Annotated in this window: 105 protein-coding genes and 2 pseudogenes (2 of these 107 running past the window's edge); 65 read left to right on the top strand and 42 right to left on the bottom strand. The window is 56.5% G+C overall.

What is annotated here, in order from left to right; translation table 11 throughout:
* The 4 genes from hpaX to H7R76_RS18360 form a co-directional block, all read left to right on the top strand.
* Window positions 1-369 carry the final stretch of a 4-hydroxyphenylacetate permease gene (gene hpaX, locus H7R76_RS18375; RefSeq protein WP_182934662.1) on the top strand. It extends 1,008 nt beyond the left edge of the window, so the window shows 369 of its 1,377 coding nt (coding positions 1,009-1,377); its start codon lies off the left edge, out of view; it ends in the stop codon at window positions 367-369.
* Window positions 370-378: 9 nt separating this feature from the next.
* Window positions 379-1,269, top strand: a complete 891-nt coding sequence (gene hpaA, locus H7R76_RS18370; RefSeq protein WP_106928133.1) for a 4-hydroxyphenylacetate catabolism regulatory protein HpaA — start codon at window positions 379-381, stop codon at window positions 1,267-1,269.
* Between the two features lie 239 nt (window positions 1,270-1,508).
* On the top strand, window positions 1,509-3,071 hold the full coding sequence (hpaB, locus tag H7R76_RS18365) for a 4-hydroxyphenylacetate 3-monooxygenase, oxygenase component (protein WP_182934663.1): 1,563 nt from the start codon (window positions 1,509-1,511) through the stop codon (window positions 3,069-3,071).
* Between the two features lie 19 nt (window positions 3,072-3,090).
* Complete coding sequence (locus tag H7R76_RS18360) at window positions 3,091-3,606, top strand: 4-hydroxyphenylacetate 3-monooxygenase reductase subunit (RefSeq protein WP_182966026.1); 516 nt, start codon at window positions 3,091-3,093, stop codon at window positions 3,604-3,606.
* Between the two features lie 183 nt (window positions 3,607-3,789).
* Here the strand turns inward: H7R76_RS18360 and H7R76_RS18355 are convergent, their stop codons facing one another.
* A complete protein-coding gene (locus tag H7R76_RS18355) occupies window positions 3,790-4,098 on the bottom strand; it encodes an ECs_2282 family putative zinc-binding protein (RefSeq protein ID WP_146145723.1) in 309 nt (102 codons plus the stop codon).
* Window positions 4,099-4,169: 71 nt separating this feature from the next.
* Here H7R76_RS18355 and H7R76_RS18350 point away from each other — a divergent pair, with 71 nt between their 5' ends.
* Both H7R76_RS18350 and H7R76_RS18345 read left to right on the top strand, forming a co-directional pair.
* A complete protein-coding gene (locus H7R76_RS18350; protein WP_227673912.1) occupies window positions 4,170-5,474 on the top strand; it encodes a sensor domain-containing diguanylate cyclase in 1,305 nt (434 codons plus the stop codon).
* A 124-nt stretch (window positions 5,475-5,598) separates the two neighbouring features.
* Window positions 5,599-6,720: a ribosomal protein uL16 3-hydroxylase gene (locus H7R76_RS18345; RefSeq protein ID WP_106928125.1), complete on the top strand. Its 1,122-nt coding sequence runs from the start codon at window positions 5,599-5,601 to the stop codon at window positions 6,718-6,720.
* 49 nt (window positions 6,721-6,769) lie between these two features.
* Here H7R76_RS18345 and H7R76_RS24940 read toward each other — a convergent pair.
* Window positions 6,770-6,997: pseudogene (locus H7R76_RS24940) on the bottom strand (hypothetical protein); the annotation flags it as partial.
* 84 nt (window positions 6,998-7,081) lie between these two features.
* On the opposite strand from H7R76_RS24940, the gene H7R76_RS18340 reads away from it, so the two are divergent.
* From H7R76_RS18340 to tauD, 7 genes are all read left to right on the top strand, one after another.
* Window positions 7,082-8,632 carry a bifunctional metallophosphatase/5'-nucleotidase gene (locus H7R76_RS18340; protein ID WP_182966024.1) on the top strand — a complete coding sequence of 517 codons (1,551 nt, stop codon included), beginning with the start codon at window positions 7,082-7,084 and terminating at the stop codon, window positions 8,630-8,632.
* Window positions 8,633-8,930: 298 nt separating this feature from the next.
* On the top strand, window positions 8,931-10,340 hold the full coding sequence (gene mmuP, locus H7R76_RS18335; protein WP_106928121.1) for an S-methylmethionine permease: 1,410 nt from the start codon (window positions 8,931-8,933) through the stop codon (window positions 10,338-10,340).
* A complete protein-coding gene (gene mmuM, locus H7R76_RS18330) occupies window positions 10,327-11,259 on the top strand; it encodes a homocysteine S-methyltransferase (protein WP_106928119.1) in 933 nt (310 codons plus the stop codon). The genes mmuP and mmuM overlap by 14 nt, the downstream gene beginning before the upstream one ends.
* Before the next feature lie 236 nt (window positions 11,260-11,495).
* Window positions 11,496-12,461, top strand: coding sequence for a taurine ABC transporter substrate-binding protein (gene tauA, locus H7R76_RS18325; protein WP_106928117.1), 966 nt, complete (start codon window positions 11,496-11,498; stop codon window positions 12,459-12,461).
* A 10-nt stretch (window positions 12,462-12,471) separates the two neighbouring features.
* On the top strand, window positions 12,472-13,239 hold the full coding sequence (gene tauB / locus H7R76_RS18320; RefSeq protein WP_106928115.1) for a taurine ABC transporter ATP-binding subunit: 768 nt from the start codon (window positions 12,472-12,474) through the stop codon (window positions 13,237-13,239).
* Window positions 13,236-14,063, top strand: coding sequence for a taurine ABC transporter permease TauC (tauC, locus tag H7R76_RS18315; protein WP_106928113.1), 828 nt, complete (start codon window positions 13,236-13,238; stop codon window positions 14,061-14,063). Before tauB ends, tauC begins: the two co-directional genes overlap by 4 nt.
* The gene (gene tauD, locus H7R76_RS18310) at window positions 14,060-14,911 is read left to right on the top strand and encodes a taurine dioxygenase (protein ID WP_182929406.1); all 852 of its coding nucleotides are present in this window, start codon (window positions 14,060-14,062) and stop codon (window positions 14,909-14,911) included. Before tauC ends, tauD begins: the two co-directional genes overlap by 4 nt.
* A 96-nt stretch (window positions 14,912-15,007) precedes the next feature.
* Here the strand turns inward: tauD and olsF are convergent, their stop codons facing one another.
* Window positions 15,008-16,714, bottom strand: coding sequence for a bifunctional ornithine lipid synthase OlsF (olsF, locus tag H7R76_RS18305; protein ID WP_182929407.1), 1,707 nt, complete (start codon window positions 16,712-16,714; stop codon window positions 15,008-15,010).
* Window positions 16,715-16,825: 111 nt separating this feature from the next.
* Window positions 16,826-17,800: a porphobilinogen synthase gene (gene hemB, locus H7R76_RS18300; RefSeq protein ID WP_065357864.1), complete on the bottom strand. Its 975-nt coding sequence runs from the start codon at window positions 17,798-17,800 to the stop codon at window positions 16,826-16,828.
* A 393-nt stretch (window positions 17,801-18,193) separates the two neighbouring features.
* On the opposite strand from hemB, the gene H7R76_RS18295 reads away from it, so the two are divergent.
* On the top strand, window positions 18,194-18,820 hold the full coding sequence (locus H7R76_RS18295) for a helix-turn-helix domain-containing protein (protein ID WP_106928106.1): 627 nt from the start codon (window positions 18,194-18,196) through the stop codon (window positions 18,818-18,820).
* Here the strand turns inward: H7R76_RS18295 and ampH are convergent.
* Window positions 18,817-19,980: a D-alanyl-D-alanine-carboxypeptidase/endopeptidase AmpH gene (gene ampH / locus H7R76_RS18290; RefSeq protein WP_182929408.1), complete on the bottom strand. Its 1,164-nt coding sequence runs from the start codon at window positions 19,978-19,980 to the stop codon at window positions 18,817-18,819. The genes H7R76_RS18295 and ampH overlap by 4 nt on opposite strands.
* A gap of 330 nt (window positions 19,981-20,310) precedes the next feature.
* Between ampH and sbmA the strand changes: the two genes are divergently transcribed.
* Window positions 20,311-21,534 carry a peptide antibiotic transporter SbmA gene (gene sbmA / locus H7R76_RS18285; protein ID WP_182929409.1) on the top strand — a complete coding sequence of 408 codons (1,224 nt, stop codon included), beginning with the start codon at window positions 20,311-20,313 and terminating at the stop codon, window positions 21,532-21,534.
* 33 nt (window positions 21,535-21,567) lie between these two features.
* The gene (locus H7R76_RS18280) at window positions 21,568-22,674 is read left to right on the top strand and encodes a DUF1615 domain-containing protein (protein ID WP_106928100.1); all 1,107 of its coding nucleotides are present in this window, start codon (window positions 21,568-21,570) and stop codon (window positions 22,672-22,674) included.
* Here H7R76_RS18280 and H7R76_RS18275 read toward each other — a convergent pair.
* Window positions 22,671-22,973 (bottom strand): DUF2755 family protein, encoded by a 303-nt coding sequence (locus H7R76_RS18275; RefSeq protein WP_106928098.1) that lies wholly within the window; start codon window positions 22,971-22,973, stop codon window positions 22,671-22,673. The genes H7R76_RS18280 and H7R76_RS18275 overlap by 4 nt on opposite strands.
* A gap of 249 nt (window positions 22,974-23,222) precedes the next feature.
* Here H7R76_RS18275 and H7R76_RS18270 point away from each other — a divergent pair, with 249 nt between their 5' ends.
* Complete coding sequence (locus tag H7R76_RS18270; protein WP_106928096.1) at window positions 23,223-23,417, top strand: DUF2754 family protein; 195 nt, start codon at window positions 23,223-23,225, stop codon at window positions 23,415-23,417.
* A gap of 98 nt (window positions 23,418-23,515) precedes the next feature.
* Here H7R76_RS18270 and ddlA read toward each other — a convergent pair whose 3' ends face one another.
* Window positions 23,516-24,616 (bottom strand): D-alanine--D-alanine ligase, encoded by a 1,101-nt coding sequence (gene ddlA / locus H7R76_RS18265; protein WP_106928094.1) that lies wholly within the window; start codon window positions 24,614-24,616, stop codon window positions 23,516-23,518.
* Window positions 24,617-24,891: 275 nt separating this feature from the next.
* Here ddlA and H7R76_RS18260 point away from each other — a divergent pair, with 275 nt between their 5' ends.
* The 4 genes from H7R76_RS18260 to H7R76_RS18245 all read left to right on the top strand — a co-directional run bounded on the left by H7R76_RS18260 (window position 24,892) and on the right by H7R76_RS18245 (window position 28,597).
* Entirely contained in the window at window positions 24,892-26,091 is a 1,200-nt protein-coding gene (locus tag H7R76_RS18260; RefSeq protein WP_106928092.1) for a multidrug efflux MFS transporter, read from the top strand.
* Window positions 26,092-26,393: 302 nt separating this feature from the next.
* Window positions 26,394-26,657 (top strand): sigma-S stabilization anti-adapter protein IraP, encoded by a 264-nt coding sequence (locus tag H7R76_RS18255; RefSeq protein WP_182966022.1) that lies wholly within the window; start codon window positions 26,394-26,396, stop codon window positions 26,655-26,657.
* Window positions 26,658-26,753: 96 nt separating this feature from the next.
* On the top strand, window positions 26,754-28,163 hold the full coding sequence (gene phoA / locus H7R76_RS18250; RefSeq protein ID WP_182966020.1) for an alkaline phosphatase: 1,410 nt from the start codon (window positions 26,754-26,756) through the stop codon (window positions 28,161-28,163).
* A gap of 98 nt (window positions 28,164-28,261) precedes the next feature.
* Window positions 28,262-28,597 (top strand): PsiF family protein, encoded by a 336-nt coding sequence (locus H7R76_RS18245; protein WP_106928086.1) that lies wholly within the window; start codon window positions 28,262-28,264, stop codon window positions 28,595-28,597.
* A gap of 55 nt (window positions 28,598-28,652) precedes the next feature.
* Here the strand turns inward: H7R76_RS18245 and proC are convergent, their stop codons facing one another.
* On the bottom strand, window positions 28,653-29,462 hold the full coding sequence (gene proC / locus H7R76_RS18240) for a pyrroline-5-carboxylate reductase (RefSeq protein WP_106928199.1): 810 nt from the start codon (window positions 29,460-29,462) through the stop codon (window positions 28,653-28,655).
* A 158-nt stretch (window positions 29,463-29,620) separates the two neighbouring features.
* Here proC and H7R76_RS18235 point away from each other — a divergent pair, with 158 nt between their 5' ends.
* From H7R76_RS18235 to ppnP, 4 genes are all read left to right on the top strand, one after another.
* Window positions 29,621-30,073, top strand: coding sequence for a YaiI/YqxD family protein (locus H7R76_RS18235; RefSeq protein WP_064547826.1), 453 nt, complete (start codon window positions 29,621-29,623; stop codon window positions 30,071-30,073).
* Window positions 30,074-30,345: 272 nt separating this feature from the next.
* Window positions 30,346-30,870, top strand: coding sequence for a shikimate kinase AroL (aroL, locus tag H7R76_RS18230; protein WP_106928084.1), 525 nt, complete (start codon window positions 30,346-30,348; stop codon window positions 30,868-30,870).
* Between the two features lie 282 nt (window positions 30,871-31,152).
* Entirely contained in the window at window positions 31,153-31,830 is a 678-nt protein-coding gene (locus H7R76_RS18225) for an AroM family protein (RefSeq protein ID WP_106928082.1), read from the top strand.
* A 78-nt stretch (window positions 31,831-31,908) separates the two neighbouring features.
* Complete coding sequence (gene ppnP, locus H7R76_RS18220; protein ID WP_106928080.1) at window positions 31,909-32,193, top strand: pyrimidine/purine nucleoside phosphorylase; 285 nt, start codon at window positions 31,909-31,911, stop codon at window positions 32,191-32,193.
* A 42-nt stretch (window positions 32,194-32,235) separates the two neighbouring features.
* Here the strand turns inward: ppnP and rdgC are convergent, their stop codons facing one another.
* Window positions 32,236-33,147, bottom strand: a complete 912-nt coding sequence (gene rdgC, locus H7R76_RS18215) for a recombination-associated protein RdgC (RefSeq protein ID WP_106928078.1) — start codon at window positions 33,145-33,147, stop codon at window positions 32,236-32,238.
* Window positions 33,148-33,234: 87 nt separating this feature from the next.
* Between rdgC and mak the strand changes: the two genes are divergently transcribed.
* Window positions 33,235-34,137, top strand: coding sequence for a fructokinase (gene mak, locus H7R76_RS18210; protein WP_182966018.1), 903 nt, complete (start codon window positions 33,235-33,237; stop codon window positions 34,135-34,137).
* A 104-nt stretch (window positions 34,138-34,241) separates the two neighbouring features.
* On the opposite strand, the gene sbcC is transcribed toward mak, so the two are convergent.
* Together sbcC and sbcD are read right to left on the bottom strand one after the other, a co-directional pair.
* Window positions 34,242-37,382 carry an exonuclease subunit SbcC gene (gene sbcC / locus H7R76_RS18205; RefSeq protein ID WP_182966016.1) on the bottom strand — a complete coding sequence of 1,047 codons (3,141 nt, stop codon included), beginning with the start codon at window positions 37,380-37,382 and terminating at the stop codon, window positions 34,242-34,244.
* Window positions 37,379-38,581 (bottom strand): exonuclease subunit SbcD, encoded by a 1,203-nt coding sequence (gene sbcD / locus H7R76_RS18200; RefSeq protein ID WP_182966014.1) that lies wholly within the window; start codon window positions 38,579-38,581, stop codon window positions 37,379-37,381. The genes sbcC and sbcD overlap by 4 nt, the downstream gene beginning before the upstream one ends.
* Before the next feature lie 191 nt (window positions 38,582-38,772).
* Between sbcD and phoB the strand changes: the two genes are divergently transcribed.
* From phoB to malZ, 5 genes are all read left to right on the top strand, one after another.
* Window positions 38,773-39,462 (top strand): phosphate response regulator transcription factor PhoB, encoded by a 690-nt coding sequence (phoB, locus tag H7R76_RS18195; RefSeq protein WP_182929401.1) that lies wholly within the window; start codon window positions 38,773-38,775, stop codon window positions 39,460-39,462.
* 21 nt (window positions 39,463-39,483) lie between these two features.
* On the top strand, window positions 39,484-40,779 hold the full coding sequence (gene phoR / locus H7R76_RS18190; protein ID WP_106928068.1) for a phosphate regulon sensor histidine kinase PhoR: 1,296 nt from the start codon (window positions 39,484-39,486) through the stop codon (window positions 40,777-40,779).
* Window positions 40,780-41,189: 410 nt separating this feature from the next.
* Complete coding sequence (gene brnQ / locus H7R76_RS18185; RefSeq protein ID WP_106928066.1) at window positions 41,190-42,509, top strand: branched-chain amino acid transporter carrier protein BrnQ; 1,320 nt, start codon at window positions 41,190-41,192, stop codon at window positions 42,507-42,509.
* A gap of 139 nt (window positions 42,510-42,648) precedes the next feature.
* Window positions 42,649-44,001, top strand: coding sequence for a proline-specific permease ProY (gene proY, locus H7R76_RS18180; protein WP_182968029.1), 1,353 nt, complete (start codon window positions 42,649-42,651; stop codon window positions 43,999-44,001).
* 156 nt (window positions 44,002-44,157) lie between these two features.
* A complete protein-coding gene (gene malZ, locus H7R76_RS18175; protein WP_182968027.1) occupies window positions 44,158-45,975 on the top strand; it encodes a maltodextrin glucosidase in 1,818 nt (605 codons plus the stop codon).
* Here the strand turns inward: malZ and H7R76_RS18170 are convergent.
* Complete coding sequence (locus H7R76_RS18170) at window positions 45,969-46,871, bottom strand: LysR family transcriptional regulator (protein WP_106928064.1); 903 nt, start codon at window positions 46,869-46,871, stop codon at window positions 45,969-45,971. The genes malZ and H7R76_RS18170 overlap by 7 nt on opposite strands.
* Before the next feature lie 272 nt (window positions 46,872-47,143).
* On the opposite strand from H7R76_RS18170, the gene H7R76_RS18165 reads away from it, so the two are divergent.
* The 5 genes from H7R76_RS18165 (at window position 47,144) to H7R76_RS18145 (ending at window position 54,429) form a co-directional block, all read left to right on the top strand.
* Window positions 47,144-47,785, top strand: coding sequence for a hydrolase (locus tag H7R76_RS18165; protein WP_106928062.1), 642 nt, complete (start codon window positions 47,144-47,146; stop codon window positions 47,783-47,785).
* A 58-nt stretch (window positions 47,786-47,843) separates the two neighbouring features.
* Entirely contained in the window at window positions 47,844-48,386 is a 543-nt protein-coding gene (locus tag H7R76_RS18160) for an antibiotic biosynthesis monooxygenase (RefSeq protein ID WP_182966012.1), read from the top strand.
* 20 nt (window positions 48,387-48,406) lie between these two features.
* Window positions 48,407-50,275, top strand: a complete 1,869-nt coding sequence (locus H7R76_RS18155) for an amidohydrolase (RefSeq protein WP_182966010.1) — start codon at window positions 48,407-48,409, stop codon at window positions 50,273-50,275.
* Window positions 50,276-50,411: 136 nt separating this feature from the next.
* A complete protein-coding gene (locus tag H7R76_RS18150; protein ID WP_182966008.1) occupies window positions 50,412-53,048 on the top strand; it encodes a DUF2339 domain-containing protein in 2,637 nt (878 codons plus the stop codon).
* Complete coding sequence (locus tag H7R76_RS18145; protein ID WP_182966006.1) at window positions 53,035-54,429, top strand: DUF3999 domain-containing protein; 1,395 nt, start codon at window positions 53,035-53,037, stop codon at window positions 54,427-54,429. Before H7R76_RS18150 ends, H7R76_RS18145 begins: the two co-directional genes overlap by 14 nt.
* Before the next feature lie 47 nt (window positions 54,430-54,476).
* On the opposite strand, the gene H7R76_RS18140 is transcribed toward H7R76_RS18145, so the two are convergent.
* A complete protein-coding gene (locus tag H7R76_RS18140; protein WP_106928052.1) occupies window positions 54,477-55,079 on the bottom strand; it encodes a peroxiredoxin in 603 nt (200 codons plus the stop codon).
* A gap of 171 nt (window positions 55,080-55,250) precedes the next feature.
* The gene (acpH, locus tag H7R76_RS18135; RefSeq protein WP_106928050.1) at window positions 55,251-55,832 is read right to left on the bottom strand and encodes an ACP phosphodiesterase; all 582 of its coding nucleotides are present in this window, start codon (window positions 55,830-55,832) and stop codon (window positions 55,251-55,253) included.
* Between the two features lie 91 nt (window positions 55,833-55,923).
* Between acpH and queA the strand changes: the two genes are divergently transcribed.
* From queA to H7R76_RS18100, 7 genes are all read left to right on the top strand, one after another.
* Window positions 55,924-56,994, top strand: coding sequence for a tRNA preQ1(34) S-adenosylmethionine ribosyltransferase-isomerase QueA (queA, locus tag H7R76_RS18130; RefSeq protein WP_182966004.1), 1,071 nt, complete (start codon window positions 55,924-55,926; stop codon window positions 56,992-56,994).
* Between the two features lie 55 nt (window positions 56,995-57,049).
* Entirely contained in the window at window positions 57,050-58,177 is a 1,128-nt protein-coding gene (tgt, locus tag H7R76_RS18125) for a tRNA guanosine(34) transglycosylase Tgt (protein ID WP_106928046.1), read from the top strand.
* A 22-nt stretch (window positions 58,178-58,199) separates the two neighbouring features.
* Window positions 58,200-58,532 carry a preprotein translocase subunit YajC gene (gene yajC / locus H7R76_RS18120; protein WP_002890398.1) on the top strand — a complete coding sequence of 111 codons (333 nt, stop codon included), beginning with the start codon at window positions 58,200-58,202 and terminating at the stop codon, window positions 58,530-58,532.
* 27 nt (window positions 58,533-58,559) lie between these two features.
* Entirely contained in the window at window positions 58,560-60,407 is a 1,848-nt protein-coding gene (gene secD, locus H7R76_RS18115) for a protein translocase subunit SecD (RefSeq protein ID WP_106928044.1), read from the top strand.
* A 10-nt stretch (window positions 60,408-60,417) separates the two neighbouring features.
* A complete protein-coding gene (gene secF / locus H7R76_RS18110) occupies window positions 60,418-61,389 on the top strand; it encodes a protein translocase subunit SecF (protein ID WP_182929396.1) in 972 nt (323 codons plus the stop codon).
* Between the two features lie 116 nt (window positions 61,390-61,505).
* Complete coding sequence (gene yajD, locus H7R76_RS18105) at window positions 61,506-61,853, top strand: HNH nuclease YajD (RefSeq protein WP_035895149.1); 348 nt, start codon at window positions 61,506-61,508, stop codon at window positions 61,851-61,853.
* A 298-nt stretch (window positions 61,854-62,151) separates the two neighbouring features.
* Window positions 62,152-62,259, top strand: a complete 108-nt coding sequence (locus H7R76_RS18100) for a type I toxin-antitoxin system toxin Ldr family protein (protein WP_035895150.1) — start codon at window positions 62,152-62,154, stop codon at window positions 62,257-62,259.
* 89 nt (window positions 62,260-62,348) lie between these two features.
* Here H7R76_RS18100 and H7R76_RS18095 read toward each other — a convergent pair whose 3' ends face one another.
* Complete coding sequence (locus H7R76_RS18095; protein WP_106928040.1) at window positions 62,349-63,212, bottom strand: nucleoside-specific channel-forming protein Tsx; 864 nt, start codon at window positions 63,210-63,212, stop codon at window positions 62,349-62,351.
* 306 nt (window positions 63,213-63,518) lie between these two features.
* Window positions 63,519-64,061 (bottom strand): SadB/YajI family lipoprotein, encoded by a 543-nt coding sequence (locus tag H7R76_RS18090; RefSeq protein ID WP_106928038.1) that lies wholly within the window; start codon window positions 64,059-64,061, stop codon window positions 63,519-63,521.
* 150 nt (window positions 64,062-64,211) lie between these two features.
* On the opposite strand from H7R76_RS18090, the gene nrdR reads away from it, so the two are divergent.
* From nrdR to pgpA, 6 genes are all read left to right on the top strand, one after another.
* The gene (gene nrdR, locus H7R76_RS18085; protein WP_061282153.1) at window positions 64,212-64,661 is read left to right on the top strand and encodes a transcriptional regulator NrdR; all 450 of its coding nucleotides are present in this window, start codon (window positions 64,212-64,214) and stop codon (window positions 64,659-64,661) included.
* 3 nt (window positions 64,662-64,664) lie between these two features.
* Window positions 64,665-65,768: a bifunctional diaminohydroxyphosphoribosylaminopyrimidine deaminase/5-amino-6-(5-phosphoribosylamino)uracil reductase RibD gene (gene ribD / locus H7R76_RS18080; RefSeq protein ID WP_182966002.1), complete on the top strand. Its 1,104-nt coding sequence runs from the start codon at window positions 64,665-64,667 to the stop codon at window positions 65,766-65,768.
* 85 nt (window positions 65,769-65,853) lie between these two features.
* Window positions 65,854-66,324 (top strand): 6,7-dimethyl-8-ribityllumazine synthase, encoded by a 471-nt coding sequence (ribH, locus tag H7R76_RS18075; RefSeq protein ID WP_001021161.1) that lies wholly within the window; start codon window positions 65,854-65,856, stop codon window positions 66,322-66,324.
* A gap of 19 nt (window positions 66,325-66,343) precedes the next feature.
* On the top strand, window positions 66,344-66,763 hold the full coding sequence (gene nusB / locus H7R76_RS18070) for a transcription antitermination factor NusB (RefSeq protein ID WP_064547866.1): 420 nt from the start codon (window positions 66,344-66,346) through the stop codon (window positions 66,761-66,763).
* A gap of 73 nt (window positions 66,764-66,836) precedes the next feature.
* A complete protein-coding gene (thiL, locus tag H7R76_RS18065; RefSeq protein WP_182966000.1) occupies window positions 66,837-67,811 on the top strand; it encodes a thiamine-phosphate kinase in 975 nt (324 codons plus the stop codon).
* Complete coding sequence (gene pgpA / locus H7R76_RS18060) at window positions 67,798-68,295, top strand: phosphatidylglycerophosphatase A (protein ID WP_106928032.1); 498 nt, start codon at window positions 67,798-67,800, stop codon at window positions 68,293-68,295. Before thiL ends, pgpA begins: the two co-directional genes overlap by 14 nt.
* A gap of 75 nt (window positions 68,296-68,370) precedes the next feature.
* On the opposite strand, the gene H7R76_RS18055 is transcribed toward pgpA, so the two are convergent.
* The 4 genes from H7R76_RS18055 to xseB form a co-directional block, all read right to left on the bottom strand.
* Entirely contained in the window at window positions 68,371-69,345 is a 975-nt protein-coding gene (locus tag H7R76_RS18055; protein ID WP_182929393.1) for an aldo/keto reductase, read from the bottom strand.
* A 61-nt stretch (window positions 69,346-69,406) separates the two neighbouring features.
* Window positions 69,407-71,269 carry a 1-deoxy-D-xylulose-5-phosphate synthase gene (gene dxs / locus H7R76_RS18050; RefSeq protein WP_106928028.1) on the bottom strand — a complete coding sequence of 621 codons (1,863 nt, stop codon included), beginning with the start codon at window positions 71,267-71,269 and terminating at the stop codon, window positions 69,407-69,409.
* Between the two features lie 18 nt (window positions 71,270-71,287).
* Window positions 71,288-72,187 carry a (2E,6E)-farnesyl diphosphate synthase gene (gene ispA, locus H7R76_RS18045; RefSeq protein ID WP_106928026.1) on the bottom strand — a complete coding sequence of 300 codons (900 nt, stop codon included), beginning with the start codon at window positions 72,185-72,187 and terminating at the stop codon, window positions 71,288-71,290.
* Complete coding sequence (gene xseB, locus H7R76_RS18040; protein WP_106928024.1) at window positions 72,188-72,430, bottom strand: exodeoxyribonuclease VII small subunit; 243 nt, start codon at window positions 72,428-72,430, stop codon at window positions 72,188-72,190. It abuts the gene before it with no gap.
* Window positions 72,431-72,620: 190 nt separating this feature from the next.
* Between xseB and thiI the strand changes: the two genes are divergently transcribed.
* Window positions 72,621-74,069 (top strand): tRNA uracil 4-sulfurtransferase ThiI, encoded by a 1,449-nt coding sequence (gene thiI, locus H7R76_RS18035; protein WP_106928022.1) that lies wholly within the window; start codon window positions 72,621-72,623, stop codon window positions 74,067-74,069.
* A gap of 79 nt (window positions 74,070-74,148) precedes the next feature.
* Here the strand turns inward: thiI and yajL are convergent, their stop codons facing one another.
* Window positions 74,149-74,742, bottom strand: a complete 594-nt coding sequence (yajL, locus tag H7R76_RS18030; RefSeq protein ID WP_182965998.1) for a protein deglycase YajL — start codon at window positions 74,740-74,742, stop codon at window positions 74,149-74,151.
* Window positions 74,705-75,616 (bottom strand): 2-dehydropantoate 2-reductase, encoded by a 912-nt coding sequence (panE, locus tag H7R76_RS18025; RefSeq protein ID WP_106928018.1) that lies wholly within the window; start codon window positions 75,614-75,616, stop codon window positions 74,705-74,707. The genes yajL and panE overlap by 38 nt, the downstream gene beginning before the upstream one ends.
* Before the next feature lie 166 nt (window positions 75,617-75,782).
* Between panE and H7R76_RS18020 the strand changes: the two genes are divergently transcribed.
* Complete coding sequence (locus tag H7R76_RS18020; protein WP_106928016.1) at window positions 75,783-76,274, top strand: YajQ family cyclic di-GMP-binding protein; 492 nt, start codon at window positions 75,783-75,785, stop codon at window positions 76,272-76,274.
* Window positions 76,275-76,316: 42 nt separating this feature from the next.
* Here the strand turns inward: H7R76_RS18020 and H7R76_RS18015 are convergent, their stop codons facing one another.
* The 8 genes from H7R76_RS18015 to H7R76_RS17980 form a co-directional block, all read right to left on the bottom strand.
* A complete protein-coding gene (locus tag H7R76_RS18015) occupies window positions 76,317-77,681 on the bottom strand; it encodes an MFS transporter (protein WP_106928014.1) in 1,365 nt (454 codons plus the stop codon).
* A gap of 157 nt (window positions 77,682-77,838) precedes the next feature.
* Window positions 77,839-78,849 (bottom strand): Gfo/Idh/MocA family protein, encoded by a 1,011-nt coding sequence (locus H7R76_RS18010; protein WP_182965996.1) that lies wholly within the window; start codon window positions 78,847-78,849, stop codon window positions 77,839-77,841.
* Window positions 78,846-80,210, bottom strand: a complete 1,365-nt coding sequence (locus H7R76_RS18005) for an MFS transporter (protein ID WP_182928325.1) — start codon at window positions 80,208-80,210, stop codon at window positions 78,846-78,848. Before H7R76_RS18005 ends, H7R76_RS18010 begins: the two co-directional genes overlap by 4 nt.
* A gap of 13 nt (window positions 80,211-80,223) precedes the next feature.
* Window positions 80,224-81,027 carry a sugar phosphate isomerase/epimerase family protein gene (locus H7R76_RS18000; RefSeq protein WP_182929390.1) on the bottom strand — a complete coding sequence of 268 codons (804 nt, stop codon included), beginning with the start codon at window positions 81,025-81,027 and terminating at the stop codon, window positions 80,224-80,226.
* Window positions 81,028-81,102: 75 nt separating this feature from the next.
* Window positions 81,103-82,797 (bottom strand): FAD-dependent oxidoreductase, encoded by a 1,695-nt coding sequence (locus H7R76_RS17995; protein ID WP_182965994.1) that lies wholly within the window; start codon window positions 82,795-82,797, stop codon window positions 81,103-81,105.
* A gap of 10 nt (window positions 82,798-82,807) precedes the next feature.
* A complete protein-coding gene (locus H7R76_RS17990) occupies window positions 82,808-83,128 on the bottom strand; it encodes an NIPSNAP family protein (protein ID WP_106928004.1) in 321 nt (106 codons plus the stop codon).
* Window positions 83,125-84,819, bottom strand: a complete 1,695-nt coding sequence (locus H7R76_RS17985; RefSeq protein WP_182965992.1) for an FAD-dependent oxidoreductase — start codon at window positions 84,817-84,819, stop codon at window positions 83,125-83,127. The genes H7R76_RS17990 and H7R76_RS17985 overlap by 4 nt, the downstream gene beginning before the upstream one ends.
* A complete protein-coding gene (locus H7R76_RS17980; RefSeq protein WP_182965990.1) occupies window positions 84,816-85,637 on the bottom strand; it encodes a shikimate dehydrogenase family protein in 822 nt (273 codons plus the stop codon). The genes H7R76_RS17985 and H7R76_RS17980 overlap by 4 nt, the downstream gene beginning before the upstream one ends.
* A gap of 152 nt (window positions 85,638-85,789) precedes the next feature.
* Between H7R76_RS17980 and H7R76_RS17975 the strand changes: the two genes are divergently transcribed.
* Window positions 85,790-86,548, top strand: coding sequence for an IclR family transcriptional regulator domain-containing protein (locus H7R76_RS17975; protein WP_106927998.1), 759 nt, complete (start codon window positions 85,790-85,792; stop codon window positions 86,546-86,548).
* A gap of 236 nt (window positions 86,549-86,784) precedes the next feature.
* Here the strand turns inward: H7R76_RS17975 and H7R76_RS17970 are convergent, their stop codons facing one another.
* From H7R76_RS17970 to H7R76_RS17930, 9 genes and pseudogenes are all read right to left on the bottom strand, one after another.
* The gene (locus H7R76_RS17970) at window positions 86,785-87,897 is read right to left on the bottom strand and encodes an IS4-like element IS421 family transposase (RefSeq protein ID WP_001300563.1); all 1,113 of its coding nucleotides are present in this window, start codon (window positions 87,895-87,897) and stop codon (window positions 86,785-86,787) included.
* Between the two features lie 77 nt (window positions 87,898-87,974).
* Complete coding sequence (locus H7R76_RS17965; protein WP_182929387.1) at window positions 87,975-88,130, bottom strand: Hok/Gef family protein; 156 nt, start codon at window positions 88,128-88,130, stop codon at window positions 87,975-87,977.
* 317 nt (window positions 88,131-88,447) lie between these two features.
* On the bottom strand, window positions 88,448-89,335 hold the full coding sequence (gene cyoE, locus H7R76_RS17960) for a heme o synthase (protein ID WP_106927994.1): 888 nt from the start codon (window positions 89,333-89,335) through the stop codon (window positions 88,448-88,450).
* A gap of 11 nt (window positions 89,336-89,346) precedes the next feature.
* The gene (locus H7R76_RS17955; protein ID WP_106927992.1) at window positions 89,347-89,676 is read right to left on the bottom strand and encodes a cytochrome o ubiquinol oxidase subunit IV; all 330 of its coding nucleotides are present in this window, start codon (window positions 89,674-89,676) and stop codon (window positions 89,347-89,349) included.
* Window positions 89,676-90,287 (bottom strand): cytochrome o ubiquinol oxidase subunit III, encoded by a 612-nt coding sequence (locus H7R76_RS17950; RefSeq protein ID WP_106927990.1) that lies wholly within the window; start codon window positions 90,285-90,287, stop codon window positions 89,676-89,678. The genes H7R76_RS17955 and H7R76_RS17950 overlap by 1 nt, the downstream gene beginning before the upstream one ends.
* Window positions 90,277-92,268, bottom strand: coding sequence for a cytochrome o ubiquinol oxidase subunit I (cyoB, locus tag H7R76_RS17945; protein ID WP_106927988.1), 1,992 nt, complete (start codon window positions 92,266-92,268; stop codon window positions 90,277-90,279). The genes H7R76_RS17950 and cyoB overlap by 11 nt, the downstream gene beginning before the upstream one ends.
* Window positions 92,269-92,287: 19 nt before the next feature.
* Window positions 92,288-93,235, bottom strand: a pseudogene (gene cyoA, locus H7R76_RS17940) (cytochrome o ubiquinol oxidase subunit II).
* A 464-nt stretch (window positions 93,236-93,699) separates the two neighbouring features.
* The gene (gene ampG / locus H7R76_RS17935; protein ID WP_182929386.1) at window positions 93,700-95,184 is read right to left on the bottom strand and encodes a muropeptide MFS transporter AmpG; all 1,485 of its coding nucleotides are present in this window, start codon (window positions 95,182-95,184) and stop codon (window positions 93,700-93,702) included.
* Window positions 95,185-95,230: 46 nt separating this feature from the next.
* Entirely contained in the window at window positions 95,231-95,809 is a 579-nt protein-coding gene (locus H7R76_RS17930) for a lipoprotein (RefSeq protein WP_106927982.1), read from the bottom strand.
* Window positions 95,810-96,106: 297 nt separating this feature from the next.
* On the opposite strand from H7R76_RS17930, the gene bolA reads away from it, so the two are divergent.
* The 9 genes from bolA to H7R76_RS17885 all read left to right on the top strand — a co-directional run bounded on the left by bolA (window position 96,107) and on the right by H7R76_RS17885 (window position 106,474).
* Window positions 96,107-96,424 (top strand): transcriptional regulator BolA, encoded by a 318-nt coding sequence (gene bolA, locus H7R76_RS17925; RefSeq protein WP_106927980.1) that lies wholly within the window; start codon window positions 96,107-96,109, stop codon window positions 96,422-96,424.
* A gap of 334 nt (window positions 96,425-96,758) precedes the next feature.
* The gene (gene tig / locus H7R76_RS17920) at window positions 96,759-98,057 is read left to right on the top strand and encodes a trigger factor (RefSeq protein WP_106927978.1); all 1,299 of its coding nucleotides are present in this window, start codon (window positions 96,759-96,761) and stop codon (window positions 98,055-98,057) included.
* Window positions 98,058-98,298: 241 nt separating this feature from the next.
* Complete coding sequence (clpP, locus tag H7R76_RS17915; protein ID WP_035894303.1) at window positions 98,299-98,922, top strand: ATP-dependent Clp endopeptidase proteolytic subunit ClpP; 624 nt, start codon at window positions 98,299-98,301, stop codon at window positions 98,920-98,922.
* Window positions 98,923-99,056: 134 nt separating this feature from the next.
* Window positions 99,057-100,331 carry an ATP-dependent protease ATP-binding subunit ClpX gene (gene clpX, locus H7R76_RS17910; RefSeq protein ID WP_106927976.1) on the top strand — a complete coding sequence of 425 codons (1,275 nt, stop codon included), beginning with the start codon at window positions 99,057-99,059 and terminating at the stop codon, window positions 100,329-100,331.
* 183 nt (window positions 100,332-100,514) lie between these two features.
* On the top strand, window positions 100,515-102,869 hold the full coding sequence (lon, locus tag H7R76_RS17905) for an endopeptidase La (RefSeq protein WP_106927974.1): 2,355 nt from the start codon (window positions 100,515-100,517) through the stop codon (window positions 102,867-102,869).
* A gap of 209 nt (window positions 102,870-103,078) precedes the next feature.
* Window positions 103,079-103,351, top strand: a complete 273-nt coding sequence (gene hupB, locus H7R76_RS17900; RefSeq protein WP_035895161.1) for a nucleoid-associated protein HU-beta — start codon at window positions 103,079-103,081, stop codon at window positions 103,349-103,351.
* A gap of 213 nt (window positions 103,352-103,564) precedes the next feature.
* Window positions 103,565-105,439, top strand: coding sequence for a peptidylprolyl isomerase (gene ppiD, locus H7R76_RS17895; protein ID WP_182929385.1), 1,875 nt, complete (start codon window positions 103,565-103,567; stop codon window positions 105,437-105,439).
* Window positions 105,440-105,587: 148 nt separating this feature from the next.
* Window positions 105,588-105,965, top strand: a complete 378-nt coding sequence (locus H7R76_RS17890) for a helix-hairpin-helix domain-containing protein (RefSeq protein WP_182965988.1) — start codon at window positions 105,588-105,590, stop codon at window positions 105,963-105,965.
* 110 nt (window positions 105,966-106,075) lie between these two features.
* Window positions 106,076-106,474 carry a YbgC/FadM family acyl-CoA thioesterase gene (locus H7R76_RS17885; RefSeq protein WP_106927968.1) on the top strand — a complete coding sequence of 133 codons (399 nt, stop codon included), beginning with the start codon at window positions 106,076-106,078 and terminating at the stop codon, window positions 106,472-106,474.
* 113 nt (window positions 106,475-106,587) lie between these two features.
* Here H7R76_RS17885 and queC read toward each other — a convergent pair whose 3' ends face one another.
* Both queC and H7R76_RS17875 read right to left on the bottom strand, forming a co-directional pair.
* Window positions 106,588-107,283, bottom strand: coding sequence for a 7-cyano-7-deazaguanine synthase QueC (gene queC / locus H7R76_RS17880; RefSeq protein ID WP_106927966.1), 696 nt, complete (start codon window positions 107,281-107,283; stop codon window positions 106,588-106,590).
* 67 nt (window positions 107,284-107,350) lie between these two features.
* Window positions 107,351-109,051, bottom strand: a complete 1,701-nt coding sequence (locus H7R76_RS17875; RefSeq protein WP_106927964.1) for an SgrR family transcriptional regulator — start codon at window positions 109,049-109,051, stop codon at window positions 107,351-107,353.
* A 99-nt stretch (window positions 109,052-109,150) separates the two neighbouring features.
* Between H7R76_RS17875 and cof the strand changes: the two genes are divergently transcribed.
* A complete protein-coding gene (gene cof / locus H7R76_RS17870) occupies window positions 109,151-109,969 on the top strand; it encodes an HMP-PP phosphatase (protein ID WP_182929383.1) in 819 nt (272 codons plus the stop codon).
* Window positions 109,970-110,015: 46 nt separating this feature from the next.
* Here cof and H7R76_RS17865 read toward each other — a convergent pair whose 3' ends face one another.
* On the bottom strand, window positions 110,016-111,065 hold the full coding sequence (locus tag H7R76_RS17865; protein WP_106928193.1) for a PLP-dependent cysteine synthase family protein: 1,050 nt from the start codon (window positions 111,063-111,065) through the stop codon (window positions 110,016-110,018).
* A gap of 116 nt (window positions 111,066-111,181) precedes the next feature.
* Here H7R76_RS17865 and H7R76_RS17860 point away from each other — a divergent pair, with 116 nt between their 5' ends.
* The 3 genes in view from H7R76_RS17860 to H7R76_RS17850 are tightly spaced (at most 23 nt apart) and all read left to right on the top strand, a layout consistent with a single transcriptional unit that may run on beyond the window.
* Complete coding sequence (locus H7R76_RS17860; RefSeq protein WP_106927961.1) at window positions 111,182-111,640, top strand: Lrp/AsnC family transcriptional regulator; 459 nt, start codon at window positions 111,182-111,184, stop codon at window positions 111,638-111,640.
* Between the two features lie 23 nt (window positions 111,641-111,663).
* Window positions 111,664-113,439: a SmdA family multidrug ABC transporter permease/ATP-binding protein gene (locus H7R76_RS17855; protein WP_182965986.1), complete on the top strand. Its 1,776-nt coding sequence runs from the start codon at window positions 111,664-111,666 to the stop codon at window positions 113,437-113,439.
* Window positions 113,432-115,067 carry the 5' portion of a SmdB family multidrug efflux ABC transporter permease/ATP-binding protein gene (locus tag H7R76_RS17850; RefSeq protein WP_182929381.1) on the top strand. Its footprint extends 143 nt past the window's final position, so only the first 1,636 of its 1,779 coding nucleotides appear in the window; the start codon lies at window positions 113,432-113,434; the stop codon falls past the right edge of the window. Before H7R76_RS17855 ends, H7R76_RS17850 begins: the two co-directional genes overlap by 8 nt.

The following is a 115,067-nucleotide window of genomic DNA, read 5'->3' as shown; positions in this document are numbered from 1 at the left end:
AAGCACCACACCGCGCTGCCGTTTCTGTTCGCCGCCGCCGGCTGGCTGCTGGCCTCCGCCACCGATCATAGCCTGATCCAGCTCCTGGGGATCGTGATGGCGTCGACCGGCTCGTTTAGCGCGATGGCGATCTTCTGGACCACGCCGGATCAATCCATCAGCCTGCGCGCCCGCGCGATTGGCATTGCGGTGATCAATGCCACCGGCAATATCGGCTCGGCGTTGAGCCCGTTTATGATCGGCTGGCTGAAAGACATCACCGGCAGCTTTAACAGCGGCCTGTGGTTTGTTGCCGCGCTGTTGGTGGTGGGGGCGGTGATTATCTGGCTGATTCCGATGAAATCGTCACGTCCGCGCGCTACGCCGTAGGGGCTGAAAATGTGCGAGAACCTGATTTATAACATTGATATCAGCAGTGAATATGATGAAAGCCTGGGCACGGATGATGTGCACTATCAGTCTTTTGCGCGGATGGCGGCTTTTTTTGGCCGCGATATGCAGGCGCATCGCCACGAGCGCTATTTTCAGATGCATTTTCTGCTTACCGGGCAAATTGAGCTTCAGCTGGACGATCACCGCTACTCCGTTGAAGCGCCGCTGTTTGTGCTGACGCCGCCATCGGTGCCGCACGCTTTTATTACCGAATCGGACGCGGATGGCCACGTGCTCACGGTACATGAAAACTTGATCTGGCCGCTGCTGGAAGTGCTTTACCCCGGAACCCGCGAGGCTTTCGGCCTGCCGGGGATCTGCCTGTCGCTGGCGGATAAGCCTGAGGAACTGGCGGCGCTGGAACACTACTGGCGGCTGATTGAGCGTGAATCGCTGGCGCAGCTACCCGGGCGAGAGCACACCCTGACGCTGCTGGCGCAGGCCGTTTTTACTCTGCTGCTGCGTAATGCGCCGCTCGACGACCATGCCGCCAGTGGGATACGCGGGGAGCTTAAGCTGTTCCAGCGGTTTAATTTGATGATTGACGGCCATTTTCATCAGCACTGGACCGTGCCGGACTATGCGGCGGAACTGCATATTACCGAATCGAGGTTGACCGATATCTGCCGGCGCTTTGCTAACCGCCCGCCAAAGCGACTGATTTTTGACCGTCAGCTGCGTGAAGCGAAACGGCTGTTGCTGTTTTCCGACAATGCGGTGAATAACATTGCCTGGCAGCTAGGGTTTAAAGATCCCGCTTATTTTGCCCGCTTTTTTAATCGTTTAGTCGGCTGCTCGCCGAGTGCGTTTCGCGCGCAGAAAGTACCGGTGTCGTAGCTGCCCCTCACCCTAACCCTCTCCCCATCGGGGAGAGGGGAGCGACCGTGCGGTTTTTACCTACAGCGCCGCCGGGAACAGCACTAAACCCTACCCAGATCACAGAACCAAACCCCGCCTGAAAAGTACCTGCCGTTGACCTAAAAGTCTCTTCACCGATCCTCGCTTAGACGCTTCAATTAACACACAAAAACAAAACATAAATTTAACAAATCCGACGAAGACTGGAGTGTACCCTTATGAAACCTGAAGATTTCCGTGCAGATGCCAAACGCCCGTTAACCGGCGAAGAGTACCTGAAGAGCCTGCAGGATGGCCGTGAGATCTACATCTACGGCGAGCGTGTCAAAGACGTGACCACGCATCCGGCTTTCCGCAATGCGGCGGCATCCGTCGCCCAGCTGTACGATGCGCTGCACAAACCCGAAATGCAGGACAAACTGTGCTGGAACACCGATACCGGCAGCGGTGGTTACACCCATAAATTCTTCCGCGTGGCAAAAAGCGCCGACGATCTGCGCCAGCAGCGCGATGCGATTGCCGAGTGGTCGCGCCTGAGCTACGGCTGGATGGGCCGCACCCCGGACTATAAAGCGGCCTTTGGCAGCGCGCTGGGCGCTAACCCGGCGTTTTACGGCCAGTTTGAGCAGAATGCGCGCAACTGGTACACCCGCATTCAGGAAACAGGCCTGTACTTTAATCACGCTATCGTTAACCCGCCGATCGACCGCCATAAGCCGGCTGACGAAGTGAAAGATGTTTACATCAAGCTGGAAAAAGAGACCGACGCCGGGATTATCGTCAGCGGCGCGAAAGTGGTGGCGACCAACTCCGCGCTGACCCACTACAACATGATTGGCTTTGGCTCCGCACAGGTGATGGGCGAAAACCCGGACTTCGCGCTGATGTTCGTGGCGCCAATGGATGCCGAAGGGGTGAAGCTGATTTCGCGCGCCTCCTACGAGCTGGTTGCCGGGGCGACCGGTTCGCCTTACGACTACCCGCTCTCCAGCCGTTTTGATGAAAACGACGCGATCCTGGTGATGGATAAAGTGCTGATCCCGTGGGAAAACGTGCTGATTTACCGTGACTTCGATCGCTGTCGTCGCTGGACGATGGAAGGCGGTTTCGCCCGTATGTACCCGCTGCAAGCGTGCGTGCGTCTGGCGGTGAAGCTCGACTTTATCACCGGCCTGCTGAAAAAATCGCTGGAGTGCACCGGTACCTCTGAATTCCGCGGCGTACAGGCGGATCTCGGCGAGGTGGTCGCGTGGCGCAATATGTTCTGGGCGCTGAGTGACTCTATGTGCTCAGAAGCCACGCCGTGGGTCAACGGCGCGTATCTGCCGGATCACGCGGCGCTGCAAACCTACCGCGTCATGGCGCCGATGGCCTATGCCAAAATCAAAAACATTATCGAGCGTAACGTCACCAGCGGCCTGATCTATCTGCCGTCGAGTGCGCGGGATCTGAATAATCCGCAGATCGACCAGTACCTTGCGAAATACGTGCGCGGATCTAACGGTATGGATCACGTTGAACGTATCAAGATCCTCAAATTGATGTGGGACGCCATCGGCAGCGAGTTCGGTGGCCGTCACGAGCTGTATGAAATTAACTACTCCGGTAGCCAGGATGAGATTCGCCTGCAGTGTCTGCGTCAGGCGCAGACCTCCGGCAACATGGACAAAATGATGGCGATGGTCGATCGCTGCCTGTCTGAATACGATCAGAACGGTTGGACCGTGCCACACCTGCACAATAACGCTGATATTAATCTGCTGGATAAGCTGCTGAAGTAATTCGCAGCGGGAGGTCACAATGCAATTAGATGAACAACGCCTGCGTTTTCGCGATGCCATGGCCAGCCTGTCGGCCGCCGTTAACGTCGTGACTACCGAGGGGGAGGCCGGTCGCTGTGGTATCACCGCCACTGCCGTCTGTTCGGTCACGGACACGCCGCCGTCGGTGATGGTGTGCATTAATTCTAACAGCGCCATGAACCCGGTATTCCAGGGCAACGGCAGGCTGTGCGTTAACGTGCTCAATCACGAGCAGGAGATCATGGCGCGCCATTTTGCCGGTATGACCGGCATGGCGATGGACGAACGCTTTGGTCTGGCCGGCTGGCAGCGTGGCCCGCTGGCACAGCCGGTGCTGAAGGGCGCGCTGGCGAGCCTGGAAGGAGAAATTCGCCAGGTGCAGACCATCGGTAGCCATCTGGTTTATCTGGTGGAAATTCAACATATTGCATTGGCCGAAGAAGAAGGGCACGGGCTTATTTATTTCAAACGCCGTTTTCATCCGGTGATGATGGAGGCGGATGCACTGGCATAAGCATTTGTGACTCTTATATATCCCGGCGGGTGGCAGATAATGCCACCCGTTTTTTTTACATTATGTGAAGGAGAACACTGTTTATTGTCAAAAATAGGGTATGTCGGTCTGACCAGAAAAACAAAAATATTTCTTGAGTATGATGGCTAATATTAATGGACCAGAGTAAAAGCGCTTTGGTTTTTACTTATCTTTATGAATAGATACATTTTTTAACTGCATTAATGCTTCACCGATCATTTCCTCTGCTTTCTGGCGGGCAAATTTGATAAGCGCATCTTTACTAAATGGGGCATCGCAGTGATGGCAACGCATTGGATGTTGATCTTCTGCGTTTTTAATTTTATCAATGTTAGTCATTTCCGTGATACCGGCGCATTTTGGGCACAAATATTGAATTGAAATCACAGGCTCGGCTCCTTTATTCTTGTTATAAAATAATGCAGGCGCACGAATCGTTAAAGTCTTAGGGGCGATTAAATAACAAGTCATTATGTTTTGGTTGACGCGATGATTAATTATTGAGCAATTTATCAACCGAATGCACCAAGGGAGAAGTGTGAATGACAATGGCGAAGCCGTCCGTGCAGCAGAATCAGAGGGATGACGGCAAACTGGCCGATCTCCTCAATCATAACACCGACTGGGTGTGGGAAGTGGATGCGCAGGGGCGCTATGTGTGGGTCTCCGAGGTGGTGACCCACCTGCTTGGCTATCGGCCTGAAGAGGTGCTGGGACGTACGCCGCTCGATTTCATTGCGCCCGTTGAGCGGGAGAGACTAACGGCAACGTTAAGCGATATTTTTGCGTCACAAAAGCCCTTCTCAGGCCTGATTAACCGCAATCAGCGGGCGGATGGCAGTATCGTGATTATTGAAACCAGCGGGATGCCGCTGTTTGATGACCAGGGCAAGCTCACCGGCTATCGCGGTATCGATCGCGACATCTCCCGGCTGGGCGAACGCGTGCTGCAGCTCGAATCACTGTATCAGAATACGCCGTTGGCGCTGTGCGTGGTTGACCGTAACGGCATGCTGACGAAAGCCAATCGCGCGATGGGGGCGCTGCTCTGTGCGCCGGAAGAGGCGCTGATCGGCACGAATCTCAGCGCATTTATGCCGGAAGGGTATCAGCTGTTGCAGCAGGATCTTATGCAGCTTGACGCCGGTGAGGCGATTTCCAGTAAAGAGGTGTTGTTCCGGGGCCGCTATTTCTACATTAAACCCATGGCGGTGAACGATGCGGATGGCAACGTGGTGGGCGTCTCTCTGGCGTGGATGGATATTACTGACCGCAAGCTGGCGGAGCAGCAGCTGGCGCGTGCCAACCAGACGCTGTTGCAATACGCCGAGCGCGATCATCTGACCGGCCTGTTCAACCGTCGCTATATGGACGCCCGGCTTAGCGATGAAATCACCCGCGCGCAGCGAGAAGGCACCACGCTGTCGCTGTGTATGGCGGATATCGACTTTTTCAAACGCTATAACGACACCTACGGCCATCAGGCCGGAGACCGGGTACTGCAAGCCGTCGCCGAAGCGCTGAAGGGCGGTCTGCGGCCCGATGACTGCGTCAGCCGCTACGGCGGTGAAGAGTTTCTGATTATGTTGCCGAATACCACGCGAGAAAGCGCACAGGCGGTGGCCGAGCGGCTGCGTGAGCGGGTTATGGCGCTGGCCATCGATCACAAAACCAGCCCGATTGGCGGGGTGCTGACCATTAGCTTCGGCGTCATGACCTGGGACTCTCCGCAGTTTGTCTGCAGCATTCAGCAAATTGCGGATATTGCCGCCGAGCTAATCAGCAGCAGCGATACGGCGTTGTACCGGGCCAAACAGCAGGGGAGGAACCGGGTGGCGGTGGCATAAGCCGCGAGAGCCATGCGCGCAAAGACATCGGCGATGTGTGCATCCACAGTTGATTCATCACAAGGCGGATGCCGGGTAGCCCTCTTTATAATCAGGGCTACCCCTCTACTGATGGTATGAAAATATGGCTTATCAACTCAACCTTAACTGGCCGGAGTTTCTGGAAAAATACTGGCAGAAGCAGCCGGTAGTGTTAAAAAATGCGTTCCCGAATTTTGTCGACCCGATTACGCCTGACGAACTGGCCGGTTTGGCCATGGAAATGGAAGTCGACAGCCGACTGGTGAGTCATATTGACGGCAAATGGCAGGCGAGTAACGGCCCGTTTGAAGATTTTGACCACCTGGGGGAGAAAAACTGGTCGCTGCTGGCGCAGGCGGTCAACCACTGGCACGAGCCTTCTGCCGAGCTGGTACGCCCGTTCCGCGCGCTGCCGGACTGGCGGCTGGACGACCTGATGATCTCCTTCTCGGTACCGGGTGGCGGCGTTGGGCCGCACATCGACCCGTACGATGTGTTTATCATTCAGGGGATGGGGCGCCGTCGCTGGCGCGTGGGTGATGCGCTGCCGTTAAAACAGCACTGCCCGCATCCGGCCCTGCTGCACGTTGAGCCGTTTACCCCCATTATCGACGTAGAAATGGCGCCGGGCGACATTCTTTATATTCCACCAGGATTCCCGCACGACGGCTATACCTACGAAGACACGCTGAACTACTCCGTCGGCTTCCGCGGGCCGAACGGTCGCGAGCTGATCAGCAGCTTTGCCGACTACGTGCTGGAGAACGATCTGGGCGAGAAATACTACACCGATCCGGATCTCACCTGCCGTGAACACGTGGGTAAAGTGGAAGACCATGAGCTTGAACGTCTGCGCACGATGATGATCGATATGATCCGCCAGCCGAACGATTTTAAACAGTGGTTTGGCAGTTTTGTGACGACGCCGCGCCATGAGCTGGATATTGCCCCTGCGGAGCCTGCGTATACGCCAGAAGAGGTGGCGACGGCGCTGGAAGCGGGAGAAACGCTGCGTCGCCTCAACGGTCTGCGGGTGCTGAATGTCGGCGATAGCGTTTTTATTAATAGCGAGAAGCTGGAAACCTGCGCGCCGCAGGCCGCAGATGCGCTGTGTCGCTATACCGAACTGGATAAATCCCACTTCGGTGAAGCGCTGGCGAACCCGGCGTTTATTGCTGAGCTGACGGATTTGATTAACCAGGGCTACTGGTTCTTCGACGAGTAAGCCCAGGCTTTCGGGGGGAGGGGAGGACCCTCACCCCGAAAGAGAGATATAACCATTCACTAAATTGCTGTTCATCAAACAGAGCTAAATAGCGCCCGCACGCTCGGCAGTGTAATGCAGGATACCCCAGTCTATAGTTTGGCCAGTTGGCATCTGCCGATGTAGATATCGGTAGTCCTGAATTACGGCAGCTGAATGTCTTACCAGTATTAATAAATAAAGTTGACGCAGCCCACCAACGATTTTGGTAGGTTGCTGACTTTACCTTATTGCTCATGGCTGGATGTGTGAACAGCCGCACATAAAAAAACCTTTCTGAATGTAAATTAACAAACCTTTATATAACTGAACGGAACTCGCTATGAAAATAAAGGCACTGACTGCCGGTATTCTACTCGCATTACCTTTTTGTGTTTGTGCGAAGAATGTGACTATTTATTATACCAATGACCTCCATGCTCATGTTTCTCCAGGCAAAATTCCTGCCGTTGACAAGGCGCGTGCAGTAGGTGGTTTTGCTAATATTGCGACCCTCGTTAATGATGCCAGGAAAGAAAGTAAAGATGTATTTTTCTTTGATGCGGGAGACTATTTTACTGGGCCCTATATCAGTACCCTGACCAAAGGTGAAGCAATTATTGATATAATGAATACAATGCCTTTTGATGCGGTATCAGTGGGCAACCACGAATTTGATCATGGCGTTGATAACATGGTTAAGCAGTTATCAAAAGCGAACTTTCCCATTTTACTGGGGAATGTATTCTATACGAATAGTGACAAGCCGGTCTGGAATAAACCCTGGACGATTGTCGAAAAAGATGGCATAAAAATTGGCGTAATAGGGGTGCATCAAAAATTTGCATTTTATGATACGGTCGCGGCTAAGGCCTATGCTGGCTCGGAAGCTCGTGATGAAGGGCCTTATATCCAAAAAGGGCTTGATGAATTAAAAGGTAAGGTTGATATCATTGTACTGCTTATCCACGAAGGGACACCAGCGCGCCAATCCAGTTATGGAAGTAAAGACGTAGCCAGAATGCTGCAAGCCGATATCGATACCGCAAAGAAATTTGAAGGTATCGATGTGCTAATCACAGGACACGCTCATGTGGGCACTCCCGAACCCATTAAAGTCAATAACACGCTGGTTGTGTCAACGGATGCGTATGGTACCGATGTTGGTAAGTTAGTGTTGGATTTTAACCCTCAGACGAAAAAAATTGATGGCTACAGCGGTAAATTAATCACCGTGTTTGCTGATGAATATAAACCCGATCCAAAAGTGCAAGCTAAGATTGATGAGTGGAATACTAAGTTAAAAAACATCACTGACCAGATTATTGGGTCGGCAACCGCGCCATTCACTCGTGCTTATGGGGAATCATCGCCCGTTGGTAACTTAGTTCTCGATGCTATGATGGCTAAAACACCGGATGCTGTCGCAGGATTCCAAAACAGTGGCGGCATGCGCGCTGATTTTCCACAAGGAAATTTAAAGTACGGTGATATTATTACAACCTTCCCGTTTAATAACGAACTGGTTGAAATGGATCTGACTGGAAAAGATCTCATCAATTTAATGATTCATGCAACCAACCTCACCAATGGTGTTTTGCAAGTGTCAAAAAACGTGCATGTTGAATATGATAGCAAAAAACCTCTTGGCGATCGGTTGATTAAATTTACTATTAATAATCAACCTATAGAATCAACGAAAACTTATCGAGTTGTCACACACTCATTTTGTGCGACTGGCGGCGATGGTTTTGAGTCATTTTTAAATGGAAAAAATGTAAAAACAATTAGCGGCACGACCTCTGCAGAGTCAATCATTGATTATGTCAAAACGTATAGCCCCGTAAAACCCGATCTTGAAAAGAGGGTGACGGATGTGAGTTCATTAAAGTAATACTGGCTTGGTGATAAAAATATAATATGAAGGAAAAATAGAAGCTTATTTTTCATCTTTCTTTTATTTAAATGTCCTATGATATGTTTGTGGGGCAATATCCCATCAATCCTGTAATAATGGGATATCAATAATTTAATTATTGTCTTTCTTTCAATTTTGATGATGCAATCCATTCTATGGATTGCATCGTTTGCTTGAGTCGATCGTCGTTGGCCGTTTTGCAATTTACACACAATCGTTGTATAACTCCCTTCTTATTTGGATGTTTAGATGTCCATACGTTTAGAAGGTAATAATGCAAAACACAACACAACAACAAGGTGGGCAGCTCAAGCGCACCATGAAAACCCGCCACCTGATTATGCTGTCGCTGGGTGGCGTGATTGGCACAGGGCTCTTTTTTAATACCGGCTATATCATCTCGACGACCGGCGCGGCAGGTACGCTGCTGGCCTATCTTATTGGCGCGCTGGTAGTCTGGCTGGTGATGCAGTGCCTCGGTGAGCTGTCGGTGGCCATGCCGGAAACGGGCGCGTTTCACCTTTACGCGTCGCGCTATCTTGGCCCGGCAACCGGCTACACCGTTGCCTGGCTCTACTGGCTGACGTGGACGGTTGCGCTGGGTTCCAGCTTTACCGCCGCCGGGTTCTGTATGCAGTACTGGTTCCCCCAGGTGCCGGTGTGGATCTGGTGCCTGCTGTTCTGCGTGCTGATTTTCGGCCTTAACGTTATCTCGACCCGCTTCTTTGCCGAAGGTGAATTCTGGTTCTCGCTGGTGAAGGTGATTACCATCATCGCGTTTATCGTACTGGGCGGCGCGGCTATCTTTGGGTTTATCCCGATGCAGGACGGTTCACCCGCGCCGGGGCTGCATAACCTCACCGCCGAGGGCTGGTTCCCGCACGGCGGGCTGCCGATTCTGATGACCATGGTAGCCGTCAACTTTGCTTTTTCCGGCACCGAGCTTATCGGTATCGCCGCCGGGGAAACCGAGAACCCGCACAAAGTGATCCCGGTGGCGATTCGCACCACCATCGCGCGGTTAATTATTTTCTTTATCGGCACCGTATTCGTGCTGGCCGCGCTGATCCCGATGCAGCAGGCAGGGGTCGAAAAAAGCCCGTTCGTGCTGGTATTTGAGAAAGTGGGTATTCCTTACGCAGCGGATATCTTCAACTTCGTGATCCTGACGGCGATTCTGTCGGCGGCCAACTCCGGCCTGTACGCGTCCGGGCGGATGCTGTGGTCGCTGTCCAACGAACGGACGCTGCCGCGCTGCTTCTCGCGGGTGACGCAAAACGGCGTGCCGCTGGTGGCGCTGTCGGTGAGTATGCTCGGCGGCCTGCTGGCGCTGTTCTCCAGCATTGTCGCGCCGGATACTGTGTTTGTGGCGCTGTCGGCGATTTCCGGTTTTGCGGTGGTGGCGGTATGGATTAGTATCTGCGCCTCACACTTTGTTTTCCGCCGCCGTCACTTACAGCAGGGCAAAGCGCTGAGCGAGCTCCACTATCGCGCGCCGTGGTACCCCGCGGTACCGGTGCTCGGGTTTGTGCTCTGCGTCGTGGCCTGTCTGGGGCTGGCCTTTGACCCGTCGCAGCGTATTGCGCTGTGGTGCGGGATTCCATTTGTGGCGCTGTGCTATGGTGCCTATTACTTAACGCGTTCACGTCAGACCCAACAGGAGCCGCAGCATGCCGCTGAATAATCCGTTAACCGCCATTCTGAGCGATCGCCCGTTTGTACTGCTCGATGGTGCAATGGCCACCGAACTGGAGGCGCGCGGATGCGACCTCGCAGACAGCCTGTGGTCGGCAAAAGTGCTGATGGAAAACCCGCAGCTGATTTATGACGTACACCTCGACTACTTCCGCGCCGGGGCGCAGGTGGCCATCACCGCCAGCTACCAGGCTACGCCGGATGGCTTTGCCGCTCGCGGGCTGGATGAAAGCCAGTCGCGGGCGCTGATTGCCAAAAGCGTCGAGCTTGCGCGCCAGGCACGCGATGCCTATCAGGCTGAAGATCCGACGGCGAAAGGGCTGCTGATTGCCGGTTCCGTTGGGCCTTACGGTGCTTATCTGGCGGACGGTTCGGAGTACCGCGGTGATTATCAGCGCAGTGCCCAGGTATTCCAGGACTTCCACCGCCCGCGCGTTGAGGCGTTGCTGGAGGCGGGCGTTGACCTGCTGGCCTGTGAAACGTTGCCATCGTTTGACGAGATTCGCGCTCTGGCGCAGCTGCTGGCGGAGTATCCGGTGGCTCAGGCGTGGTTCTCTTTCACCCTGCGCGATGCGCAGCATCTTAGCGACGGCACGCCGATACGTGACGTGATTGCGCTGCTGGCGGACTATCCGCAAATTCTGGCGGTAGGTATTAACTGCATCGCGCTGGAAAACACCGTTGATGCGCTGGAATACCTGCACAGCCAGACGCCGTTGCCGCTGGTGGTCTACCCGAATTCAGGTGAGCACTACGATGCGGTGAGCAAAACCTGGCATCACCACGGCGAGGCCTGCGCCACGCTGGAAGGCTACCTGCCGCAGTGGCTGGCCGCGGGAGCGAAGCTGATTGGCGGGTGCTGTCGCACCACGCCAAAAGATATTGCGGCGCTGAAAGCCCATTGCTGAACTGAGTACACGTAGGCCTGATAAGCGCAGCGCCATCAGGCGCTCCGGCGCAGATAGCCGGATGGCGGCATAGCCTTATCCGGCCTACATGACCACAGTGAATCCCGCCTACAGACTATCCTTTGCCATTTTTCTTCTAAAAACGAATTGGAATTAACAAGCATTTTTAATTCCTTTATCAAACACCCCACGCCAATAAATACTGCCCATATAACAAGACATGGGAGCAGGACATTATGGCAATCGCATCGCGTTTCACCGTTATCGCCGCTACGTTGGCACTGTTGGCCTTCCAGGCGCAGGCCGTGGACGTCACCATCGCTTATCAAACCTCCGCCGAGCCCGCCAAAGTGGCGCAGGCGGACAACACCTTCGAAAAACTGAGCGGCGCGAAGCCGGACTGGCGCAAGTTTGACAGCGGCGCCAGCATCGTCCGCGCGCTGGCCTCCGGCGATGTACAGATTGGCAACCTCGGCTCCAGCCCGCTGGCGGTCGCCGCGAGCCAGCAGGTACCGATTGAGGTGTTCCTGCTGGCCTCAAAGCTGGGCAATTCTGAAGCGCTGGTGGTGAAAAAGGGGATAACGAAGCCGGAAGATCTGATCGGTAAACGCATCGCCGTGCCGTTTATTTCTACCACCCACTACAGCCTGCTGGCGGCGCTCAAACACTGGGGCATCAAGCCTGGTCAGGTACAAATTCTCAACCTCCAGCCGCCGGCGATTATTGCCGCCTGGCAACGTGGCGACATTGACGGCGCCTACGTGTGGGCACCGGCGGTGAATGCGCTGGAAAAAGACGGCACCGTGTTGACCGACTCGTCGCAGGTCGGCGAGTGGGGCGCGCCGACGCTTGACGTGTGGGTGGTGCGCAAAGATTTTGCTGAGAAACACCCGGACGTGGTGAAGGCTTTCGCCAAAAGCGCGATTGACGCCCAGCGCGGCTATATCGATAACCCAGAACAATGGCTGGCGCAGCCGGACAATATCAACAAGCTGGCGCGTTTGAGCGGCGTACCGGCATCGGACGTACCGGGGCTGGTGAAGGGGAATACCTATCTGACCGCTGAACAGCAGGCGCAGGCGCTGAATGGCCCGGTCAACAAAGCCATCGTCGACACCGCGCAGTTCCTCAAAGAGCAGGGCAAAGTCCCGGCGGTGGCGGGCGATTATCGCCAGTATGTGACCGACCGTTTTGTGAAGTAAGGAGGCCATGATGCTGCAAATCTCGCATCTCAGCGCCGAGTACGGTGGTAAACCGGCGCTGGAGGATATCGATCTCACGCTGGACAGCGGGGAGCTGCTGGTCGTGCTCGGCCCGTCCGGCTGCGGCAAAACGACGCTGCTGAACCTGATTGCCGGATTCGTGCCGTATCAGCACGGCAGCATCATCCTCGACGGAAAACGCGTGAGCGGGCCGGGAGCCGATCGCGGTGTGGTCTTTCAGAATGAGGGCCTTCTCCCGTGGCGCAATGTGCAGGATAACGTCGCATTAGGGCTACAGCTGGCAGGCGTTAACAAAGAGGCACGCCGCGAGACGGCGGCGCAGATGCTGAAAAAGGTCGGGCTGGAAGGCGCGGAAAAACGCTTTATCTGGCAGCTCTCCGGCGGCCAGCGTCAGCGCGTTGGCATAGCCCGGGCGCTGGCCGCCAACCCACAGCTGCTGCTGTTGGATGAGCCGTTCGGCGCGCTTGACGCCTTTACCCGCGAGCAGATGCAGACGTTGCTGCTGCGGCTGTGGCATGAGACGGGTAAGAAAGTGCTGCTGATTACCCACGATATTGAAGAAGCGGTGTTTATGGCAACCGAGCTGGTTCTGCTGTCGCCGGGGCCGGGTCGCGTGCTGGAACGTTTGCCGCTCGACTTCGCCCGCCGCTTTGTGGCCGGTGAATCCTGCCGCAGCATTAAATCCGACCCGCGGTTTATTGAACAGCGCGAGTACGTGCTGAGCCGGGTGTTTGAACAACGGGAGGCCTTCTCATGAGCGTGGTGATTAACGATAAACCGCGCCAGCGCGCGCTGGCGCTACGCTGGCCGTTTTCGCGCCATCTGACCCTGAGCGTGCTCACCCTGGCGGTGCTGCTGGTGGTGTGGTGGGCGGTGGCGGCCGCGCAGCTGATAAGCCCGCTGTTTCTGCCATCGCCCGTACAGGTACTGACTAAGCTGCTGACCATCGCCAGCCCGCAGGGCTTTATGGACGCCACGCTGTGGCAGCATCTGGCGGCAAGCCTGGGACGGATTCTGGTGGCCCTGCTGGCGGCAACGATCGTCGGGATCCCGGTGGGCATCGCGATGGGATTAAGCCCGACCGTACGCGGGATCCTCGATCCGATTATCGAACTGTATCGCCCGGTGCCGCCGCTGGCCTATCTGCCGCTGATGGTTATCTGGTTTGGTATTGGCGAAACGTCGAAAATCTTACTGATTTATCTGGCTATTTTCGCACCGGTCGCTATGTCGGCGCTGGCGGGAGTGAAGAGTGCGCAGCAGGTGCGTATCCGCGCCGCGCAGTCGCTGGGCGCCAGCCGCGCGCAGGTGCTGTGGTGGGTGATTTTACCGGGGGCACTGCCGGAAATATTAACCGGCCTGCGCATTGGTTTAGGCGTTGGCTGGTCGACGCTGGTGGCCGCCGAGCTTATTGCCGCCACCCGCGGCCTGGGCTTTATGGTGCAATCCGCCGGGGAGTTTTTAGCGACCGATGTGGTGCTGGCAGGTATTGCCGTTATTGCAATAATCGCTTTTGGTCTGGAACTGGGTCTGCGTGCGCTTCAGCGTCGCCTGACCCCCTGGCATGGAGAAGTACAATGAGTGAACGTCTGGCGATAACCCCGCTGGGGCCTTACATCGGCGCGCAGGTTTCCGGTGCGGATCTTACCCGCCCGCTGAGCGACAATCAGTTTGAACAGCTGTACCACGCCGTGCTGCGCCATCAGGTAGTCTTTTTGCGCGAGCAGCAGATTACCCCCGAACAGCAGCGCGCGCTGGCCCAGCGTTTCGGTGATTTGCATATTCACCCGGTGTATCCCCATGCGCCGGGTGTGGAAGAGATTATTGTCCTGGATACCCACGACGATAATCCGCCGGATAACGATAACTGGCACACCGACGTCACCTTTATCGAGACGCCGCCTGCCGGGGCGATTCTGGCGGCGAAGGAGCTGCCATCTACCGGCGGCGATACCCTGTGGACCAGCGGCATTGCCGCCTTTGAGGCGCTCTCCGCGCCGCTGCAGGCGTTGCTGAGCGGTCTGCGCGCCGAGCACGACTTCCGTAAATCGTTCCAGGAATACAAATACCGTAAAAACGAAGAGGAGCACCAGCGCTGGCTGGAGGCGGTGGCAAAACACCCACCGCTGCTACACCCGGTGGTGCGCACGCATCCGGTGACCGGCAAGCAGGCGCTGTTCGTTAACGAAGGCTTTACTACCCGAATTGTTGATGTGACGGAGAAAGAGAGCGAGGCGCTGCTGGGCTTCCTGTTTGCCCACGTGACGAAGCCGGAGTTTCAGGTGCGCTGGCGCTGGCAGCCGAACGACGTGGCCATTTGGGATAACCGCGTCACGCAGCATTACGCCAACGCCGATTATCTGCCGCAGCGACGCATTATGCACCGGGCGACCATTCTGGGAGATAAGCCGTTTTATCGTGCGCCGTGAGTTCCTGACAGGCGCCGATTGTCGGCCGGATAAGCGTAGCGCCATCCGGCATAATACGGCACCGTGCCGGATGGCGGCGTAAACGCCCTGTCCGGCCTACAAACCTAAATGCGCGCCGATATACCGCTGATACCGATTCGCCTTCAGATAGGTTAAATCCACCAGCACCAGCCCATCCACGCAGTTGTTAAACGCCGGATCGCTGCCAAAATCGATAAACTGTACGCCGCCGGGTTCACAGACTTCTGAATACTGTTTGTAGAGCGGTGGAATGGCGCAGCCGAGGTTGCCCAGCAGCGATTTCAACCGCGTCAGATCGTCGCTGTAGTCTTCTCCGCCAAACTGCGCCAGCACGTCGGGTAGCGACGCCGGGTAAGGACGGCGCGATTCGGCCAGCGGATGCGTGGCCGGGAACCACAGACGATAAAACGCCACCAGCAGATCGCGCGCCGACGGCGGCAGGCCGCCGGAAATCGATACCGGGCCGAACAGATAGCGATAGTGCGGGTAGCGCGCCAGGTAGGCGCCGATGCCGGACCACAGGTAGTCCAGCCCGCGTCGGCCCCAGTAGCGCGGCTGAATAAAGCTGCGCCCCAGCTCAATGCCGTGCTGGAGAATGTCGTCCATGCGTCGATCGTAGTGGAACAGGCTGTAGCTGTAGATGCCTTCCAGGCCGCGCTTTTCCAGCTGCATCGCGGTGGGCATAAAGCGGTAGGCGCCGACAATTTCCAGATCGTCTTCATCCCACAGAATCAAATGCAGATAGTCATCATCATAGCCGTCCACATCGCGGCGCTTGCCGCTGCCTTCGCCTACGGCACGAAAGGCAATCTCACGCAGCCGGCCCAGCTCGCGCAGCAGCGGCGCCTCTTCCTGGCCGTTGCGCTGCCACAAATAGATGGCCTTACCGTCCGCGGTGCGTCCCAGACATTCCGCCTGGCTCAGTTCACGCTTGAGCAGAGCGCGGGGCTCCGGGCGGGCGATGGCGCTTTCGGTTTTAAACACCCCCGGCAGGCCCTTGCCGAGGCGCTGTACGTGACGGTAGCAGCGCTCGGTCATCTCGCGCGGGGTGGAATGCGCGTTAAACCACTCAGATCCGCTAATTTGTTCGCCGATTGTCACCGGCAGACGGCTGTTACGCCGCCGGAACATCTGCTGCATGAGCAGCAGCAGCGGCAGATTTTTAGACAGCAGTGCGCTGACGTAAAACAGCGCGCTGTTGTGCGCATCAATCCACACGGGCAGCAGCGGGGCGCGGTATTTTGCGGCCAGTTTGATGAATCCCGAGTGCCATTTTTTGTCGCGGATACCGCGAGGCGTCAGGCGCGAAACTTCGCCGGCTGGGAAGAAGATCAGCACGCCGCCGTTGTGCAGCTGGTTGTCCATTTGCTGGAGCGCCGATTTTGCGGTGCGGCCATTGATGTTATCCACCGGGATAAACAGCGAACTCAGCGGCCCAAGATGGGTCAGCATACGATTAGTGACGACTTTAACGTCGCGGCGAACGCGGGAGACGGCATAGAGCAGCGCCAGGCCGTCGAGGGTGCCGGTAGGGTGGTTGGCGATAATCACCAGCGGGCCCTGCTCGGGGATTTGTTCCAGGCTACGTACCGGGATATCGCAGTGGATATTGAGGTGCTCCAGCACCTGCTCGACCGTATCCAGCCCCTTCAGGTGGCGATGGAGGTCGGCGAATTGCTGAAATTCGGCTTCATGCAGCAGCGTACGCAGTATTTTCTTTTGCCAGGGGGCAGGCCTTGCTTCCGGCCACAGGTCGTCGATAACGTTGTCGAGACTAAACATAGCGGCTCCTCCTCTGTCCTGCTGTGACAGTAGAAGCGCGAGATGTCGTTTAGATGGCGGTTTGGTGACGTTTTATGACAAAACGCCCCGCAAAGCGGGGCGTTAAGGGGATTAACGCAGAATTTTCTTTTCGGCTAAATCGAGGGCGAAATAGCTAAAGATGAGATCCGCGCCCGCGCGTTTAATGGCGCCAAGGCTTTCGAGGACCACTTTTTCTTCGTCAATGGCGCCAGCCTGGGCGGCGAATTTGATCATCGCGTATTCGCCGCTGACCTGGTAGGCGCCAATCGGCAACTCGGTGCGCTCGCGGATATCGCGCAGGATATCAAGGTATGCGCCAGCCGGTTTGACCATCAGGCAGTCGGCGCCCTGGGCTTCATCCAGCAGAGACTCACGGATCGCCTCGCGGCGGTTCATCGGGTTCATCTGGTAGGTTTTACGGTCGCCCTTCAGCGCGGTACCCGCCGCTTCACGGAACGGGCCGTAGAAAGAAGACGCGAATTTGGTGGAGTAGGACATAATGGCGGTATCGGTAAAGCCCGCCGCGTCCAGCGCCTGGCGAATGGCCTGCACCTGACCGTCCATGGCGGCAGAAGGGGCGATAAAGTCCGCGCCCGCCGCGGCGGCTACGACCGCCTGTTTGCCGAGGTTGGCCAGCGTCAGGTCGTTGTCCACGCCGTGATCGCACAGCACGCCGCAGTGGCCGTGCGATGTGTATTCGCAGAAGCAGGTGTCGGACATGACGATCATTTCCGGCACGGTTTGTTTGCAGATGCGCGACATGCGCGCCACCAGACCGTCTTCTTTCCACGCATCGCTGCCGGTATCGTCGGTATGGTGTGAAATTCCAAAGGTCATCACCGAGCGAATACCGGCGTTAGCAATGCGTTCAATTTCGCGCGCCAGATGTTTTTCTGGAATGCGCATCACGCCCGGCATGGCTTCGATGGCTTTGTAATCGTTGATTTCTTCTTCAACAAAGATCGGCAACACCAGGTCGTTTAAGCTCAGTGTTGTCTCTTCAAACATAGCGCGCAGCGCAGCGGATTTGCGCAGGCGGCGGGGGCGATGGAGTAAGTCTGTCATGGTATGCCTGATGTTTGTGAAACAAGGACGTCTATTGTAACCGAATCAGGGAGAAGATGTTTTACTAAAGTGGTGGTTTTACGTGACGTACGGCCCGGCGGGCATCGGAGGCATGACGTTATTCCTTAACGCCTTTTGCGGAGCATAAATAATTAATATCTATTGCTTCACCTGAATGTATTTTTAATATTTATTGCATTATTGATCTGGGGGGGAAATAACGTTGACTGAAACCTTTTTTTGATTTTTTTTACTGTACTCAGAGTGAAAGTTTTTTATTATGTTGAGCAGGTGCTTTTTCGGACCTTGAGCATACAGAGTCGGACTGTTTTCTGTATTGATTAGAACGCTATGCCCGTCACGAAGATGGGTGTCATTGCATGGATCGCAAATATGCCTTATTTAACCAAGCCGCATGACGAGTTTGTCACGCTGGATAAACATCTGGCGCCGCGTGGCGTGAGCTTTAACCTGATGCCGGGGCAGCGCTTGCTGTCGGATGAGCAATCGCTGAGCGACACGACGATCGTGTTGCAAAAAGGCGCGGTGTCGCTGCATCGGCAAAACCACGCGATTCTCTTTGGCGTGGTCCAGGGGCCGTCAATCTTTGGTCTCGCGGCGGCGGCTAGCCCGATTCATCATTATTATTCGCTCACGGCCGAAGTCGAATGCCGGGGCTATTCCCTGCCGGCAAAAGAGACGCTGCAGTGTCTCGACCGCTATCAGCTGTGGCGAGAAGCCTTTTATTGGATGGCCTGGCAAACCCGGCTGCTGGAGCTGCGCGATAAGCAGCTGATTGGCGCTAATCATTATCATCAGATCCGCGAGACGTTATTGATGATGCTCGGCTGGGACGATAATTTACGCTCACGTATTGGTGTGCTGAATTATATTCAGCAGCGTACTCGAATTTCGCGATCGGTTATTGCCGAGGTGCTGGCGGCGCTGCGCAAGGGCGACTATATCCAGATGGAAAAAGGCAAACTCGTGGGCATCACGCGTTTGCCTTTGGAATATTAAGAGGCGGGAATGACGTCGGCTTTATTGCCGCTCAGTTCGGTCACCAGTTCGTTAATTCCGTCGCTCATATTGACGAAGCGGGTGAGTGGCGAACGGGTGACGACCACAAACGCGCCGACGTTAGACTGCGGAATCATCGCCATATAGGTGATAAAGCCGCCGCCGCCGCCGGTTTTCTGAATAATACCCGGGCGACCGTTTTTCGGCGCCATATAGACCCAGCCCAGGCCCAGCGCGTCGGCGTGGCCCGGCACGTCCATGCCGATCACGCGGGTCAGCTGGTTGCGCTTGTAGACCAACGTCTGCATGCGGTCAGCCTGGCTGCTGCGGCGGTAGAAGTCGGATGACAGATACTGCTGCATCCAGCGCATCATGTCGCCCGGCGTTGAATAAACGCCGCCGCTGCCCATTGCCGCCAGCGTGTTATTACACGGGCTGGCGCCTTTCTCTGCCACCATCAGACGGCCGCACTGGTCCGGCGACGGCGTAAAGGTGGTGTCTTTCATGCCCAGCGGGCGGGTGATTTGCTCTTCGAACAGCTGCGGATACGGCTTGTGCGCGGCGTTGCCCAGCGCGTCGGCCAGCAGGTCAAAGGCGAGATTAGAGTAGCTGGCCTGCGATCCCGGCGCGGCGTGCAGTTTTGCCGTCGACAGGTAGCTCCAGCGCTGAGACTGCGTCGGCCAGACGAAAACCGGGCGATGCGCCGCACCGCCGGGCTGTTCGCGCGGCAGGGAGCTGGTATGGGTCGCCAGATTCACCAGCGTAATCGGTGTGCCGTTATAGGTTGGAACGCTGGCACCCGATGGAGCATATTTGCTCAGCGGATCGTCAAGCTTCACGACGCCCTGGTCGAGCAGCTTAACCAGCATTTCGCTGGTCATCAGCTTGCTCAGTGAGGCAATACGAATCACCGAGTCGAGCTGCGGATGCACGTTGTTGCCCGGCCGGGTTTCGCCAAAGCTGCGAAACACTCGCTGGTTGCCGTCGATCACCACCAGCGCCATGCCCGTCGCGCCGCTACCGTAATAAATATGGTTGGCGTAGCGGTCAACAATATCGGACGCAAACGCGGGAGCGGTGAGGGGCTGGGGTTGCGCAGCCTGCACCGAGGTCAATGACGCCACGCACAGCGCGGCAGAAAAAAACAGACTACGTTTCAACGGAAGCATCCATGAATTGAAATGGGAAAGTAACGCGTATTTATACTAAAAATACCGCGAATCGGCACCAGGCACAGCGCCATAAATCGGTATGATAGCGGGAAAAACGTAACCGAGCGTAAATACGCTGATTATTCATCGCAGTGAATACGCACTTTTGTGATCCGGCGCGTATGATAGTGACAGCGACCGCCGGCGAACTCTGGCGACATTTTCCGGTCTGATAGCACGTTACATTGCTTAATACCTCTTTACGGTAAAAACGATCCGTAGCGGTATTCTGTTGTCACAGCATAAAGCAAAACCATAAGAAGTAAGCAGGAGAGCACTATGTTTAAGTCTTTTTTCCCCAAGCCGGGACCCTTTTTTCTCTCGGCGTTTATTTGGGCAATGATTGCGGTCATTTTCTGGCAGGCGGGCGGCGGCAGCTGGCTGCTGCGTCTCACCGGCGCAAGTGCCGATGTGCCGATTAGCGCTGCGCGCTTTTGGTCGCTGAACTACCTTGTGTTCTACGCCTACTATCTGATTTGCGTTGCGCTGTTTGCCGGCTATTGGTTTATCCGCAGCCCGCACCGCTGGCAGTACTGGTCGATTCTGGGCACTGCGCTGATTATCTTCGTAACCTGGTTTATGGTCGAAGTGGGGGTTGCCATCAACGCCTGGTATGCGCCGTTCTACGATTTGATCCAGACCGCGCTGGCTTCGCCGAACAAGGTATCGATTAATCAGTTCTATCAGGAGATCGGTATCTTCCTCGGGATTGCGCTGATTGCCGTCGTGATTGGCGTGCTGAACAACTTCTTCGTGAGCCACTATGTTTTCCGCTGGCGTACCGCGATGAACGAACACTACATGGCCCACTGGCAGCACCTGCGCCATATTGAAGGGGCGGCCCAGCGTGTGCAGGAAGACACCATGCGCTTCGCCTCGACGCTGGAGGATATGGGCACCAGCTTTATCAATGCCATCATGACTCTGATTGCCTTCTTGCCGGTGCTGGTGTCGCTTTCCGCGCACGTACCGGACCTGCCGATTGTCGGCCACGTCCCGTATGGGTTGGTGATTGCCGCGATCGTCTGGTCGCTGATGGGGACCGGGATGCTGGCGGTGGTGGGGATTAAGCTGCCAGGGCTGAACTTTAAAAATCAGCGCGTCGAAGCGGCTTATCGTAAAGAGCTGGTCTACGGTGAAGATGACGCCACTCGCGCGACGCCGCCGACCGTACGCGAGCTGTTCAGCGCGGTGCGCCGCAACTATTTCCGCCTCTATTTCCACTATATGTACTTCAACATCGCCCGCATTTTGTACCTGCAGGTCGATAACGTTTTCGGCCTGTTCCTGCTGTTTCCGTCGATTGTTGCCGGTACGATTACGCTCGGTCTGATGACGCAGATAACCAACGTCTTTGGTCAGGTACGCGGATCGTTCCAGTACCTGATCAGCTCCTGGACCACGCTGGTGGAACTGATGTCCATCTACAAACGTCTGCGCAGCTTCGAGCGAGAGCTGGATAATAAAGATCTGCCGGATGAAGTCGTTCAGCCGCAGAGCTAAGCGATAACCCTTTATTTTTGATAAGGATAGCCCATGGCGATAGCCACAACGCGGTACCGTTCGTTTTCTCTTACCCTGCTGGCTGCCGCGCTATTAAGCGCCTGTACCAGCCAGCAGGCGCCCACGCTGAAAGAGGGCGAAAAACCGGTTGATGTGGCAAGCGTCGTGCGGCAAAAAATGCCGGCCAGCGTAAAGGACAGGGATGCCTGGGCGCAGGCGCTGGCGAAAACCTTCGACAGCCAGAAGCTGGCACCTACGGAAGAAAACATCTGTGCGGTGCTGGCGGTGGCGCAGCAGGAGTCGAACTACCAGTCCGACCCGGCGGTGCCGAACCTTAGCAAAATAGCCTGGCAGGAGATCGACCGGCGGGCAGAGAAGATGCATATTCCGGTCTTTCTGGTACACACCGCGCTGAAAATTAACTCGCCGAATGGCAAAAGCTACAGCGAGCGATTGGACAACGTGAAAACCGAAAAGCAGCTGAGCGCGATATTTGATGATTTCATCGGCATGGTGCCAATGGGACAGAAGCTGTTTGGCTCGCTGAACCCGGTACACACCGGCGGCCCGATGCAGGTCAGCATTGCGTTTGCCGAGCAGCATCAGGACAACTACCCGTGGAGAATGAGCGGCACCGTACGCCAGGAAGTGTTCTCCCTGCGCGGCGGTCTGTGGTTTGGTACATACCATCTGCTGAATTATCCGGCTAACTATACGGCGCCGATTTACCGCTTTGCCGACTTTAACGCCGGCTGGTACGCCAGCCGCAACGCCGCGTTCCAGTACGCGGTCAGTAAGGCGACCGGCGTGAAGCTGGCGCTGGACGGCGACGTGATCCTCTATGGTAGCGATGAGGCGGGCAGCACGGAGATGGCGGTCAGAAAGCTGGCGGATAAGCTGTCACTGAGCAACAGCGAGATCCACCGCCAGCTGCAAAAAGGCGACAGCCAGGCGTTTGAAACGACCGCACTGTATAAAGGCGTCTACAAGATTGCCGAGCAGAAGGCCGGTAAACCGCTGGCCAGAGAGATGCTGCCGGGGATTCAGCTGGAAAGCCCGAAAATCACCCGCCAGCTAACCACGGCGTGGTTTGCTAAACGGGTGGACGAACGTCGCGCCAGATGTATGGCGATCCGCTAATCGTGGTGGCGCAGACGGCGCACCAGTGACACCACGCCAAGGATGGCGCAGCCTGCGAGGAACGGCACCAGGCCGAACAGCGTGCCGACGCCGAGCCCAATTTCCACGCGCGGACGGCCGTTGTCCTGTATCTGCATCAGGTGCTCATAAATACCGGGCGCGTGCAGCACCAGCGACAGCAGCTGAGCCCCCACCGAAAAACAGAGCAGTACGAACAGCACGTACGCCAGATTGCCGGAGGCGGAGGATGCCTTTTTCTTCCCACTGAACATGAGTTTTGACAAAGTGAAATCTGTCATTGGGACCCCCAGAATGACATAAATACGGACGATTGCGGGTTGCTGAGTTCAGTGTGGCAGCAGACGGCGGTTGTCAATATCGGATTTATGGTAAATTTTGAGCAGGAATATTCCTGGTTTTGCCCGCCGATTCGCCGATTTCCCCCTTTTGCTTAACGTTAAATCCATTTAACATCTGCAAACTGCCGTTCACACCACAGACGCTGTCACGGGTTTATGGCATCCTGTTTTTTTTCTGCTGGAGCCGTTATGAACCTGCCTGTAAAAATCCGCCGCGACTGGCACTACTATGCGTTTGCCATTGGTCTTATTTTTATTCTTAACGGGGTTGTGGGCCTGCTTGGGTTTGAAGCGAAGGGTTGGCAAACCTATGCCGTGGGGATGGTGACGTGGGTGATTAGCTTCTGGCTGGCGGGGTTTATTATTCGTCGTCGGGAAGAATAGCCGCATTGCTGGGTAGGCCTGATAAGCGTAGCGCCATCAGGCTGATGGCGCAGGTTGCCGGATGGCGGCTTTGGCTTATCCGGCCTACAGCGGTGGCGTTAGCCGTTCATCGATGTTTTCAGCGCCTTATCGGCCTGATGGCGTTCCAGCGCCAGCTCAATCAGACGGCTAATCAGCGAGGTGTAGTCGAGACCGCTGGCCTGCCACAGTTTCGGATACATGCTGATGTTGGTAAAGCCCGGTAGGGTGTTGATTTCGTTAATCACGACGTCATTGTCGGCGGTGAGGAACACGTCGACGCGCGCCATGCCGCAGCAGCCCAGGGTCTGATAAGCGTCAATTGCCACGCGGCGGATTTTATCGTTCACTTCAGCGGAGATAGCCGCCGGTACCACGACTTTCGCACCGTTATCGTCGATGTACTTAGTGTCATAAGCGTAGAACTCGCTGTTCAGCACAATTTCGCCGCAGGTGCTGGCCTGTGGATCGTCGTTACCCAGCACGGCGCATTCAATTTCACGCCCTTTAATGCCTTGTTCCACCACCACTTTATGGTCGAATTCAAATGCCAGCGCCACGGCTTTGGCGTACTGTTCGGCATCGTTGACCTTGCTGACGCCGACGGATGAGCCCTGGTTCGCCGGCTTCACAAACAGCGGCAGACCGAGCTTCGCCTGCATATCGGCAAAGGTGAAGCTGTCGCGGTTACGGCGCGTCAGGGTAACAAACGGCGCAATCGACAGCCCGGCGTCGCGCAGCAGGCGCTTAGTGACGTCTTTGTCCATGCAGGCGGCAGAGCCCAAAACATCAGAGCCAACAAACGGCAGGTTCGCCATGCGCAGCATGCCCTGCAGCGAGCCATCCTCACCCAGCGTGCCGTGCACAATCGGAAAAATCACGTCGATTTCATCGAGCGGCTGGCCGCTGGCGGCGTCGATCATCTGCTGATGCTCGCGGCCAGGAATATGGGCCAACGTCGTCGTGGAAGGGCGCAGCGCAATACGGGCCGGGTCCTGCGCGTTCAGCAGATAGTTCTGTGCGTCGCTGATGTGCCACTGACCCTGTTTGTCGATGCCGAGCAGCACGACGTCAAAACGCGTTTTATCAATCGCTTCTACGATATTCTTCGCGGACTGTAGGGAGACTTCGTGCTCCGCCGATTTGCCGCCAAAAACAATCCCAACCCGCAACTTTGCCATTCTCTAATTCCATCCGTTCCAAACGCAAAGCACATAACATACCACGCGCGCTGCGGGGTATCTGCCTTTTCCATCTTGTTCGGCGTAAATCTTGCGCAGACGCTAAGGATAAGTCACTAGTGAACGGCGGTTTTCTCGTGACATAAATCACACAAATGGGCTAATCGACTGATAAAATTCTGAAATAATCGATTGAGCATCTCTGACAATACGGTGAGACGGGCAACTTGCTAACCTGACAGTCTGTCCTCGTTAACAGAAGTACGCGCGTTTTTATGGAATCCTGGAAGGTTAACCTTATCTCCGTCTGGTTCGGCTGTTTTTTCACCGGGCTGGCGATTAGCCAAATTTTGCCTTTTTTACCGCTCTACGTGGCGCAGTTGGGGGTCACCTCGCACGAATCGCTGTCCATGTGGTCGGGCTTGACCTTCAGCGTCACCTTTCTGGTGTCGGCCATCGTATCGCCGATGTGGGGCAGCCTTGCCGATCGTAAAGGGCGCAAGCTGATGCTGCTGCGCGCCTCGTTGGGGATGGCAGTAGCCATTCTACTGCAGGCGTTTGCCACTAACGTCTGGCAGCTGTTTTTCCTGCGCGCCGTGATGGGTTTAACCTCCGGTTATATCCCAAACGCCATGGCGCTGGTGGCTTCGCAGGTGCCGCGCGAGCGCAGCGGCTGGGCGCTCAGTACGCTGTCGACGGCGCAGATCACCGGCGTTATCGGCGGGCCGCTGCTCGGCGGCTTTCTTGCCGACCACGTCGGCCTGAGGATGGTGTTCTTTATCACCGCGTTTTTGCTGCTGGTGAGCTTTATGGTCACGCTGTTCCTGATTAAAGAGGGGGCCCGGCCGGTACTGGAAAAAGGCGAGAAGCTCAGCGGCAAGGCGGTGTTTGCCTCGTTGCCCTATCCGGGGCTGGTGATCAGTCTGTTCGTCACCACCATGGTCATTCAGCTGTGTAATGGATCGATTAGTCCGATTCTGGCGCTGTTTATTAAATCAATGTCGCCGGACAGCACCAATATCGCTTTTTTAAGCGGCATGATCGCTGCCGTTCCCGGCGTATCGGCGCTGATGTCTGCGCCGCGCTTGGGCAAGCTCGGCGACCGTATCGGTACCGCGCGTATTTTACTCGGTACGCTAGCCTTCGCCGTGGTGCTGTTCTTCGCCATGTCGTTTGTGACCACGCCGCTGCAGCTGGGCATTCTGCGCTTTATTCTGGGCTTTGCCGATGGCGCGATGCTGCCCGCGGTGCAGACGCTGCTGCTTAAATATATCAGCGAGCGTGTGACCGGCCGTATATTTGGCTATAACCAGTCGTTTATGTACCTGGGTAATGTGGCCGGGCCGCTAATTGGCGCGTCAATTTCTGCTATGGCGGGATTCCGTTGGGTATTTATGGCCACCGCGGTGATTGTGTTGATTAACCTTTGGCAACTGGCGGTAATGCTGCGACGGGCGCAGCCGACGCGACAGTAATATTGTGCGGACGAGGGAATTATTCTCCTGGCGTTATTCCCTCGTTTTATTCTTTTCTTATTCAACTTTGAGCTATAGCATTGCATTATTATGCGAGCAAAACGTTTCGCTGACTGCGTAAGAAACTAATATCATGATATTCATGGGGATTATATTTTTGCGGGTTCCACTTGCAGAATTGTCTGGATGTTGTAATTCTATTCGTGCTTGCTAGAGGGGAATAGAACCGTCTGTTTTTCTGGTCTATTTATTTTTTCAGGGCTGGCGTCCTGCTTATTGCCGTCATACAAGGAAAATGCGCGATGAAAAATTTCATTGCTGAATTGCTGGTGAAACTGGCCGAAAAGGAAGATCAGGCAAACGCGCTACGTATTCAGGTTGATGCGCTGGAAGTGGTGGTAACCACGCTATTGCTGCATATGAAGAATACGCCCGACGGCGCGTTAGATAACGACATTGCCGTGGTGCTGAATAAGCTCGCACCGTCAGAAACGTCCACCGATCATCATCACGAATTATTATATAACCATGTACAACGGTTATTTCGCACCCCCGAAAAAGGGTAGGTGCCTGCTTATTAAGTGTGGTCATTAAACTGTCATACTCTTTTCTTACAGTCTCCGTGTTTCCTTTTTTAAGTATTTGTACATGGAGAATCTCAAGTGAAATACCGTGCTATTGCTGTCGCATTATTACCGCTGCTGGGCTTTTCTGCGGCGCAGGCGGAAACCGCCACTGCCGTTCTCGATAACCGCGCCGCGCAGGGGGATATTACCCAGCCTGGCGGCGCGCGTCGTTTATCTGCCGATCAGACCGAAGCGATTCGCGCTTCATTAAATAATAAGCAGGCCAAAAATGTCATTCTGCTGATTGGCGATGGGATGGGGGATTCTGAAATTACCGCCGCACGTAACTATGCCGAAGGCGCGGGCGGTTATTTTAAAGGTATTGACGCGCTGCCGCTCACCGGTCAGTACACGCATTATTCCCTGAACAAAAAAACCGGTAAGCCGGACTACGTGACGGACTCTGCGGCGTCGGCCACGGCCTGGAGCACCGGCGTGAAGACCTATAACGGCGCGCTGGGCGTTGATATTCATGAGCAGGATCACCAGACTATTCTTGAACTGGCGAAGTCCGCTGGTCTGGCAACCGGCAACGTCTCTACCGCCGAATTGCAGGATGCGACTCCGGCGGCGCTGATTTCTCATGTGACCTCGCGTAAGTGCTATGGTCCCAGCGTCACCAGCGAAAAATGCCCGACCAATGCGCTGGAAAAAGGCGGCAAAGGCTCTATCACTGAACAGCTGCTTAACGCCCGTGCCGACGTGACGCTGGGCGGCGGCGCAAAAACTTTCGCTGAATCCGCCACTGCCGGTGAGTGGCAGGGTAAAACCCTGCGCGAGCAGGCTGAGGCGCGCGGCTATCAGTTGGTCGATAACGCCACATCGCTGGCAGCAATTACCCAGGCTAACCAGGACAAACCGCTGCTGGGGCTGTTTTCCGACGGTAATATGCCGGTACGCTGGGAAGGGCCGAAGGCCACCTTCCACGGCAACCTCGATAAACCTGCGGTCACCTGCGCACCAAATCCGAAACGCGACGCCAGCGTGCCGACGCTGGCGCAGATGACCGATAAGGCCATCTCGCTGCTGAACAGCAGTGAAAAAGGGTTCTTCCTGCAGGTAGAAGGCGCGTCGATTGATAAACAGGATCATGCAGCGAATCCGTGCGGCCAGATTGGTGAAACGGTCGATCTGGATGAAGCGGTACAGAAGGCGCTGGCGTTTGCTAAAAAAGACGGCAACACGCTGGTGATTGTGACCGCCGACCACGCGCATGCCAGCCAGATTATTCCGCCGGAAACCAAAGCGCCAGGCCTGACGCAGGCGCTGAATACCAAAGACGGCTCGGTCATGGTGATGAGCTACGGCAACTCGGAAGAGGAGTCGATGGAACATACCGGCACCCAGCTGCGCATTGCGGCCTATGGTCCGCACGCGGCTAACGTGGTGGGACTGACCGACCAGACCGACCTCTACTACACCATGAAAGCGGCCCTGGGGCTGTAATCCTCCTCCAGGCCAGCGGCAAAAATTCGGCCGCTGGCCTGGTAAAATTCCTGCCAGCGACCAGACTTACAGAGTTCTACTCACAAAAGGATGGTGCAATGAAAACAACAATACTGGTTACCCTACTGTGTGGACTGTTTGCGGCCAGCGCGGCCTCTGCGGCAACAACCGCCGCCGCGCCGGAGAAAACCCTGACGCCGCAGCAGCAGCGCATGAGCAGCTGTAATCAACAGGCGACGGCCAAAACCCTGAAGGGCGATGAGCGTAAAACCTACATGAGCAGTTGTTTAAAAGGTGAAGGGGTGTCACCCAGCGGTAAAGCGATGACGCCGCAGCAGCAGAAAATGAAGGATTGTAACGCGCAGGCGGGTCAGAAGGCCCTCAAAGGCGACGAGCGTAAAACCTTTATGAGCACCTGTCTGAAAAATAAATAAATTCACTTTTATGGCAAGCGAGCCTGGCCCGGCGGCGATTGCCGGGCCAGTACACTCAGGACTTGCTCATCTTGTCCGATTTTTCCATGCATTTTGCCATCGCTTCGATGACCGCTGAGCGGAAGCCTTTCTCTTCCAGCACGCGCACGGCTTCGATAGTGGTGCCGCCAGGCGAGCAGACCATGTCTTTTAGCTCACCCGGATGCTTGCCGGTTTCCAGCACCATCTTCGCAGAGCCCATCACCGCCTGTGCGGCAAATTTATACGCCTGCGCGCGCGGCATACCGCCGAGCACTGCGGCATCAGCCATCGCTTCGATAAACATAAACACGTAGGCCGGAGCTGAGCCGCTGACGCCAACGACCGGGTGGATCATGGGTTCGGCAATCTCTTCCGCTTCACCGAAGCAGCGGAAAATATTCAGCACGTCGGCAATATCTTCCGGCGTCACCAGTGCGTTCGGCGTTACCGAGGTCATACCGGCGTTAACCAGTGACGGGGTGTTTGGCATGGCGCGGACGATTTTTCGGTCGTGGCCCAGCGCACGCGCCAGCTGATCGAGGGTGACGCCGGCGGCAATGGAAACCACCAGAGAATCTTTGTTCAGGCTGGAGGCGATGTCGCTCAGCACTTTTACCATGATTCCCGGCTTCACGGCGCCGAAGACGATATCGGCAATCTGTGCCACGTCCTGCGCGCTTTGCGCCGCGTTAATGCCGAATTCATCGCGCAGGGCGGCGACTTTATCCGGGGAGGGGGTATAGACCCAAATCTGCCCAGGAAGCACCTGCCCGCTGGCAATCAGGCCGCCGAGAATGGCCTTACCCATATTACCGCAGCCAATGAAGCCAATTTTCTTGTCCATCATCTCTCTCCCTCTATCTGTTTTTTTGTAGTGTACTGTTATAGGCCATTCCCGGCGATGGGTAATCTACTTTTGTGACCCGGATTACACTTTATTACGTCCTCCGCCGTGCTTAACGTATAATCGGCTTTTAAGACGACGCGTAGACCGGAATGTGTATGACGATTTGGGTGGATGCCGACGCGTGTCCGAACGTGATTAAAGAAGTGCTGTACCGCGCCGCAGACCGCACGCAGATTGAGCTGGTGCTGGTGGCGAATCAATATCTGCGCGTCCCGCCGTCGCGTTTTATCCGCGCCATGGTTGTGCCAAAAGGCTTCGATGTGGCCGACAATGAGATCGTGCGCCTCTGTCAGCCTGGCGACCTGGTGATAACCGCCGATATTCCGCTGGCGGCGGAAGTGCTGGAGAAGGGCGGCGCGGCGCTTAACCCGCGCGGTGAGCGCTACAGCGACGCCACCATTCGCGAGCGCCTGACGCTGCGCGATTTTATGGATACCATGCGTTCCAGCGGCATTCAGACCGGCGGGCCGAGCGCCCTTTCTCAGCGCGATCGCCAGCAGTTTGCCGCCGAGCTGGATAAGTGGCTGCTGGCGGTGAAACGAGGCTGACAGGATTTGTGTCATCACATTGTGCTACCGTTAGCCGCGTCGTTCGGCTTGTCAAAGCCAGATACTTTCATGTACTGTTAGCGCCACGCTTTGTGGAATATATTTTTTACGCTTTACGGTGAGCAATATTGGCACTTAAAGCGAATGGCTCGCTCAGAGTGAATGTTATTGTAACTTAAAGTTTACACTTACTTGTGTACTAGTTTGGTGGTATAATTCACGCTTCACACATACGTCCCGCAATTACGCGTCATCAAGGGGAATGCCAGGTCATGACACAGCCTATTTTTCTTATCGGAGCCCGAGGCTGCGGAAAAACGACGATAGGCCAAGCGCTGACTCGCGCCTGCCATTTCCAATTCGTTGATACCGACCAGGTGTTGCAACAGCGCTCAGGCCTGAGCGTGGCGGATATCGTCGCGGCAGAAGGCTGGCAGGGCTTTCGCGCGCGCGAAACGGAAACCTTAATGTCCGTGACGGCGCCGGGGACGGTGATTGCCACCGGCGGTGGGATTATCCTCGCGCCAGTGAATCGCGAGTTTATGCGTCAGAGCGGCGTGGTGATTTACCTCAATGCGCCGGTGCCCGTGCTGGCAGGCCGTCTGGAAGCCTTTCCTGAAGCCGATCAGCGCCCGACGCTCACCGGTAAACCGATCAGCGAAGAGGTGGCCGATGTTCTGGCCCAGCGCGATGCGCTGTATCGGGAAACCGCACACTACGTCGTCGACGCCTCGACCGCGCCGGAGCGCGTGGTGACACAAATCCTGGATGTTCTGCATCTGGCCACCGTGAGCTAACAAGACGCTCAGCTTTCCGATCACACCTTCCTCATGTTGTGCATTGCGCTGTCGATATAACCTTTTTTATTTCGTGGTTATATCGGGCGCAAATCACATTTTTCATCTATTCTCTATGTTATGAAAAAGTTAAAATCAAAACATATCAGGAGAGTACTGGAAATAACTGGAATCTTTACATTTCGCCGCTCACGGCAGCTGCTACGCTTCTGAGCGGAATTTTGCATCCATCCAGGTGGCTATTTGTAAAGTGAGCTGTTAGAAAAGCAGAAGGTAAATAACATGAGTGCAACAATGGCGATTCTTACGATAGGGGTTGTACCCGTCAGGGAAGTTTTGCCGCTTTTGACCGAGCACATCAGGGAAGATCAAATCACCCACATTAGCCTGTTAGGTAATATGAGCCGTGCCGCTGTCATGGAAGAGTATGCACCAGAACCCGGAGAAGAACGTTTACTGGTGTTGTTAAGCGATAACCAGTTTATTGAAGTTTCCCGCCCGAAGGTTGAGCTGAGCCTGCAGTCCGTTATTGAGGTGCTGGATAACCAGTCCTACGATGTCATTTTGCTGTTGAATACGTTTAAGCTTCGCAGTATGGTCGCGCGCAACGCCATGCTGCTTGAGCCTCAGCGTATTATTCCGCCGCTGGTCGCCTCTATCGTTGAGGGACATCAGGTCGGGGTGCTGGTGCCTGTTGAAGGCATTCTCAACGCCCAGCAGGAAAAGTGGCAGATGCTCCCTAATTCACCGTATTACGCGCTGGCAAACCCGATGCGCGATACCGATCAGCATCTGATCTCCGCCGGCAGTTCGCTGCTGGAGCAGGGGGCCGATGTGCTGGTGCTGGATTCACTCAGCTACCATCAGCGCCATCGTGACCTGTTACAAAAGGCGCTGGATGTGCCCGTTTTATTATCGAATGTGCTGGTCGCCAGACTGGCAGCAGAATTATTGTGTTAACGAGAGAATTTCGCGTGACAGGTTTCTGTTCGCCCCCCTATATTGGTCTTTTTACGACACGAGAATAAGGGCCTGTTTATGCTTCAAAGCAACGAATACTTCGACGGAAAAGTGAAATCCATTGGTTTTTCCAGCAGCAGCACCGGGCGTGCTAGCGTGGGCGTGATGGCGGAAGGCGAGTACACCTTCGGTACCGCGCAGCCGGAAGAAATGACCGTGGTCAGCGGCGCGCTGAACGTGCTGTTGCCGGGTGAAACCGAATGGAAAGTGTACGCCGCCGGGGAAGTGTTCAACGTGCCGGGCAACAGCGAGTTTAACCTGCAGGTTGCCGAGCCTACCTCTTATCTGTGCCGCTATCTGTAACGTGTGCCCTTCCTGCTGCGGCAGGAAGGGATACCGCCTGGATTAACGCTGCGCTTCGCCGCCTAATCCTTCCACCAGGCTTTTAATCAACGCAGCCAGCTCGCCGGTCATCAGAATGAAATCGGCATCGAAACGCTGGGCGTAATCTTCCCGGTCGATATCTTCGTTCTGATCGCGCAGTTCATCGCAGAACTTCAGACGCTTGATGGAACCGTCGTCGCACATCACGAACTGAATACGCTGCTGCCAGTCGAGCGCCAGCTTGGTCACCAGCTTGCCGGCTTCGATATGCACGGCAATTTCGTCGCAGACCAGATCCTGTTTTTTCGCGCGGATCACGCCGCCGTCTTCGAGGATCGCTTTTAATTCTGCTTCATCGAGGATCTGGAAGCTTTGCGCGGCCGAACCGGAGCGCACCCATTCGGTCAGCGTCAGCTCGATCGGGTTTTCCAGCGTCAGCGGGACCACCGGCAGTGAACCGAGGCTTTTACGCAGCAGCGCGAGCGTATCTTCCGCTTTTTTGGCGCTGGCGCAGTCGACCATAATCAGGTCATTGACGGTGTCGATCCACATCATCGTCTGGCTGAAGCGGCTGAAGGCGCGCGGCAGCAGGGAGTGCAGAACTTCATCCTTCAGGGAATCCTTTTCCGTTTTTTTCAGCTTACGGCCCTGATCGGCTTCCAGCTTCTGGATTTTCGCTTCCAGCGCCTGTTTAATCACCGGAGAGGGCAGGATCTTCTCTTCTTTACGCGCGCAGATGATGATCTGGCCATTGGCTGTGTGCGTCAGCGCATCGCTGTGTGAACCCATCGGCGGTACCCAACCGGTTTTCGCCATGTCCTGGCTGCCGCACGGGGTGAAGGTCATCTCAGCGAGCTGTTTTTCCATCTCTTCCGCACGCAGTGAGATGTCGCGGCTGAGACGATAAACCATTAAATTTTTGAACCACAGCATGATAATTTCCACGGTGTTATCGTTAAATCAGCGTGCAATCATAACGAATTGTCTCTGGCCTTGCATTGTTTTAAACAGGAGTGATGAATGCGAATTGGTATCGATCTGGGTGGAACGAAAACGGAAGTTATCGCGCTGAGCGAGCGTGGAGAGCAGCGCTATCGTCACCGTCTGCCGACGCCGCGTGACTACCAGCAAACCATTGAGAACATTGCGCATCTGGTTGCTCTTGCTGAGGAGGCGACCGGGCAAACCGGGACGGTCGGCGTGGGTATTCCCGGCTCCATTTCACCCTATACGGGCGTGGTAAAAAACGCCAATTCCACCTGGCTTAACGGTCAGCCGTTTGATAAAGATTTGAGCCAGCGCCTGAACCGTGAGGTGCGGCTGGCGAACGATGCCAATTGTCTGGCGGTTTCTGAGGCGGTGGACGGCGCGGCTGCGGGGGCGCAGACGGTGTTTGCGGTCATTATTGGCACCGGCTGCGGCGCAGGGGTGGCGATGGGGGGACGTGCGCACATCGGCGGTAACGGGACCGCGGGCGAATGGGGGCACAACCCGCTGCCGTGGATGGACGAAGACGAGCTGCACTATCGCGCGGAGGTACCGTGTTATTGCGGTAAGCAGGGCTGTATTGAGACGTTTATCTCTGGTACGGGTTTTGCGACCGACTACCAGCGGTTGAGTGGCAACCTATTGAAAGGCGTCGAAATTATGCGGCTGGTCGATGAGGGTGATGCGCTGGCGGAGCTGGCTTTAAGTCGCTACGAGCAACGGCTAGCCAAATCGCTGGCCCACGTGGTGAATATTCTCGACCCGGACGTGATTGTGCTGGGTGGCGGGATGAGTAACGTTGAGCGGCTTTACCAGACGGTGCCCGAATTGGTGAAAGAGTGGGTATTTGGCGGGGAGTGTGAAACGCCGATTCGCAAGGCGTTACATGGAGACTCCAGCGGGGTGCGTGGGGCGGCGTGGCTGTGGCCGGCGTGAGTTGGTATTTTCTGTAGGCCGGATAAGGCGTAGCCGCCATCCGGCAATGTGCACCGGAATGCCCGATGGCGCTACGCTTATCGGGCCTGCATTAGGTGGAGGGTTTACTCAACCGCAAACGCTTTATCCAATCGGCTATATCCCAATCCGTTGATTTTTTTCACCTTAATCTGCACCGGAATGCGCTCTTTCATCGCTTCAACGTGGCTGATGACGCCGATGATTTTGCCGCTGGCGTTGAGCGCATCCAGCGCGTCGAGGGCGGTGTCGAGGGTCTCGCTGTCCAGCGTCCCGAAGCCTTCATCGAGGAACAGCGAATCGATGCGGGTTTTATGGCTGACCAGATCCGAGAGCGCCAGCGCCAGCGCCAGGCTGACGAGGAAGCTTTCGCCGCCAGACAACGTGCGGGTATCGCGCACCGCGTCCGCTTGCCAGGTATCAACCACTTCCAGCTCCAGCGCATCGCTGGCTTTTCGCTGCAGCAGATAGCGGCCGTGCAGGCGGCTGAGCTGCTCATTGGCGAGCCACACCAGATTATCCAGGGTCAACCCCTGGGCGAATTTACGGAACTTGTCACCCTCTTTGGAGCCGATGAGCGTATTCAGATGCGCCCAGTCTTCCAGTTCAGCGTTGGCTTTCTCGATTTCGGCCAGCAGCGACTGCTGCTGCTGGCGGTTAACTTCGTCCTGCTTGAGCTGCTGGCGCAGTTCACCCTGATGTTCGCTGTTTTCCCGCAGCTGCCGCGCCAGTTGCTCAAGCTGCGTCTGTACGTCGGCAAGCGTTAGCGTCGTCGGCAGCGTCTCCGGACGCAGAGTCAGATGGTGTTGCAGCGCCTCCTGCACCTGAACGGCGAGCGTCTGTCGTTGCTGATGCTGGGTTTCCAGCGTCTGTTTAAGCTGTTCCAGCCGCAGGCGCTCGTCGGCGTCCAGCAGCGCATCGAGAAATGCCTGGCGATCGGTGAAGTGCGATGCGGCGAGCTGCTGTTCAAAGGCCCGTTCGGCCTCCTGCAGGCGCTGGCTTTCCCGCGTTTCCTGCTGCTGGAGTGTGAGCCACTGACTTTCCAGCGACACGCAGTCATGATGCACCTGCTGCCAGCCATCAAGCGGTGTTTGCTGCCCATCGTCGGCGTTTTGGGCGGGCGGCAGCGTTTCCAGCAGCGGCTGGATCTGCGCCAGCCGCTGTTGGGTTTCCTGGCTCTGCGCCTGCTGTTGCTGCCACTGGGCGACTTCTGCTTCACGGGCTGCCAGCCAGCCGTTCTCTTCATCCACGTCTGGTCGCGCCAGATCGAAAGCGGCCAGCGCCTGGGTGAGCGCTGCGGCCCGCTGTTCTTGCTCCTCGCGCAGCTGTGTTTGTTGCTGGTCTAATTCGCGAATTTGCTGCTCTAGCGTCAGACGTTGGCTGTGCAGATAGCGCTGCTGTTCGGCGTCGTCCTGCGCCGCCAGCCAGCCGCTGATATCGTCGCTGGGCTGTAGGTTGATATGCAGGCGTTGCTGGGTTTCCTGCCATTGTGATGTAAGTACTTGCTCCTGCTGAGAAAGGGAGATTAACTCCTCATCATCCTTTTGCTGCTGCTTTTGCAGCGTCTCCTGCTGCCCGCGCAGCGCGGCACCGTCTTCAGCCAGCCGGGAGACCTCTTTTTCCAGCGCATCGCGGCGTGCGCGGTTAGCATCGGGCGTCAGCGCCTGGTATTCGGCTAGCGCCGGATGGTGAGTCGAACCGCACAGCGGGCACGGCGTATCCGGCTGCAGACGCGCGCGTTCGGCTTCCAGCTTGACGATGGTTGCTTCCAGATCGCAGATTGCTTTTACGTCGACAAGTTGCTGTTTTTTCTCTTTATACGCCTGACGTAGCTGGGTGAGCGCGGCGGTAATGTTTGTCAACTGCTGCTGGCTCTGCTCCCGGGCATCCGTTAACTGCCTGCGGCGGGCCTGCAGCGGAATAAACCGCGCGTGCAGGGCGCTGAGCTGTTGGCGCAACGGGCGTGCGGCCGCGTGTTCGGCGATTTGCGCGGCCACCTCTTCCTGGCTGAGCGTGAGGCTGGAAGGTGGCAACTGGGCCAACTGTGTTTCCAGCGCTTGCCGACGCTGCGCCAGTGCTTTCCGCTGTTCGCGTTCCCGCGCCTGCAGGGCGAATGCCCCGCGCCAGCCGGTCAGTTCGCCCTGCCAACGCTGAATAGAGGCATGTGCCTGTAGCCACTGCTGCTGCTGCTGAGAGGCCTGCGTCAGCGCGGCGCTCTGGCGTTCAGCACCGTGGCGAATACGATCGCGCAGGGTGCGGGTATCCTGTAAGCGAGTATTTACTTCCAGTACCTGGGCGCGGGTTCGGGCTACTGTGGCCGCCTGCTCCTGGACCTGCGTCCAGCGCGGGCGCAGCGCTTCAGCGGGCTGTGCGCGGCTGAGCGCGGCAAGCTGTGGTTGTGCGGCGGTCAGCGCCTGCTGAGCTTCGTTAAGCGCAAGCTGGGTTTTCTGCGCATCTTGCTCAAGTTCACCATGCCGCGCCAGCCACTGCTGATGCTGTACGGCGGTTGCCTGCTGCTGTTGCCACTGCTGTTCATCGCAAGTAAGCGCCTGCAAACGTTGTTCCAGCGCGTGCCGCTGCTCCTCGGCCAGCAGGACGACGCCGCTGGCCTGCGCCTGGCGTTTGTCGAGCTCGTTGCGCGCCTGTTTGTGTTTTTCAAACACCTGCGCGGAAATCTGGCCGTAAATCTCGGTACCGGTCAACTCCTCCAGCAGCTCGGCGCGCTCTTTCGGTTTGGCGTTGAGAAAAGCGGCAAATTGCCCCTGAGACAGCAGCATCGAGCGGGTAAAGCGCCCGTAGTCCAGCCCGCTCAGCGACGCGGTCATCTCGAGCTTATCTTTGACCTTATCAGCCAGAATCTGTCCGTCGGCGCAGCGCGCCAGCTCCACGCGCGGGGCCTGTAAATTGCCGTCCGGCTGATTGCGCGCGCGGTTTTGACTCCAGAAGGCGCGATAGGCTACGCCCTGGACTTCAAACTCCACTTCCGCCAGACATTCGGCGGTATCGCGGGTCATCAGATCGTTTTGCGACTGTGAGACGGTATTCAGGCGCGGCGTCTCGTGATACAGCGCCAGGCAGATAGCGTCGAGTAGGGTGGTTTTGCCAGCGCCGGTCGGGCCGGTAATGGCGAACAGACCGTTGCTGGCAAACGGTTCTTCGGTAAAGTCGATTTTCCACTCGCCCTTGAGCGAGTTAAGGTTTTTCAGGCGCAGGCTGAGAATTTTCATGGCTGTTGCTCCTCGCCAAGGCTTTGCAGCGTTTCGTTAAACAGCGTTTGCAGGCGCTGCTGCTGCGCGTCCTCCAGCGTTTCCAGCGCCAGGCGGCGATGGAAGACTTCGTCAATGCTCAGCTCGCTCAGCGTTTCGCGCGTCTGGCTTTCCAGAATGCGCTGGCGCTGCTCGCGACTGCGGCGCACCAGCAGCACCTCAACCGGCAGGTCATCGGCGATGGCTTGAATTTTGCGTTGAATATCGTGCAGATACTCATCGCTGGTGATTTCAATATCGAGCCATGTGGTGGGCTCCGACGGCGCGTCGCGCCAGGCGGCCAGCTGGTCGCTGATTTGGTTGAAGTCCCCCTTAATGACCGACAGCGCCTGGGTGACCGGCACGGTGAGCGGCGTGACGTCGCTAAGGCTGCCGTCGGCAAACGTGACCAGATTGACGCTTTTGGTCTTGCCGGTTTCGTCAAAGCTCAAGGGGAGGGGCGAACCGCTGTAGCGAATATGCTCGCTGCCGCCGATTTTTTGCGCCCGGTGAATGTGCCCCAGCGCGATGTAATCGGCCGGCGGGAAGTTTTGCGCCGGAAAAGCGTCCAGCGTGCCAATATAGATATCGCGTACCGCGTCGCTCTTACTCGCCCCGACGGTAGTCAGGTGGCCGCTGGCGATAATCGGCAGCGGGCGGTCGCCGCGCAGCGCGCAGGCCTGCTGGTGCTGCTGCTGGTAGTATTCAGTAATGCTTTCAAGCACCTGACGCACTTTTTCGTTGCCTGATAGCCCGGCCTGGCTGGTGATGATGTCACGTGGGCGCAGGAACGGTACCGGGCAGAATACCGCGCCGGGCGTGCCGTCGCGCTGGTTTAAAATAAACGGCACATGCCCGGCGCTGGCAATGACCGTGGTATTGAGGAAGGATAAAATATCGCGCGATTCGTTGAGCGTGGCCACCGAGTCATGATTGCCGGCCAGCACCACCAGATGGCAGCCGGTTTGCTGCAGATTTACCACGAAGCGGTTATACAGCTCGCGGGCGTAGCTCGGCGGCGAACCGGTATCGAAGATATCGCCAGCGACGATAATCGCATCTACGCGTTCCGCCTCGGCGGTGGTCAACAGCCAGTGCAGAAAGGCGTCGTGCTCGGCCGCGCGGCTCTTGCTGTAGAAGTTCTGGCCAAGGTGCCAGTCCGAGGTATGGATAATGCGCATAGCGATTCCGTGAGAAGTGACGTAAAGTTGATTATAAACATTCACCTACGCTGGGGTCGATGCGCGCGTTGTGGCCGTGTCATAAACGGTTAAGCGCGATCATCGAACGGTCATGTTTATCATAAAACTGTCATAAATCTGACGCATAATGACGTCGTATATAATACTGATGTCTAAAAACAGGGCAAATAATGGCAAGACGTATTCTGGTCGTTGAAGATGAAGCGCCAATTCGCGAGATGGTCTGTTTCGTGCTGGAACAAAACGGTTTTCAGCCGGTAGAAGCCGAAGATTACGATAGCGCAGTCAGCAAACTGAATGAACCCTGGCCAGATCTTATCCTGCTCGATTGGATGTTACCGGGCGGTTCGGGACTGCAATTTATCAAGCATATCAAACGCGAAGCGTTAACGCGTGACATTCCGGTGGTGATGCTCACCGCCCGCGGTGAAGAGGAAGATCGGGTACGCGGTCTGGAAACGGGCGCCGACGATTATATCACCAAACCGTTCTCGCCGAAGGAGCTGGTGGCGCGTATTAAAGCGGTGATGCGGCGTATTTCGCCGATGGCCGTGGAAGAGGTGATCGAGATGCAGGGCCTGAGCCTGGATCCGACCTCTCACCGGGTGATGACCGGCGAAAGCCCACTGGATATGGGCCCCACCGAATTTAAGCTGCTGCATTTCTTTATGACTCACCCCGAGCGCGTCTACAGCCGCGAACAGCTGCTGAACCACGTGTGGGGAACCAACGTGTACGTTGAAGATCGTACCGTTGATGTGCATATTCGCCGCCTGCGCAAGGCGCTTGAACACAGCGGTCATGACCGCATGGTGCAAACCGTTCGCGGCACGGGCTACCGTTTTTCCGCCCGTTTCTAATTTTTGACAGGAGTGTGACGCGTGCTGGAACGGCTGTCATGGAAAAGGCTGGCCCTGGAGCTGCTGTTGTGCTGTCTCCCGGCCGTGATACTGGGACTGATTTTTGGTTATCTGCCGTGGTTTTTGCTGGCGGCAGTGACCGGGCTGCTGGTGTGGCATTTCTGGAATTTACTGCGCCTTTCCTGGTGGCTGTGGGTCGATAGAAGTATGACCCCGCCGCCGGGGCGCGGCAGTTGGGAACCGCTGTTGTATGGACTGAACCAGATGCAGCTGCGTAATAAAAAGCGCCGCCGCGAGCTGGGAAATTTGATCAAACGTTTCCGCAGCGGCGCCGAGTCGCTGCCGGATGCGGTGGTGTTAACCACCGAAGAGGGAGCCATTTTCTGGTGTAATGGCCTTGCCCAGCAGTTGCTGGGTCTTCGCTGGCCCGATGATAGCGGGCAAAACATCCTCAACCTGCTGCGCTACCCCGAATTTACCCAACACCTCAAAAAACGCGAGTTCCTTAAGCCGCTGCACCTGGTGCTGAATAACGGGCGTCATCTGGAAATCCGTGTGATGCCGTATACCGATCGCCAGCTGCTGATGGTGGCGCGCGACGTCACTCAGATGCATCAGCTGGAAGGGGCGCGGCGTAATTTCTTTGCCAACGTCAGCCATGAGCTACGCACGCCGCTCACCGTACTGCAAGGCTATCTGGAAATGATGCAGGAGCAGGTGCTGGAAGGTAACGTGCGCGAGAAAGCGTTGCACACTATGCGCGAGCAGACCCAGCGTATGGAGGGGCTGGTGCGCCAGCTGTTGACGCTGTCGAAGATTGAGGCCTCGCCGACGCTGGCGCTGAACGAAAAAATCGACGTGCCAATGATGCTGAGAGTGGTGGAGCGCGAGGCGCAAACGCTCAGCCAGCATAAGCATTCTTTCCATTTTGAGATTGATGAGACGCTGAAGGTGCTGGGCAACGAAGAGCAGCTGCGTAGCGCTATGTCGAACCTGGTCTATAACGCCGTTAACCATACGCCCGAAGGCACGCTGATTACGGTACGCTGGCAGCACGCGCCGCACGGCGCGCTGTTTAGCGTCGAGGATAACGGGCCAGGCATTGCACCGGAACACCTGCCGAGGCTCACCGAGCGCTTTTATCGCGTGGATAAGGCGCGTTCACGGCAGACCGGCGGTAGCGGGCTGGGGCTGGCTATCGTCAAACATGCGGTCAGTCATCACGATAGCCGGCTGGAGATCGCCAGCGAAATGGGGAAAGGGTCGCGATTTAGTTTTCTACTGCCGGAACGTTTAATTGCCAAAAATAACGGCTAATCGCCCGCCTGTCAGCATAGCTTTCCACAGACCAGCTTCGGCTGGTCTGTTTGCTTTGCAGTCAACAATTCGCTGGACGATTAACGAACGTCTGGTTGTTTTTTGTTCGCATGATTAGCCGGATGTTTTTCTTAATACCAGTTAATCAATCTGGTTATTGATTGAGTATCAATATAATCATCTGGTTTTGCGATCCCGTGTTGCTTTAAAACGTTATAAGCGTTTAAATTGGCCCCCATACGGTCCCTAACGGACTGTGTATTCGCGGTAAATCAAAAAACTATTCTTCTCTACGCCGCGAAGGGAGCATATCCCGCTGAGTTTATCGCCGGTTTCCTCTGTATCATTCCGCAGGTTCCGGTGAGACAAATTTTGTTTTACAACACCACATCCACAGGCAGTAGTTACATATGACCCATCAATTAAAATCGCGTGACATCATCGCTCTGGGCTTTATGACCTTTGCGTTGTTTGTTGGCGCAGGTAACATCATTTTCCCTCCTATGGTTGGCCTGCAGGCCGGTCCTCACGTTTGGGTCGCCGCGATTGGCTTCCTGATTACTGCCGTTGGTCTTCCGGTGCTGACCGTGGTCGCGCTGGCGAAAGTGGGCGGCGGCGTTGATAGCCTGAGTACGCCAATCGGCAAGGTTGCAGGCGTTCTGCTGGCAACGGTTTGTTATCTGGCGGTGGGCCCGCTGTTTGCGACGCCGCGCACCGCGACCGTCTCCTTTGAAGTGGGTATTGCGCCGTTAACCGGCAGCGGCGAACTGCCGCTGTTTATCTACAGCGTTATCTATTTTGCGCTGGTGATTCTGGTGTCGCTGTATCCGGGCAAGCTGCTGGATACCGTCGGCAACTTCCTGGCTCCGCTGAAAATTGTTGCGCTGATTGTGCTCGCCGTTGCGGCGATTATCTGGCCTGCTGGCCCGATCAGCCACGCGCTGGAAGCCTATGAAACAGCGCCGTTCTCAAACGGCTTTGTGAACGGCTACCTGACCATGGATACGCTGGGCGCGATGGTGTTTGGTATCGTGATTGTTAATGCGGCGCGTTCTCGCGGCGTTACGGAAGCGCGTCTGCTGACCCGCTACACCATCTGGGCTGGCCTGATGGCGGGCGTCGGCCTGACGCTGCTGTATCTGGCGCTGTTCCGCCTGGGCTCCGACAGCGCGACGCTGGTCGATCAAAATGCCAACGGTGCGGCAATTCTGCATGCCTACGTACAGCACACCTTTGGTGGCGCGGGGAGCTTCCTGCTGGCGGCGCTGATCTTCATCGCCTGTCTGGTGACGGCGGTTGGCCTGACCTGTGCCTGCGCTGAGTTCTTTGCGCAGTACCTGCCGTTCTCGTATCGTACGCTGGTGTTTATTCTTGGCCTGTTCTCGATGGCCGTATCGAACCTGGGCCTGAGCCACCTGATTCAGATCTCTATTCCGGTACTGACGGCTATCTATCCGCCGTGTATCGCACTTGTCGTGCTCAGCTTTACCCGCAATTGGTGGCATAATTCGGGCCGCGTTATTGCACCCCCGATGTTTATCAGCCTTGTTTTTGGTATCCTTGACGGTATTAAAGCTTCTGCGTTTGCAGACGTACTGCCAGGATGGACTGCCCGTCTGCCGCTGGCAGAGCAGGGTCTGGCTTGGCTGATGCCGACGGTTGTCATGGCGGTTCTGGCTATTGTCTGGGACCGTACGGCGGGTCGTCAGGTGACATCAAGCGCGCACTAACCCGCGTCGCAAAGGCGGTGTCTTAACCACGGAACGTGATGTTCCGTGGTTTTTTATTTTGGGTACTTTCACCTAAGTCGTTCGTGCTGCGGCATGCCGCCAGCGCGGAGATGATGGGTATGACATGGCACTGGAAACGATGGAAAACAACAAGCTGAAGCGCGGGCTAAGCACCCGTCACATTCGCTTTATGGCCCTCGGATCGGCAATTGGTACGGGGCTGTTTTATGGCTCCGCCGACGCCATCAAGATGGCCGGGCCAAGCGTTCTGCTGGCCTATATTATCGGCGGCGTTGCTGCTTATATTATTATGCGTGCGCTGGGCGAGATGTCGGTGCATAACCCCGCCGCCAGCTCGTTCTCTCGCTACGCGCAGGAAAACCTCGGGCCGCTGGCGGGCTATATCACCGGCTGGACCTACTGCTTTGAGATCCTGATTGTCGCCATTGCCGACGTGACCGCGTTCGGCATCTATATGGGCGTCTGGTTCCCGGCGGTGCCGCACTGGATATGGGTACTCAGCGTGGTGCTGATTATCTGCGCCATCAACCTGATGAGCGTGAAGGTGTTCGGCGAGCTGGAGTTCTGGTTCTCTTTCTTCAAAGTGGCCACCATTATCATCATGATCGTGGCGGGCTTCGGTATCATCATCTGGGGTATCGGCAACGGCGGGCAGCCCACGGGGATTCATAACCTGTGGAGCAACGGCGGCTTCTTTAGCAACGGCTGGCTCGGCATGGTGATGTCGCTACAAATGGTGATGTTTGCCTACGGCGGTATTGAAATCATCGGTATCACCGCCGGTGAAGCAAAAGACCCGGAAAAATCCATCCCGCGGGCGATCAACTCCGTGCCGATGCGTATTCTGGTGTTCTACGTGGGCACGCTGTTTGTGATTATGTCTATTTACCCGTGGAACCAGGTGGGCACCGACGGTAGTCCGTTCGTACTGACCTTCCAGCATATGGGCATCACCTTTGCGGCCAGCATCCTCAACTTTGTGGTACTGACGGCGTCGCTGTCGGCGATTAACTCTGATGTGTTCGGCGTCGGCCGTATGCTGCACGGCATGGCCGAGCAGGGCAGCGCACCGAAGGTGTTTGCGAAAACCTCGCGCCGCGGCATTCCGTGGGTCACGGTGATGGTGATGACTATCGCGCTGCTGTTCGCGGTGTATCTGAACTACATCATGCCGGAGAACGTCTTCCTGGTCATTGCCTCACTGGCCACCTTCGCCACCGTTTGGGTGTGGATTATGATCCTGCTGTCGCAGGTGGCGTTCCGTCGCCGTCTGTCGGCTGACGAAGTGAAGGCGCTGAAGTTCAAAGTGCCTGGCGGCGTGACGACCACCGTTATCGGGCTGGTATTCCTGGTGTTCATCATCGGCCTGATTGGCTACCATCCGGATACCCGCATCTCGCTGTACGTCGGGTTTGCATGGATTCTGCTGCTGCTGGTGGGATGGGTGTTTAAAACTCGCCGCTGTCGCTAATCGTTAAGATAGCGTTGATAAACCCGGCCTCGCGCCGGGTTTTTTATGGCCCAAATCTGCGCCCCCGTCCTCCTCCCTATAAAAAAGTTTAAAAGATGAGTAGGGTGAAATAGCCCTATGGCAAGGTGTGCTCATTTTGATGATGGGGGAAAAATGATGTTGAACGCCTGGCACCTTCCGGTTGCGCCCTTTATAAAACGCCAGCAGGATAAATTGATTATTAAGCTGTGGCTGCGCGGCGATAACCTGCCGCAGCGGGTAACTCTGCGCTCGGAGGTGGATAATGAAGAGATGGCGGTGCCGATGCGCCGCAGTAGCCAAGCGCCCGCGCCGGATGTGGTGCAGTGGCGGGCGGAAATCAAGCTGCATGAAGGCCAGCCGCGTCGCCGCTACGGTTTTAAACTGCTGTGGGGTGATCGTCAGCTGTGGTTTGCGCCTAAGGGGTTCAGCGCTATTCCGCCGGCGAAGCTGGAGCTGTTTGCCTATGACTGCCCGGATGAAGGGCCGCAGTGGGTGGCGGATCAGATCTTTTACCAGATTTTCCCCGACCGTTTTGCCCGTGGCGAGGCGCGCGGTGCGCAGCAGGATAAGGTCTACCATCATCACGCCGCTGGACACGATATTATCCTGCGCGACTGGGACCAACCGCTGACCGCAGAGGCGGGTGGCTCAACCTTTTACGGCGGCGATCTCAATGGCATTTGTGAAAAACTGCCGTACCTGAAAGCGCTGGGCGTAACCGCGCTGTATCTGAATCCTGTATTTACCGCACCGAGCGTGCATAAATACGATACGCAAGATTATCGCGAAGTTGACCCGCAGTTTGGCGGTAACGACGCGCTGCTGCGCCTGCGTCATGCTACACAGCGTGCGGGGATGCGGCTGATTCTCGACGGCGTATTTAACCACAGCGGCGATACGCACGCCTGGTTTGACCGCCATCAGTGCGGTGACCACGGCGCCTGCCACCATGCCACGTCGCCGTGGCGCGATCGCTACAGCTTCTCCGCCGACGGTAGGGCGCTGGACTGGCTGGGCTACGCCAGCCTGCCGAAGCTGGACTATCGGTCATCGTCGCTGCAAGCGGATATCTACGGCGATGAGGACAGTATCGTGCGCCACTGGCTGAAAGCGCCGTGGAATATGGACGGCTGGCGGCTCGACGTGGTGCATATGCTTGGCGAGGCGGGCGGGGCGAAAAACAACCTTCAGCACGTGGCCGCCATTACGCAGGCTGCGAAAGCGGCGCGTCCGGATGCGTTTGTCTTTGGCGAGCACTTTGGCGACGCGCGGCAGTGGTTACAGCAGGATGCGGAAGATGCGGCGATGAACTATCGCGGCTTCACTTTTCCGCTGTGGGGCTTCCTTGCGAACACCGATATCTCCTACGATCCGCAGAACATCGATGCACAAACCTGCATGGCGTGGATGGAGGATTACCGCGCCGGGCTGTCGCATCAGCAGCAGTTGCGCATGTTTAACCAGCTTGATAGCCACGATACCGCGCGCTTTAAGTCGCTGCTGGGCCGCGATGTGGCGCGCCTACCGCTGGCGGTGGTCTGGCTGTTCAGCTGGCCCGGCGTGCCGTGCATCTACTATGGTGATGAGGTTGGGCTCGATGGCGATAACGATCCGATGTGCCGTAAGCCGTTCCCGTGGAATGAACACCAGCAGGACGGCGCGCTGCTGGCGCTGTATCAGCGGCTGGCGGCGTTGCGCAAGGCGACTCCGGCATTGCGCTGCGGCGCGTGTCAGGTGCTGTATGCCGAAGGCGATGTGGTCATTTTCCTGCGCGTCCTTGGTGCAGAACGCGTGCTGGTGGCGATTAACCGCGGCGATGCGGCCGAGGTCACGCTGGCGGATTCACCGCTGCTCGCCGTGAGCGGCTGGCAACGGCGGGAAGGGGAAGGCCAGCTTGCTGAACGCACGCTGACCCTGGCGGCAATCACCGCAACGGTGTGGACCACTCACTGATAGAGGTGCGCAATTTCAGCGCTGGCGAGCAGGGTTTCCCGCCACCAGCGCTGTGCTAGCCCATCGCTGCCGTTGCGCCAGGCAATGTAGGCAACATCTTTCTGACGAAATGAGATGACCGTTTTTTCCACCAGTTCGCCGCTCGCCAGCCATGGGCTGACAATGTGGCGCGGCAGAAAACCGCAGCCGAGCCCGGCGAGCAACAGCTTCACTTTACTGTGAAAATCATCAACGCGAATCTGCGGCTGTTCATCCATCAGGTTGGTTTGCAGCGGGTGGCAATGGCGGGCGCTGTCGCTTATCACCACCGCCCGATGCAGGCACAGCTGTTCGTTGGATAAGCCTTCCTGAGCGTCAGCCAGCGGGTGATTGGGCGAGACGACAAAAACATTGTCCAGCGTCCCCAGCATGCGGTACGACCAGGCGGCGGAAGTGGGCGGCTCGTTGATGGCGCCGAGAATAATATCGGCACCGTTGTGCGTTAGCTCTTCCCAGGAACCGGCGAGCGTATGGTGGGTGAAGTTAAGGCGCGTTTGCTTGTTCAGCCCGTAGAATGCCTCGATGTGCGGCAGCAGCGCCGAAAAGGGAAACGACTCATCCAGGGCGATCGCCAGCTCTTTTTCCCAGCCGGAGCTGAGCTGTTGCGCCTGTTTTTCCAAATCCTTTGCCGCGTTCAGCAGCAGACGGCCTTTCTCCAGCATCATGCGTCCGGTATCGGTGAATTTGGCCCGGTGTCCGGAGCGATCGAGCAGTTCAATGCTCAGATCGCTTTCCAGCTTCTGGATCATGTAGCTCAGCGCGGCTGGGGTCTTGAACAGTGATTCGGCGGCGGCGGCGAAAGTACCGTATTTGTCGAGAGCGTCGAGGATCAGCAAAACATCCAGATTTATGCGCATGAGCTTAAAATATCCTTAAAAATTAATTAGTCAGTTTTAACGAATAGACCGAAATAATGCCAGTGAATAAATTAGATATAACATTCGCATTTTTTTGATGTAGATGTTGATGTTCCACAATTAGAAAATAATCCCGTCACAGGATGGTAAATTTTCTTTAATAACTCGTTAGAAATTTCCCGCTATACTCAACAAGCTTTCTGATTCAGGATCCGCCTGCTCACGGCAGTTACAGCTCATTGCCACTAACTAATTGATTAGGAAGGTATGTTATGTCTATTCGGGAACTGATTAATCCAACCAACTCTACGCTTATCTTTATTGACCATCAGCCGCAAATGTCTTTTGGCGTGGCAAATATCGATCGTCAGACGCTGAAAAATAACACCGTAGCGCTAGCGAAGGCTGGGAAAATATTCAATGTTCCAGTGATTTACACTTCTGTTGAAACCAAAAGTTTTAGTGGCTATATCTGGCCGGAATTACTTGCCGTTCACCCGGACGTTAAGCCTATCGAACGCACCTCGATGAACTCCTGGGAAGATGCGGCTTTTGTGAAAGCAGTGGAAGCGACCGGGCGTAAAAAACTGATTATTTCCGCGCTGTGGACCGAAGTATGCCTGACCTTCCCGGCACTGATGGCGCTGGAAGCAGGATATGAAGTGTACGTTGTCACCGATACCTCTGGCGGGACCTCGGTGGATGCGCATGAACGCTCTATCGACCGTATGGTGCAGGCTGGCGCCGTGCCGGTAACCTGGCAGCAGGTGCTGCTGGAGTACCAGCGCGACTGGTCGCGTAAAGAGACCTACGACGCGGTGATGGATCTGGTGCGCGAGCACAGCGGTGCCTATGGCATGGGTGTGGACTACGCTTATACCATGGTGCATGGCGCTCCTGAGCGCAAAGCCTAAGGTGAGGATACCGGCGGGGGTGACCCCGCCGAATTGCAAGCGCAAGGAACCTATCGTCATGACGCAAAAGCACGTCACTCTGGTCATCACCCACGCCATTCGTCCTGAACACGTCGCGCAGTATGAAGCCTGGCTCGGCGAAATTATGCCGGTTGCGGCGAACTATCCCGGCCATCTGGGGGCAAACGTGATCCGCCCGGTTGACGGACAGACGGCGTGGAACATCATTATTCGTTTCGATACTCTCGAACATCTTTACGCCTGGACTCAGTCCGACGTGCGTCGCAAGCTGGTCGATGACATTTCTCCACTGCTGGCGGAAGGGGATCGCACCGAAGTGCGTACCGAAGCCGCATTCTGGTTTACGCCGCCGACAGCGCACGTCCGCCAGCCTAAGCGTTGGAAACAGTTCCTGATAACCATGCTGGTGATTTTCCCGAGCACTAACCTGGTGCCCGCGATAACGGGCTCGCTTCTGCCGTCGCTCAAAGGAACCCTGCTGCTGCATTTTATCAATGATGCCTGTGTGGTCGCGCTGGTGGTCTGGCTCTGGATGCCCATCGTGACCCGCCTGTTTGCCGGCTGGCTGAAAAAAGCCTGATCCGGCGCAAGGAGAACGCTATGTCACAAACAGCCACACTGATCTTAACCCAGGGGCAGATTCATACCCTGGATAGCCAACAGCCCCGCGCCGAAGCGGTGGCGATTGCCGACGGTAAGATCCTTGCCGTCGGCACCGACGCGCAGATGATGTCTTACGCTGGCGAAGGCACGCAAATTATCGATCTTCACAGTCACACGGTGATCCCGGGGCTGAACGACTCGCACCTGCATCTGATTCGCGGCGGTCTGAACTATAACCTGGAGCTGCGCTGGGAAGGCGTGCCGTCGCTGGCTGACGCGCTGCGGATGCTTAAAGAGCAGGCCGACCGTACCCCGTCGCCGCAGTGGGTGCGGGTCGTCGGCGGCTGGAGCGAGTTCCAGTTTGCCGAACGTCGTATGCCGACGCTGGAAGAGCTGAACGATGCCGCGCCGGATACCCCGGTGTTCGTGCTGCACCTGTACGATCGCGCGCTGCTTAATCGTGCGGCGCTGAAGGCCGTAGGCTACACCAAAGAGACGCCGGCACCGGCGGGCGGCGAGATCGTGCGCGACAATAACGGCAACCCAACCGGGATGCTGATCGCGAAACCGAATGCCATGATCCTCTACGCCACGCTGGCGAAAGGGCCGAAGCTGCCGCTGGAGCAGCAGGTTAACTCCACTCGTCAATTTATGCGCGAGCTGAACCGTCTGGGGCTGACCAGCGCCATTGACGCTGGCGGCGGTTTCCAGAACTACCCGGATGATTACGAAATTATCGAACAGCTGCATGCCAACAAGCAGATGACGATTCGTATCGCTTATAACCTGTTTACCCAGCGTCCGAAGCAGGAGCTGGACGACTTTGAGCGCTGGACCGATATGCTCAAGCCGGGCCAGGGCACCGATTTCTATCGCGCCAACGGTGCGGGCGAAATGCTGGTGTTCTCGGCAGCCGATTTTGAGGACTTCCTGCAGCCGCGACCGGACCTGCCGCCGGGTATGGAAGATGAGCTGGAACGTGTGGTGCGCCATCTGGTTGAACACCGCTGGCCGTTCCGCCTGCATGCCACCTACGATGAATCCATCAGCCGCATGCTGGATGTGTTCGAGAAGGTTAACCGTGATATTCCGTTTAACGGCCTGCACTGGTTCTTTGACCACGCAGAAACCATTACCGAGCGTAATATCGAGCGCGTGAAGGCGCTGGGCGGCGGTATTGCGGTGCAGCATCGTATGGCGTTCCAGGGGGAATACTTTGTCGATCGCTACGGCAAAGATGCGGTGAAACATACGCCGCCGGTGGCGAAGATGCTGGAGATGGAGGTCCCGGTTGGCTTAGGGACCGACGCAACCCGCGTGGCAAGCTATAACCCGTGGACGGCGCTGTACTGGCTGGTGTCCGGGCGCACGGTTGGCGGAATGTCGATGTACGACGACGAAAACCGACTGCCGCGTGATGTGGCGTTGGAACTCTGGACGGCAGGCAGCGCCTGGTTCTCCAGCGAGCAGGGGAAAAAAGGCCGCATCGCCGCTGGACAGATCGCGGATCTGGTGACGTTGTCGAAAGATTACTTCAGCGTACCGGAAGAGGAAATTAAAGGTATTGAGTCGGTGATGACCCTCGTCGATGGCCGCGTGGTGTACGCCGCCGGGCACTTTACGCCGCTGGCACCGCCGCCGATTCCGGTCCTGCCGGAATGGTCTCCGGTGGTGAAAGTCCCGGGGCACTACCGTTCTGCGCCTCCGGGAACAGAGCATCTTGGCGCGGTGGTGCAGATGCACCAGTGCTGCGGGAGCTGCGGCGTTCACGGACACCAGCATGACTTAGCGCGTAAATCCGGCGTGCCGGTATCCGACGATCGCGCGTTCTGGGGCGCGCTGGGCTGTTCCTGCTTCTCGTTCTAACCCTTTCTTCCAGCCCTTACGCGTGCGTAGGGGCTGTCTCTTTTTGCTAAAACGCCGTTCACTTTGCTAACAGACATGGCACAAATGCAACAATTTGTGTCATTCTGTTGTTTCCATAGACAGTGAAGGTGGAAACATGGATGAACTGCTAACCCTTGGCTGTATCGTTCTATTCTTCGCGCTGGTGGTGGTGCCGGTTCTGGCGATTGTTGCATTCCGGCGCAGCACGGCCGTTAGCGCAGAGCTGGCATTATTACGCCGTCGGATAGACGAGCTTGAGCAGCGCGGTGCGGCGAATGCGCCGCAGCCACAGGCCGCGGCAGTCGCACCCGCAGCGGTGCTGCCCGAGCCGATGCCTGACAAGCCGCCCGTTATCGACGTTGCCCCTGAGCCTGAAAACCCCTGGCGTGCGCAGCCTAAAACGGAAACGGTGCCGATCCCTAAACCGCCTGCTCAACAGCCATCCGCTTTTGGCGGAATCATGTCGTCCCTGGTGCGCTGGTTTATGCAAGGCAACCCGCTGGCAAAGCTGGGGATTTTGCTGCTCTTCCTCGGTCTTTCTTTCCTGCTGTGTTACACGGTTGAACATTCCCTATTTCCGCTGGAGCTGCGCCTGGCGGCAGCGGCGCTGTTTGCGATTGTCCTGCTGGTCGTAGGATGGCGGCTGCGGCATAAGCAACCGGTGTATGCGCTTATCCTGCAAGGCGGGGCGACGGGGGCGCTCTATCTCACCGTCTTTGGGGCGTTCCGGCTGTGGCAGATGCTGCCAATCACGCTGGCTTTCGTGCTGCTGGTGGTCATTTGCGCGGCGAGCGTGGGCCTGGCGATTTTACAAAAAGCGCTTAGCCTCGCGATGCTGGCAAGCCTCGGCGGTTATCTGGCACCGCTGCTGCTTTCCACCGGCGGCGGCAGCCATGTGGCGCTCTTCTCTTTCTACCTTCTGCTTTCCGTCGGTATTCTCGCGATTAGCATCTGGCAACACTGGCGGGAGCTTAACCTCCTCGGCCTGTTGTTTACCTTTGGCGTTGGCGGTATTTGGGGGCTCGACGGCTATCGGCCGGAGTATTACCTGAGCTGCCAGCTTTTCCTGATAGCCAATACGATCCTTTTTGGCGTGCTGAGCGTGGCGCTGTCGCTACGTGCGCAGGAGAAAGGTAAGCAGATTATTGATGGGGTGCTGTTGTTTGCGCCGCCGTTAATTGGTTTTGGTATGCAGTATGCTATCACCCGGCATATGGAATACGGCCCGGCGCTCAGCGCGCTAGGCTACGGCGGTTTCTATCTGGCGTTAGCCTGGCTGGCACTGCGTCGCTATCCGGCTTTGGGAAGGCCGCTGGTGCTGGCGGCGCTGGCGCTGGGCGGGGTATTCACCACGCTCGCTATCCCGCTGGCGCTTTCGGCACGCTGGACGGCGATGGCCTGGGCGCTGGAAGGTCTCGGCATCCTCTGGCTGGGCGTTCAGCAGCAGCAGCGGCGAATGAGCTATAGCGGCACGGCGCTGCTGGTACTGGCCGTGGGCAGCGCGCTGTGGGCGCAGATGAACGGGACGTCTGCGCTTTCCCTGATGCTGATCTTCGCGGTACTTAGCCTCAGCTGGCTGGCCGCGGCCTGGCTGTGGCGTCATATTCAGCGCCAGGGCAGTTGGGTTCTGCTGGCTGGCGGCCTGATCTTCTGGATAGTTGCGCTCATTGGTGCATCGCAGCTGGTGCTGAAAAAAGACTCGCTGGTGCTGTCTGGCGTACTGGCGCTCATGGCAATATCGGTCTGGGGCTGGCGGATGGTCGCCGAACGTCTGGCATGGCGGGCGCTGGATGCCAGTAAATGGCTGCTGTGGCCGACGATGCTGGTGGTGCTGATGTCGCAGATTTCGCAGCAGGTGATTTTTGCCGCGGGCTGGCAGAATCTGGCCTGGTGTCTGGCCTTACCCGCGGCGGGGGCGCTGCTCTGGCGTGATGCCGCAGCTTTGCCATCGCGTTTGTCGAGACTGGCGCACCTGTCGCTTTTCTGGATGATTTTGCTGGCGCTGGCGACGGAGCTGTTCTGGTTTACGCAGGATCTGCCATGGGGCATGGCGGCGTGGGGCAGTGGCCTGATGATGGCCGCGGGTGGCCTGCTTATCTTCCTCGTCAATGAGGCGGTTCATCGTCAGCGATGGCCGTTCCGCGTCTGGCCAGCACTCTACGCTTCTCAGGCGATGATTCCGGTTGCGCTGGCATTGGTTATCCTGCTGGTGCTGACGAATTTGCAGGATGGTGTGGTTTATCGTCAGAGCTGGCTGCCGCTGGTGAATCCGCTGGAAGAGGGGGCCGCTTTTGCGCTACTGGGGCTGATCGTGTTTTATCGCGTTTCACAGCGCGACTTCCCGGCGCCGCTTTCACTATGCCGCCCCTGGCCGCTGGTTGCGCTGCTGTCGCTCAGCTTCTGGTGGCTGAATGGCATCCTGCTGCGCTCGCTGGCCTGGTACGGTGAAGTGGCCTGGAACGTGGAGGCGCTGTGGCATTCGCGGCTGATTCAGACCTGTTTCGCGCTGTTCTGGATGCTGGGGGCGTTGATCGTGATGCTGCGTGCGACGCGGCGTCGCTCCCGTCGGGAATGGCTGTGTGGCGCCGTACTGCTCGGGATAGTCATTGTGAAGCTGATGCTGGTAGACAGCGCCCGCGGCGGCGGCCTGGCGCGTGCCGTTGCGTTTATTGGCGTGGCGATTCTGGTGCTTATCGTTGGGTATTTTTCGCCGTTACCGCCCAAAGAGGAGACGAAAAATGAAATGGATTAATGCGGCATTATGCGGCGTGCTGCTCGCCGCCTCGGGGGCCGCGCTCAGCAGCGAAAGCGTTCAGGAATCGCCTACGGATTATGCGTCAGGCGTTGTGCTGGAAACCTCAGGCACATCGCCGTGGTATCGCGTTTCGCTTCCGCAAACGGTCTATCAGAGCACCGCCTGGCCGGATTTGCGCGATGTGCGGGTCTTTAACCATCAGGGGGATACGGTGCCGTTCGCGCTGGTGGCGCAGAAAACCCGGAGCGTGACGCCAGAGGCGATAGCGCTGCGGCTGTTTCCGCTCGATATGTCGCTGGCCCCGCCGCGCGATGATGCACGAACCGGCGGTGAGTCTTTGGTTTTTCGCGCCAAAAGCGGGGTCGAAATTCATTTGCAAAGCGATGACGTCAGCGCCATTGGACAGAGCTTTTTATTGACGCTGCCTGAAACGATGACGGACTCGCTTTCGCTGGCGAAGCTGCGGCTTAACTGGGAGACGCCGGCACAGAGCTGGCAGGGTAAAGCCTCAGTTTATGTCAGCCGTGATTTGCGTAACTGGCGGCCTGTGCAAGAAGACGCGCCGTTGCTGGATCTGACGCGCGATAACGATCGTCTGAAAATGGACACTATCAGCGCCAGCCTGACGCTCTCTGCGCAAGGTAATCGCTACCTGCTGGTGATCTTCGACGCGAAAAGTCCGGCGCCGGCGTTACGCAGCGTCAGCGCCATCCCTGAGGCAAACGAACCCGAGTCAGAGCACATCGTGATAATGGCTCAGGGGGAGCGGCTATCGGATGAGGAAGCCATCTGGCGCTGGACGCGGCCGCAGCCTCTGACGTCGCTACGTATCGATCTGGCCAGCGAAGGCGTTCTGCCGGTGGAGCTGGCCTGGCGTAGCGATGAAAATGAGCCCTGGCAACTGCTGACAAAAACCGTGCTGTATCGTCTGGAGGGGAAACGCGCAGAAGATATTCTTTTCTCCGGCCAACGCATTCAGGCCATCAGGATGAAAACCGTCAGCGCGCGATTACCGCAGGCGCTTCCCGCGCTGAGCGGCGCGCGCGACAGCTATCAACTGGTGTTTAACGCGCAGGGCAAAGGCCCCTATGTGCTGGCGTGGGGAAATCGGGCCGCAGAGCAGGCCGATGTCGGGCTCGATTTACTGATTCCGGCCTCGCTGCGTACAACGCAGCCCATCAACGAGCTTCCGTGGGCGGTTCCTGGCGATAACGTCACGCTTGGCGGAGACGCGCGGCTGACGGCAACGTCGGTTGGCGAACAGCAAAGCCAGTGGCAAACGCTGCTGGTGTGGGGGGCACTGATACTTGGGGTGGCCGTGCTGGCGTTTATGGCGTGGCGAATCTGGCGGGAAGTGAAAAAAGAACGTGCGGATTAAGCCATAAAAAAGGCTCGCCATGGCGAGCCTTTTTTCAATTCAACCGATTACAGGCTGGAGACGTTTTCGCTCAGGTATTTCGCCACGCCGTCCGGAGACGCGTTCATACCTTCTTTGCCTTTTTCCCACTGTGCCGGGCACACTTCGCCGTGCTCTTCGTGGAACTGCAGCGCATCAACCATACGCAGCATTTCGTCAATGTTACGGCCCAGCGGCAGGTCGTTAACCACCTGGTGACGCACGATGCCGTTAGCGTCGATCAGGAAGGAACCGCGCAGCGCAACGCCTTCGTCCGGGTGCTCGATACCGTAAGCCTGCTGAATTTCACGCTTAACGTCAGCCACCATCGCGTATTTCACCGCACCGATGCCGCCTTTGTCGACCGGGGTGTTACGCCATGCGTTGTGAACAAATTCGGAGTCAAAAGAGACGCCAACCACTTCAACGCCGCGCTTCTGGAACTCTTCGTAACGTTTGTCGAAGGCAATCAGCTCAGACGGGCAGACGAAGGTGAAGTCCATCGGCCAGAAGAACAGAACGGTGGCTTTACCCTGGGTGTGCTGTTTGAAATTGAATTTCTCAACGATTTCACCGTTGCCCAGTACCGCTGCAGCGGTGAAGTCAGGCGCTTGACGAGTAACCAGAACCATGGGGTTCTCCTTTGAATTTATAAGGTTAATGGAACGCAACGCGGGCCAGTATAGGGGGAGAAGGCGGTTAACACAAAAAGGCTATGACAATTAATTAGATAGGTTTTGTCTATTGATATTTTATTTTTCCCAAAAGAATAAGCATAGCTGTTCCTGGTCATAGCGCAAGGGCTATAGCGCTTTGTTTTTCGCTTTGAGCATCATTTGCGGGTAAAACTGCCAGAAATGGGTTTCCAGCCCGGCATAATGGGCGTCGAGGTCGTGCCATGAATCGCGCAGGGCGTCGAGCTTAGGGCGGCGGCTGGCCATGCCGTTGAGGACGCGTTGGATGAAATCCATGTCGCTGTAGCGCTCCAGCCAGCGCTCTGACCAGAGGTGTTCGTTGAGGGTAATAAAACGCGCCGGGGCCTGCGGTAGAATGTGGGTAACTTCCGCATGGGCATAGTGCACAAAGTCGGTAAGGGCGATATCCGGCGAAATTTGCGCCCAGTGACGCGACAGAAAGTGATCCCACATGACATCAAGCGAAATGGGGGCAACGCGGCGCGTTTGCGGACGGAACCACTCACGGGCCGCTTTCACCTGCGGCAGGCTGTCGGTCATCACGTCAATGCGTCGGTGCATATGAATACCGTCAACGACCGCGGCGGGATAGTCCTGCTGCGGGTTGCCGCGCACAAAATCGGCCAGTAAATTTCCCGACAGCGAACTGTCGGCGAGGTGTGCGAGGTGCAGGTGTGCGAGAAAATTCATTGATTGTTCTTTATCCAGAGGGGTAAGGGTTGCAGGGACGACGCCCCGGCACTAGACTACCCGCCTCATTATTAAGCCCAGAGTCACAGTCATGCGCGTTACCGATTTCTCCTTTGAATTACCTGAATCCCTGATTGCCCACTACCCGCAGGCCGAGCGCAGCAGCTGTCGCTTACTGTCTCTGGACGGGCCAACGGGCGCGCTGACGCACGGTACTTTCACCGATTTGCTCGATAAGCTCAACCCTGGCGATCTGCTGGTCTTTAACAACACCCGCGTGATCCCGGCGCGCCTGTTTGGCCGCAAAGCCAGCGGCGGCAAGATTGAAGTGCTGGTCGAGCGTATGCTGGATGATAAACGTATTCTGGCACATATTCGCGCCTCTAAAGCGCCGAAACCGGGCGCCGAGCTGCTGCTGGGCGACGACGAGAGCATCAAAGCAATGATGGTTGCGCGCCATGATGCGCTGTTCGAAGTGGAATTTGACGATGCGCGCAGCGTGCTGGATATCCTCAACGCCATCGGCCATATGCCGCTGCCGCCGTATATCGATCGCCCGGACGAAGATGCCGACCGCGAGCTGTATCAAACCGTTTATAGCGAAAAGCCTGGCGCCGTTGCTGCACCGACCGCGGGTCTGCATTTTGACGAGCCGCTGCTGGCCAGGCTTCGTGAGAAAGGCATCGAGATGGCATTCGTGACGCTGCACGTGGGTGCGGGCACTTTCCAGCCGGTGCGCGTCGATAGTATTGAAGACCACATCATGCACTCCGAATATGCGGAAGTGCCGCAGGACGTGGTGGATGCGGTGCTGGCGGCGAAAGCGCGCGGCAACCGCGTGGTGGCGGTTGGCACCACCTCCGTGCGTTCGCTGGAAAGCGCAGCGCAGGCGGCAAAAGATGAACTGATTGCGCCCTTCTTCGGCGATACGCAAATCTTTATTTTCCCTGGCTATCAATACCAGGTGATTGATGCGCTGGTCACCAACTTCCATCTGCCGGAATCAACGCTGATTATGCTGGTATCGGCGTTTGCTGGTTATAAAAACACCATGAACGCCTATCATGAAGCCGTAAAAGCGGAATATCGCTTTTTTAGTTACGGTGATGCCATGTTTATCACGTACAATCCGCAGGCTATTTCTGAGCGTGTCGGGGATTAACGCCGCGACATGAGTGTTTAAAACGTCGGACTGTTTTTCTGACGCAGGAGTGAAGATGAAATTTGAACTGGACACCACAGACGGTCGCGCTCGCCGCGGCCGCCTGGTTTTCGATCGTGGCGTAGTGGAAACGCCTGCTTTTATGCCGGTGGGGACTTACGGCACCGTGAAAGGCATGACGCCGGAAGAAGTTGAAGCCACCGGCGCGCAGATTATCCTCGGCAATACCTTCCACCTGTGGCTGCGCCCGGGTCAGGAAATCATGAAGCTGCACGGCGACCTGCACGATTTCATGCAGTGGAAAGGCCCAATCCTGACCGACTCCGGCGGTTTCCAGGTCTTTAGCCTGGGCGATATCCGTAAGATCACCGAGCAGGGCGTGCATTTCCGCAACCCGATCAACGGCGATCCGATTTTCCTCGATCCGGAAAAATCCATGGAGATTCAGTACGATCTCGGTTCCGACATCGTGATGATCTTCGACGAATGTACGCCGTACCCGGCGGACTGGGACTACGCGAAGCGCTCCATGGAGATGTCTCTGCGCTGGGCAAAACGCAGTCGTGACCGCTTTGACGGTCTGGGTAACAAAAATGCGCTGTTTGGCATCATCCAGGGCAGCGTTTACGAAGATTTACGTGATATCTCCGTGAAAGGTCTGGTAGAGATAGGCTTTGATGGCTACGCTGTCGGCGGTTTGGCGGTCGGCGAGCCGAAGGAAGACATGCACCGTATTCTGGAGCACGTTTGCCCGCAGATTCCGGCCGACAAGCCGCGCTACCTGATGGGGGTGGGCAAACCGGAAGATCTGGTTGAAGGCGTACGCCGCGGTATCGATATGTTTGACTGCGTCATGCCAACGCGTAACGCCCGTAACGGTCACCTGTTTGTGACCGACGGCGTGGTGAAAATCCGCAATGCGAAGCATAAAAGCGATACCAGCCCGCTCGATGCCGAGTGTGATTGCTACACTTGTCGCAATTATTCACGTGCATACTTGCATCATCTTGACCGTTGCAACGAAATATTGGGCGCGCGCCTCAATACCATTCATAACCTTCGTTACTACCAGCGCTTAATGGCTGGTTTACGCAAGGCTATTGAAGAGGGTAAATTAGAGAGCTTCGTGGCCGATTTTTACCAACGTCAGGGGCGCTCCGTTCCACCTTTGAACGTTGATTAATTTTAATAATGAGGGAAATTTAATGAGCTTTTTTATTTCTGATGCGGTAGCGGCAACAGGTGCTCCGGCGCAGGGAAGCCCGATGTCTCTGATTCTGATGCTGGTGGTATTTGGTCTGATTTTCTACTTCATGATCCTGCGTCCACAGCAAAAGCGCACCAAAGAGCACAAAAATCTGATGAACTCCATCGCAAAAGGCGATGAAGTCCTGACTAACGGTGGCCTGGTAGGTCGTGTGACCAAAGTAGCGGAAACTGGCTACATTGCTATCGCACTGAACGACACCACTGAAGTGGTTATCAAACGTGACTTCGTAGCTGCCGTTCTGCCGAAAGGCACCATGAAGGCGCTGTAATATTCCGTTTTCCCAAAGGGAACTGCCGTGTTAAACCGTTATCCTTTGTGGAAGTACATCATGCTGGTCGTCGTGATTATCGTCGGCCTGCTTTACGCACTTCCCAACCTGTATGGTGAGGATCCGGCCGTTCAAATCACTGGCGTGCGCGGTGTCGCCGCCAGTGAGCAAACGCTGATCCAGGTCCAGAAAACGTTACAAGAAGAAAAAATTACCGCTAAGTCTGTGGCACTGGAAGAGGGCGCAATTCTTGCGCGCTTCGACACCACCGACATCCAGCTGCGCGCGCGTGAAGCGTTGATGAGCGTACTGGGTGACAAATATGTCGTGGCGCTTAACCTTGCTCCGGCAACGCCGCGCTGGCTGGCTGCGATTCACGCAGAGCCGATGAAGCTCGGTCTTGATCTGCGTGGTGGCGTTCACTTCCTGATGGAAGTGGATATGGACACCGCGTTGGGCAAGCTGCAGGAACAAAATATCGACAGTCTGCGCAGCGATCTGCGTGAGAAAAACATCCCGTATTCCAACGTTCGTAAAGAAGACAACTACGGTCTGAGCATTACGTTCCGTGACGCTAACGCTCGCGACCAGGCGATTGCGTACCTGACCCCGCGTCACCGCGATATGGTGATTAGCGCGCAGGGAAGTACAGCGCTGCGTGCGGTCATGACCGACGCTCGTCTGAGCGAAGCGCGTGAGTACGCGGTTCAGCAGAACATTAACATTCTGCGTAACCGTGTTAACCAGTTGGGCGTTGCTGAGCCAGTAGTTCAGCGTCAGGGTGCTGACCGCATTGTGGTTGAGCTGCCGGGTATTCAGGATACGGCGCGAGCCAAAGAGATTCTGGGCGCGACCGCGACGCTGGAATTCCGTCTGGTCAATACCAACGTCGATCAGGCGGCTGCCGCATCTGGCCGCGTGCCGGGCGACTCTGAAGTGAAAAACACCCGCGAAGGCCAGCCGGTTGTGCTGTACAAGCGTGTGATTCTGACCGGTGACCATATCACCGACTCCACTTCGAGCCAGGATGAGTACAACCAGCCACAGGTGAACATCTCACTCGATAGCGCGGGTGGTAACATCATGTCTAACTTCACTAAGGACAACATCGGTAAGCCGATGGCGACCCTGTTCGTGGAGTACAAAGACAGCGGTAAGAAGGACGCCAACGGCCGCGCCGTGCTGGTGAAACAGGAAGAGGTGATTAACATCGCCAACATCCAGTCTCGCCTGGGTAACAGCTTCCGTATCACCGGTATCGGCAACCCGAATGAAGCACGTCAGCTGTCGCTGCTGCTGCGCGCGGGTGCGTTGATTGCGCCAATCCAGATTGTGGAAGAGCGTACCATCGGCCCAACGCTGGGTATGCAGAACATCAAGCAGGGCCTGGAAGCCTGTCTGGCCGGCCTGGTGGTCTCTATCCTGTTTATGATCTTCTTCTATAAGAAGTTCGGTCTGATTGCGACCAGCGCGCTGATTGCTAACCTGGTGTTGATCGTCGGTATCATGTCGCTGCTGCCTGGCGCAACGTTGAGTATGCCAGGGATAGCGGGGATTGTGTTAACCCTTGCCGTTGCGGTCGATGCTAACGTTCTGATCAACGAACGTATCAAAGAAGAGTTGAGCAACGGGCGTTCGGTCCAGCAGGCGATCAACGAGGGCTATGCCGGCGCGTTCAGTTCCATCTTCGATGCGAACATCACGACGCTGATTAAAGTCCTGATCCTGTACGCAGTCGGTACCGGTGCCATTAAAGGGTTCGCGATTACGACCGGTATCGGTGTTGCAACGTCGATGTTTACCGCGATTGTAGGTACTCGTGCCATCGTAAACCTGTTGTATGGCGGCAAACGCATCAACAAGCTGTCAATCTGAGGAGTGCGATGTGGCACAGGAATATACTGTTGAACAATTGAACCACGGCCGTAAAGTCTATGACTTTATGCGCTGGGACTACTGGGCTTTCGGCATCTCTGGCGTCTTGCTGATTGCGGCCATCGTCGTGATGGGCGTACGCGGCTTTAACTGGGGTCTCGATTTCACCGGTGGTACGGTGATTGAAATCACGCTGGAAAAACCGGCTGAGATGGACGTGATGCGCGATGCGCTGGAGAAAGCGGGCTTTGTTGACCCGCTTCTGCAGAACTTCGGTAGCAGCCATGACATTATGGTACGTATGCCGCCTACAAAAGGGGCGGACGGCGGCCAGGTGTTGGGCAGCAAGGTGCTGAGCGTGATTAACGAGTCCACCAACCAGAACGCCGCGGTGAAGCGTATTGAGTTCGTGGGGCCTAGCGTAGGGGCCGATCTGGCGCAAACCGGCGCGATGGCGCTGCTGGTGGCGCTGATCTCTATCCTGGTGTACGTCGGTTTCCGCTTTGAGTGGCGACTGGCGGCGGGGGTCGTTATCTCGCTGGCGCACGACGTGATCATCACGCTTGGGATCCTGTCGCTGTTCCAGATTGAGATTGACCTGACCATCGTGGCCTCGTTGATGTCGGTCATCGGCTACTCGCTCAACGACAGTATCGTGGTATCTGACCGTATTCGTGAGAACTTCCGCAAGATTCGTCGCGGTACGCCTTACGAAATCTTTAACGTGTCGCTGACCCAGACGCTGCACCGTACGTTGATTACCTCCGGTACGACGTTAGTGGTGATTCTGATGCTGTACCTCTTCGGTGGTCCGGTACTGGAAGGCTTCTCGCTGACCATGCTGATCGGTGTTTCCATCGGTACTGCGTCGTCTATCTACGTGGCATCGGCGCTGGCGCTGAAGCTGGGTATGAAGCGCGAGCACATGCTGCAGCAGAAAGTCGAGAAAGAAGGGGCGGATCAGCCGTCTATTCTGCCGTAATCTGCCGCACTCAGGGCACGAATAAAAGCCGCAACGCCGTAGGGTGTTGCGGCTTTTTTATTGCCCATTTAGACTGTGCGTATTCCCTTACCTTGAACACGACATATCGAGTCATTATGGCCATCATCCCAAAAAACTACGTGCGGCTGGAAAGCGGCTACCGTGAAAAAGCGCTGAAACTGTTCCCGTGGGTGTGCGGGCGCTGCTCGCGCGAGTTCGTCTACTCCAACCTGCGTGAGCTGACGGTTCATCATATGGATCACGACCATACCAATAACCCGGAAGATGGCAGCAACTGGGAGCTTCTGTGCCTGTTCTGCCACGATCACGAGCACTCAAAATATACCGAGGCGGACCAGTACGGTTCAACGGTGGTGGCCGGGGAAGATGCGCAGAAAGATGTCGGTGAAGCGACCTATAACCCGTTTGCAGACCTGAAAGCGATGCTGAACAAAAAGAAATAAGCGGCACCGCGGGCGCGCTGTAACGTATACATCATCGCTGGAATCCCGATCGCAAGATTGGGATTTTTTCGTTTTAAAGTCATGCAGATAGCCGTGATAAGCGTAGAATCGGCGGCAAGCCGGGTGTACCCGGTGAGGCGCAATGTTGCGGGGGCTTGATCCCCGGTGGCCTTGTCGCTGGAAAGAGAAAACCCCCGCACGTTGTTTGGTATAAACCGGCAACATAACGGGGGCAATCCTATCTCTAGACAAGTTGAGGATAGCCGCGAACCGTTGCCATTGCAACCAAGGCGGCTGTATGACGCTCACGGAAGTTTGCATTATTGTCTGGCACGATCTGGCAGCACCAACGCTGGTCGGTATTGCGACAGGTCTGTTTTTAGGCTGGTGGCATAGTCAGAGATAAGGTGAGGTGGGCGAACCTGCCGCCTGCGTGGCAGCATGCGCCCGAAACAGGCCAGAGGGTAACCTCTGGCCTTTTTTGCGGTGTCGAACTTAGAAGTTGTAACCTACAACCAGGTAACCACCCCAACCGGTAGACTTCGCGTTGAAGTCGCCTTCGCCCCAGTTCAGGGTATTGCCACCCTGCCACTGGCCGCCGTTATGGAAGTAACGGGCAACAACAGAGTAGTGCCAGTGATCGTAGTTCAGCGCCAGGATATGGCTGGACGCGATAGAGTTGCTGGTACGGTTTGGTTCATCGCCCAGGTCTGAACCCCAGTCGAAGTTGGTGAAGCCGATGTAGCTCAGCTTGCCGCCCCACAGGTCGCTAATCGGTACAAAGTATTTCACTTTGAAGCGGTAGCCGTCCCACTCGTTTTCGTTCGCTGCGCCGTAGTTCTGCCACTGGTATTTAGCATACACGTTCATGGACAGGCTCATTGGCAGGCCGGTGTCGATATCAGTACCCAGACCCATATACCAGGTGCTCTGGCGGCTGGCCTTGTTGTCACCCATATCGTAGATGTAGTTGTTGGCGATATACCACTCTTTGAACGGGCCGAAGCTCAGGTCGGCACCGGTCAGCTTATCGATAGAGAAGCGCGGCTCGATCTCCATGAACAGCGGGGAGCCGTCAGACCATACGCCTTTATCGTTGCCGTTACCCCAGTCGAAGGTTTTCGGAATATCGATATAGCCGTAGAAGTCCAGCCAGTCTTTCTTGGCGAAGGCTTCGTACTCCAGATAAACGTCGTTGTTCAGTTTCGGGGAGAAACGGGTGTGGTAGCTACCTACCACGTTTACGCTCTGATGCCACCAGTCAGAGACATACTGCGGCTGAGAGTCGCCTGCTGCGTTAGCAGTGAAAGATGCGGTAAGCGCCAGCGCGGCACCGGCTGCCAGTAATGTTTTTTTCATATTTATGCCACTAATAAAAAAATTCGAAAGAGAGTGATTTTTATCACCGAAGCTTTTCTAAATGTTTCATGTTTCTGCGAGCCTATTATATGAATCCTTGCTCACGAAAATCAGTCACACTTCACACATTTTTCAAACGCGTAATCGATTGCGTTCACGTTTGCGTAGTTTAGACGCGGGGATTGTACTTATGGAGTGAATTATTGCAAATGTTTACATACGCAAAGCATGGGCAGTGTAAAGGAAGAGGGCATCGCTGAGGGCGGCGCTATAACGCGTTTATCGTTTACAGCGCCGGGTAAAAGATTACTGTACGCCGGCGGGCTGGACGTCGTGAATACGGACGAAGCCCAGTTGATCTGGCGTGACGCCATTCAGCTGCAGAGGAATATCGACGTCGCTGGGTGCCAGCACGCTAGCCGGGGCGGAGAACAGCTGATTCTGTACGTTCACTTCCTGATAGCGTTCGGTCGTGCCCTGGATCTGTCCCCATTCGACGGTGCCGGTAAACGCCGGAAGCGGATCGTTGGATTCCCCTTGAATACGCAGCGTTAACGCCGTGCCCTGGGCGTTAGCGGCGACGTTACGCAACGACATACGCAGCGTGCCAATCTGGCTATTCAGTCGAGCCGGCGTGTTGGCGCCCGGCAGCAGATACGCCCCCTGGGTCGATTTTGCATTCAGCGCGTTTTGCTGGGTAATCTTCACCGTTTCTTTGTTAAGCTGCGTCATCTCGCTGCTCAATGCGCTAATGCTCTGGTGCATTTGTCTCACTTCCGACTGCTGCGCGCAGGCGCTCAGGCTGACGAGGCTTCCCAGCAGGGCTATTCTTAGGTAACGTCTTGTCATTCTGTCTGTTTCCTTCTTTTCGGGATAACGCAATGTTAGCGCGCAATGCGGTTTATCGCATCGATCCATTGTCTCAAAAACAGCTGCCTTTGTTGTCATCGCAGTTCAGGGTAAAATAGGTTTTATCAACCCTCATCGTCAGGACGTCGTATGCACTGCCCATTCTGTTTCGCCGTAGACACTAAAGTGATTGACTCCCGTCTTGTGGGAGAAGGTTCCTCCGTTCGCCGCCGTCGGCAATGCCTGGTGTGTAACGAACGTTTCACCACCTTTGAGGTGGCTGAACTGGTGATGCCGCGCGTGGTAAAAAGTAACGACGTGCGCGAACCGTTCAACGAAGACAAGCTGCGCAGCGGTATGCTCAGAGCGCTGGAAAAGCGCCCGGTGAGCGCCGATGACGTAGAAATGGCGATTAATCATATTAAATCGCACCTGCGCGCGACCGGCGAGCGTGAAGTACCTAGCAAGCTGCTGGGTAATCTGGTCATGGAGCAGCTGAAAAAGCTGGATAAAGTGGCCTACATCCGCTTTGCGTCGGTGTACCGCAGCTTTGAAGATATCAAAGAGTTCGGCGAGGAAATCGCCCGCTTACAGGACTAAGCTATGCACGATGAAATGTACATGGCGCGGGCGCTCAAGCTGGCGCAGCGCGGTCGCTTTACCACCCATCCCAACCCGCGAGTTGGCTGCGTGATTGTCAATCAGGGTGAAATCGTCGGTGAAGGCTACCATTACCGCGCCGGGGAGCCGCATGCGGAAGTACACGCGCTGCGCATGGCGGGTGACAAAGCCAAAGGCGCCACCGCCTATGTGACGCTGGAGCCGTGCAGCCACCATGGTCGTACGCCGCCGTGCTGCGATGCGCTGATTGCGGCAGGCGTTTCCCGCGTCGTCGCCGCGATGCAGGATCCAAACCCGCAGGTTGCTGGGCGAGGCCTATACCGCTTGCAGCAGGCCGGCATTGAAGTTAGCCACGGGCTGATGATGAGCGAGGCCGAGGCGCTGAATAAAGGTTTCCTCAAGCGGATGCGTACCGGCTTCCCGTTCGTCCAGCTCAAACTCGGGGCATCGCTCGACGGTCGCACGGCGATGGCCAGCGGTGAAAGTCAGTGGATCACCTCGCCACAGGCGCGTCGTGACGTGCAGCGCCTGCGCGCGGAGAGTCACGCGATTTTAACCAGCAGCGCCACGGTGCTGGCAGACGATCCGGCGCTGACTGTGCGCTGGGATGAACTGGATACGCAAACTCAGGCGCGCTACCCGCAGGAGAACCTGCGCCAGCCGCTGCGTATTGTTATCGACAGCGGCAACCGCGTGACGCCGGAGCACCGGATTGTGCATCAGCCGGGTGAAACCCTGTTTGCCCGCACCACGTGCGACAGCCGCATCTGGCCGGAAGGTGTGCAGACGCTGAAGGTGCCGGAGCATAACGGTCATCTTGACCTGGTGCTGATGATGATGCAGCTGGGTAAACAGCAAATTAACAGCATTTGGGTGGAGGCGGGCCCGACGCTTGCCGGCGCGCTGATTCAGGCCGGGCTGGTGGACGAGCTTATCGTCTATATCGCGCCTAAACTGTTAGGTAGCGATGCTCGCGGATTATGTGTGCTGCCAGGCCTTGAGAAACTGGCCGATGCGCCCCATTTCAAATTCAATGAGATACGACAGGTAGGCCCGGATGTTTGCCTGCATTTAACCACTGCGTGAGGCTTTCCCAATTAGAGGAAGCAGCGCCCAGAATATTATGATAAAATCCGCCCCCCTGCGGGGCAAATGAACCCAAAGGAAGAGTATGAACATTATTGAAGCTAACGTTGCTACCCCGGACGCTCGCGTCGCCATCACCATCGCGCGTTTCAACAACTTTATCAATGACAGCCTGCTGGAAGGTGCTATCGACGCCCTGAAGCGCATTGGTCAGGTTAAAGATGAAAACATCACCGTTGTTTGGGTTCCAGGTGCTTATGAACTGCCGCTGGCGGCTGGCGCACTGGCGAAAACCGGTAAATACGATGCAGTGATCGCGCTGGGTACGGTTATCCGTGGCGGCACGGCGCACTTCGAATATGTCGCTGGCGGGGCAAGCAATGGCCTGGCGCACGTCGCTCAGGACAGCGAAATCCCGGTAGCCTTTGGTGTTCTGACCACCGAAAGTATTGAACAAGCCATCGAACGTGCTGGCACAAAAGCCGGTAACAAAGGTGCAGAAGCTGCACTGACCGCGCTTGAAATGATTAATGTATTGAAAGCCATCAAGGCCTGATTTTTGTAAGGGGAAATCCGTGAAACCTGCTGCTCGTCGCCGCGCCCGTGAGTGTGCCGTCCAGGCGCTTTACTCCTGGCAGTTGTCCCAGAACGACATCGCCGATGTTGAATACCAGTTCCTGGCGGAACAAGACGTGAAAGACGTTGACGTCCTGTACTTCCGTGAACTGCTGTCCGGGGTGGCGACTAACAGCGCGTACCTCGATGGATTGATGAAGCCGTACCTGTCCCGTCTGCTCGATGAGCTGGGCCAGGTGGAAAAAGCCGTACTGCGCATTGCGCTGTTCGAACTGTCAAAACGTGACGATGTGCCGTACAAAGTGGCCATCAACGAAGCGATCGAGCTGGCGAAAACCTTCGGTGCTGAAGACAGCCACAAGTTCGTCAACGGCGTGCTGGATAAAGCCGCTCCTGCAATTCGTCCCCACAAAAAGTAATCTCCAGGCCGGCGCGCGGGTGGCATACGCCATCCCCCCGGCCTTGTTTTATCCTTCTGCTGAGGCATAACGTATGGCATGCGGCGAATTTTCCCTGATTGCCCGTTATTTTGACCGAGTACGCAACGCCCGTCTCGACGTAGAAACCGGCATCGGCGACGACTGCGCATTACTCAATATTCCTGAAAAACAGACGCTGGCTATCAGCACCGACACGCTGGTGGCGGGCAATCATTTCCTCCCTGATATCGATCCGGCCGATCTCGCGTATAAAGCGCTCGCGGTAAACGTCAGCGATCTGGCGGCAATGGGCGCGGATCCTGCGTGGTTGACGCTAGCCTTAACTCTTCCTGAAGTGGATGAAACGTGGCTGGCAGCCTTCAGCGACAGCCTGTTTGAACAGCTGAGCTACTACGATATGCAGCTGATCGGTGGCGATACCACCAAAGGGCCGCTGTCGATGACGCTGGGTATCCACGGCTACGTGCCGGTAGGCCGCGCGCTGAAGCGTTCGGGAGCGAAACCGGGGGACTGGATCTACGTGACCGGTACGCCGGGCGATAGCGCCGCGGGGCTGGCGCTGATCCTTAACCAACTGACGATAGATAACGCTGACGACGCTGCGTATCTGCGCCAGCGCCACCTGCGGCCAACGCCGCGCGTACTGCAAGGTCAGGCATTGCGCGATCTTGCCAGCGCCGCTATCGATCTTTCCGATGGGCTGATTTCTGATTTGGGGCATATCCTTAAAGCAAGCGGGGGGCTTGGCGCGCGTATTGATCTTGACGCGATGCCGTACTCTGACGCGCTGCGTCGTCACGCTTCGCCGGAGCAAGCCTACCGCTGGGCGCTGTCCGGTGGTGAAGACTATGAGCTGTGCTTTACCGTACCGGAGCTGAACCGCGGTGCGCTGGAAGTGGCTCTGGGTCAGTTAGGCACCGCGTTTACCTGCATTGGGCAGATTAGCGCCGATGTTGAAGGTATGCATTTCACACAGGATGGAAAGGCGATAACGCTGGACTGGAAGGGGTACGATCATTTTGGCTAAGAACGATATTGCGAAAAGCCGCCTGAATTTACGCAACCCGTGGCACCTGCTTGCTACCGGGTTCGGCAGCGGTCTGAGCCCGATAGTGCCGGGAACGATGGGCTCAATTGCCGCGATCCCGTTCTGGTATCTGCTGACGTTTCTGCCGCTACAGATCTACTCTCTGGTGGTGATGTTTGGCATCTGTATCGGTGTCTACATATGCCGCCGCACGGCGCGAGATATGGGGACCCACGATCACGGCAGCATCGTGTGGGACGAGTTTATTGGAATGTGGATCACCCTGATGGCCATCCCGGCGATGACCTGGCAGTGGGTATTGGCCGGGTTTGTGGTGTTCCGTATTTTCGACATGTGGAAGCCGTGGCCGATCCGCTGGTTTGACCGTAACGTCCACGGTGGGATGGGGATCATGATCGATGATATCGTCGCCGGGGTGATTTCGGCGGGGATTTTGTACGTGGTGGGGCACCACCTCCTGTAGTCCTGTTGGCCGGATAAGGCGAAGCCGTTATCCGGCAACGCAGCGGGAAGCCTGATGGCGCTGCGCTTATCAGGCCTACTTAAATCCCACCACCGGATGCGGTTGGTACGGCGCTTCCATCGATGCAATTTGCTCCGGCGTCAGCGTAATATCCACCGCATTCAGCAGCTCATCGAGCTGATCTTCACGCGATGCGCCAATAATCGGCGCTGCCACGCCAGGTTTACTCAATAGCCACGCCAGCGCCGTCTGCGCCCGGCTCGCCTCGACCTCTTCGGCCACGCGTTCGAGCTCCCCCGCGATCTGCTCGTCATTCTCTTCCGTGGCGCTGTACAGCGTTTGCCCAAACTCATCGGACACCAGCCGCGCGGTGGTTTCTCCCCACGGCCGCGTCAGACGACCGCGCGCCAGCGGGCTCCACGGAATCACCGCGACGCCTTCCTGCGCGCACAGTGGCAGCATATCGCGCTCTTCTTCCCGGTAGATCAGGTTGTAGTGGTCCTGCATGGTGACAAACGGCGTCCAGCCGTTGGCTTTTTGCAGCGCCAGCGCATGGGCGAACTGGCGGGCGTGCATGGATGACGCGCCGATAAACCGTGCTTTACCCGACTTCACCACGGCGTCCAGCGCTTCCAGCGTCTCTTCTATGGGGGTGCGGTAGTCCCAGCGGTGGATTTGTAGCAGGTCGACGTACTCCATACCAAGGCGGCGGAGGCTGTCGTCGATCGAGCGGAGTATTTGTGCGCGGGAGAGGCCTTCTTCAAGATCACCAACCTGATGGTAAACCTTGGTGGCCACCACCACGTCATCACGGCGGGCAAAATCGCGCAGCGCGCGGCCGACAATCTCCTCGCTGCTGCCGTCGGAATAGCTGTTGGCGGTGTCGAAAAAGTTAATGCCGCCTTCCAGTGCGCGCTGGATGATCGGGCGGCTGCTGTCTTCCGGCAGCGTCCAGGCATGCTTACCCCGATCCGGTTCGCCGAATGTCATACAGCCAAGGCAGAGACGAGAGACCCGAAGGCCAGTGTGTCCTAAGGTATCGTATTGCATGAATCAGCTCCTGCTAGCGGGTAAAAGGTTTCCCTTAAGCATAGCAGGAGCGATAGGCGGGTTATGCTAACCAGGCCGCGATCTTCGCTTCGATGCCCGCGGCATCGAGGCCGAGCTCGGCGTGCATCTCTTCCTGGGTACCCTGAGGAATGAAGAAATCAGGCAGGCCGATGTTGAGCACCGGCACCGGCTTACGATGTGCCATCAGCACCTCGTTCACGCCGCTTCCCGCACCGCCTAGCGTGGCGTTTTCTTCCAGCGTGACCAGAGACTCATGGCGCGCGGCCATCTCCAGAATCAGGCTCTCATCCAGCGGCTTCACGAAGCGCATATCGACCAGCGTGGCGTTAAGCTTCTCGGCGACCGCCTCGGCCTGCGCAAGCAGCGTACCGAAGTTAAGAATGGCCAGCTTCTCGCCCTCGCGCTTCACCACGCCTTTGCCCAGCGGCAGTTTTTCCAGCGGCTTCAGCTCTGCGCCGGTGCCGCTGCCGCGCGGATAACGCACGGCGCTCGGCCCTTCGCTGTAGTGGTAGCCGGTGTAGAGCATCTGACGACACTCGTTTTCATCGCTTGGCGTCATGATAACCATATCCGGGATACAGCGCAGATAGGAGAGGTCGAACGCCCCCTGGTGCGTTTGCCCGTCGGCGCCAACGATCCCCGCACGGTCGATAGCGAACAGGACCGGCAGTTTCTGAATCGCCACGTCGTGGATCACCTGATCGTAGGCGCGCTGTAAGAAGGTGGAGTAAATGGCTACCACCGGCTTATTGCCGCCAATCGCCAGCCCGGCGGCGAACGTGACCGCATGCTGTTCGGCAATCGCTACGTCAAAATACTGGTCCGGGTATTTTTTGGAAAACTCAACCATGCCCGAGCCTTCACGCATCGCGGGCGTCACCGCCATCAGCTTGCTGTCTTTGGCTGCGGTTTCGCACAGCCAGTCGCCGAAGATTTTCGAGTACGACGGCAGGCCGCCGCTGCTTTTCGGCAACTTGCCGCTGGTGTGGTCGAATTTAGGCACCGCATGGAAGGTGATCGGGTCTTTCTCGGCCGGTTCATAGCCACGGCCTTTTTTGGTCATGATGTGCAGGAACTGCGGACCTTTCAGGTCGCGCATGTTTTTCAGCGTATTGACCAGACCCAGTACGTCGTGACCGTCGACCGGCCCGATATAGTTGAAGCCCAGTTCTTCAAACAGCGTGCCCGGCACCACCATGCCTTTGATATGTTCTTCGGTTCGTTTGAGCAGCTCTTTAATCGGTGGCACGCCGGAGAAGACTTTCTTGCCGCCTTCCCGTAGCGAGGAGTAGAGCTTGCCCGAGAGCAACTGCGCCAGATGGTTGTTCAGCGCGCCGACGTTCTCGGAAATCGACATTTCATTGTCGTTCAGCACCACCAGCATATCCGGTTTGATATCGCCCGCATGGTTCATGGCTTCAAACGCCATCCCGGCGGTGATGGCGCCGTCGCCAATCACGCAGACGGTGCGGCGCTGCTTGTTTTCTCTGCCCGCGGCTACGGCAATGCCGATACCGGCGGAAATAGATGTGGAGGAGTGGCCGACGCTCAGCACGTCGTATTCGCTCTCACCGCGCCACGGGAACGGATGCAGGCCGCCCTTCTGGCGGATGGTGCCGATTTTGTCACGGCGGCCGGTCAGAATTTTATGCGGATAAGCCTGGTGGCCGACGTCCCAGATGAGCTGGTCGAACGGCGTGTTATAGACGTAGTGCAGCGCCACGGTGAGCTCCACCGTGCCAAGCCCGGAGGCGAAGTGTCCGCTGGAACGGCTCACGCTGTCGAGCAGGTAACGACGCAGCTCGTCGCACAGCTTCGGCAGGCTCTCTTTCGGCAGCAGGCGCAGCTCCTGAGTGGAGTCAACCAGCGCCAGGGTCGGGTATTTGGCAATATCAAAACTCATCAGAGACTCATTTATTGTTTATTTGTCGCGCAGGATGATGTAGTTCGCTAGCGCTTCCAGTGCTGTGGTATCCAGTGACAGTGCGGCCAGCTGTGCTAACGACTGGCGGGCTTCGGCAATCAGGTCACTGGCTTTTGTCCGGGCTTGCTCAAGGCCCAGTAGTGCAGGATAGGTGCTCTTACCGAGCTGCTGATCGGCGCCCTGGCGCTTTCCAAGGGTCGCAGTATCACCTACCACATCCAGAATGTCATCCTGAACCTGGAACGCCAGCCCGATGCTTTCAGCGTACTTGTCGAGCAGCGGTAGCGCCTGTCGCCCTTGTTCGCCCGCGCTCAGTGCGCCGAGGCGGACGGCAGCGCGAATCAGCGCTCCGGTTTTATGGCGATGAATGCGTTCCAGCATTTCCAGACCCACCTGTTTGCCTTCCGCGTCCAGATCCAGTGCCTGACCGCCACACATGCCCGCCACGCCGCTGGCCGTGGCCAGTTCGGAAATCATCGCCAGGCGATCGCGGTCAGAGACGTCCGGCATCGGCGCATCACTGAGTATAGAGAACGCCAGCGTTTGCAGCGCGTCGCCGGCCAGAATGGCGCTCGCCTCGCCAAATTTAATATGGCAGGTTGGCTGACCGCGACGCAGGTCATCGTCGTCCATCGCTGGCAGGTCGTCATGCATTAGCGAATAGGCATGAATGCATTCCACCGCGGCGGCCGGCGCATCCAGGGCCGTCAGGCTGACGCCGAACATTTGTCCGGTGGCATAAACCAGGAACGGACGCAGACGTTTACCGCCTAATAGTGCGCCATACGCCATGGCCTCAACCAGAGGAGTGTTCTGAAACGGCAGCGGAGCGATAAATCGGCGCAGCGCGTCGTTTGCCTGCGTTACGCAGGCATTCAGCTGTTGCGAGAAATCCATTTATTCAGCGTCCGGCGTGAAAGGTGTTAACGGCGAATCTTCGTTATCGGCCAACAGAATCTGCACGCGCTGTTCCGCCTGCTGTAACTTGCTCTGCCCCTGACGCGCTAACTGCACGCCGCGTTCAAATTCGTTCAGCGCCTCTTCCAGCGGTAGGGAACCGCTCTCCAGACGATTAACTATCTGCTCCAGCTCGGTTAATGCAGTTTCGAAACTGGCCGGGGCTTCGTTTTTCTTTGGCATAGTGAATGTTTGGCTCTTGTTATGTCGCGACTGCGTCTATGGTAACGGAGTCTGGGTGTGAAGCAAATAACACGCAATGGTCAGCGGGATGATGATATACTCCGCGTCCTGGACGTAGCGACCGCTGGTACGCTGCGATACATCTTTTTGCTCAAAGCCCCGTCGGGCTTGCCAACGAACCATTGCCGCCATGAAGTTTATCATTAAATTGTTCCCGGAAATCACCATCAAAAGCCAATCTGTGCGTTTGCGCTTTATTAAAATTTTAACCGGGAACATTCGTAACGTTCTTAAACACTACGATGAAACGCTCGCCGTCGTTCGTCACTGGGATCACATCGAAGTTCGCGCCAAAGATGAGAACCAGCGTCTGGCAATCCGCGACGCGCTGACCCGTATTCCGGGCATCCACCATATCCTGGAAGTGGAAGACGTGCCGTTCACCTCGCTGCACGATATTTTCGAGCAGACGCTGCCCCTGTGGCGCGAAGCGCTGGAAAACAAAACGTTTTGCGTGCGTGTGAAACGTCGCGGTAAGCACGAGTTCACCTCTATTGAGGTTGAACGTTACGTTGGCGGCGGCTTGAATCAGCACATTGAAACAGCGCGCGTGAAGCTGACCGATCCGGACGTCACCGTCAATCTCGAAATCGAGAACGATCGTCTGCTGCTGGTGAAAGGGCGCTACGAAGGCATTGGCGGCTTCCCGATTGGTACTCAGGAAGACGTGCTGTCGCTGATCTCCGGTGGTTTTGACTCCGGCGTCTCCAGCTACATGCTGATGCGTCGCGGCTGTCGCGTGCACTACTGCTTCTTTAACCTCGGCGGCGCGGCACATGAAATCGGCGTTCGTCAGGTGGCGCACTACCTGTGGAACCGCTTCGGCAGCTCGCACCGCGTGCGTTTCGTGGCGATTAACTTCGAGCCGGTGGTGGGCGAAATTCTGGAGAAAGTCGACGACGGCCAGATGGGCGTGGTGCTGAAACGTATGATGGTGCGCGCCGCGTCAAAAGTCGCCGAACGCTACGGCGTGCAGGCGCTGGTCACCGGTGAAGCGCTGGGCCAGGTTTCCAGCCAGACGCTGACCAACCTGCGTTTGATTGACAACGTCTCCGACACGCTGATCCTGCGTCCGCTGATTTCTCACGATAAAGAGCACATCATCAATCTGGCGCGTGAAATTGGTACTGAAGACTTTGCCCGCACGATGCCGGAATACTGCGGCGTGATTTCGAAAAGCCCAACCATTAAGGCGGTGAAGGCGAAAATTGAAGCGGAAGAAGAAAACTTCGATTTTGCGATTCTCGACAAAGTGGTAGCGGAAGCGAACAACGTCGATATCCGCGACATCGCCCAGCAGACCCAGCAAGAGGTGGTGGAAGTGGAAACCGTCAGCGGCTTTAGCGCCAACGACGTGATTCTCGATATTCGCTCCATTGACGAGCAGGACGACAAGCCGCTGAAAGTGGAAGGTGTTGAAGTGGCTTCACTGCCGTTCTACAAGCTGAGCACTCAGTTTGGTGACCTCGATAAGAGCAAAACCTACTTGCTGTGGTGCGAACGCGGCGTGATGAGCCGCCTGCAGGCGCTGTATCTGCGCGAGCAGGGTTTTGAAAACGTGAAGGTTTATCGCCCATAAATAAAAAAACCGGCCTGGCCGGTTTTTTTATATCAGAACGATGCAGGCCCGATGGCGCTACGCTTATCGGGCCTGCATTTTACGTTTCGTAATAGTTATAGATCCCAGCCGCCATTACCAACTGCGATGCCACTTCGTACGCTTTCTCGCGCCCGACCAGCAGGTCGATAATCTTCAGCCCGAAATCAATGGATGTGCCCGGCCCCTGACTGGTGAGCAGGTTGACGCGCGGGTCCCACGCGACACGTTTATCCATCCACTGGTCTTCCGGGATTTTATCCTTCAGCGCCGGGAAGCCCGTCATGTTGCCGATGGGGAACAGGTCATGCGGCACCAGTACGGTTGCCGCTGATGCACAAATGGCGGCGACGATACGGCCTGAATGATGAAACTGTCTGACCGTTTCCACCAGCAGCGGGCTGTCGCGGAAGTACTCCGCCCCTTTGATGCCGCCCGGCAGGATGATGATGTCGAAATCACCGTCCGCCACTTCCACCAGCGGCGCATCGGCCAGCAGCTTAACGCCGCGTGAACAGGTAATGGCCAGATTGCCGTCGCTTGCGACGCTAGCGGTGGTGACCTGAATTCCGCCACGCACCAGCAAATCGATTGTGGTGACGGCTTCCATCTCTTCACTACCAGGAGCGAGGCAAATCAGTGCCGACGCGCTCATATTCACTCTCCTTACGTTTAACGCGTTCATACAGGCGGGTATTTTCCGGCACCGGAATACCGTGCGCCCGCGCGCGCTTGAGCAGAAAACCGGTAATGTAGTCGATTTCTGTATGACGCTGCGCGCGAATATCCTGCAACATCGACGAGATATTCTCCGCCGTCAGGTCGATGACCTGGTTGACATAAAATAACAGACTTTCCGGAGAGGTATGAAACCCTTCACGCGTCATGGTCTGCGCCACCTCTTCACAGATACGGGCAATATGCTCCTGATGGTCGCGCAGCGCACCGTTAGGGCAGTCCATCAACGCGGTCAGCGGGTTAATGACGCAGTTGACCGCCAGCTTGCGCCACATGGCAGAGTGGATATTGTCGTGCCAGGCGACGTCCGGCAGAACGTTTTGCAGCGTGACGGCGAGCGCGCTGTAATCGGCCTCATAGCGTTTGGCCGGGCCAATGTGGGTCGTCCCGTTGGCGACGTGGATAATGACGTTGCCATCGCGTCGTGCCGCCTGCGTGGTGGCACCGAGCAGAATCGGCTGCCTGAGGTCATTGAGCTCGATAAGGGTGCCCATGCCGTTATGAATCAGTAAAATCGGCGTGGTATCCGGCAGGTGCGCGGCAAGCGCTCTGACCGCATCGGAGACCTGCCAGGCTTTGAGCGTCACCAGTAGTAAATCGCTTTGTGCCAGAAAGTCAGGATCGTTAGCGGTTAACGACTCATTGAAGACGCTGCCGTCCAGCTCTATCAGGTTCACGCTACAGTAGGGCTGAGGTACGCGTAGCCATCCTTGTACTTCAAATCCTTTTTTGTAGAGCGCCGTCATCCATAGCTGACCCAGCGCGCCACATCCCAATACTGTTATTTTCAAACATCCTCCTTACCACACCAGATGCGACTGGTATGTCATACTTCACGCCGATCACCCGAATAAGTGTGAGTATAGCGCTATCCGCTGAGCTTCCGGGGATAACCAGTTGAGTTATGCCGCGTTGCAGGTATTATGCAACGCAAAAGAAACTAAGGGAGGGGAAAAGATGCCATCTTTCGATATTGTCTCTGAAGTTGATCTTCAGGAAGCGCGTAACGGTGTGGATAACGCGGCCCGTGAGGTTGAGTCACGTTTCGATTTTCGCGGCGTAGAAGCGACCATTGAGCTGAATGAAGCCAATAAAACCATCAAGGTGCTGAGCGAGTCCGATTTCCAGGTGAACCAGCTGCTGGATATTCTGCGTGCCAAGCTGCTGAAACGCGGCATTGAAGGTGCGTCTCTCGACGTGCCGGAAGACTTCGTGCACAGCGGTAAAACCTGGTTTGTTGAAGCTAAGCTGAAGCAGGGCATTGAAAGCGCGGTGCAGAAGAAAATCGTCAAGCTGATTAAAGACAGCAAACTGAAGGTGCAGGCGCAAATTCAGGGCGAAGAGATTCGCGTGACCGGGAAATCCCGCGACGACCTGCAGTCGGTGATGGCGCTGGTGCGCGGCGGCGACCTTGGCCAACCGTTCCAGTTCAAAAACTTCCGCGACTAACGGCGAAAGTACGGCCCACACTCCAGTGCGGGCCGATGCTGCTTAATGGGCGGCAATCACCTGTTCCACCTCAAAACGGTTGGTCACTTTGCTGTCGATTTTGACGTAGGCCGAGTGTTCATCTGCCACCACTAACACCTCTTTCACCCCGTCCGTCGCCAGAAGACGTTCACGCAGAGACTCATCAGCGGCAACATCTTGCGGTATTTCGACGCGCAGACTGCTAACGTACTGCGGCTCCTGCATAGTCATCGACACCAGCAGCCAGACCGTCGCCAGCAGCGCGCCGGCGAGGAATACCGTTTGTGAATCAAACAGGCCGTCAATCCAGCCGCCGAGCGAACCGCCGATGGCTACACCGAGGAACTGGCTGGTGGAATAAATGCCCATTGCCGTGCCTTTGTAGCCCGCCGGGGCTTCTTTGCTGATCAGCGACGGCAGCAGCGCTTCCATCAGGTTAAAGGCGAGGAAGAAAATCTGCACGCCCGCCACCAGCTCCCAGAAGTAGCTGCCGGAACCCCACAGCACAATTTCGGCAATCAGCAGCAGAGCAATGCACAGCACGAATACGCGCTTCATGCGGCGCTTCACTTCCGCGTAGATGATAAACGGTACCACTGCGATAAACGATACCACCATGGTCACCAGATAGATTTTCCAGTGTTCGGCGGCCGGGAACCCAGCGGACTCCAGCTGGCCCGGCAGAGCGACAAAGGTGGACATCAGCAGAATGTGCAGGCACATGATGCCGAAATTAAGCTTCAGCAGCCTCGGCTCCATCAGCACCTTGCTGAAGCAGCCTTTCACCATTCCGGACTCGCGGTTGAGCACGTGGTTTTTGCTGTCCGGCACTACCCACAGGGTGAGCAGAATCCCCAGCGTCGCCAGCCCGGCAATCATCCAGAACAGGGCGTGCAGACCGAGTTTATGGGTGATGATCGGACCTAACACCATCGCAATGGCAAACGTCACGCCGAAGCTGACGCCGATAAACGCCATCGCTTTGGTGCGGTTTTGTTCGCGGGTGAGGTCGGAAAGCAGCGCCATCACCGCAGCGGCAATCGCCCCAGAACCTTGTAGGGCGCGGCCAAGAATAATGCCCCAGATGGAATCGGACAGGGCGGCAATCACGCTGCCCAGTACGAAAATCGCCAGCCCGCCAACGATCAGCGGCTTGCGGCCGACGCGATCGGAAATCAGCCCGAAGGGGATCTGAAATACCGCCTGCGCTAATCCGTAGATGCCAATGGCCAGGCCAATCAACGCTTCGCTGGCGCCCTGCAATGCCATGCCGTATGTGGTCAGAACCGGAAGGACCATAAACATACCGAGCATACGCAAAGAAAATACGGTCCCTAAACCCCAGGTGGCGCGTAACTCACCCGGCGTCATTTTGTAATCGTTCATTCCCACCTCTATATAAAAGCTGGGAGTAGTGTAGTGCGGGGAGAGGGCAGGGTAAACAGAGGGTTAATTAACAAATATTACATTATTGAATCATTTGTGCTGAATAGCGACATTGATGGTAACCCGGCGACGAACTGTCGCCGGGGAAAGAGGCCGATCAGGCGGCCTGCTGACGGATCGCGTCGATCACCTCAAGCGAGCGTAATGCATCTGCTGCATCAATAATTGGCCTGGCCTCGCCGTTAATCACCTGCAGGAAATGACGCAGTTGCAGAATAAACGGGTCGATGGCCTCAACGGGTAACGTCTCCTGCAACAGCGGCGCGTGCCAGCCGCTTTGCTCGCCGTAGCGCCACCAGCGCATCTGCGGAATGGCCAGCGCCCCTTTACTACCGGAGATCAGGTAGCAGTTTTCCGGGGTATGCGCGTAGACCGCGTTCTCCGCTGAGTTCATCTCCCAGCTCCACGGGCTGACGCCGCAGTCGCTCAGCACCGCGCTGCCCAGCGCACCGCAGGCGAGGCGCAGGTTGACCACCGCGCTGTCTTCATTGGCGAAGCCGCGCCCGGCGTTGCTGGTCATCGCCTGCACATCGTCAATTTCGCCCAGCAGATAACGCAGCAGGTCGATGTCGTGTACCAGATTCACCAGCAGCGGCCCGGCGCCCGGTTCGCGCCGCCAGGCGACGTCAAAGTAATCGTGGGGCTTTTGCAGGATCCAGTGCGCCGAGACTGCAACAATCGTTCCCAGTTCACCGCGGTCGATCAGCGATTTTGCCGCTGCGGTCAGCGCATTGTGTCGACGGTGGTGCCCCACCAGTACCGGGACGCCGTGTCGCGTCGCCACCTCCACCAGTTCCTGCGCGCGTTCCGGCGACTCGGCCACCGGTTTTTCCACCAACACCGGAATGCCGCGCTCCACGCAGGCAATGGCATACGGTACGTGCAGAGTATTTGGCGTGGCGTTAATGACCCCCTGCGGCTGGGCCTGATCCAGCATATCGTTGACCTCGGCGTACCACGCCACACCGAGGGATTTCGCCAGCGCTTGCGCCTGTGGTGATGGATCGGCCAGCGCCACCAGTTCGGCCTCTGGCGTTTGCTGAATGACGTCAATGTGTTTGCGCCCGATGGCGCCAGCGCCAATAACGGCAAGACGAATACGGCTCATGATGGGCTCCTGACGGTTGCGGTGAGGGAAGAGGGTTTATCGACCGGTCCAGCCGCCCAGTAGCCTTTGGCGGCCAGGCCGATGACGGTCAGCGCCGCCGGAATGCCGAGGATCAGGAACACCGATTTAAAATCGAGGCCCAGCGCCAGCATTTCCGCGCCAGCGAAGGCGCTGAGGATGGCACCGATACGGCCTACGCCGTGCATCCAGCTGGAGCCTGTTGCGCGGGCCTGGGTGGGATAGAAACGCGCGGAAAGGGCGTTCATTCCGGTATTGGCGCCGTTCAGGCATGCGCCGCTGACGAAGGCGAGCAGGCACAGTAGCGGGAAATTCACGCCCGCGTAGCCAATCGCCATGGTAAACAGTCCTCCAACGGCGAAAATTACCCCCAGCGCCCGGTGCGGATCGATCCGGTCCATTAGCCAGCCGGCGAATAGCGAGCCGACGGTGCCGCCCGCCTGGTAGATGGCGGTCATAATCGCCGCCTGGCTGACGGTCAGGCCAATCTCTTTCACCAGCGTCGGTAGCCAGCTACCGAGGATATAGACCAGGAACAGCCCCATAAAATAGACCAGCCACAGCATCAGCGAGCCGAACAGATACTCCCGCGACAGCACGATGCGCATGGCGCTGCTTTTGACGGGCTGCTGCGGCAGAATAAACTGCACGTTTTCACTGACCTGACCGGGGTAAAACCGTTGCAGAATAGCGTGGATCCGCGCGGTGGGAGCCTGCTTGATCACCAGAAAACGCGCCGATTCCGGTAGCTTCCAGATAAGAATGGGGGCGAACAGCAGCGGCAGCACACCGCCCAGCGCCATCAGCGAGTGCCAGCCGAACTGTGGAATCAGCCATGAAGCGGCAAACCCGCCAATAGCGGCGCCGAAGGTGAAACCGCAGAAAATCACGGTGATGATAAACGAACGTTTTCGTTCCGGCGCATACTCTGACACCAGCGTACTCATGTTCGGCATCGCCGCGCCCAGCCCGAGGCCGGTCATAAAGCGGAAGAAGATCATCTGCTCAATGTTCTGGGAAAACGCCGTCGCTACCGTCCAGAAACCGAAGAAAAAGACGCTATTGATGATGATTTTCTTGCGTCCCAGCCAGTCGGCGAGCGGGCCGGAAAATAGCGCCCCAAGCGCCAGGCCGATTAGCGCGGTGCTGATGACAAAGCCCAGTTCGTGGTTACTGACGCCCCACTCCTGCTTAAGCGTTGGCGCGATAAAACCCATGATGGCAATATCGAAACCGTCCAGCGCGATGACGCAAAAACCGAGGAAAATAACCAGCTTCTGATAACGGCTGAGCGGGTTGGAATTGATTAACTCTCTGACATCCAGGCGTTGTGTCTGTGACATAGCGTACCCCCGATTACAGGAAGGATTGTGCAGCGTTAAACAGCAGCTGTGCGCGTTGTTGCGCCGGCAAAGCCCCCTGAGCACCGGCCAGCGGGACTTCCAGCGAAATGGGCAGCGTTGCCGGTAGCGCCGCCAGCAGGCCGTGTAGATCCAGCTCGCCTTCGCCCGGTATCCGGCGCGCGCAGCGGGCCTGGTAAATCAGTTCCTGCGTCTCTGTGGGAATACGCGCTGGGGCGTCACACAGCTGCATGTAGTTCAACTGCTGTGGCGCCAGCGTGGCTAACGTCTCCAGCGATTCCCCCGCGCGCCAGAAGTGGATGGCATCGACCAGAATACCCACGTTGTGCTGGCCGCTGGCGGCAATCAACGCCTGGGCGCTGGCAAGCGTCGGCAGATGAGTCCACGGCATCGGTTCCAGATTCATGGTCAGCCCGTAGGCTGCGCCTGCCTGTGCTAGTTGGGCCAGGTTCTCCGCACAGCGGGCCAGATTGTCGTCATTGCCGGCCACCAGCACCTGCTGAGCTTCCAGCCGGGCGGCGGTTTCCAGGAACGGGCGCAGCGCTTCAAGGCTGAAGTCCGGCGTCAGCCGCACGATCTCCACGTCGGAGACGCGGATGCCGGTATCGCGCAGCGCGGCCAGGGTTTCGCGTACAGTTGGAGTATCGCCGAGCATGTCGTAATCGGGATCGTCAGGGGTCGCAGGCAGCAGACGAATGCCCACGTGGCTAAAGCCGGTGCGTGCCGCGATGCGCACGTGTTCCGGCGGTGGAACGTCCAGCACGGTGAGTGCTGCTAGCGAGAGAGAACGCATATTCATACAGACTCCAGTACAGTTGCAGGTAAGATTTGTTGTTATGTTTGGCGCCGTTCCCTGGCTAAATGCGTAATATTTTTAAGATGTTATATTTTTGGCGAAGTTTTTCCCCACCAGATAACCGAAGGTCATGGCAGGGCCAAGCGTGATGCCGCCGCTGGGGTAGAACCCCTGCATCACGCTCGACATATCGTTACCCACGGCAAACAGGCCGGGGATCGGGCGTTGTTTTACGTCGAGCACCCGCGCTTGCTCATCGGTTTTCAGTCCGCTGAACGAGCCGAGCGAGCCGGGGAGAATACGCACCGCATAGTACGGAGCCTTTTCCAGCGCCCCCAGCGTGGGGCTGGGCTGGTGGCTGGCATCGCCCTGCGCGCGGTTGTAGGCGGAAGCGCCGCGCTGGAAGTCGTCATCGCGCCCCTGACGGGCAAAGTCGTTGAAGCGCGCGACGGTAGCGCTGAGTGCCGGGCCGTCGATGCTGCATTTTTGCGCCAGCTCTGCCAGCGTGCTGGCACTTTGCAGGTAACCGGTACGCAGCCAGGCTTTTACCGGGAACGGCGTGGGCCGCGCGTGACCGAGGCCGTAACGGTGCAGCGCCTGGCTGTCGGCAATCAGCCACGCCGCCGGTTTTTCGCCCTCCGGCGTGGCGTCGATCAGCGCGGCGATAAAGTCATGGTAAGAGTCCGCTTCATTAACGAAGCGTTTGCCGTTGTCCCGCACCGCAATAAACCCCGGCTTAGCGCGCTCAACGAGGTGCGGAAAGGCCAGCTGTATGCCGCTGGCCAGCGACACGCGCGACACCGGCGCCCACGCCATCGGGTGTTTGAGTGAGCGATCAAACTGCCCGCCGGCCGTTTCGCCAAGGCGAATGCCATCGCCCTGATTCCCCGGCGGTGCGGCGGAAAAATGACCGTAGCCCGGTGCTGCGTGGGGTACCTGTTCTGCCAGTCGCTGCTTGTCGTGCGGGAAACCTCCGCAGGCCAGCACAACCGCACGGGCGTTGACCTGAATTTCGCCATCATCGCTACTCAGTATGGCTCCGGTCACGCCGCTGGCGTTTTGTAACAGCCGCGTCACCGGGGCGTTGAGCTGAAAACTGACCTTGGCGTCCAGCGCTGAACGTAGCAGGCGAGCCACCAGCGCGTTACCGTTGACCAGATGGCGGCCGCGCCCGTGGCGCAGTCGCTGCCAGCCATGACGCGCGAGCCGTCGTGCGGCATACAGTGCGGATCGCGGCGAGCGAGTGGCGTTAAAAAAGTGCGCCATATCCTCGCCGCCAGCGATGCCCATTCCCGCCAGACTGATGGTTTCAAGCGGTGGACGCAGGCGATGCAGCCAGTCGCCCAGCTCGCGAGCGTCATAGGGTTGAGCGGTAACCGAACGACCGCCGTTAACGAAGCCCTGGCTGTTGTGAAAGTCCGGCATTTTACTGCCAGACACAAATTGCACGGCGGTACGGCGACGGAAAAAATCCACCATCTCCGGCCCGTAACGTAAAAAAGTCCGCAGGCGCGCATCGGCCGGACGTCCCTCCATTTCGGCCTGAAGATAGGCCAGCGGTGCGGCGTCATCCTCGATAATACCCTCCTCGCGGGCGAGTGGATTCTGTGGTATCCACAGCCAGCCTCCGGACCAGGCGCTGGTGCCGCCAATCGTCGACTCTTTTTCAGCGACCAGCACTCGCGCGCCGTGCAGCGCCGCGGTCACTGCGGCTGACAGCCCCGCCGCACCGGAGCCGATGACCAGCATATCCACCTCAACGAGCCTGCTCATGTATGCCTCCTTATTGCAGCGGGGAGAAATCGGTCGGGCGCATCAGGACCGACTCCAGACGTTCAACCGCTGCCAGCTCGCGGTTTTTACGCGAGAAGGTCAGCCAACGCTCATCCTGTGCCATACGCGCGCGCCGCACCAGGCGATCGTCCAGGCTTTCGTAAGCCCAGATGTGAACCACCTGATTGACTACGCCAATCTCGGTAAAGAAGAAGCCTATTAGCTTACCGAGATGCTCAGTCTGGACCGCAAAGGCGTCGCTTTTGTACAGCGCGAGCCAGTCAGCCATCTTCAGCGGATTGATGGTGTAGGTGCGTTTTTCGTAGATCATGATGCTTCTCCTGAAGTGAGTGGGGATGTGTTGGTCATATGCACTGCGGCGAGATAGCCGAAGGTGAGCGCCGGGCCGAGGGTGATCCCAGGGCCGGGGTAGGTGCCCGCCATCAGCGAGTCCATGTCGTTGCCGACGGCGTATAGCCCACCGATGGGCTGGCCCTGCTGGTTAATCACCTGCGCGTCGGCGGTGGTGACCAGCCCGCGCGAGGTGCCCAGATCGCCGGTAAACAGTTTGATGGCGTAAAACGGCGCGCTTAACAGCGGCGCGTTACAGGCGTTCGGGCGGTGTGCCGCATCGCCCATCGCGCGGTTGTAGCTGTTGCCGCCTTTATTGAATTCGCTGTCGTGGCCAGTTTGTGCGTCCTGGTTATAATCGGCGACGGTCTGCTCAAGCTGCTGCGGGTCGATACCCAACTGCTGCGCCAGCTCGCCCAGGCTCTGCGCCTGATGCAGATACCCGGCGTTGACCAGCGCATCGTTATTGACCGGCGCTGGACGCGCCAGCCCCAGGCCATAGCGCTTCATCGCATTCGCGTCGCAAAGCAGATAGCAGGGAGCGTTCTCCGGCTGTTGCTGCATGGCGCTGGCGAAGTGGTGGTAGGAGTTGGACTCATTGACGAAGCGTAGGCCGTGCTGGTTGACGGCAATCATCCCCGGCTTGGCGCGGTCGGTGACCAGGTGCGGAAACCGCTCTTTGCTGCCGTCCGGACGGCGCAGCACGGAGACCGGCGCCCAGAAGAAGTTAGATGGCAGATCGGCCCCCTGACGGGCATCAACGCCTAGCCCCAGCTGAAATGCGGCGCCATCATTGGTCGCGGGCGACATGGTGTAGTGCTGCTGAGTTGCGGGGCGGAACTGCGGCGCAATACGCCCGGCGGCGAATCCTCCGGCGGCCAGCACCACGCCGCGACGCGCGTGCAGTGCGACCGATTTGCCGTCGCGCTCAATTTCGACGCCGGTGACGCGACCATTCTGCTCCGTCAACGATTTCACCGTCACGTTAAGCTCCAGCTCCAGCCCTTTGCGCAGCGCCAGCGTGGCCATGCGGGCGATCAGCGCGTTGCCCATTGCCAGACGGGTGCCACGATGGTGACGCAGTCGGTCGCGTCCGTAGCGCAGCAGCAGCTTTGCGCAGTGGCGGAATGAGCGCCATGAGCGTCGCATATCGAGGAAATGCTGAATATCGACGCGGTTAACCATCATGCCGCCAAACAGCAGCATCCCCGGCGGCGGTGAGCGTAGCGTTTTAAAGTGTTCGCCCAGCTCGCGCCCGTCGTACTCCACCACTTCCAGCGCGCGGCCCACGTCGACTGCGCCGGGCTCATCCGGGTAATAGTCCGGCGACAGGGGGCGCAGGCTATATTTCACCGCGCCTTGCTGCTCGAGAAAGGCCAGCGCGTCACGCCCGGCGTGAACAAACGCATCCACCATCTCCGGGCGATAATGGGTGTCGCCAATAATGGTGCGCAGGTAGGTTTTTATCTCCTCAGGGGAGCCGCTTTTGCCGAGGTGGCGCGCCTGGTCGGTATCGTTGATCCACACCGCGCCGCCGGAGATCGCCGACGTGCCGCCAAAGTGCGGCGCTTTTTCCAGCATCAGCACGGAGAGCCCTTTGCAGCAGGCCGTCACGGCGGCGGCAAACCCCGCCGCACCGCTGCCGATAACGATCACGTCCCAGCTTTTCATGCGGCGACCTCATGTGGTGAGGGTATCGCACCGATGAACTGCCCCATCAGCTCCATCTGCGCTAGCGCCATTTCCGGCCCGGTTTGCGTGCGGCAGCCACGCTCGCTGGCGAAGGCCAGCAGCGGGGTGACAACCGGTGCGGTGACGACATCGGCAACGTGCGTGGCGGCGGTTAACGTTTCAAGCAGCGCTGGGCTTAGCGGCAGCGGATCGAAGCCCGCCATACCCGCAGGAGAACCGTTGACCAGCAGATCGATTTCCGCCAGCGATTCGGGCAGGGCGGTGAGGTGGACGCTCGGGAAATGGGTGGCGAGACGATTCTCCAGACGCTGGCGGCTGGCGTCGTCGCGATCGTGCAGGGCCAGACTGTGGATGCCCGCTTCGCACAGACTCCAGGCGATGGCGCTACCGACGCCGCCGCAGCCGGTGAGCAGGGCGCGCTTGCCGACGGTGGCAAAACCGTGCGCGTCGGCGGCGCGCAGGAAGCCGACGCCGTCAAGCATATCGCCCTCTAAGCGGCCGTCCGCCAGCTTGCGAACTACGTTGACCGCATTCAGATGACGGGCGCGCGATGTCAGGCTATCCAGCAGCCCGGCAACGCGCTGTTTATGGGGAACGGTAACCAAAATACCGCTCATATTCTGCCAGCCGCGCAGGGCGTTCAGATAGTCGGCAACGGCTTCCGGCGCGATATCGACCGGGATCATTACCTTATCCATGCTCTGGCTGGCAAAGTAGTGGTTAAAGTTTTCCGGTGATTTCACCTGGGTAATGGGATGCCCGATAACGGCGACGACCTGAGTAAATCCGCTGACCATTGCTCACCTCGCTTGTTAATAAACTGTTGCGTAAGTATTTCAATGGAAGCGGTGAGCGACAACGCAGAATTCGGACGGGTTGGTTGTTAATCGCACCGACAGTGCGATAATCGCAGTATTCGACTCCCTCTGTTGCAAAAGTGTGAACAACTATGCAAAACGAGATTCATCAACGCGATCTGATTGTGGGGCTGCAAAAGGGGCTGGCGCTGATCCAGCTTTTTTCAAAGGCGAACCCGCGTCTGACGGTGCCGCAGGCGGCGAAAATGAGCGGGTTGACGCAGAGCGCGGCTCGCCGATTTTTCCTGACGCTGGTACACGACGGCTATCTGGATACCGATGGGCGCTATTACTGGCTGATGGCGAAAACGCTGCGTTTGGGGCAGGCCTACGTTGATTCCGCGCAGTTCCCGCGTATGGTACGGCCGATTGTTGAATATGTTGCTAGTCGTACAGAGGAACACGCGTCGGTGGGGGTGATCGATGACAACGAGCTGGTCTATATTGCCCGCAGCAAACATACGCCGTTTAACTCAACTTCTGTACGGCTCGGTGAACGAGTGCCGATTCACTGCACCGCGGGCGGTCGCTTGTGGTTAGCCTCGTTGCCGGAAGCTGAATGCGAGGCTGTGTTGCAGCGAGTAGCCCGCGAGCAGCGAACGCCTTACACGGTGACGGATGTACCGATATTGATGGAGCGTATCGCGCAGGTTCGTCGTCAGGGATACGCCTCTATTGAGCAGGAGTTTGAGATAGGTATGCTGGTGATCGCCGTTCCACTTGCTGATAGGGAAGGGCTGTACTGGGGAGCGTTGAGTCTGACCAGCCACCAGTCGCGCACGTCGCTGGAGGCGCTGTGCCGGGATCATCTCGATCTGCTGTATAGCGCGCAGGCGATGCTGGTGGGCTAGCCAGGTGAAAAAAATTGGGTGCGTTGAGAATACCTGGTAGCATCAGGAGTGGCGGGGATGACTCCCATAAGCGCTAACTTAAGGGTTGAACCATCTGAAGAATGCGACGCCTCGGTGCCTCGTTAAGACGATGCCTCGCGTTCTTCAATTGCGTTTTGTAGGCTGTCAGGGATACTGTCCCACGAATGGCCACCTGTAAGCTCCAGATGACCATTTTTGTTATTCTCCACAACGAGTTAGTTCTTCTTTTCGGATCCGGCACTTCTGGGGGGGAAATCCAGCGATGGCTGGATTATGTCGTCAATTAAAAATGCGGCGAGTAGATTAGCAAATATCCACGCTTTCGCGAGTTCAGGTTCCTTTGCACGCAAAGCATCCAGGTGCAGCAAACTTTTGAGCCGCTTAAAAGCCAGTTCAATTTGCCATCGCAGACGGTAACAATCAGCCACTTGCTCTGCTGAATATTCATCTTCCGGTAATGATGTTAGCAATAGCACATGGCCCGCTGCTTCCAGCGTTTCCGCCTGAACTACTCGTCCTTTTCGACGATTCTCGCTGAGCAGTCGGGTTTTACTGATTAATGCTTTTTCGGGAGGAAGTGATACGGCAATGAGACGTGCCGGAAAGGGAGCTCCGGCTTTTTTATTACCTGAATTGCCTATCATTACAGTGGTTTCACCGTTCTTACCGCAATCCAGCCCGCGCAGAAAACCCATCATGTCAAAGCGCATTCCTTCTGCAGTTAACCAGCGCAATCCTCGCCAGTGAACCCGGACGATATAATCAGCTTCTCCAAAAGCAAGTGAGCGGATACATTCGGGACGCGAACCGAATCCCCGGTCAGCAATGCGTATCTCGTCTGCCGTTTGCGCAAATCGGTCCAGCCGTTCAGCGTCTCTGCTGTCGGTTAGCTCAAAATCAGTGAACTGACAGGTATGAGGATCATATCCCATATGTAGTCGCCATTCAGCGCTGCCGCCCCCGGGCGCACTGATTGCTGTTCCATCGACAAGACGCAATCTCTTTCCGCTTGTACAACCCGTAACTGCGGCGCGTACAGCAAGTGTTTGTGCGGCAAGTATGCCAAACCAGTCGGCGGCATTCCGCAGCCGCTTCAGGAGAGCCACGTCAGATAATGTTGCAACGTCATGGAGCTGAGCCCATGCAGTGACTTCACGTAATGACATCCCCCCGGGGCCGTAAGCCAGCCCCAGACGTAGCAGAGTTGCAGCATCACGAATTTCGCGGCGGCGGGTTAGAGCCCCGGCATTACGTGCCGAAGTATCCAGTTCTTCGGGCTTACCAATATGGGCCAGAATTGCTGACCAGTTATCGTGAGAGTAATTCATCGGCACGTTAAATCATATCAGGCGTAATACCACAACCCTTAAGTTAGCGCTTATGGGATGACTCCCCGCCGGGTCTCTTACTTAACAGATTCGTAGTCTGTGAAGACGGCGACCTCCGTATGCCCGCTGCGGATACGGACCGCGCAAAGATCTTTGCGCGTGACCAGTACCGACATCACGACGGTAATACAGAGGACAATCAGGGCAACAATCACTACCTTGTTCCGTTTCATAGGCTACTTCTCCTTGACCCTAAGGTCGGTAAGAGGCTAACCTAATACTGGTTGGTATTTAGGGGCCTCAGATTAATGTTAAGCGTCTTGCCGGACGCAGAATGTTATCTGGGGCTTTTGTCTATCTGCCTTTCACATCATGCTCAAGACAAACAGTCTCAAGCACCCGTTGCGATTCTATACCTCTTCCCCTCGAATGAGCTGCCTGAACGCTGGCCTCGCCGCTATTTAGGAAAACATCAATATCGGGTGCTGGCGCTTTTCTTCAGGCAATAAAAAACCCCGCCGAAGCGAGGTTTTTATCAAACGGTGTCTCTTTACCAGACGTAAGTCAGCAGGTTCTGAGAATTCGGCACCATAAAGTCGACCGACATCATCACGCTGAGCGCGGTAATGGCGATGATAGAGAAGCCGAACAGCTTGCGCGCCCAGACTTTATCATCTTCCACGTTGTAACCGCGCAGCGCCATGCCGAGCCACCATACGCTCACCGCAGCGGCAACAATCAGGTATTTATAACCCGCGTAGCCGCCAAGCGTTAGCATCAGCGTGGCGATAGCAAAAGCGACGATGTACAGCGTAATGTGATTTTTTGCCACCGAAATGCCCTTCACCACCGGCAGTACCGGGATGTTCGCTGCCTGATAATCCTTAAAACGGAAAATCGCGATAGCGTAGGAGTGGGGCATCTGCCACAGGCTGAAGATCGCCAGCAGAATCAGCGCGCCGCTGTCAAAGGTGCCGGATACTGCGCAGTAGCCAATCACCGGCGGCGCAGCGCCGGAGAGAGAACCAATCAGCGTGCCGTAAACGGAGTGGCGCTTCATGTACAGGCTGTAAACGCCGACATAAACCACGAACCCCATTACCCCCAGCCAGCAGGCGAGGGGATTGGCGCCGAACCACAGCAGCATGAAGCCAGCGAGACCCAGCAAAGTGGCGTAGACCAGCGACGTTTTTGGCGCAATCAGTCCCTTAACCAGCACTCGGTTCTTCGTTCGCTCCATCTTACGGTCGATGTCACGATCGATGTAGTTGTTGAAAACACAACCCGAGGCGACCACCAGAGACACACCGAGAAGCGTCCAGACGAACAGCGGATAGTCGATGTGACCTTTGGAGGCCAGCAGGAAACCGCCGATCACGGAGATCAGGTTGCCAAAAATGATGCCAGGCTTCGTTACTTGCAGGTATCGCTTAAACATACTCGCCGCTCTTAGTGAACCATCATGTTGTAGTTCAGGTTCCACATAATCCAGATGGAGCCTACCACCACGATGGCAATGATTATCACGGTAAAGACAAACGCGGTCAGGTTCCAGCCTTCGTCAGACTTGCTGTTCATGTGCAGGAAGTACACCAGGTGTACGACAATCTGCACCACAGCGGTCACCAGAATGGTGCCCAGAATCGCCGCATGCGACGCGCTGCCGGTCATCACCATCCAGAACGGGATCACCGTCAGGATGATAGACAGGATAAAACCTGTCATGTACGACTTCACGCTGCCGTGGGATGCGCCGCTATGATCGTTAGAATGACTCATTACATTGCCCCCATCAGATAAACAACCGAGAACACACAGATCCACACCACGTCCAGGAAGTGCCAGAACAGGCTCAGGCACAGGATACGGGTACGGTTAGTGCTGGTCAGGCCGCGGCGAGAAACCTGCACCATCAGCACCGCCATCCAGATAAGACCGGAGGTGACGTGCAGGCCGTGCGTGCCAACCAGCGCGAAGAACGCTGACAGGAAGCCGCTGCGATCCGGGCCCATACCTTCAACAATCAGGTGATGGAATTCATAGATTTCCATCGCGATGAACCCGGCACCAAACAGGAAGGTGAGGGCGAGCCAGGAAACGACCTGGCTCTTGTTGTTTTTGTACATGGCGATAGCCGCCATGCCGTAGGTGATGGAGCTGAATAACAGCAGTGCAGTTTCAACCAGAACGAACGGCAGCTCGAAGATATCTTTGCCGGTCGGGCCGCCCGCCGTGCCGTTTACCAGCACAGCGTAGGTAGCGAACAACGTAGCGAAGATAATGCAGTCGCTCATCAGGTAGATCCAGAAGCCGAAGATCTTCATCGGCCCTGTATCGTGATGCCCATGTTCATGCGCGTGGGCGTTATGCGCCAGAGTATCAGTTGCCATTTTTCAGCCCTGCCTTAGAAATCTCATCGAAATGCTGATTTTCCAGTTTTTCGACTTCTGCAACCGGCACGTAGTAATCCACGTCCTCGTCAAAGCTTTTGATGATCCAGGTGATCACGATGCCTGCGAAGCTGGCAATCGCCAACCACCAGATATGCCAGATCATGGCGAAACCAAAGACGGTAGCGAAGGCGGCAATCACGATACCCGCACCGCTGTTTTTCGGCATATGAATTTCTTCATACTGCGTCGGCTGTTTGTACGCTTCGCCTTTCTCTTTCATTTCCCAGAATGCGTCACGCTCATGAATGTGCGGCACAATGGCAAAGTTGTAGAACGGAGGCGGGGAAGAGGTTGCCCACTCCAGCGTACGGCCGCCCCATGGGTCACCGGTCAGGTCACGGTTCTGCTCGCGGTCGCGAATAGAGACGTAGAACTGAATCAGCTGGCACAGGATACCGCAGGCGATCAGCGCAGCACCGCACGCTGCGATAACCAGCATCGGGTGGAACTGCGGGTCAATCTGCTGGCTCAGGCGACGGGTCATGCCCATGAAGCCCAGCACGTACAGCGGCATAAACGCCACGAAGAAGCCGATGATCCAGAACCAGAAGGCGCGTTTGCCCCAGGTCTCGTTCAGGGTGAAGCCAAAGGCTTTCGGCCACCAGTAGGTCAGGCCGGCGAAGCAACCGAAGACCACACCGCCGATGATGACGTTATGGAAGTGCGCAATCAGGAACAGGCTGTTGTGCAGCACGAAGTCCGCGCCCGGCACCGCCAGCAGAACGCCGGTCATACCGCCGACCGAGAAGGTCACGATAAAGCCGATGGTCCACAGCATCGCAGAGTTGAAGACGATGCGGCCCTGATACATGGTGAACAGCCAGTTGAAGATCTTCACCCCGGTCGGGATGGCGATAATCATCGTGGTAATACCGAAGAAGGCGTTAACGTTCGCACCGGCACCCATGGTGAAGAAGTGGTGCAGCCAAACGATGAACGACAGGATGGTAATACACACGGTCGCCCACACCAGCGAGGTGTAGCCAAACAGGCGTTTACGCGAGAAGGTTGCGGCAACTTCAGAGAATACACCGAAGACCGGCAGAACCAGGATATACACTTCCGGATGGCCCCAGGCCCAAATCAGGTTGATGTACATCATCATGTTGCCGCCCATATCGTTGGTAAAGAAATGGGTGCCCAGATAGCGATCCAGGGTCAGCAGCGCGATGGTAACCGTCAGAATTGGGAAGGAGGCGATAATCAGGATGTTGGCGCACAGAGATGCCCAGGTAAATACCGGCATCTTGAACATCGTCATTCCTGGCGCACGCATCTTGATGATGGTCACAAAGAAGTTAATACCGGTTAACGTAGTACCAATACCGGAGAGCTGCAGCGCCCAAATCCAGTAATCGACCCCTACGCCCGGACTGTACTCAATTCCCGAGAGCGGCGGATAGGCCAGCCAACCGGTCTGAGCAAATTCACCTACGCCCAGAGACAGGTTAACCAGAATAACGCCGACAACGGTGAACCAGAAGCTCAGGTTGTTCAGGAACGGGAACGCCACGTCGCGCGCGCCGATCTGCAGTGGAACCACGAGGTTCATCAGACCGATAACGAACGGCATCGCCACGAAGAAGATCATGATAACGCCGTGGGCGGTAAAGATCTGATCGTAGTGATGAGGTGGCAGGAAGCCAGCTTCGCCGGCGGAGGCCAGCACCTGTTGGCTACGCATCATGACGGCATCGGCAAAGCCACGCAGCAGCATGACGATAGCGACGATGACATACATGATGCCCAGTTTTTTGTGGTCAACCGAAGTCAGCCACTCATTCCATAGGTAGGACCACTTACCGAAGTAAGTGATCAAGGCGAGTAACGCCAGACCACCGATGATAATGGCAGCGACCGTAACCATGACAATAGGTTCATGGAACGGCACTGCATCCAGTGTCAATTTTCCGAACATCGTTTTCTTCCTCGGCCCCTTAGTGAGCGGATTCCGCGTGGTTCATGTCCATGCCTTCCATACCCTCGTGCGCTGCGTGTTCGCCTTCCGGTTTGGACATGTTCATGCTTTTGCCGTGATCCATAAATTTGCTGGTCACTGCTTTAAACAAATCTGGTTTCACGCTGGAGAAGTACTCCACCTTGTTGTATTCGCTCGGTGCAGCCACTTTCTCGAATGCCGCCATGTCGTCCATGGTGTTCGGAGATTGTTTCGCTTTAGCGACCCACTGATCGAATGTGGCACGATCCGGCGTCGCAATGGCTTTGAACTTCATACCAGAGAAGCCCGGGCCGCTGTAACTGGCGGAGATACCGTCGTAGGTACCCGCTTCGTTAGCGATAAGATGCAGGTTGGTCTGCATACCGGCCATGGCGTAAATCTGGCTGCCCAGACGCGGGATAAAGAAGGAGTTCATCACGGAGTTGGAGGTCACTTTGAACTGCACCGGAACGTTCGCCGGGAAGGCGATTTCGTTGACGGTAGCAATGCCCTGCTCCGGGTAAATGAAGAACCATTTCCAGTCCATGGAAACCACTTCAATCGTGATCGGTTTCTCGTCATGTACCAGCGGTTTGCTTGGTTCTAAGGAGTGAGTGGTTTTCCAGGTCAGTACGGCGAGGAAGATGATGATAAGAATAGGCACGGTCCAGACCACAGCTTCCACTTTGTTGGAGTGTGACCAGTTCGGGCTATACTTCGCATCTTTATTGCTCGCACGGTATTTTCAGGCGAAACCAACGGCCATTAAGACGGCCGGAATGACGACGATCATCATCAGGCCGAAAGCCGTCAGAATCAGCGAACGCTGCTCCAGTCCAATCTGTCCTTTGGGGTCAAGTAGTGCAGAATCGCAGCCGCTGAGTAATACCGTGCTGGCGATTAATGACAACCATCCCAAGTTTTTATTGTATTTCCTGAGTCTCATGTAACGACCTCAATTCCACGGGGTGTTGGTGGCGTTTAAAGTGTGGGGTCATTTTACGGGAAGGTTACATTACTGTAAACATCATTGGTGCTCTGTCAGTTATGTGTTACTGGGTTCTGCCGTGCCTGTCACAGATGTTGCTAAATATGTCTATTTTCCGAGCGGAAAGCCCATCAGACGGGCGTTATAACGAAAGAGGGTATGGGGAAGGGGTTGGGATGGCAATTGGTATAACCATTGCTAAAAATATACAAATAATTAACAATTAATCATCAAATAAAAGACAATTGAAAAACGAAAATTTAATTGGTCTGGTGCTGAATCGGTTAATGAAATAAAGCATACCTTAAACGTTCCAGTAATTTCCAGAATTCTAAAGCGCACAAAAGCGCAAATAAAAAAAGATATATACGATGCGTGAGTTATTATTACGCATCGTGATTACATTGGATATGCCGCATTTTTTACTGAGTGAGTGAAACGGGCGTTTTCCTCAGTGCCAGATAGTCCAGCAGGCAACCAAAGACGATACCGATAAATGCAATGAGCACCCCGGCTTCGAGCAACGTGCCGGACCATGCTACGGCAAAGAGATGAAGCGCATCGCTAATCAGCAGCAGCAGCCAGATGCCTAGCAGGGCGACCCCAGCCAGGAGCAGACGCAGCGCCAGACGATAGCCGCCGCTGTAGGATACGCGCGGCATAAATTGCTCAGTCTGCTGGGTGTACTCCAGCGTCCGGCGGCAGATTAACAGCAGCAATATGCCCGGCACCGCGGCGATGACGGAGAAAAGATAGAACGTTGGCCAGCCGTGGGCTTCGACAAACCAGCCGGCAATCGGGCCTACATAGACCCGTCCAACGGCCGACAGCGCCGACAGCAGGGCAAACTGGGTGGCGGAAAAGGATTTGTTGCACAGCGTCATCAGCAGCGCGACGAACGCCGCCGTTCCCATACCGCCGCACAGGTTTTCAAAGAATACCGCCGCCGCCATGGAGTAGAGGTGCTTGTCGGTAACCGACAGCATCCAGTAGCCCGCGTTGGAAACCCCCTGCAGAATGCCAAAAATCAGCAGCGCGCGAAACAGCGTCAGGCGCTGCATCAGTACGCCGCCGTACAGCGCGCCGATGATGGTCGCAAACAGACCGAGAGTCTTATTGACCATCCCGACCTGCCCGGCATCAAATCCGACGCCGCGAATCAGGAAGGTGGTGGTCAGGCTCATGGCGAAGGCATCGCCGAGTTTGTACATGACGATAAGCAGCAGAATCAGCCACGCGTTGTTACGGCCAAAGAAATCTTTCAGCGGCGCCACGACCGCCTGTTCAAGGCTTTTCGGCACCGGGATAACATCGCTGGGTTCCGGCGCCAGCAGGGTGGCGATAATGCAGGGAACGAGCAGCGCTGCCATCAGCCAGTACATACCCTGCCAGCCCAGCCATTTATCGGCAAGCCACAGCGCTAAACCGCCGGAAACCAGCATCCCCAGGCGATACCCCAGCACGCTGATGGCCGCTCCGGCACCGCGCTCTTCGGCAGGCAGTACGTCGGTTTTCCAGGCGTCGAAGACGATATCCTGCGACGCGGAACAGAAGGCGATAATGACCGCCAGCGCCGCCATCCAGCGCAGCTGCGAGGCGGGCTCAAGGAAGCCCATTGCCGCAATGGCAATCAGCAGTAGGCATTGGGTGGTCAACAGCCAGCCGCGACGGCGGCCGAGGAACGGCGGCGTGTAGCGGTCCATCACCGGCGACCACAGAAACTTAAAGACGTAGGCCTGGCCGACCAGCGAGAAGAAGCCGATGGTTTTCAGATCGATATTCTCGACCGTCATCCACGCCTGAAGCGTCCCTGAGGTCAGGGCAAGCGGTAAGCCGGAGGCAAAGCCAAGAATCAGCAGAATGGCTGATTTGGGTTGCTGAAAAATGCGTAGATAGTGACCAGACATAGGTATATACGTTCAGACCCGGCGAAGCGCCGGGTCTGAGACGGGATTAGCGTGCGTTTTGTTTAATGAAATCGTGAATGGCGGTGTCCTGTGCCATATCGGCAATGGTGTCACCCAGAACGCTATCCACGGTATTGGCGATATTCTGGTTAGAGGCCTGGAACGCGCCTTCAACAGAGTAGTTTGAACGGTAGTTTTTGGTCATCTTATTACCGTTAGCGGCGGTCGCGATGATGGCGATATCGGCTTTGGTATTGATGTTGTAACGCACGTTACCCTGAGAAACGTCAGCATACAGCTGGTTAACGATGATCTGCAGGTTTGCTGCGCCGTTCGGGCCAATCATATAGCCGCGCGCGGTCATTTGTTTTTCCAGCACTTCTTGCATCAGGAAGCGCAGGTCGCGTGAAGCGGTCAGGGTGACCAGTTGGTTGTTACGGGTGACTTTCGCCAGCGCCTGATCCTGGCGCTGATCGGCACCGTTGATGCTGACGGTGACGCCCATCAGGCTAGGATCCTGGGAAGGCAGCGTGATTTTCGGTGAGACGTCAACGGTCGTCGGCGGCGTTGCGCACCCGGCCAACATAAACAGTGCTACCAGTGGGAAGAGGATTTTTTTTAACATGTTAGGGTTCTCAAACGCATTGTTTACTGAAAATTCCCGTCATCATAACATCGCCAACGGTCAGGGGAAGTAGGCAACGCATGTAATTTCATCGTGTTGGTGCTTTTCTGCACCGCGTGACAGTTTGCGCCAGGATTTCAGATGAGAACGGATTGTAAAAGACGTTAACTTCATCTACTTGACAAATAAAATGGCGCGAACGCTAATTTTTTGTTGCCTTTGTGTAATGGAGTCAGTAAAAGCGGCTAACATTTAAAGGGATAGGCGGCATCTTAACGTTGTCGGAGGAGTAATATCATGATGATGCGTGAACAAATCGAAGAAAAATTAAGGGCAGCGTTTGCTCCTGTGTTCCTGGAAGTTGTCGATGAAAGCTACCGCCACAACGTACCGGCAGGCTCTGAGAGCCACTTTAAAGTTGTGTTAGTCAGCGATCGATTCACCGGAGAGCGTTTCCTTAATCGCCACCGAATGATTTATGGCACCCTAACAGAGGAGTTTGCCTCGACCGTACATGCTCTGGCACTACACACTTACACGCGGAAAGAGTGGGAAGGTTTGCAGGATACCGTATTTGCTTCGCCGCCGTGTCGCGGCGCGGGCACTATCGCGTAGAAAAGGCATTTGCAACGCGGAACTTTTCCAGTATGTTGCGTACAGATTATGAGAAAACGGCCTGCGGGCCGTTTTGTTTTGTCTGAATTTTGCGCGCCAAAGACAGTATTCAGACAAAAATTAGCCGGGAATTGTGAAAAATGCCGCAGCAACGCGTGATAACCGTTCTCGACTCATAAAAGTGATGCCGCTATAATGCTGCGTCTTATTTTTCGGAATGTCTTCGGGATGATTCTGGCTACAGGGAATGGTTTCTGATTAAAAGAGAACGTCCCAGTACTGCAAGGCATGATTCAGAGTTGACCGAGCACTGTGATTTTTTTGAGGTAACAAGATGCAAGTTTCAGTTGAAACCACTCAGGGCCTTGGCCGCCGTGTAACGATTACTATCGCTGCTGACAGCATCGAGACCGCTGTAAAAAGCGAGCTGGTCAACGTAGCGAAAAAAGTACGCATTGACGGTTTCCGTAAAGGTAAAGTACCGATGAATGTTGTTGCTCAGCGTTATGGCGCTTCCGTGCGTCAGGACGTGCTGGGTGACCTGATGAGCCGTCACTTCGTTGACGCGATCATCAAAGAAAAAATTAACCCGGCTGGCGCACCGAACTATGTTCCGGGCGAATACAAACTGGGCGAAGACTTCACCTACGCCGTAGAATTCGAAGTGTATCCGGAAGTTGAGCTGAAAGGCCTGGACGCAATCGAAGTCGAAAAACCGGTTGTTGAAGTGACCGAAGCCGACGTTGACGGCATGCTGGACACCCTGCGTAAACAGCAGGCTAACTGGAAAGACAAAGACGGCGCTGTTGACGCTGAAGACCGCGTAACCGTTGACTTCATCGGTTCCGTAGACGGCGAAGAGTTCGAAGGCGGCAAAGCGACCGATTTCGTACTGGCGATGGGCCAGGGTCGTATGATCCCGGGCTTTGAAGACGGTATCAAAGGCCACAAAGCGGGCGAAGAATTCACCATCGACGTGACCTTCCCGGAAGAATACCACGCAGAAAACCTGAAAGGTAAAGCCGCTAAATTTGCGATTACCCTGAAGAAAGTTGAAGAGCGTGAGCTGCCGGAACTGACGGCTGAATTCATCAAACGTTTCGGCGTTGAAGACGGCACCGTTGAAGGCCTGCGCGCTGAAGTGCGTAAAAACATGGAACGCGAGCTGAAAGGCGCGGTACGTAACCGCGTTAAATCTCAGGCAATTGAAGGCCTGGTGAAAGCGAACGAAATCGACGTTCCGGCTGCGCTGATCGACAGCGAAATCGATGTGCTGCGCCGTCAGGCTGCACAGCGTTTCGGTGGCAACCAGCAGCAAGCGATGGAACTGCCGCGTGAACTGTTCGAAGAGCAGGCAAAACGCCGCGTTGTGGTTGGCCTGCTGCTGGGCGAAGTGATTCGTACCCACGAGCTGAAAGCTGACGAAGCACGCGTAGCTACCCTGATCGAAGAAATGGCTTCTGCCTACGAAGATCCGAAAGAAGTTATTGAATTCTACAGCAAAAACAAAGAGCTGATGGAAAACATGCGCAGTGTCGCTCTGGAAGAACAGGCTGTTGAAGCGGTTCTGGAAAAAGCGAAAGTGACTGAAAAAGCAACTTCCTTCAATGAACTGATGAATCAGCAGGCGTAATTTCGCTTTCCGGTTTACGGTTTTGAGAAAAACCCGTTGCCTTTTGGTAACGGGTTTTTTTTATTGCAGCGATAGCGAAAGCTGACGTGATAAAACGCCGTTTGGGTGTTAGCGTAACAACAAAATATTGTTATGCTTGAAATAGGGTAAGATCGTACCCATTACTGGGGGAACGAATCACTCGCCGCATCGCTATAATCTGAATGTTGTGGCTATTTTATTTTTTATCCAGGAGACGGATATGTCATACAGTGGCGAAAGAGATAACTTTGCACCCCACATGGCCCTGGTGCCAATGGTCATCGAACAGACCTCCCGTGGCGAACGTTCTTTTGATATCTACTCCCGTCTGCTTAAAGAGCGCGTCATCTTTTTGACCGGCCAGGTGGAAGACCACATGGCGAACCTGATTGTGGCGCAAATGCTGTTTCTGGAAGCGGAAAACCCGGAAAAAGACATTTACCTGTATATCAACTCCCCAGGCGGCGTGATCACAGCAGGGATGTCCATTTATGACACCATGCAGTTCATCAAGCCAGACGTCAGCACCATCTGTATGGGGCAAGCGGCGTCAATGGGTGCGTTCCTGCTGACAGCAGGCGCAAAAGGTAAGCGCTTCTGCTTGCCGAACTCCCGCGTGATGATTCACCAACCGCTGGGCGGTTATCAGGGCCAGGCGACGGACATCGAAATCCACGCCCGTGAGATCCTGAAGGTGAAAGGACGCATGAATGAGCTTATGGCGCACCATACCGGTAAGTCTCTGGAGCAGATTGAAAGCGACACCGAGCGTGACCGTTTCCTGTCCGCTTCTGAAGCTGTTGAGTATGGCTTAGTTGACTCAATCCTGAGTCAGCGTAACTAATGTCATGACCGCACGTGCCGTCGCAGGGTATATACTACTAGAGGCGGCACAACGCTTGCGTAGCAGCTTGCGCTAAAGAATGGCATTTGCGTCGTCATATGCGGCACAAAGAACTTAAAAAGAGGTTTTGACTCATGACAGATAAACGCAAAGATGGCTCGGGCAAACTGTTGTACTGCTCTTTTTGCGGCAAAAGCCAGCACGAAGTGCGTAAGCTCATCGCCGGCCCATCCGTGTATATCTGCGACGAATGTGTCGACTTATGTAACGACATCATTCGCGAAGAGATTAAAGAAGTGGCGCCGCATCGCGAACGCAGTGCTCTGCCGACGCCACATGAAATTCGTCATCACTTAGATGACTACGTTATCGGTCAGGAACAGGCGAAAAAGGTGCTGGCCGTTGCGGTTTATAACCACTACAAACGTCTGCGCAATGGTGATACCAACAACGGCGTTGAGCTCGGCAAAAGTAACATTCTGCTGATCGGCCCGACCGGTTCCGGTAAAACGCTGCTGGCCGAAACGCTGGCCCGTCTGCTGGACGTACCGTTCACGATGGCCGATGCCACCACGCTGACCGAAGCGGGTTACGTGGGGGAAGACGTTGAAAACATTATTCAGAAGCTGCTGCAGAAGTGCGATTACGACGTACAGAAAGCACAGCGCGGTATTGTTTACATCGATGAAATCGACAAGATTTCCCGTAAGTCCGATAACCCGTCAATTACCCGTGACGTGTCCGGCGAAGGCGTACAGCAGGCGCTGCTGAAGCTGATTGAAGGCACCGTGGCAGCCGTACCGCCGCAGGGTGGCCGTAAACATCCGCAGCAGGAGTTCCTGCAGGTTGATACCTCGAAGATCCTGTTTATCTGCGGTGGTGCATTTGCGGGTCTGGATAAAGTCATTGCTAACCGTGTTGAAACTGGCTCCGGCATCGGTTTCGGCGCAACGGTAAAAGCAAAATCTGACAAAGCCAGCGAAGGCGAACTGCTGACCCAGGTTGAGCCAGAAGATCTGATCAAATTTGGTCTGATCCCTGAGTTCATTGGCCGTCTGCCGGTCGTGGCGACGCTGACCGAGCTCAGCGAAGAAGCGCTGATTCAGATCCTCAAAGAGCCGAAAAACGCCCTGACTAAGCAGTATCAGGCGCTGTTCAACCTCGAAGGTGTGGATCTGGAATTCCGCGACGAAGCGCTGGATGCGATTGCCAAGAAAGCCATGGCGCGTAAAACCGGCGCGCGTGGTCTGCGTTCCATCGTGGAAGCCGCGCTGCTCGAAACCATGTACGATCTGCCTTCCATGGAAGACGTTGAGAAAGTGGTCATCGACGAGTCGGTCATTGCTGGCCAGGGCGAACCGCTGCTTATCTACGGCAAGCCGGAAGCGCAGCAGGCATCTGGCGAATAATTCACCAGTTCATACAATCAGTTAATCAAAAAGGGGGGATTTTATCTCCCCTTTTATTTTTCCGTATTCATGGCGTTGAATGTGTGGAATACATCCCCATATACTGGTTACATGTTAATGGTTGTGTGAAGCACAGTCGCATGACCAGCTTACCTGGCGGACACTAAACTAAGAGAGAGCTCTATGAATCCTGAGCGTTCTGAACGCATTGAAATCCCCGTATTGCCGTTGCGCGATGTGGTGGTTTATCCGCACATGGTCATTCCCTTATTTGTAGGGCGGGAAAAATCTATCCGTTGTCTGGAAGCGGCCATGGATCATGATAAAAAAATCATGCTGGTCGCCCAGAAAGACGCTTCAACGGATGAGCCGGGTGTAAACGATCTTTTCACCGTCGGGACCGTGGCCTCTATTTTGCAAATGCTGAAACTGCCTGACGGTACGGTCAAAGTACTGGTTGAAGGCCTTCAGCGTGCGCGTATCAGCGCGCTGTCTGACAACGGCGAACACTTCTCGGCGAAGGCCGAGTACCTGGAGTCGCCGGCGATTGAAGAGCGCGAGCAGGAAGTGCTGGTGCGTACGGCAATCGGTCAGTTTGAAGGCTATATCAAGCTGAACAAAAAAATTCCACCGGAAGTGCTGACGTCGCTGAACAGCATCGACGATCCGGCGCGCCTGGCGGATACCATTGCCGCGCATATGCCGCTGAAGCTGGCGGATAAACAGTCCGTCCTCGAGATGTCCGACATCAACGAACGCCTGGAATATCTGATGGCGATGATGGAGTCGGAAATCGATCTGCTGCAGGTTGAGAAACGTATTCGCAACCGCGTGAAAAAGCAGATGGAGAAATCTCAGCGCGAGTACTATCTGAACGAGCAAATGAAAGCCATTCAGAAAGAACTCGGCGAGATGGACGATGCGCCGGACGAGAACGAAGCGCTGAAGCGTAAGATCGATGCGGCGAAAATGCCGAAAGAGGCGAAAGAGAAAACCGAAGCCGAACTGCAAAAGCTGAAAATGATGTCGCCGATGTCAGCTGAAGCGACCGTGGTTCGTGGCTATATCGACTGGATGGTGCAGGTACCGTGGAATGCGCGTAGCAAGGTCAAAAAAGACCTTCGCCAGGCACAGGAAATCCTTGATACCGACCATTATGGTCTGGAACGCGTGAAAGATCGCATCCTTGAGTATCTTGCGGTTCAAAGCCGAGTGAACAAAATCAAGGGGCCGATCCTGTGTCTGGTTGGGCCGCCGGGGGTGGGTAAAACCTCTCTGGGTCAGTCCATCGCGAAGGCGACCGGGCGCAAATACATCCGTATGGCGCTGGGCGGCGTGCGTGATGAAGCGGAAATCCGCGGCCACCGTCGTACCTATATTGGTTCGATGCCGGGCAAACTGATTCAGAAGATGGCCAAAGTGGGCGTGAAAAACCCGCTGTTCCTGCTTGATGAGATCGACAAGATGTCCTCCGACATGCGCGGCGATCCTGCTTCTGCACTGCTTGAAGTGCTGGATCCTGAGCAGAACGTGGCGTTCAGCGACCACTACCTGGAAGTGGACTACGATCTCAGCGACGTAATGTTTGTTGCGACCTCGAACTCCATGAATATTCCGGCACCGCTGCTGGACCGTATGGAAGTGATTCGTCTGTCCGGCTATACCGAAGATGAGAAGCTGAACATCGCTAAACGTCACCTGCTGCCGAAGCAGATTGAACGTAACGCCCTGAAAAAAGGCGAACTGACGGTTGATGACAGCGCCATTGTCGGTATTATCCGCTATTACACCCGCGAAGCGGGCGTGCGTAGCCTAGAGCGTGAAATCTCCAAACTGTGCCGTAAAGCGGTGAAACAGCTGCTGCTGGATAAAGCGCTGAAGCACATCGAGATTAACGGCGATAACCTGCACGATTACCTCGGCGTTCAGCGTTTTGACTACGGCCGCGCCGATGACGAAAACCGCGTGGGTCAGGTGACCGGCCTGGCGTGGACGGAAGTGGGCGGCGATCTGCTGACTATCGAAACCGCCTGCGTACCGGGTAAAGGCAAGCTGACCTACACCGGCTCCTTGGGGGAAGTCATGCAGGAGTCCATTCAGGCTGCGCTGACCGTGGTGCGCGCGCGCGCGGAAAAACTGGGCATCAATCCAGATTTCTACGAAAAACGCGACATCCACGTTCACGTACCGGAAGGGGCAACGCCGAAAGACGGTCCGAGCGCCGGTATCGCGATGTGTACCGCGTTGGTTTCCTGCCTGACCGGCAACCCGGTGCGTGCAGACGTGGCGATGACGGGCGAAATTACCCTGCGTGGCCAGGTGCTGCCGATCGGCGGTCTGAAGGAAAAACTGCTGGCAGCACACCGCGGCGGTATTAAGACTGTTCTGATTCCTGATGAGAACAAACGCGATCTGGAAGAAATTCCGGACAACGTTCTGGCGGATCTGGATATTCATCCGGTGAAACGAATTGAGGAAGTTCTGTCCCTTGCTCTGCAAAACGAACCCAGCGGAATGCAGGTTGTAACGGCAAAATAGTGACCTCGCGCAAAGAGCGTTAATAAAAAGCGGGCTGGCAAGCATAAACTGACTTGCCAGCCTTTTTTTGTCTCGCTAATTTAGACGGCTGGCAGGTGTGTCTTCGACAACGGGTGTTGTAAGGGCATGGGAGTCCTGATATAACTGCTCCGCGATTGCGCCGTGAAGGATTCAGGTGCGATATAAATAATAAAGAGAGGAAGAGAACAGTGAACAAATCTCAACTGATTGACAAAATTGCTGCTGGCGCGGATATCTCCAAAGCTGCAGCTGGACGTGCGTTAGATGCTTTAATTGCTTCTGTTACTGAATCTCTGCAAGCTGGGGATGACGTTGCGCTGGTAGGCTTTGGTACCTTTGCGGTTAAAGAGCGTGCTGCCCGTACTGGCCGCAACCCTCAGACCGGTAAAGAGATCACTATTGCTGCCGCTAAAGTTCCGGCATTCCGTGCAGGTAAAGCACTGAAAGACGCGGTAAACTGATCGCTTTCCCGCTAGGGGAATGTGGAAAAGTACAAGGGCGCATCATCTGATGTGCCTTTTTTTATGCCTTAATGCGTACTTTTAAGTGTTTATATGCGGTGTGTGCTGACAACCGCCCCGGTTTCTTGTCAAAATACGCCCTCACGCGCAGCCGCCACACGTGCTATGCTGCTCGAGATATAAAAGTCACCTACAGCGGAGTGTTGTTACACCATGATGGACAATTTACGCACGGCAGCGAACAGCGTCGTGATCAAAGTCATTTTCGGTCTCATTATCGTGTCGTTCATCTTGACCGGCGTGAGTGGTTACCTGATTGGCGGTAGCAATAATTTTGCCGCGAAAGTGAATGGCCAGGAAATTGGTCGCGCCCAGTTTGAAAATGCCGTTGCCAGCGAACGTAATCGCATGCAGCAGCAGCTTGGCGATCAGTTCTCTGAACTGGCGGCCAACGAAAACTACATCAAAACCATGCGTCAGCAGGTGCTCAATCGTCTGATCGACGAAGCGCTGCTCGACCAGTACGCCAAAGACCTTGGCCTCGGCATCAGCGATGAGCAGGTGCGTAACGCTATTTTTGCGACCCCGGCGTTCCAGAGCGAAGGCAAATTCGACAACACTCGCTACAGCGCACTGATCAATCAAATGGGGATGAACCCTGACCAGTACGCGCAGGCGCTGCGTAACCAGTTAACCACCCAGCAGCTGATTAATGCCGTTGCCGGTACCGACTTCATGCTGCCTGGCGAAACCGACCAACTGGCGGCGCTGGTTTCCCAGCAGCGTCTGGTGCGCGAAGCCACGATTGACGTGAACGCACTGGCGGCGAAACAGCAGGTGAGCGATCAGGAAATTGCCAGCTACTACGAGCAGAACAAAGGTCAGTTCGTGGCACCGGAGCAGTTCCGCGTCAGCTACATTAAGCTGGACGCTGCGGCGATGAGCCAGAACGTCTCTGACGACGAGATCCAGTCTTACTACGATCAGCATCAGGATCAGTTCACCCAGCCGCAGCGCGAGCGCTACAGCGTGATTCAGACGAAAACCGAAGCCGATGCGAAAGCGGTGCTTGATGCGCTGAACAACGGCGGCGACTTTGCCGCGCTGGCAAAAGAGAAATCGACCGACATTATCTCCGCACGTAACGGCGGCGATATGGGCTGGCTGGAAGCTTCCACGCTGCCGGACGAACTGAAAAATGCCGGTCTGAAAGAAAAAGGCCAGCTGTCAGGGGTGATCAAATCTTCCGTGGGCTTCCTGGTCGCGCGTCTGGACGATGTGCAGCCGGCAAAAGTCAAACCGCTGGCCGATGTTCATAATGACATCGCTAACAAAGTGAAGCAGGAAAAAGCGCTCGACGCGTTCTATGCGCTGCAGCAGAAAGTGAGCGACGCGGCGAGCAACGATAACGACTCTCTGGCCGGTGCTGAACAGGCCGCAGGCGTGAAAGCCGTAGAAACCGGCTGGTTTGACCGCAATAATCTGCCGGCGGAGCTGAACTTTAAGCCCGTCTCCGACGCTATCTTTAACGGCGGTCTGGTGGGTGAAAACGGCATGCCGGGCAGCAACTCCGACATCATTACCGTTGATGGCGATCGTGCCTTCGTCCTGCGCGTGAGCGAGCACAAAGCGGAAGCGGTGAAACCGCTGGCCGAGGTGAAAGCGCAGGTGACCGATATCGTTAAGCACAACAAAGCAGCGCAGCAGGCGAAGATGGATGCTGAGAAACTGCTGGTAGCGCTGAAAGACGGTAAAGGTGACGATGCGATGAAAGCCGCTGGCCTGAGCTTTAGCGCAAGCAAAACGCTGAGCCGCACGGGTCAGGACCCGCTGAGCCAGGCGGCCTTTGCGCTGCCGCTGCCGCAGAAAGATAAACCGAGCTACGGTATCGGCAACGATATGCAGGGCAACGTGGTACTGCTGGCGCTCGACGAAGTGAAAGCAGGCGAAATGCCGGAAGCGCAGAAGAAAGCAATGGTTCAGGGCATTACGCAGAACAACGCGCAGATCGCGTTTGAAGCGATGATGAACAACCTGCGTAAATCCGCGAAGATTAAACTCGGCGATATCATCGACCAGCAGCAATAATCCGGAACGCTTCTCGCATAAATTTGTAATGCGATGCACACACCAAAGGCCGCTTTCGCGGCCTTTTCCACATTTAAAATCTGCCTTTTGCGCGTCGCTCTGCCGCTGGTTATGGTGCTCAGGTCATCAACCATAAGGAGACATCAACATGAAACGTGGAATCAAAATGTGTGTTATTGCGGCGGTCGTGACCTGCCTGGGTATGAGTTTTAGCGCGCAGGCCGCGCAGCCTGTGGCGGCCAAAACGTCCCAGCAACAGAGTAAAGCCAGCGCCGCCTCCGGCGAACAGGCGAAGGCCACGCCGGCCACGAAAGCGGCCGATGAGGACGGCACCCGGGTCAGTATTAATACCGCGTCAGCCGAAGCGCTCGCCCAGGTGATGAACGGCGTGGGGCTGAAGAAAGCACAGGCTATCGTCAGCTACCGTGAAGAGTACGGCCCCTTCAAAACGGTGGACGACCTCAAGCAGGTGCCGGGTATGGGGAGCTCGCTGGTTGAGCGTAATCTGGCCCACCTCACGCTTTAATTTACTTTGATGGTTTGCAGTCGTCTGAAAATTTGCCAGACTAAAGAGGTCATACCAGTGGTGTGACCTTTGACTCTATTCATAATTTAAAACAATAAGGCTATGGCGCTATGCAGACGAAAATCAAAGTTCGCGGTTATCACCTGGATGTTTATCAGCATGTTAACAACGCGCGCTATCTGGAGTTTCTGGAAGAGGCTCGTTGGGATGGGCTGGAAAATAGCGCAGGGTTCCAGTGGATGAGCGCGCACCACATCGCCTTCGTGGTGGTGAATATCAACATCAACTACCGCCGTCCGGCGGTATTGGGCGATGTGCTCACGGTGACCAGTAAAGTAGAGCAGCTAAACGGCAAAAGCGGCGTGCTCAGCCAGGTGGTTACGCTGGATCCGGAAGGGCAGGTTGTCGCCGATGCGCTGATTACCTTTGTGTGTATTGACCTGAAAACGCAGAAGGCGCTGGCGCTGGAAGGTGAGCTGCGCCAACACCTGGAAGCAATGGTGGAGTGATACACCGATGCTCGGGGCGGCATAACATGTAGGCCTGATAAGCGAAGCGCCATCAGGCGGTATGGCGCAGTTGCCGGATGGCGGCGCGGTCTTATCCGGTCGTCGCGTCAGGCTTATTTAAGCCCCGTCTTTTGCTTCATCGTTGCCATAATGCCCGGTTTATCCGCCAGATAATGGTTCAACCCGTTAGCGCGCAGGCTACAGGCCGCGCAGTGGCCACAGCCATCGCCCTTAATGCCGTTGTAGCAGGTCAGCGTTTCGCTGCGAACCAGATCCAGCTTGCCCCAATAGTCCGCCAGCGCCCAGGTCTGCGCTTTATCCAGCCACATCAGCGGCGTTTCAAAACGGATATCTTTCGCCATTCCCAGGCTTACCGCGTGGTTTAGCGCCTTCACAAACTCGTCGCGGCAGTCCGGGTAGCCGGAGAAGTCGGTCTCGCACACGCCGGTGATAACCGCTTCTGCCTTTACCTGGTAGGCGTAAATAGCGGCGAGCGTCAGGAACAGAATATTACGTCCAGGGACGAAGGTGTTTGGGATGCCGTCGGCGTTAGGCTCGTAGTCCGGCACCGGGATGCTGTCGCGGGTCAGGCTGCTGACCGCCAGCTCATTCAAGAGCGTAACGTCGAGCACCTTGTGTGCGCGGGCACCCAACGTTAGCGCCAGTTCTCGAGCCACATCAATCTCGGCGCGGTGGCGCTGGCCATAATCAAACGTGACGCAGTGAACTTCATCATATTGATGCAACGCCTGCACCAGGCATGTGGTGGAGTCTTGTCCACCGCTAAAGACGACAACGGCACGTTTCATGGCTTTTCCTGTCTGTGACTCTAAAAGCCGCTATGGTAACGCCTGTGCGCCGCGGCGACCAGCTTCTTCACCGCGTGGCAGGCGGTAGCCACGCTTCGTTGAAATCAAACCAGCCGCGGGCGTTCAGGCGAATGCCGTTTACCCCCGGCGGCGCGCTGACCTGATACTGATAGTTAAACAATGGCGTCAGTATGGCATCTCCCATCAGCCGAGTGAAAATACGCTTTAGCGCGGCGATTCGTTCGTCATCCTCTGGCTGAGCTTGGGCATCGTCCAGCGCCGACTGAAGATGTGCGGCCTGTGCATCGGTAAACAACGCCGGCCAGAGCGCGTCGCAGCGCAGCCATTGCTCCAGCGCGTACTCCGGCATTTCACCGATCAGCCGGTCGCCCATAAAGAGATCGGCCTGCGGCAAATCAGGGCAGCCGGTCCAGCTTTTGGCATCGTAAAATAGCAACGTCAGCTCACAGCCCAGCCGCCCCAGCGCTATTTTCAGCTCTTCCGCCATGGTATGCAGCTCCACGGGTAGGTGGTAAAGCAGCGTAAGCTGAGCTGGCAGCGGCACGTTGGGATCCTCCTGAGCCAGTGGAATATCCCAACCTGGCAACATCTCCTCGCTTGGCGTGATCAGATTTTCCCCAAGCGGCAGGCTTTGCAACAGGCCGGAGCGGTGAATCAGCGCAATCACCCGCTGCGCCTGTGCCCGGCTGAGCCGAGGGCTTTGCCGCAGCGCCAGGTAGCAAAACCCAAGACTGATGCTGTGGCTCACCAGACGCAGTTCGCCCAGCTCCTCTGGCTTACCGATGGCTATCTGTACCGGGTGTTGACAGCTGGTGCCAAGCCCCTGCTCAAAAAGCTGCGGAGTGATCCAGTATTCGATCGCCTGCAGCAGCGGATGGCCAAGATGATAACGATGATGGCTTTCAATACGCACCAGCTCCGGCTCAAAGATCTTCAGCATAAATGGGCCGGTACCTTGCTCCGGATCTTCCGGATGCGCCAGAACGCTACAGTAGCTCGCCAGCCGATGCGCCAGCCAGTAGTCCGGACGGTGGAGCGTAAAACTCAGACACTGCGGATGGGTCTGCGTAATGGCTTTCACGCTGGCAAACAGTTTTGCCAGCTCAGGCAGCGCAAAGAGCATCAACAGACGACGGCGAAGCTGCTCGGTTTCTACCACATCGCCATTGTGCCAGTGCAGCGTCGAGCGAATGTAGAACTGCCAGCACAGCCCGTCGTCCGACACCGACCAGTGGTGTGCCAGATCTCCCCGTGGCTGCGACGCATCGTGATTGAAGCGGGTCAGGCCGGAGTATATTTGCCCGGCCAGATGCTGTTCGGCGCGCCCGGCGAGAAAACCCGGATGCAACGGCTCCAGCGGGCGATAATAGGGAATACGCAGCGTCGGCGTATTGTTCTGCCACTGGCCGCCGAGAAACGGATGCAGCAACGCCCGCAGCTCGATGGGGGCGATCTGAGCCAGCTCCAGCGCGTTGTGCTGCTGGCCGCGGTTAAGTGCGGTTTCCATCATCTCGTTACGCAGCTGCTCCGGCGTGGTGTGAAAACGCAGTAGCCCGCGCTTGCCGCGCCCGGATTGTGCCTGCCAGCTAAGCCAGCCGGCCTCCTGCGACTGACGCAGCAGCGTGCGCACGTGGCGCTCGCTGCAAAAACAGCGGGCAGCCAGTTCGGCAATCGTGACCTGCTGAACCTCACCCTGCGAAGGCTGCCATAGGCGCTGGAATTGATTTAAACGGTTTAACAGTCGCATAGAAACCCGGAACAATAAAAATGAAGTATTCAGTATTACTTCCGTATATCCCAGCGGATACTGCTTAACAAGAGAGAGCGATCACAAGCGAGAGAAATCATGGCAAGACTGGCGGCGTTTGATATGGATGGCACACTGTTGATGCCGGATCACCGTATGGGGGAAAGAACCGTTGCGGTACTCAAGCGGCTGCGTGAGCGCCAGATAACCCTGACTTTTGCCACCGGCCGTCACGTACTGGAAATGCGCCCGCTGGTGGAAACGCTGTCGTTAAACGCCTTTTTGATCACCGGCAACGGCACGCGTATTCATAACCAGCAGGGCGAGGTGCTGTATCGCAGCGATCTTTCGCCGGACGTCGCTGAGCAGGTGCTGCATTCACACTGGGACACGAAAGCCAGTATGCATGTGTTTAACGACGGCGGCTGGTTTACCGGGCAGGAGATTCCTGAGCTTCTTGTGGCGCACGTTTATAGCGGTTTTCGCTACCAGCTGCGCGATCTACGACGGATCCCGGCACATCAGGTCACCAAAATTTGTTTCTGTGGCGATCACGACGATCTTTGTCGTCTGCGAATTCAGTTAACCGACGCGCTGGATAAGCGCGCCGATATCTGTTTCTCGGCGGTGGATTGCCTGGAAGTGCTGCCGCGCGGTAGCAATAAAGGGGCGGCGTTGACGGTGCTGAGCGACCATCTTGGCGTCAGTATGGCAGAGTGCATGGCCTTCGGCGATGCGATGAACGACCGTGAGATGCTGGGGCTGGTGGGCCGTGGCGTCATTATGGGGAACGCGATGGGACAGCTTAAAGCCGCACTGCCTCACCTGCCGGTTATCGGAAACTGCAACAACCAGGCGGTTTCTCACTATTTAACTCATTGGCTGGATACACCAAATCTACCTTATTCCCCCGAATAGAGAGACCTTTCCAGCAAGCCAGGCATCTGATGATGCCTGGCTTTTTTTATTGGCCAAGCAGTTGCTCAATCTCACGGCGCCACGGCGTTGTATCACCAATATTGTTCGCTACCCATTGCGCGTTGTAATAGGTGTCGAGATAGCGCTCGCCGCTGTCGCACAGCAGCGTGACGATTGAACCGCTTTTCCCTTCGGTGCGCATCTGCGCGGCCAGCTGTAATGCGCCCCACATATTGGTGCCGGTTGAAGCTCCGACCTTGCGGCCTAGCTGAGTTTCCAGCCAGTGTGCGGTGGCAACGCTGGCGGCATCCGGCACTCGCAGCATGTTATCGACCACGTCGGGAATAAAGGACGGTTCCACGCGCGGGCGGCCGATCCCCTCAATTTTACTGCCGATGCTGCCGCGCAGGCTGGCGTCCCGGTTTTGCCAGTAGTCGAGGAACACCGAATTTTCCGGATCGACCACCATCAGCTGCGTTTCATAGCCCTGGCAGCGAATATAGCGACCGATGGTGGCGGAAGTCCCGCCGGTACCGGCGCTCATCACCACCCAGGACGGCACCGGGTGAGGTTCATGGGACATCTGGCGGAAGATGCTGTCGGCGATGTTGTTGTTACCGCGCCAGTCGGTTGCGCGTTCGGCGTAGGTAAACTGATCCATATAATGGCCGTTCAGCTCGCGCGCCAGCGTTTCCGACGCGGCGTAGATTTCGCAGGCGCTGTTCACGAAGTGGCAGCGGCCGCCGTAAAACTCAATCTGTTCGATTTTACGTTTCGCGGTGCAGGCGGGCATAACTGCAATAAACGGCAGGCCCAGCAGGCGGGCGAAATAGGCTTCAGAAACCGCCGTTGACCCCGAAGAGGATTCAATGATAGTCGTCCCTTCCTGAATCCAACCGTTGCACAGCCCGTAGAGGAACAGCGAGCGCGCCAGCCGGTGCTTCAGGCTACCCGTTGGGTGGGTGCTTTCGTCTTTCAGGTACAGCTGAATGCCGGGGAACGCGGGCAGCGACAAACGAATCAGGTGCGTATCGGCGCTGCGTTGATAGTCGGCGTTAATTTCGCTTATCGCATTTTTGACCCAGGTGCTGTTCATCATCATTTTTCCGTTTGTCATTTTGTGCCCAGCTTAGCGAAAACGGCAGAAAAAATTGTTGCCATCTGGCCTTTAAAATAGAATGAAGAGAGAAAAACTTTCTCCTGGTGGGCTAAATGTTAGATAAAATTGACCGCAAGCTGCTGTCCCTGCTGCAAAATGACTGCACGCTCTCTTTGCAGGCGTTAGCGGATGCCGTTAATCTGACCACCACGCCGTGCTGGAAACGGCTAAAACGGCTGGAAGATGACGGCGTGCTGCTCGGGCGCGTGGCGCTCCTCGACGCGGAAAAGCTCGGATTAGGGCTGACGGCGTTTGTGCTGATTAAAACCCAGCACCACAGCAGTGACTGGTACAGCCTGTTTGTCAGCGAAGTGACGCAAATGCCTGAAGTGCTTGGCTTCTGGCGCATGGCCGGGGAATATGATTACCTGATGCGCGTGCAGGTTGCGGACATGAAACGCTACGATGATTTTTATAAAAGCCTGGTGAATCGCGTCCCCGGACTGTCGGACGTCACCTCAAGCTTTGCGATGGAACAGATTAAATACACCACAGCGCTTCCCATCGAATAACTCTATCTCTGGAATTTTACTGCGTGCGATTATTTGCTCAACTTAGCTGGTACTTCCGTCGGGAATGGCGTCGCTATCTCGGCGCCGTGGCCCTGCTAATCATTATTGCCATTCTGCAGCTGATCCCGCCGAAAGTGGTGGGCATCGTGGTGGACGGCGTGACGCAACGCCACTTCAGCGCCGGGACGGTGATGATGTGGATAGGCACTATGGTCCTGATTGCCGTGGTGGTTTACCTGCTGCGTTACGTCTGGCGCGTGCTGCTGTTTGGCGCCTCTTACCAGCTGGCCGTTGAGCTGCGTGAAGATTTTTACCGTCAGCTGAGCCGCCAGCATCCGGAGTTTTATCTGCGCCACCGTACCGGCGACCTGATGGCCCGCGCGACGAACGACGTTGACCGCGTGGTCTTCGCCGCCGGGGAAGGGGTGCTGACGCTGGTGGACTCGCTGGTAATGGGCTGCGCGGTGCTGATTGTCATGTCGACCCAATTGAGCTGGCAGCTGACGCTACTGGCGCTGGTGCCGATGCCTATTATGGCGCTGGTTATCCACCGCTATGGCAATCTGCTCCATGAACGCTTCAAAGTGGCGCAGGCAGCGTTTTCCAGCCTGAATGACCGTACCCAGGAGAGCCTGACGAGTATCCGCATGATTAAGGCCTTTGGTCTTGAGGATCGCCAGTCCGCGCAGTTTGCGGCCGACGCGGCAGATACCGGGGTGAAGAATATGCGCGTGGCGCGCATCGACGCCCGCTTTGATCCGACGATTTATATCGCCATCGGCATGGCGAACCTGCTGGCGATTGCCGGCGGTAGCTGGATGGTGATGCAGGGTGAGCTGACCCTTGGTCAGTTGACCAGCTTTATGATGTACCTTGGCCTGATGATTTGGCCAATGCTGGCGCTGGCGTGGATGTTTAACATCGTTGAGCGCGGTAGCGCCGCCTATAGCCGCATCCGTACTCTGCTGGCGGAAGCGCCGGTAGTGAACGATGGTTTTCAGCCGGTACCAGCGGGGCGCGGGGCGCTTGAGCTGGCAATTCATCGTTTTTACTACCCGCAAACCGACAAACCGGCGCTGGAAGAGGTTAACATCACGCTGCGGCCGGGCAATATGCTGGGGATATGCGGGCCGACGGGGGCGGGGAAATCGACCCTATTGTCGCTTATTCAGCGCCATTTCGACGTCAGCGAAGGCGACATCTGCTTCCATGATATCCCGCTGCGTCAGCTCCAGCTGGATGCCTGGCGCGGACGGCTGGCGGTCGTTAGCCAGACGCCGTTCCTGTTTTCTGACACTGTAGCCAACAACATTGCGCTAGGGTGCCCCAGCGCAACGCAGGAAGAGATTGAACGTGCGGCGAAGCTTGCCTGCGTGCATGAGGATATCCTGCGTCTGCCGCAGGGCTATGACACGGAAGTGGGCGAGCGCGGCGTGATGCTCTCCGGCGGGCAGAAACAGCGTATTTCCATCGCACGTGCGCTGCTGCTGGATGCGGAAATCCTGATCCTCGACGATTCGCTGTCGGCGGTTGACGGCCGTACCGAGCATCAAATTTTGCATAATCTGCGCCAGTGGGGCGAAGGGCGGACGGTCATTATCAGCGCCCACCGCCTCTCGGCATTGACCGACGCCAGTGAAATTATCGTGATGCAGCACGGGCATATCGTGCAGCGCGGGCAGCATGAGCAACTGGCGGCGCAGGCAGGCTGGTATCGCGACATGTACCGCTATCAACAGCTGGAAGCCGCGCTGAATGACGCGCCGGAAGAAGAAAAGCCGGAGGTGGCAGATGCGTAGTTTCGGACAACTGTGGCCTACGTTAAAGCGGCTGCTGGCCTACGGTTCGCCGTGGCGCAGGCCGCTGTCGATTGCGGTCGTCATGTTATGGATCGCCGCCGCCGCGGAGGTGAGCGGACCGTTGTTGATAAGCTACTTTATCGACAACATGGTGGCGAAGGATATTCTGCCCTTGGGCAAGGTGGCCGGGCTGGCGGCGGCCTACGTCGGCCTTCAGCTGCTGGCGGCCACGCTGCACTATAGCCAGTCGCTGCTGTTCAACCGCGCGGCGGTCGGCGTGGTGCAACAGCTGCGCAGCGACGTCATGGATGCGGCGCTGCGACAGCCCCTGAGCGAGTTTGATACTCAGCCGGTCGGCCAACTGATTTCGCGGGTCACCAACGACACTGAAGTGATCCGTGACCTGTACGTGACCGTCGTCGCTACGGTGCTGCGCAGCGCGGCGCTGATTGGTGCCATGCTGGTGGCGATGTTTAGCCTTGACTGGCGCATGGCGCTGGTGGCGATCGCTATCTTCCCGGCAGTATTGACGGTGATGGTGATTTACCAGCGTTACAGCACGCCGATCGTGCGCCGCGTGCGCGCCTATCTGGCCGATATTAACGATGGCTTTAATGAAGTGATCAACGGCATGAGCGTGATCCAGCAGTTCCGTCAGCAGGTGCGCTTTGGCGAACGTATCGGCGAGGTTAGCCGCTCGCACTATCTGGCGCGGATGCAAACCCTGCGGCTGGACGGTTTCTTGTTGCGGCCGCTGCTCAGCCTGTTTTCCTCCCTGATTCTGTGCGGGCTGCTGATGCTGTTTGGCTTTAGCGCGCAGGGCTCCATCGAGGTGGGCGTTCTGTACGCGTTTATCAGCTACCTTGGGCGGCTCAATGAGCCGTTGATCGAGCTGACGACCCAGCAGTCGATGCTGCAACAGGCGGTGGTTGCCGGCGAGCGCGTCTTTGAATTAATGGATCGCCCACGCCAGCAGTACGGCGACGATATTGCTCCACTCACCAGCGGCGATATTGATATTGATAACGTGTCGTTCGCCTATCGCGATGACAAAATGGTGCTGCAAAATATCTCTCTGTCGATTCCGGCGCGCAGCTTCGTTGCGCTGGTCGGGCATACCGGCAGCGGGAAGAGCACGCTGGCCAGCCTGCTGATGGGCTACTACCCGCCAAATAGCGGCGAAATTCGCCTTGGCGGTCGTCCGCTGCCCAGCCTCAGTCACCAGGTGCTGCGTCAGGGCATCGCCGTGGTGCAGCAGGATCCTGTCGTGCTGGCGGACTCCTTTTTTGCCAACGTTACGCTGGGGCGCGATATCAGCGAAGCGCAGGTCTGGCAGGTGCTGGAAACGGTGCAGCTGGCCTCGTTGGCGCGTGAAATGAGCGACGGCATCTATACCCATCTGGGCGAGCAGGGCAATAACCTGTCGGTTGGTCAGAAGCAGCTGTTGGCGCTGGCCCGCGTGTTGGTTGATACCCCGCAGGTGCTGATTCTTGATGAGGCCACCGCCAATATTGACTCCGGCACCGAGCGCGCGATTCAGCAGGCGCTGGCCGCAGTGCGCCAGCACACGACGCTGGTGGTGATTGCCCACCGGCTGTCGACCATCGTTGAGGCAGACACCATTATGG

Origin of the sequence: Klebsiella sp. WP8-S18-ESBL-06 (assembly GCF_014169755.1) — a bacterium.
GTDB classification, from domain to species: Bacteria; Pseudomonadota; Gammaproteobacteria; order Enterobacterales; family Enterobacteriaceae; genus Kluyvera; species Kluyvera ascorbata_B.
This window is presented reverse-complemented; position numbering and strand designations above follow the sequence as displayed.

Coding starts and splice junctions, on each gene's coding strand:
- hpaA (WP_106928133.1), top strand. CDS start 379: ATGTGCGAGAACCTGATTTATAACATTGATATCAGCAGTGAATATGAT.
- hpaB (WP_182934663.1), top strand. CDS start 1,509: ATGAAACCTGAAGATTTCCGTGCAGATGCCAAACGCCCGTTAACCGGC.
- H7R76_RS18360 (WP_182966026.1), top strand. CDS start 3,091: ATGCAATTAGATGAACAACGCCTGCGTTTTCGCGATGCCATGGCCAGC.
- H7R76_RS18355 (WP_146145723.1), bottom strand. CDS start 4,098: ATGACTTGTTATTTAATCGCCCCTAAGACTTTAACGATTCGTGCGCCT.
- H7R76_RS18350 (WP_227673912.1), top strand. CDS start 4,170: ATGACAATGGCGAAGCCGTCCGTGCAGCAGAATCAGAGGGATGACGGC.
- H7R76_RS18345 (WP_106928125.1), top strand. CDS start 5,599: ATGGCTTATCAACTCAACCTTAACTGGCCGGAGTTTCTGGAAAAATAC.
- H7R76_RS18340 (WP_182966024.1), top strand. CDS start 7,082: ATGAAAATAAAGGCACTGACTGCCGGTATTCTACTCGCATTACCTTTT.
- mmuP (WP_106928121.1), top strand. CDS start 8,931: ATGCAAAACACAACACAACAACAAGGTGGGCAGCTCAAGCGCACCATG.
- mmuM (WP_106928119.1), top strand. CDS start 10,327: ATGCCGCTGAATAATCCGTTAACCGCCATTCTGAGCGATCGCCCGTTT.
- tauA (WP_106928117.1), top strand. CDS start 11,496: ATGGCAATCGCATCGCGTTTCACCGTTATCGCCGCTACGTTGGCACTG.
- tauB (WP_106928115.1), top strand. CDS start 12,472: ATGCTGCAAATCTCGCATCTCAGCGCCGAGTACGGTGGTAAACCGGCG.
- tauC (WP_106928113.1), top strand. CDS start 13,236: ATGAGCGTGGTGATTAACGATAAACCGCGCCAGCGCGCGCTGGCGCTA.
- tauD (WP_182929406.1), top strand. CDS start 14,060: ATGAGTGAACGTCTGGCGATAACCCCGCTGGGGCCTTACATCGGCGCG.
- olsF (WP_182929407.1), bottom strand. CDS start 16,714: ATGTTTAGTCTCGACAACGTTATCGACGACCTGTGGCCGGAAGCAAGG.
- hemB (WP_065357864.1), bottom strand. CDS start 17,800: ATGACAGACTTACTCCATCGCCCCCGCCGCCTGCGCAAATCCGCTGCG.
- H7R76_RS18295 (WP_106928106.1), top strand. CDS start 18,194: ATGCCTTATTTAACCAAGCCGCATGACGAGTTTGTCACGCTGGATAAA.
- sbmA (WP_182929409.1), top strand. CDS start 20,311: ATGTTTAAGTCTTTTTTCCCCAAGCCGGGACCCTTTTTTCTCTCGGCG.
- H7R76_RS18280 (WP_106928100.1), top strand. CDS start 21,568: ATGGCGATAGCCACAACGCGGTACCGTTCGTTTTCTCTTACCCTGCTG.
- H7R76_RS18275 (WP_106928098.1), bottom strand. CDS start 22,973: ATGACAGATTTCACTTTGTCAAAACTCATGTTCAGTGGGAAGAAAAAG.
- H7R76_RS18270 (WP_106928096.1), top strand. CDS start 23,223: ATGAACCTGCCTGTAAAAATCCGCCGCGACTGGCACTACTATGCGTTT.
- ddlA (WP_106928094.1), bottom strand. CDS start 24,616: ATGGCAAAGTTGCGGGTTGGGATTGTTTTTGGCGGCAAATCGGCGGAG.
- H7R76_RS18260 (WP_106928092.1), top strand. CDS start 24,892: ATGGAATCCTGGAAGGTTAACCTTATCTCCGTCTGGTTCGGCTGTTTT.
- H7R76_RS18255 (WP_182966022.1), top strand. CDS start 26,394: ATGAAAAATTTCATTGCTGAATTGCTGGTGAAACTGGCCGAAAAGGAA.
- H7R76_RS18245 (WP_106928086.1), top strand. CDS start 28,262: ATGAAAACAACAATACTGGTTACCCTACTGTGTGGACTGTTTGCGGCC.
- proC (WP_106928199.1), bottom strand. CDS start 29,462: ATGGACAAGAAAATTGGCTTCATTGGCTGCGGTAATATGGGTAAGGCC.
- H7R76_RS18235 (WP_064547826.1), top strand. CDS start 29,621: ATGACGATTTGGGTGGATGCCGACGCGTGTCCGAACGTGATTAAAGAA.
- aroL (WP_106928084.1), top strand. CDS start 30,346: ATGACACAGCCTATTTTTCTTATCGGAGCCCGAGGCTGCGGAAAAACG.
- H7R76_RS18225 (WP_106928082.1), top strand. CDS start 31,153: ATGAGTGCAACAATGGCGATTCTTACGATAGGGGTTGTACCCGTCAGG.
- ppnP (WP_106928080.1), top strand. CDS start 31,909: ATGCTTCAAAGCAACGAATACTTCGACGGAAAAGTGAAATCCATTGGT.
- rdgC (WP_106928078.1), bottom strand. CDS start 33,147: ATGCTGTGGTTCAAAAATTTAATGGTTTATCGTCTCAGCCGCGACATC.
- mak (WP_182966018.1), top strand. CDS start 33,235: ATGCGAATTGGTATCGATCTGGGTGGAACGAAAACGGAAGTTATCGCG.
- sbcC (WP_182966016.1), bottom strand. CDS start 37,382: ATGAAAATTCTCAGCCTGCGCCTGAAAAACCTTAACTCGCTCAAGGGC.
- sbcD (WP_182966014.1), bottom strand. CDS start 38,581: ATGCGCATTATCCATACCTCGGACTGGCACCTTGGCCAGAACTTCTAC.
- phoB (WP_182929401.1), top strand. CDS start 38,773: ATGGCAAGACGTATTCTGGTCGTTGAAGATGAAGCGCCAATTCGCGAG.
- brnQ (WP_106928066.1), top strand. CDS start 41,190: ATGACCCATCAATTAAAATCGCGTGACATCATCGCTCTGGGCTTTATG.
- proY (WP_182968029.1), top strand. CDS start 42,649: ATGGAAAACAACAAGCTGAAGCGCGGGCTAAGCACCCGTCACATTCGC.
- malZ (WP_182968027.1), top strand. CDS start 44,158: ATGTTGAACGCCTGGCACCTTCCGGTTGCGCCCTTTATAAAACGCCAG.
- H7R76_RS18170 (WP_106928064.1), bottom strand. CDS start 46,871: ATGCGCATAAATCTGGATGTTTTGCTGATCCTCGACGCTCTCGACAAA.
- H7R76_RS18165 (WP_106928062.1), top strand. CDS start 47,144: ATGTCTATTCGGGAACTGATTAATCCAACCAACTCTACGCTTATCTTT.
- H7R76_RS18160 (WP_182966012.1), top strand. CDS start 47,844: ATGACGCAAAAGCACGTCACTCTGGTCATCACCCACGCCATTCGTCCT.
- H7R76_RS18155 (WP_182966010.1), top strand. CDS start 48,407: ATGTCACAAACAGCCACACTGATCTTAACCCAGGGGCAGATTCATACC.
- H7R76_RS18150 (WP_182966008.1), top strand. CDS start 50,412: ATGGATGAACTGCTAACCCTTGGCTGTATCGTTCTATTCTTCGCGCTG.
- H7R76_RS18145 (WP_182966006.1), top strand. CDS start 53,035: ATGAAATGGATTAATGCGGCATTATGCGGCGTGCTGCTCGCCGCCTCG.
- H7R76_RS18140 (WP_106928052.1), bottom strand. CDS start 55,079: ATGGTTCTGGTTACTCGTCAAGCGCCTGACTTCACCGCTGCAGCGGTA.
- acpH (WP_106928050.1), bottom strand. CDS start 55,832: ATGAATTTTCTCGCACACCTGCACCTCGCACACCTCGCCGACAGTTCG.
- queA (WP_182966004.1), top strand. CDS start 55,924: ATGCGCGTTACCGATTTCTCCTTTGAATTACCTGAATCCCTGATTGCC.
- tgt (WP_106928046.1), top strand. CDS start 57,050: ATGAAATTTGAACTGGACACCACAGACGGTCGCGCTCGCCGCGGCCGC.
- yajC (WP_002890398.1), top strand. CDS start 58,200: ATGAGCTTTTTTATTTCTGATGCGGTAGCGGCAACAGGTGCTCCGGCG.
- yajD (WP_035895149.1), top strand. CDS start 61,506: ATGGCCATCATCCCAAAAAACTACGTGCGGCTGGAAAGCGGCTACCGT.
- H7R76_RS18100 (WP_035895150.1), top strand. CDS start 62,152: ATGACGCTCACGGAAGTTTGCATTATTGTCTGGCACGATCTGGCAGCA.
- H7R76_RS18095 (WP_106928040.1), bottom strand. CDS start 63,212: ATGAAAAAAACATTACTGGCAGCCGGTGCCGCGCTGGCGCTTACCGCA.
- H7R76_RS18090 (WP_106928038.1), bottom strand. CDS start 64,061: ATGACAAGACGTTACCTAAGAATAGCCCTGCTGGGAAGCCTCGTCAGC.
- nrdR (WP_061282153.1), top strand. CDS start 64,212: ATGCACTGCCCATTCTGTTTCGCCGTAGACACTAAAGTGATTGACTCC.
- ribD (WP_182966002.1), top strand. CDS start 64,665: ATGCACGATGAAATGTACATGGCGCGGGCGCTCAAGCTGGCGCAGCGC.
- ribH (WP_001021161.1), top strand. CDS start 65,854: ATGAACATTATTGAAGCTAACGTTGCTACCCCGGACGCTCGCGTCGCC.
- thiL (WP_182966000.1), top strand. CDS start 66,837: ATGGCATGCGGCGAATTTTCCCTGATTGCCCGTTATTTTGACCGAGTA.
- H7R76_RS18055 (WP_182929393.1), bottom strand. CDS start 69,345: ATGCAATACGATACCTTAGGACACACTGGCCTTCGGGTCTCTCGTCTC.
- dxs (WP_106928028.1), bottom strand. CDS start 71,269: ATGAGTTTTGATATTGCCAAATACCCGACCCTGGCGCTGGTTGACTCC.
- ispA (WP_106928026.1), bottom strand. CDS start 72,187: ATGGATTTCTCGCAACAGCTGAATGCCTGCGTAACGCAGGCAAACGAC.
- xseB (WP_106928024.1), bottom strand. CDS start 72,430: ATGCCAAAGAAAAACGAAGCCCCGGCCAGTTTCGAAACTGCATTAACC.
- thiI (WP_106928022.1), top strand. CDS start 72,621: ATGAAGTTTATCATTAAATTGTTCCCGGAAATCACCATCAAAAGCCAA.
- yajL (WP_182965998.1), bottom strand. CDS start 74,742: ATGAGCGCGTCGGCACTGATTTGCCTCGCTCCTGGTAGTGAAGAGATG.
- H7R76_RS18020 (WP_106928016.1), top strand. CDS start 75,783: ATGCCATCTTTCGATATTGTCTCTGAAGTTGATCTTCAGGAAGCGCGT.
- H7R76_RS18015 (WP_106928014.1), bottom strand. CDS start 77,681: ATGAACGATTACAAAATGACGCCGGGTGAGTTACGCGCCACCTGGGGT.
- H7R76_RS18010 (WP_182965996.1), bottom strand. CDS start 78,849: ATGAGCCGTATTCGTCTTGCCGTTATTGGCGCTGGCGCCATCGGGCGC.
- H7R76_RS18005 (WP_182928325.1), bottom strand. CDS start 80,210: ATGTCACAGACACAACGCCTGGATGTCAGAGAGTTAATCAATTCCAAC.
- H7R76_RS18000 (WP_182929390.1), bottom strand. CDS start 81,027: ATGAATATGCGTTCTCTCTCGCTAGCAGCACTCACCGTGCTGGACGTT.
- H7R76_RS17995 (WP_182965994.1), bottom strand. CDS start 82,797: ATGAGCAGGCTCGTTGAGGTGGATATGCTGGTCATCGGCTCCGGTGCG.
- H7R76_RS17990 (WP_106928004.1), bottom strand. CDS start 83,128: ATGATCTACGAAAAACGCACCTACACCATCAATCCGCTGAAGATGGCT.
- H7R76_RS17985 (WP_182965992.1), bottom strand. CDS start 84,819: ATGAAAAGCTGGGACGTGATCGTTATCGGCAGCGGTGCGGCGGGGTTT.
- H7R76_RS17980 (WP_182965990.1), bottom strand. CDS start 85,637: ATGGTCAGCGGATTTACTCAGGTCGTCGCCGTTATCGGGCATCCCATT.
- H7R76_RS17975 (WP_106927998.1), top strand. CDS start 85,790: ATGCAAAACGAGATTCATCAACGCGATCTGATTGTGGGGCTGCAAAAG.
- H7R76_RS17970 (WP_001300563.1), bottom strand. CDS start 87,897: ATGAATTACTCTCACGATAACTGGTCAGCAATTCTGGCCCATATTGGT.
- H7R76_RS17965 (WP_182929387.1), bottom strand. CDS start 88,130: ATGAAACGGAACAAGGTAGTGATTGTTGCCCTGATTGTCCTCTGTATT.
- cyoE (WP_106927994.1), bottom strand. CDS start 89,335: ATGTTTAAGCGATACCTGCAAGTAACGAAGCCTGGCATCATTTTTGGC.
- H7R76_RS17955 (WP_106927992.1), bottom strand. CDS start 89,676: ATGAGTCATTCTAACGATCATAGCGGCGCATCCCACGGCAGCGTGAAG.
- H7R76_RS17950 (WP_106927990.1), bottom strand. CDS start 90,287: ATGGCAACTGATACTCTGGCGCATAACGCCCACGCGCATGAACATGGG.
- cyoB (WP_106927988.1), bottom strand. CDS start 92,268: ATGTTCGGAAAATTGACACTGGATGCAGTGCCGTTCCATGAACCTATT.
- ampG (WP_182929386.1), bottom strand. CDS start 95,184: ATGTCTGGTCACTATCTACGCATTTTTCAGCAACCCAAATCAGCCATT.
- H7R76_RS17930 (WP_106927982.1), bottom strand. CDS start 95,809: ATGTTAAAAAAAATCCTCTTCCCACTGGTAGCACTGTTTATGTTGGCC.
- bolA (WP_106927980.1), top strand. CDS start 96,107: ATGATGATGCGTGAACAAATCGAAGAAAAATTAAGGGCAGCGTTTGCT.
- tig (WP_106927978.1), top strand. CDS start 96,759: ATGCAAGTTTCAGTTGAAACCACTCAGGGCCTTGGCCGCCGTGTAACG.
- clpP (WP_035894303.1), top strand. CDS start 98,299: ATGTCATACAGTGGCGAAAGAGATAACTTTGCACCCCACATGGCCCTG.
- clpX (WP_106927976.1), top strand. CDS start 99,057: ATGACAGATAAACGCAAAGATGGCTCGGGCAAACTGTTGTACTGCTCT.
- lon (WP_106927974.1), top strand. CDS start 100,515: ATGAATCCTGAGCGTTCTGAACGCATTGAAATCCCCGTATTGCCGTTG.
- ppiD (WP_182929385.1), top strand. CDS start 103,565: ATGATGGACAATTTACGCACGGCAGCGAACAGCGTCGTGATCAAAGTC.
- H7R76_RS17890 (WP_182965988.1), top strand. CDS start 105,588: ATGAAACGTGGAATCAAAATGTGTGTTATTGCGGCGGTCGTGACCTGC.
- H7R76_RS17885 (WP_106927968.1), top strand. CDS start 106,076: ATGCAGACGAAAATCAAAGTTCGCGGTTATCACCTGGATGTTTATCAG.
- queC (WP_106927966.1), bottom strand. CDS start 107,283: ATGAAACGTGCCGTTGTCGTCTTTAGCGGTGGACAAGACTCCACCACA.
- H7R76_RS17875 (WP_106927964.1), bottom strand. CDS start 109,051: ATGCGACTGTTAAACCGTTTAAATCAATTCCAGCGCCTATGGCAGCCT.
- cof (WP_182929383.1), top strand. CDS start 109,151: ATGGCAAGACTGGCGGCGTTTGATATGGATGGCACACTGTTGATGCCG.
- H7R76_RS17865 (WP_106928193.1), bottom strand. CDS start 111,065: ATGAACAGCACCTGGGTCAAAAATGCGATAAGCGAAATTAACGCCGAC.
- H7R76_RS17860 (WP_106927961.1), top strand. CDS start 111,182: ATGTTAGATAAAATTGACCGCAAGCTGCTGTCCCTGCTGCAAAATGAC.